Annotated in this window: 114 protein-coding genes, 2 tRNA genes, 1 other RNA gene and 2 pseudogenes (1 of these 119 cut by a window edge); 78 read left to right on the plus strand and 41 right to left on the minus strand. The window is 60.7% G+C overall.

What is annotated here, in order from left to right:
• Positions 1-26 precede the first annotated feature (26 nt).
• On the plus strand, positions 27-278 hold the full coding sequence (locus WYS_RS03415; RefSeq protein WP_147654407.1) for a hypothetical protein: 252 nt from the start codon (positions 27-29) through the stop codon (positions 276-278).
• A 115-nt stretch (positions 279-393) separates the two neighbouring features.
• Positions 394-1,302, plus strand: coding sequence for an ornithine carbamoyltransferase (argF, locus tag WYS_RS03420; RefSeq protein WP_019176758.1), 909 nt, complete (start codon positions 394-396; stop codon positions 1,300-1,302).
• Here argF and WYS_RS03425 read toward each other — a convergent pair.
• The gene (locus WYS_RS03425) at positions 1,286-2,860 is read right to left on the minus strand and encodes a single-stranded-DNA-specific exonuclease RecJ (RefSeq protein ID WP_049796237.1); all 1,575 of its coding nucleotides are present in this window, start codon (positions 2,858-2,860) and stop codon (positions 1,286-1,288) included. The two genes, argF and WYS_RS03425, sit on opposite strands and share 17 nt — an antisense overlap.
• 2 nt (positions 2,861-2,862) lie before the next feature.
• Entirely contained in the window at positions 2,863-3,624 is a 762-nt protein-coding gene (locus WYS_RS03430; RefSeq protein WP_019176760.1) for a ribonuclease H-like domain-containing protein, read from the minus strand.
• Between the two features lie 114 nt (positions 3,625-3,738).
• On the opposite strand from WYS_RS03430, the gene WYS_RS03435 reads away from it, so the two are divergent.
• From WYS_RS03435 to WYS_RS03455, 5 genes are all read left to right on the plus strand, one after another.
• Positions 3,739-4,707 carry a beta-1,6-N-acetylglucosaminyltransferase gene (locus tag WYS_RS03435; protein WP_019176761.1) on the plus strand — a complete coding sequence of 323 codons (969 nt, stop codon included), beginning with the start codon at positions 3,739-3,741 and terminating at the stop codon, positions 4,705-4,707.
• 34 nt (positions 4,708-4,741) lie between these two features.
• The gene (locus WYS_RS03440; protein ID WP_019176762.1) at positions 4,742-5,467 is read left to right on the plus strand and encodes a metallophosphoesterase; all 726 of its coding nucleotides are present in this window, start codon (positions 4,742-4,744) and stop codon (positions 5,465-5,467) included.
• A gap of 232 nt (positions 5,468-5,699) precedes the next feature.
• On the plus strand, positions 5,700-6,341 hold the full coding sequence (locus WYS_RS03445) for a cobalamin B12-binding domain-containing protein (protein ID WP_019176763.1): 642 nt from the start codon (positions 5,700-5,702) through the stop codon (positions 6,339-6,341).
• Positions 6,342-6,468: 127 nt separating this feature from the next.
• Positions 6,469-7,377, plus strand: coding sequence for a non-homologous end-joining DNA ligase (gene ligD, locus WYS_RS03450; RefSeq protein WP_049796238.1), 909 nt, complete (start codon positions 6,469-6,471; stop codon positions 7,375-7,377).
• A gap of 147 nt (positions 7,378-7,524) precedes the next feature.
• The gene (locus WYS_RS03455; RefSeq protein ID WP_162137691.1) at positions 7,525-8,523 is read left to right on the plus strand and encodes an MtaA/CmuA family methyltransferase; all 999 of its coding nucleotides are present in this window, start codon (positions 7,525-7,527) and stop codon (positions 8,521-8,523) included.
• Positions 8,524-8,611: 88 nt separating this feature from the next.
• Here the strand turns inward: WYS_RS03455 and WYS_RS03460 are convergent, their stop codons facing one another.
• Positions 8,612-9,649 (minus strand): uroporphyrinogen decarboxylase family protein, encoded by a 1,038-nt coding sequence (locus WYS_RS03460; RefSeq protein WP_019176766.1) that lies wholly within the window; start codon positions 9,647-9,649, stop codon positions 8,612-8,614.
• Between the two features lie 162 nt (positions 9,650-9,811).
• Between WYS_RS03460 and WYS_RS03465 the strand changes: the two genes are divergently transcribed.
• Positions 9,812-11,452 carry a methylamine methyltransferase corrinoid protein reductive activase gene (locus tag WYS_RS03465; RefSeq protein WP_019176767.1) on the plus strand — a complete coding sequence of 547 codons (1,641 nt, stop codon included), beginning with the start codon at positions 9,812-9,814 and terminating at the stop codon, positions 11,450-11,452.
• Between the two features lie 3 nt (positions 11,453-11,455).
• Here WYS_RS03465 and WYS_RS03470 read toward each other — a convergent pair whose 3' ends face one another.
• Positions 11,456-12,289, minus strand: coding sequence for a hypothetical protein (locus WYS_RS03470; protein ID WP_019176768.1), 834 nt, complete (start codon positions 12,287-12,289; stop codon positions 11,456-11,458).
• A 116-nt stretch (positions 12,290-12,405) separates the two neighbouring features.
• Here WYS_RS03470 and WYS_RS03475 point away from each other — a divergent pair, with 116 nt between their 5' ends.
• The 8 genes from WYS_RS03475 (at position 12,406) to WYS_RS03505 (ending at position 18,992) form a co-directional block, all read left to right on the plus strand.
• Entirely contained in the window at positions 12,406-13,611 is a 1,206-nt protein-coding gene (locus WYS_RS03475) for a YcaO-related McrA-glycine thioamidation protein (protein ID WP_019176769.1), read from the plus strand.
• Complete coding sequence (locus tag WYS_RS16210) at positions 13,608-13,799, plus strand: hypothetical protein (RefSeq protein ID WP_162137692.1); 192 nt, start codon at positions 13,608-13,610, stop codon at positions 13,797-13,799. The genes WYS_RS03475 and WYS_RS16210 overlap by 4 nt, the downstream gene beginning before the upstream one ends.
• Entirely contained in the window at positions 13,733-14,248 is a 516-nt protein-coding gene (locus WYS_RS03480) for a TfuA-like protein (protein WP_019176770.1), read from the plus strand. The genes WYS_RS16210 and WYS_RS03480 overlap by 67 nt, the downstream gene beginning before the upstream one ends.
• 250 nt (positions 14,249-14,498) lie before the next feature.
• The gene (gene mcrB, locus WYS_RS03485; RefSeq protein WP_026068762.1) at positions 14,499-15,818 is read left to right on the plus strand and encodes a coenzyme-B sulfoethylthiotransferase subunit beta; all 1,320 of its coding nucleotides are present in this window, start codon (positions 14,499-14,501) and stop codon (positions 15,816-15,818) included.
• A 22-nt stretch (positions 15,819-15,840) separates the two neighbouring features.
• Positions 15,841-16,260, plus strand: a complete 420-nt coding sequence (gene mcrD / locus WYS_RS03490; RefSeq protein ID WP_019176772.1) for a methyl-coenzyme M reductase operon protein D — start codon at positions 15,841-15,843, stop codon at positions 16,258-16,260.
• Positions 16,261-16,265: 5 nt separating this feature from the next.
• On the plus strand, positions 16,266-17,039 hold the full coding sequence (gene mcrG / locus WYS_RS03495; protein ID WP_026068763.1) for a coenzyme-B sulfoethylthiotransferase subunit gamma: 774 nt from the start codon (positions 16,266-16,268) through the stop codon (positions 17,037-17,039).
• Between the two features lie 4 nt (positions 17,040-17,043).
• Entirely contained in the window at positions 17,044-18,708 is a 1,665-nt protein-coding gene (gene mcrA / locus WYS_RS03500) for a coenzyme-B sulfoethylthiotransferase subunit alpha (RefSeq protein ID WP_019176774.1), read from the plus strand.
• Positions 18,709-18,713: 5 nt separating this feature from the next.
• Complete coding sequence (locus WYS_RS03505) at positions 18,714-18,992, plus strand: DUF2098 domain-containing protein (protein WP_019176775.1); 279 nt, start codon at positions 18,714-18,716, stop codon at positions 18,990-18,992.
• A gap of 180 nt (positions 18,993-19,172) precedes the next feature.
• On the opposite strand, the gene WYS_RS14195 is transcribed toward WYS_RS03505, so the two are convergent.
• Entirely contained in the window at positions 19,173-19,733 is a 561-nt protein-coding gene (locus WYS_RS14195) for a hypothetical protein (protein ID WP_019176776.1), read from the minus strand.
• A 126-nt stretch (positions 19,734-19,859) separates the two neighbouring features.
• Here WYS_RS14195 and WYS_RS14200 point away from each other — a divergent pair, with 126 nt between their 5' ends.
• Positions 19,860-20,159, plus strand: a complete 300-nt coding sequence (locus WYS_RS14200) for a carboxymuconolactone decarboxylase family protein (protein WP_019176777.1) — start codon at positions 19,860-19,862, stop codon at positions 20,157-20,159.
• On the opposite strand, the gene WYS_RS03520 is transcribed toward WYS_RS14200, so the two are convergent.
• The 4 genes from WYS_RS03520 to WYS_RS03535 form a co-directional block, all read right to left on the minus strand.
• Positions 20,160-20,486: a DUF6951 family protein gene (locus WYS_RS03520; RefSeq protein WP_019176778.1), complete on the minus strand. Its 327-nt coding sequence runs from the start codon at positions 20,484-20,486 to the stop codon at positions 20,160-20,162.
• A 26-nt stretch (positions 20,487-20,512) separates the two neighbouring features.
• Complete coding sequence (locus WYS_RS14205; protein WP_147654408.1) at positions 20,513-21,355, minus strand: CPBP family intramembrane glutamic endopeptidase; 843 nt, start codon at positions 21,353-21,355, stop codon at positions 20,513-20,515.
• Positions 21,348-22,322, minus strand: a complete 975-nt coding sequence (locus tag WYS_RS15560; RefSeq protein WP_019176780.1) for a DUF2111 domain-containing protein — start codon at positions 22,320-22,322, stop codon at positions 21,348-21,350. Before WYS_RS15560 ends, WYS_RS14205 begins: the two co-directional genes overlap by 8 nt.
• A gap of 69 nt (positions 22,323-22,391) precedes the next feature.
• Positions 22,392-22,880: a hypothetical protein gene (locus WYS_RS03535; RefSeq protein WP_019176781.1), complete on the minus strand. Its 489-nt coding sequence runs from the start codon at positions 22,878-22,880 to the stop codon at positions 22,392-22,394.
• Between the two features lie 196 nt (positions 22,881-23,076).
• On the opposite strand from WYS_RS03535, the gene atwA reads away from it, so the two are divergent.
• Both atwA and mcrC read left to right on the plus strand, forming a co-directional pair.
• Entirely contained in the window at positions 23,077-24,702 is a 1,626-nt protein-coding gene (atwA, locus tag WYS_RS03540) for a methyl coenzyme M reductase system, component A2 (RefSeq protein ID WP_019176782.1), read from the plus strand.
• Positions 24,703-24,722: 20 nt separating this feature from the next.
• Positions 24,723-25,301 (plus strand): methyl-coenzyme M reductase I operon protein C, encoded by a 579-nt coding sequence (gene mcrC / locus WYS_RS03545; protein ID WP_049796268.1) that lies wholly within the window; start codon positions 24,723-24,725, stop codon positions 25,299-25,301.
• Position 25,302: 1 nt separating this feature from the next.
• On the opposite strand, the gene WYS_RS03550 is transcribed toward mcrC, so the two are convergent.
• Positions 25,303-25,875 carry a hypothetical protein gene (locus WYS_RS03550; protein ID WP_019176784.1) on the minus strand — a complete coding sequence of 191 codons (573 nt, stop codon included), beginning with the start codon at positions 25,873-25,875 and terminating at the stop codon, positions 25,303-25,305.
• 131 nt (positions 25,876-26,006) lie between these two features.
• Here WYS_RS03550 and mmp3 point away from each other — a divergent pair, with 131 nt between their 5' ends.
• From mmp3 to WYS_RS03595, 9 genes are all read left to right on the plus strand, one after another.
• On the plus strand, positions 26,007-27,821 hold the full coding sequence (mmp3, locus tag WYS_RS14210; protein WP_019176785.1) for a methyl-coenzyme M reductase-associated protein Mmp3: 1,815 nt from the start codon (positions 26,007-26,009) through the stop codon (positions 27,819-27,821).
• Positions 27,818-28,222, plus strand: coding sequence for a methanogenesis marker 6 protein (locus WYS_RS03560; RefSeq protein ID WP_019176786.1), 405 nt, complete (start codon positions 27,818-27,820; stop codon positions 28,220-28,222). Before mmp3 ends, WYS_RS03560 begins: the two co-directional genes overlap by 4 nt.
• Entirely contained in the window at positions 28,219-28,656 is a 438-nt protein-coding gene (locus tag WYS_RS03565) for a methanogenesis marker 5 protein (protein ID WP_019176787.1), read from the plus strand. The genes WYS_RS03560 and WYS_RS03565 overlap by 4 nt, the downstream gene beginning before the upstream one ends.
• On the plus strand, positions 28,653-29,885 hold the full coding sequence (locus WYS_RS03570; protein WP_019176788.1) for a methanogenesis marker 15 protein: 1,233 nt from the start codon (positions 28,653-28,655) through the stop codon (positions 29,883-29,885). Before WYS_RS03565 ends, WYS_RS03570 begins: the two co-directional genes overlap by 4 nt.
• The gene (locus WYS_RS03575) at positions 29,885-30,442 is read left to right on the plus strand and encodes a methanogenesis marker 17 protein (protein ID WP_019176789.1); all 558 of its coding nucleotides are present in this window, start codon (positions 29,885-29,887) and stop codon (positions 30,440-30,442) included. The genes WYS_RS03570 and WYS_RS03575 overlap by 1 nt, the downstream gene beginning before the upstream one ends.
• 1 nt (position 30,443) lies before the next feature.
• Positions 30,444-31,394: a methanogenesis marker 7 protein gene (locus WYS_RS14215; RefSeq protein ID WP_019176790.1), complete on the plus strand. Its 951-nt coding sequence runs from the start codon at positions 30,444-30,446 to the stop codon at positions 31,392-31,394.
• Positions 31,391-31,858: a GIY-YIG nuclease family protein gene (locus tag WYS_RS14220; protein ID WP_019176791.1), complete on the plus strand. Its 468-nt coding sequence runs from the start codon at positions 31,391-31,393 to the stop codon at positions 31,856-31,858. Before WYS_RS14215 ends, WYS_RS14220 begins: the two co-directional genes overlap by 4 nt.
• A 513-nt stretch (positions 31,859-32,371) precedes the next feature.
• The gene (locus tag WYS_RS03590; protein WP_026068765.1) at positions 32,372-33,934 is read left to right on the plus strand and encodes an FAD-binding oxidoreductase; all 1,563 of its coding nucleotides are present in this window, start codon (positions 32,372-32,374) and stop codon (positions 33,932-33,934) included.
• 209 nt (positions 33,935-34,143) lie between these two features.
• Positions 34,144-34,737: a winged helix-turn-helix transcriptional regulator gene (locus tag WYS_RS03595; RefSeq protein ID WP_019176793.1), complete on the plus strand. Its 594-nt coding sequence runs from the start codon at positions 34,144-34,146 to the stop codon at positions 34,735-34,737.
• On the opposite strand, the gene WYS_RS03600 is transcribed toward WYS_RS03595, so the two are convergent.
• Both WYS_RS03600 and WYS_RS14225 read right to left on the minus strand, forming a co-directional pair.
• A complete protein-coding gene (locus WYS_RS03600) occupies positions 34,738-35,118 on the minus strand; it encodes a RidA family protein (RefSeq protein ID WP_019176794.1) in 381 nt (126 codons plus the stop codon).
• 21 nt (positions 35,119-35,139) lie between these two features.
• Complete coding sequence (locus tag WYS_RS14225) at positions 35,140-35,826, minus strand: HAD family hydrolase (RefSeq protein ID WP_019176795.1); 687 nt, start codon at positions 35,824-35,826, stop codon at positions 35,140-35,142.
• Positions 35,827-36,048: 222 nt separating this feature from the next.
• Here WYS_RS14225 and WYS_RS14230 point away from each other — a divergent pair, with 222 nt between their 5' ends.
• On the plus strand, positions 36,049-36,297 hold the full coding sequence (locus WYS_RS14230) for a hypothetical protein (RefSeq protein ID WP_187120193.1): 249 nt from the start codon (positions 36,049-36,051) through the stop codon (positions 36,295-36,297).
• Between the two features lie 48 nt (positions 36,298-36,345).
• On the opposite strand, the gene WYS_RS03615 is transcribed toward WYS_RS14230, so the two are convergent.
• Entirely contained in the window at positions 36,346-39,036 is a 2,691-nt protein-coding gene (locus WYS_RS03615; RefSeq protein WP_019176797.1) for a tetratricopeptide repeat protein, read from the minus strand.
• Positions 39,037-39,168: 132 nt separating this feature from the next.
• Here WYS_RS03615 and WYS_RS15565 point away from each other — a divergent pair, with 132 nt between their 5' ends.
• Positions 39,169-39,714 carry a DUF835 domain-containing protein gene (locus WYS_RS15565; protein ID WP_081579807.1) on the plus strand — a complete coding sequence of 182 codons (546 nt, stop codon included), beginning with the start codon at positions 39,169-39,171 and terminating at the stop codon, positions 39,712-39,714.
• Here WYS_RS15565 and WYS_RS03620 read toward each other — a convergent pair.
• The 3 genes from WYS_RS03620 to WYS_RS03630 form a co-directional block, all read right to left on the minus strand.
• Entirely contained in the window at positions 39,644-40,183 is a 540-nt protein-coding gene (locus WYS_RS03620; RefSeq protein WP_026068766.1) for a DUF835 domain-containing protein, read from the minus strand. The genes WYS_RS15565 and WYS_RS03620 overlap by 71 nt on opposite strands.
• A gap of 160 nt (positions 40,184-40,343) precedes the next feature.
• The gene (locus WYS_RS03625) at positions 40,344-41,648 is read right to left on the minus strand and encodes a TrpB-like pyridoxal phosphate-dependent enzyme (protein ID WP_019176800.1); all 1,305 of its coding nucleotides are present in this window, start codon (positions 41,646-41,648) and stop codon (positions 40,344-40,346) included.
• Between the two features lie 73 nt (positions 41,649-41,721).
• Positions 41,722-43,497, minus strand: a complete 1,776-nt coding sequence (locus WYS_RS03630) for an adenosylcobalamin-dependent ribonucleoside-diphosphate reductase (protein ID WP_019176801.1) — start codon at positions 43,495-43,497, stop codon at positions 41,722-41,724.
• A 137-nt stretch (positions 43,498-43,634) separates the two neighbouring features.
• Between WYS_RS03630 and WYS_RS03635 the strand changes: the two genes are divergently transcribed.
• Together WYS_RS03635 and WYS_RS15570 are read left to right on the plus strand one after the other, a co-directional pair.
• A complete protein-coding gene (locus tag WYS_RS03635; protein ID WP_147654410.1) occupies positions 43,635-43,955 on the plus strand; it encodes a hypothetical protein in 321 nt (106 codons plus the stop codon).
• A gap of 113 nt (positions 43,956-44,068) precedes the next feature.
• Positions 44,069-44,287 (plus strand): 4Fe-4S dicluster domain-containing protein, encoded by a 219-nt coding sequence (locus WYS_RS15570; protein WP_147654411.1) that lies wholly within the window; start codon positions 44,069-44,071, stop codon positions 44,285-44,287.
• On the opposite strand, the gene WYS_RS03640 is transcribed toward WYS_RS15570, so the two are convergent.
• The 3 genes from WYS_RS03640 to rnpB form a co-directional block, all read right to left on the minus strand.
• Positions 44,184-45,203, minus strand: coding sequence for a hypothetical protein (locus WYS_RS03640; RefSeq protein ID WP_026068767.1), 1,020 nt, complete (start codon positions 45,201-45,203; stop codon positions 44,184-44,186). The two genes, WYS_RS15570 and WYS_RS03640, sit on opposite strands and share 104 nt — an antisense overlap.
• 48 nt (positions 45,204-45,251) lie before the next feature.
• A complete protein-coding gene (locus tag WYS_RS03645; protein ID WP_019176804.1) occupies positions 45,252-45,725 on the minus strand; it encodes a DUF835 domain-containing protein in 474 nt (157 codons plus the stop codon).
• 287 nt (positions 45,726-46,012) lie between these two features.
• Positions 46,013-46,303, minus strand: an RNA gene (rnpB, locus tag WYS_RS14630) — RNase P RNA component.
• Positions 46,304-46,446: 143 nt separating this feature from the next.
• Here rnpB and WYS_RS03650 point away from each other — a divergent pair.
• The 3 genes from WYS_RS03650 (at position 46,447) to WYS_RS03660 (ending at position 47,488) form a co-directional block, all read left to right on the plus strand.
• Positions 46,447-46,533: transfer RNA gene (locus WYS_RS03650), tRNA-Leu, on the plus strand.
• A 173-nt stretch (positions 46,534-46,706) separates the two neighbouring features.
• Complete coding sequence (locus WYS_RS03655; RefSeq protein ID WP_019176805.1) at positions 46,707-47,306, plus strand: hypothetical protein; 600 nt, start codon at positions 46,707-46,709, stop codon at positions 47,304-47,306.
• Entirely contained in the window at positions 47,273-47,488 is a 216-nt protein-coding gene (locus tag WYS_RS03660) for a hypothetical protein (protein ID WP_019176806.1), read from the plus strand. Before WYS_RS03655 ends, WYS_RS03660 begins: the two co-directional genes overlap by 34 nt.
• Here WYS_RS03660 and WYS_RS03665 read toward each other — a convergent pair.
• Complete coding sequence (locus tag WYS_RS03665; RefSeq protein ID WP_081579808.1) at positions 47,485-47,970, minus strand: SRPBCC domain-containing protein; 486 nt, start codon at positions 47,968-47,970, stop codon at positions 47,485-47,487. The genes WYS_RS03660 and WYS_RS03665 overlap by 4 nt on opposite strands.
• Before the next feature lie 104 nt (positions 47,971-48,074).
• Between WYS_RS03665 and WYS_RS14235 the strand changes: the two genes are divergently transcribed.
• Together WYS_RS14235 and WYS_RS03675 are read left to right on the plus strand one after the other, a co-directional pair.
• Positions 48,075-52,142: a bifunctional RecB family nuclease/DEAD/DEAH box helicase gene (locus WYS_RS14235; RefSeq protein WP_019176808.1), complete on the plus strand. Its 4,068-nt coding sequence runs from the start codon at positions 48,075-48,077 to the stop codon at positions 52,140-52,142.
• 79 nt (positions 52,143-52,221) lie between these two features.
• Positions 52,222-53,049 (plus strand): aquaporin, encoded by an 828-nt coding sequence (locus WYS_RS03675; RefSeq protein WP_201798841.1) that lies wholly within the window; start codon positions 52,222-52,224, stop codon positions 53,047-53,049.
• 167 nt (positions 53,050-53,216) lie between these two features.
• On the opposite strand, the gene WYS_RS15575 is transcribed toward WYS_RS03675, so the two are convergent.
• Positions 53,217-53,387 carry a CxxC-x17-CxxC domain-containing protein gene (locus WYS_RS15575; RefSeq protein ID WP_019176810.1) on the minus strand — a complete coding sequence of 57 codons (171 nt, stop codon included), beginning with the start codon at positions 53,385-53,387 and terminating at the stop codon, positions 53,217-53,219.
• Positions 53,388-53,644: 257 nt separating this feature from the next.
• Here WYS_RS15575 and WYS_RS15910 point away from each other — a divergent pair, with 257 nt between their 5' ends.
• Complete coding sequence (locus WYS_RS15910; RefSeq protein ID WP_019176811.1) at positions 53,645-53,791, plus strand: hypothetical protein; 147 nt, start codon at positions 53,645-53,647, stop codon at positions 53,789-53,791.
• Between the two features lie 22 nt (positions 53,792-53,813).
• On the opposite strand, the gene WYS_RS03690 is transcribed toward WYS_RS15910, so the two are convergent.
• The 3 genes from WYS_RS03690 to WYS_RS03700 all read right to left on the minus strand — a co-directional run bounded on the left by WYS_RS03690 (position 53,814) and on the right by WYS_RS03700 (position 56,504).
• On the minus strand, positions 53,814-54,605 hold the full coding sequence (locus WYS_RS03690) for an alpha/beta fold hydrolase (RefSeq protein WP_019176812.1): 792 nt from the start codon (positions 54,603-54,605) through the stop codon (positions 53,814-53,816).
• A gap of 44 nt (positions 54,606-54,649) precedes the next feature.
• Complete coding sequence (locus WYS_RS03695; protein ID WP_147654472.1) at positions 54,650-54,979, minus strand: tRNA-binding protein; 330 nt, start codon at positions 54,977-54,979, stop codon at positions 54,650-54,652.
• 85 nt (positions 54,980-55,064) lie between these two features.
• Positions 55,065-56,504 (minus strand): alpha,alpha-trehalose-phosphate synthase (UDP-forming), encoded by a 1,440-nt coding sequence (locus WYS_RS03700; protein WP_081579810.1) that lies wholly within the window; start codon positions 56,502-56,504, stop codon positions 55,065-55,067.
• Between the two features lie 195 nt (positions 56,505-56,699).
• Between WYS_RS03700 and WYS_RS03705 the strand changes: the two genes are divergently transcribed.
• A complete protein-coding gene (locus WYS_RS03705) occupies positions 56,700-57,242 on the plus strand; it encodes a hypothetical protein (protein ID WP_019176815.1) in 543 nt (180 codons plus the stop codon).
• On the opposite strand, the gene WYS_RS03710 is transcribed toward WYS_RS03705, so the two are convergent.
• The 3 genes from WYS_RS03710 to WYS_RS03720 all read right to left on the minus strand — a co-directional run bounded on the left by WYS_RS03710 (position 57,205) and on the right by WYS_RS03720 (position 59,796).
• Complete coding sequence (locus tag WYS_RS03710) at positions 57,205-58,200, minus strand: isocitrate/isopropylmalate dehydrogenase family protein (protein ID WP_019176816.1); 996 nt, start codon at positions 58,198-58,200, stop codon at positions 57,205-57,207. The two genes, WYS_RS03705 and WYS_RS03710, sit on opposite strands and share 38 nt — an antisense overlap.
• Positions 58,197-59,138 carry a deoxyhypusine synthase gene (locus tag WYS_RS03715; RefSeq protein WP_019176817.1) on the minus strand — a complete coding sequence of 314 codons (942 nt, stop codon included), beginning with the start codon at positions 59,136-59,138 and terminating at the stop codon, positions 58,197-58,199. The genes WYS_RS03710 and WYS_RS03715 overlap by 4 nt, the downstream gene beginning before the upstream one ends.
• A gap of 67 nt (positions 59,139-59,205) precedes the next feature.
• On the minus strand, positions 59,206-59,796 hold the full coding sequence (locus WYS_RS03720) for a hypothetical protein (RefSeq protein WP_019176818.1): 591 nt from the start codon (positions 59,794-59,796) through the stop codon (positions 59,206-59,208).
• A gap of 175 nt (positions 59,797-59,971) precedes the next feature.
• Between WYS_RS03720 and WYS_RS03730 the strand changes: the two genes are divergently transcribed.
• From WYS_RS03730 to WYS_RS03800, 14 genes are all read left to right on the plus strand, one after another.
• Positions 59,972-60,994, plus strand: a complete 1,023-nt coding sequence (locus tag WYS_RS03730; RefSeq protein WP_147654473.1) for an inorganic phosphate transporter — start codon at positions 59,972-59,974, stop codon at positions 60,992-60,994.
• Between the two features lie 10 nt (positions 60,995-61,004).
• Positions 61,005-61,646 (plus strand): DUF47 domain-containing protein, encoded by a 642-nt coding sequence (locus WYS_RS03735; RefSeq protein WP_019176821.1) that lies wholly within the window; start codon positions 61,005-61,007, stop codon positions 61,644-61,646.
• A gap of 157 nt (positions 61,647-61,803) precedes the next feature.
• Positions 61,804-63,975 (plus strand): sodium-translocating pyrophosphatase, encoded by a 2,172-nt coding sequence (locus WYS_RS03740; RefSeq protein ID WP_019176822.1) that lies wholly within the window; start codon positions 61,804-61,806, stop codon positions 63,973-63,975.
• A gap of 127 nt (positions 63,976-64,102) precedes the next feature.
• Entirely contained in the window at positions 64,103-64,669 is a 567-nt protein-coding gene (locus tag WYS_RS03745) for a DNA-directed RNA polymerase (RefSeq protein ID WP_019176823.1), read from the plus strand.
• Positions 64,666-64,851, plus strand: coding sequence for a transcription elongation factor subunit Spt4 (gene spt4 / locus WYS_RS03750; protein WP_019176824.1), 186 nt, complete (start codon positions 64,666-64,668; stop codon positions 64,849-64,851). Before WYS_RS03745 ends, spt4 begins: the two co-directional genes overlap by 4 nt.
• Before the next feature lie 40 nt (positions 64,852-64,891).
• Positions 64,892-65,374: a DUF359 domain-containing protein gene (locus WYS_RS14240; protein WP_019176825.1), complete on the plus strand. Its 483-nt coding sequence runs from the start codon at positions 64,892-64,894 to the stop codon at positions 65,372-65,374.
• A complete protein-coding gene (locus WYS_RS03760) occupies positions 65,371-65,700 on the plus strand; it encodes a 30S ribosomal protein S24e (protein WP_019176826.1) in 330 nt (109 codons plus the stop codon). Before WYS_RS14240 ends, WYS_RS03760 begins: the two co-directional genes overlap by 4 nt.
• A gap of 10 nt (positions 65,701-65,710) precedes the next feature.
• Positions 65,711-65,929 (plus strand): 30S ribosomal protein S27ae, encoded by a 219-nt coding sequence (locus WYS_RS03765; RefSeq protein WP_019176827.1) that lies wholly within the window; start codon positions 65,711-65,713, stop codon positions 65,927-65,929.
• A gap of 814 nt (positions 65,930-66,743) precedes the next feature.
• Positions 66,744-67,370 (plus strand): TetR family transcriptional regulator, encoded by a 627-nt coding sequence (locus WYS_RS03775; RefSeq protein ID WP_019176829.1) that lies wholly within the window; start codon positions 66,744-66,746, stop codon positions 67,368-67,370.
• On the plus strand, positions 67,371-68,183 hold the full coding sequence (locus tag WYS_RS03780; RefSeq protein ID WP_019176830.1) for a DUF5685 family protein: 813 nt from the start codon (positions 67,371-67,373) through the stop codon (positions 68,181-68,183).
• 1 nt (position 68,184) lies between these two features.
• The gene (locus tag WYS_RS03785) at positions 68,185-68,901 is read left to right on the plus strand and encodes a DnaJ domain-containing protein (RefSeq protein ID WP_147654412.1); all 717 of its coding nucleotides are present in this window, start codon (positions 68,185-68,187) and stop codon (positions 68,899-68,901) included.
• Positions 68,902-68,943: 42 nt separating this feature from the next.
• Positions 68,944-70,680 carry a molecular chaperone DnaK gene (dnaK, locus tag WYS_RS03790; RefSeq protein ID WP_019176832.1) on the plus strand — a complete coding sequence of 579 codons (1,737 nt, stop codon included), beginning with the start codon at positions 68,944-68,946 and terminating at the stop codon, positions 70,678-70,680.
• 188 nt (positions 70,681-70,868) lie between these two features.
• Entirely contained in the window at positions 70,869-71,690 is an 822-nt protein-coding gene (locus WYS_RS03795; protein WP_019176833.1) for a pyrroline-5-carboxylate reductase family protein, read from the plus strand.
• Between the two features lie 59 nt (positions 71,691-71,749).
• Positions 71,750-71,845, plus strand: a tRNA-Arg gene (locus WYS_RS03800).
• 321 nt (positions 71,846-72,166) lie between these two features.
• Here WYS_RS03800 and WYS_RS03805 read toward each other — a convergent pair.
• From WYS_RS03805 to WYS_RS03830, 6 genes are all read right to left on the minus strand, one after another.
• The gene (locus WYS_RS03805; RefSeq protein ID WP_049796241.1) at positions 72,167-72,949 is read right to left on the minus strand and encodes a 4Fe-4S double cluster binding domain-containing protein; all 783 of its coding nucleotides are present in this window, start codon (positions 72,947-72,949) and stop codon (positions 72,167-72,169) included.
• A gap of 119 nt (positions 72,950-73,068) precedes the next feature.
• On the minus strand, positions 73,069-74,679 hold the full coding sequence (locus WYS_RS03810; protein ID WP_019176835.1) for an MDR family MFS transporter: 1,611 nt from the start codon (positions 74,677-74,679) through the stop codon (positions 73,069-73,071).
• A gap of 11 nt (positions 74,680-74,690) precedes the next feature.
• The gene (locus tag WYS_RS03815; RefSeq protein ID WP_019176836.1) at positions 74,691-75,362 is read right to left on the minus strand and encodes a TetR/AcrR family transcriptional regulator; all 672 of its coding nucleotides are present in this window, start codon (positions 75,360-75,362) and stop codon (positions 74,691-74,693) included.
• 342 nt (positions 75,363-75,704) lie between these two features.
• Positions 75,705-76,328, minus strand: a complete 624-nt coding sequence (locus tag WYS_RS03820; protein WP_147654413.1) for a hypothetical protein — start codon at positions 76,326-76,328, stop codon at positions 75,705-75,707.
• Positions 76,303-76,839 carry a hypothetical protein gene (locus WYS_RS03825; protein WP_147654414.1) on the minus strand — a complete coding sequence of 179 codons (537 nt, stop codon included), beginning with the start codon at positions 76,837-76,839 and terminating at the stop codon, positions 76,303-76,305. Before WYS_RS03825 ends, WYS_RS03820 begins: the two co-directional genes overlap by 26 nt.
• Positions 76,840-77,010: 171 nt before the next feature.
• Entirely contained in the window at positions 77,011-79,476 is a 2,466-nt protein-coding gene (locus tag WYS_RS03830) for a hypothetical protein (protein ID WP_019176839.1), read from the minus strand.
• Between the two features lie 612 nt (positions 79,477-80,088).
• Between WYS_RS03830 and WYS_RS03835 the strand changes: the two genes are divergently transcribed.
• From WYS_RS03835 to WYS_RS16610, 3 genes and pseudogenes are all read left to right on the plus strand, one after another.
• On the plus strand, positions 80,089-81,252 hold the full coding sequence (locus WYS_RS03835) for an aconitase X (protein WP_019176840.1): 1,164 nt from the start codon (positions 80,089-80,091) through the stop codon (positions 81,250-81,252).
• Positions 81,249-81,626 (plus strand): annotated as a pseudogene (locus tag WYS_RS16605) (aconitase X swivel domain-containing protein); the annotation flags it as partial. The gene WYS_RS03835 and the pseudogene WYS_RS16605, both read left to right, overlap by 4 nt.
• Positions 81,627-81,659: 33 nt before the next feature.
• Positions 81,660-82,022 (plus strand): annotated as a pseudogene (locus tag WYS_RS16610) (NUDIX domain-containing protein); the annotation flags it as partial.
• A gap of 5 nt (positions 82,023-82,027) precedes the next feature.
• Here the strand turns inward: WYS_RS16610 and ileS are convergent.
• The 4 genes from ileS to rpe form a co-directional block, all read right to left on the minus strand.
• Positions 82,028-85,933, minus strand: a complete 3,906-nt coding sequence (gene ileS / locus WYS_RS03845; protein WP_019176842.1) for an isoleucine--tRNA ligase — start codon at positions 85,931-85,933, stop codon at positions 82,028-82,030.
• A 94-nt stretch (positions 85,934-86,027) separates the two neighbouring features.
• Positions 86,028-87,077 carry a flap endonuclease-1 gene (gene fen, locus WYS_RS03850; RefSeq protein WP_019176843.1) on the minus strand — a complete coding sequence of 350 codons (1,050 nt, stop codon included), beginning with the start codon at positions 87,075-87,077 and terminating at the stop codon, positions 86,028-86,030.
• Between the two features lie 53 nt (positions 87,078-87,130).
• Positions 87,131-87,328 (minus strand): hypothetical protein, encoded by a 198-nt coding sequence (locus tag WYS_RS03855; RefSeq protein ID WP_019176844.1) that lies wholly within the window; start codon positions 87,326-87,328, stop codon positions 87,131-87,133.
• 438 nt (positions 87,329-87,766) lie between these two features.
• Positions 87,767-88,423, minus strand: coding sequence for a ribulose-phosphate 3-epimerase (rpe, locus tag WYS_RS03865; protein WP_019176846.1), 657 nt, complete (start codon positions 88,421-88,423; stop codon positions 87,767-87,769).
• Between the two features lie 111 nt (positions 88,424-88,534).
• Here rpe and WYS_RS03870 point away from each other — a divergent pair, with 111 nt between their 5' ends.
• From WYS_RS03870 to WYS_RS03895, 6 genes are all read left to right on the plus strand, one after another.
• Positions 88,535-88,729 (plus strand): hypothetical protein, encoded by a 195-nt coding sequence (locus WYS_RS03870; protein ID WP_026068774.1) that lies wholly within the window; start codon positions 88,535-88,537, stop codon positions 88,727-88,729.
• Positions 88,730-88,820: 91 nt separating this feature from the next.
• Positions 88,821-88,988 carry a hypothetical protein gene (locus WYS_RS16300; RefSeq protein WP_019176848.1) on the plus strand — a complete coding sequence of 56 codons (168 nt, stop codon included), beginning with the start codon at positions 88,821-88,823 and terminating at the stop codon, positions 88,986-88,988.
• A gap of 39 nt (positions 88,989-89,027) precedes the next feature.
• Entirely contained in the window at positions 89,028-89,981 is a 954-nt protein-coding gene (gene rnz, locus WYS_RS14250) for a ribonuclease Z (RefSeq protein WP_019176849.1), read from the plus strand.
• 108 nt (positions 89,982-90,089) lie between these two features.
• Positions 90,090-90,710, plus strand: a complete 621-nt coding sequence (locus tag WYS_RS03885) for a class I SAM-dependent methyltransferase (protein ID WP_236993892.1) — start codon at positions 90,090-90,092, stop codon at positions 90,708-90,710.
• Between the two features lie 88 nt (positions 90,711-90,798).
• Positions 90,799-92,091 (plus strand): methionine adenosyltransferase, encoded by a 1,293-nt coding sequence (locus WYS_RS03890; protein ID WP_019176851.1) that lies wholly within the window; start codon positions 90,799-90,801, stop codon positions 92,089-92,091.
• 132 nt (positions 92,092-92,223) lie between these two features.
• Positions 92,224-92,808, plus strand: coding sequence for a DUF4443 domain-containing protein (locus tag WYS_RS03895; protein ID WP_019176852.1), 585 nt, complete (start codon positions 92,224-92,226; stop codon positions 92,806-92,808).
• 2 nt (positions 92,809-92,810) lie between these two features.
• Here the strand turns inward: WYS_RS03895 and WYS_RS03900 are convergent, their stop codons facing one another.
• Positions 92,811-94,895 carry a thioredoxin domain-containing protein gene (locus WYS_RS03900; protein WP_019176853.1) on the minus strand — a complete coding sequence of 695 codons (2,085 nt, stop codon included), beginning with the start codon at positions 94,893-94,895 and terminating at the stop codon, positions 92,811-92,813.
• A 270-nt stretch (positions 94,896-95,165) separates the two neighbouring features.
• Positions 95,166-96,779 (minus strand): glutamate synthase-related protein, encoded by a 1,614-nt coding sequence (locus tag WYS_RS03905; RefSeq protein ID WP_026068779.1) that lies wholly within the window; start codon positions 96,777-96,779, stop codon positions 95,166-95,168.
• Positions 96,780-96,931: 152 nt separating this feature from the next.
• Here WYS_RS03905 and WYS_RS03910 point away from each other — a divergent pair, with 152 nt between their 5' ends.
• The 4 genes from WYS_RS03910 to WYS_RS03925 are packed head-to-tail and all read left to right on the plus strand — an operon-like array spanning position 96,932 to position 99,099.
• Complete coding sequence (locus WYS_RS03910; protein WP_019176855.1) at positions 96,932-97,123, plus strand: hypothetical protein; 192 nt, start codon at positions 96,932-96,934, stop codon at positions 97,121-97,123.
• Between the two features lie 4 nt (positions 97,124-97,127).
• Complete coding sequence (locus WYS_RS03915; protein ID WP_019176856.1) at positions 97,128-98,057, plus strand: ABC transporter ATP-binding protein; 930 nt, start codon at positions 97,128-97,130, stop codon at positions 98,055-98,057.
• Positions 98,054-98,758: an ABC transporter permease gene (locus WYS_RS03920; protein ID WP_019176857.1), complete on the plus strand. Its 705-nt coding sequence runs from the start codon at positions 98,054-98,056 to the stop codon at positions 98,756-98,758. Before WYS_RS03915 ends, WYS_RS03920 begins: the two co-directional genes overlap by 4 nt.
• Positions 98,759-98,814: 56 nt before the next feature.
• Positions 98,815-99,099: a DUF5654 family protein gene (locus WYS_RS03925; RefSeq protein WP_019176858.1), complete on the plus strand. Its 285-nt coding sequence runs from the start codon at positions 98,815-98,817 to the stop codon at positions 99,097-99,099.
• Between the two features lie 87 nt (positions 99,100-99,186).
• On the opposite strand, the gene WYS_RS03930 is transcribed toward WYS_RS03925, so the two are convergent.
• Positions 99,187-99,390: a hypothetical protein gene (locus tag WYS_RS03930; protein ID WP_147654415.1), complete on the minus strand. Its 204-nt coding sequence runs from the start codon at positions 99,388-99,390 to the stop codon at positions 99,187-99,189.
• 203 nt (positions 99,391-99,593) lie between these two features.
• Complete coding sequence (locus tag WYS_RS03935; protein ID WP_019176860.1) at positions 99,594-100,697, minus strand: GNAT family N-acetyltransferase; 1,104 nt, start codon at positions 100,695-100,697, stop codon at positions 99,594-99,596.
• 69 nt (positions 100,698-100,766) lie between these two features.
• Here WYS_RS03935 and WYS_RS03940 point away from each other — a divergent pair, with 69 nt between their 5' ends.
• The 12 genes from WYS_RS03940 to WYS_RS14265 form a co-directional block, all read left to right on the plus strand.
• Positions 100,767-101,483: a DUF72 domain-containing protein gene (locus WYS_RS03940; protein WP_019176861.1), complete on the plus strand. Its 717-nt coding sequence runs from the start codon at positions 100,767-100,769 to the stop codon at positions 101,481-101,483.
• Positions 101,484-101,622: 139 nt separating this feature from the next.
• The gene (locus WYS_RS03945) at positions 101,623-102,153 is read left to right on the plus strand and encodes a hypothetical protein (protein ID WP_019176862.1); all 531 of its coding nucleotides are present in this window, start codon (positions 101,623-101,625) and stop codon (positions 102,151-102,153) included.
• Positions 102,154-102,155: 2 nt separating this feature from the next.
• Positions 102,156-103,292 carry an SPFH domain-containing protein gene (locus tag WYS_RS03950; protein ID WP_019176863.1) on the plus strand — a complete coding sequence of 379 codons (1,137 nt, stop codon included), beginning with the start codon at positions 102,156-102,158 and terminating at the stop codon, positions 103,290-103,292.
• An 11-nt stretch (positions 103,293-103,303) separates the two neighbouring features.
• Entirely contained in the window at positions 103,304-104,047 is a 744-nt protein-coding gene (locus WYS_RS03955) for a hypothetical protein (protein WP_019176864.1), read from the plus strand.
• A gap of 2 nt (positions 104,048-104,049) precedes the next feature.
• Entirely contained in the window at positions 104,050-105,045 is a 996-nt protein-coding gene (locus WYS_RS14255; protein ID WP_019176865.1) for a hypothetical protein, read from the plus strand.
• Positions 105,042-105,632, plus strand: a complete 591-nt coding sequence (locus tag WYS_RS03965; RefSeq protein ID WP_019176866.1) for a hypothetical protein — start codon at positions 105,042-105,044, stop codon at positions 105,630-105,632. The genes WYS_RS14255 and WYS_RS03965 overlap by 4 nt, the downstream gene beginning before the upstream one ends.
• A gap of 111 nt (positions 105,633-105,743) precedes the next feature.
• The gene (locus WYS_RS14260; protein ID WP_081579814.1) at positions 105,744-106,226 is read left to right on the plus strand and encodes an NfeD family protein; all 483 of its coding nucleotides are present in this window, start codon (positions 105,744-105,746) and stop codon (positions 106,224-106,226) included.
• Positions 106,227-106,239: 13 nt separating this feature from the next.
• The gene (locus WYS_RS03975) at positions 106,240-107,331 is read left to right on the plus strand and encodes an SPFH domain-containing protein (RefSeq protein WP_026068781.1); all 1,092 of its coding nucleotides are present in this window, start codon (positions 106,240-106,242) and stop codon (positions 107,329-107,331) included.
• A gap of 201 nt (positions 107,332-107,532) precedes the next feature.
• Positions 107,533-108,024, plus strand: coding sequence for a hypothetical protein (locus WYS_RS03980; RefSeq protein ID WP_019176869.1), 492 nt, complete (start codon positions 107,533-107,535; stop codon positions 108,022-108,024).
• A gap of 356 nt (positions 108,025-108,380) precedes the next feature.
• On the plus strand, positions 108,381-109,457 hold the full coding sequence (locus WYS_RS03985) for a hypothetical protein (protein WP_147654416.1): 1,077 nt from the start codon (positions 108,381-108,383) through the stop codon (positions 109,455-109,457).
• 338 nt (positions 109,458-109,795) lie between these two features.
• Positions 109,796-111,016 (plus strand): DUF438 domain-containing protein, encoded by a 1,221-nt coding sequence (locus tag WYS_RS03995; protein ID WP_019176872.1) that lies wholly within the window; start codon positions 109,796-109,798, stop codon positions 111,014-111,016.
• Positions 111,017-111,075: 59 nt separating this feature from the next.
• Positions 111,076-112,483, plus strand: the 5' portion of a protein-coding gene (locus WYS_RS14265) for a replication factor C large subunit (RefSeq protein ID WP_019176873.1). It continues 5 nt past the right edge of the window; 1,408 of the gene's 1,413 nt are visible here — the first part of the coding sequence; the start codon lies at positions 111,076-111,078; its stop codon lies beyond the right edge, outside the window.

The raw sequence follows: 112,483 nt of genomic DNA on the forward strand, positions 1-112,483 counted from the left end.
GAGGCGTTTTTCCTCCGGGGATGGGAATGAGAACAGTTTGTTTCGTAGATGAATCCATATTAGGCGCCAGGAAAGAGGAGGGCGCCCTGGGGCTGAGACGCTTCGTGAGGATGCTCCAAGATCTGCTGGACGAGGAGGGGCTGCCTATAGATGTGCGTATCGGCGTGGCCCCCGGCAACAGGAAGATCGCTCAAGGGCTGAAAGGCCTCAAGGACCACGTCCCCGAGTGGATCCTGAGCGAGGCCAGGCAGCTCTTTCAGGAAGAACTTCCCGGCTAAGCGGCATTTCACGCCGGGGTACGGCCGTACCGCCAAATCCAGACATATACCGTCCGGTTTGTACGCACCTGTACATAACGGTTAAGTCTGTTGTCAAAATTCCAGCTCGGAAATCATGAAGAGGGACATACTATCAGTGCTCGACCTCGCCGGCGACCTGGACGAGGTGCTTGCTTTGGCGGCCGACCTCAAGAGGAGGACCGACGGCCCCCAGACGCTCAAGGGCAAGAGCGTCGCCATGATCTTCGAGAAGTCCAGCACCAGGACCAGGGTATCGTTCGAGGTCGGTATCGTCCAGCTCGGCGGCCACCCCGTGGTCCTGAGCCAGAAGGACACTCAGCTCGGACGGGGTGAAACGATCGAGGACACCGCCAGGGTGTTGAGCCGCTACGTCGATTGCATCACTTACCGCGCCTTCAGCCACGTGGCCGTGGCCGATCTGGCCAAGCACGCCACCGTCCCTGTCATCAATGCGCTCGACGACCTCGAGCATCCCTGCCAGATCACCGCCGACCTTCAGACCATCAAGGAGTGGAAGGGGGACCTGCGCGGCCTCAAGATCGCCTACATCGGCGACGGCAACAATGTATGCAACTCCCTGATGCTGGGAGCCGCTTTGACCGGCATGGACTTCGTGGCCGGGTGCCCCGCTGAGCACTCCCCGGACAAAGCCATCGCCAAGAAGGCCGCTGCCATCGCCGCCGAGCACAAGCGCGCGTCCAAGGTGGTCACCGATCCCGCCCAGGCCGCCGAGGGCGCCGACGTCATTTACACCGACGCCTGGATCTCCATGGGGCAGGAGGGAGAGGCCGGCTCCAAGGTGAAGACCTTGAGGCCGTACCAGATCAACGAAGCACTGGTAAAGAATGCCGACCCGGACCACCTATTCATGCACTGCCTCCCCGCTCACCGGGGAGAGGAAGTGACCGCTGAGGTCATGGACGGCCCCAACAGTGTGGTGTTCGATCAGGCGGAGAACCGCCTGCACGCTCAGAAGGCGATCCTGATCAAAGTGCTCGGCTGAGCTGATCTCCCACGATGCGGTCGAGGGCGAGGAGGAACTCGTCCTCCCTCCCCCCAGGTATGGTAGCCCCGGCGGCGATGTTGTGGCCGCCCCCGGTGCCTCCGGCCGACTCGGCGGCCCCGCGCAATGCGATGGAGAGGTCAAGCCCGCGCTTCACCAGATCTCGGGTGCCCCTCGCGGACACCTTCACCGAGCAGGTGCCGTCCATGGCCTGAGCGAATCCGATGAGGGGACGGTCGGCGAGCCTGGCGTCCGAGCCGAGCACCATGCCGGCCACGATACCCACGATGGTGTCCTCGATGCGGTCCCCGCTGTGGAAGTACCTGATGTTGCTCAGCCCCTCCCCGCCGCCGGTGACATCAGTGGGCCGGTTGCCTTCCCCGTTCTTCACCAGCTCGATGGCGGCCTTGAGCTTTTCCCGATGATCGTCCTGCTGCTCGATAGCTTCCCTGAACGCCTCGGCGCGGTCGCCCTGGCATACCGCCCTCCCGAGATCGGCCTTCTCGTGGCGGCCGCAGGCGTTCAGCAGGGTGGCGAACTCCTTGGCATCGAAGATGGCCCTGAGCTTGACATCGTCGCCCTTGAACCACCCCGGGGGAGCTCCAGGCAGGTCCTCGGAGAGCGTATATGCCTCCCCGATGACCTTGCGCACCTGGGCGACGCCCTTCCCGGAGTCGATCATGCGGTCCACCAGCCTGCTTACCACGGCCTGCCTCTCCTCCCAGCTCAGTTCGGACCAGTACCTGAGGCGGCCGCCTTCGGAGACAGGGACCCCGCACTCGGTCACGAAGTCGATGCAGGCCATCTTATCCTCGTCCTGCTTCACGGGGTCCTCGCCCAGAGGGTTCGCGCCCGCCCGCCTCCTGGTGATGTACGGCAGCAGCGGCGGATCGGAGGAGTGCTGGAGCAGGGTGTGCAGCGGGCGGGTCTGGCGCCCGAACAGGCGGAGGTCCTTTTCCGCCCGGACCAGGCCGGCGTCGACGGCGTCCTGCAGGATGGTGCGGTTGTACCCCGTCAACCGTCCTTCCGCGGAGTCCTGGAAGTCCCCCACCGCCCCGATCACCGCAAGGACCGCGAGGTCCCGGTTGCAGGGGTCCATGGCCTTGGCCACGGCATAGGTGGCGCCGGCCCCGGAGATCTCGGTGGAGCCGTCCAGCCCGTAAAGGTGGGGGTTGACGTGATACCCGGCGAAGGAGAACAGATCCGCCTGTCCCCTGGTCCGGGGATGGGAGTCATCGGGGCGGTGGTGGTCCGAGACCGCCGACCGTTCAGGATCCAACCTGGAGAACATGCCGCTGCCGAGGTCCACGAACCACAGCCGCTCCATGGGGGACGCCTTCGCTCTATCCAGCTCGGCGTCGTCCAGCTTCTTAACGAAGCGCACATTGTGCTCGATGCCGGCGCGCCGAAGCGCCACGGATGCGATGGAGGAGGCTGTGATGCCGTCGGCGTCGATGTGCCCGATCACCAGGACGGACTTCGAGCCGAGCAGGAACCTGGCGGCCTCCGCCGCGGCCTTCTCGAACCCCCTGATGTCCCTGACCTTCTCCTCTGCCATGTTCAATCCGCCCCATGCACCAGGCCGCTCTTAAGGATTGCATATACACGTTCGGCGATGGGCTCGAGGTTCTTAGTATCCTCCTCGTTGTAGCGCTTGAGCAGGTTGAGGGCGTTCTCCCGCCCGGACCGTTCCCACACCCTCCAGAGGTACACCGCCTCCTCCCCGGTGACGTACTCCACCTCCCTGGCGCGGCCGATACCCATCCGCTTCTCGATGTGCTTCAGCCCGCCCTCGTAGCCGGCCCGGCGGCAGGCGTGCCGAAGGTCGTAGTGAGGCACCTTGGGCACGGTGAATGGAAAGTGGTACTCCAGGATGGGGAGGTCGAAGGAGCTGCCGTTGAACGTCACCAGCATCTTCACTCCCTCCAGCGCCTTGGCCAAGTTCTCCCTGTTGAGGTCCTGCCCGCGGACCAGGGCTACGGTCTCCCCGCGGCGGTGTATCCCTACCACCGTGACACTGGCGTGACGGTAGCACCCATCGGTCTCGATGTCCAGGTAGGCGGCATCATCCCTGAAGCGGTCGTACATCCTCCAGTGCTCGACGGTGGGCAGGATCTTGGAGAAATATTCGGTCTTCCCGCCGGAGAGGAACTTGTCCGCCCGGTCCACCGCCTCGTCCATGCGGGCCTTCCGCTCCCTGGAGATCCCGGGGACCTTGGGCGCAGAGAGGAAGGCGTCCCAGTCAGATATCCCGGCCTTCCAGAGGGTCATCTCCTTGCCCTTGCCCACCGAGGGGAGGATGAGGAAGGTCCGGCGTATCACGGGCTCAGGATGACAGGAGGTCTTGATACTGTTTTCGGGCGGTCCCCCGAAAGCCGCCGGCGGAAATTTATTTAGGTCTTCGAATCATGACCTGTCGGATTTGCTGGAATCACGATGACCCAGGCGTACTGCGTCTCCGCTCACAAGAACCCCCAACAGGTCAGGATGCTGGTGGACCACCTCTGCGAGGAGGACCTGGTCTACATGAACGTGTTCAACCACAGGGGCGCCGGGGAGCGGGCCGCCTGGGGCAAGTGGTTCTCCGACATCCCCCCGGACCGACTGTTCATCAGGTACCGGTACAAGCGGGGGTGGGGAACCTTCTCACAAGTCCAGGCCGCCCTCGATGCCATGAACTACTTCAAGGATGCGAAGTACACGCATTTTGTGAACCTCAGCGGGCAGTGCTATCCCATCAAGCCCATGGATGAGGTGAGGGATTTCTTCCGTCGCAGCCCCGAAACATCGTTCATGGAGGCCCAGGCGGTGGTGTACGAGGAGGGCGAGGAAGGTTACAACCCGGACATCCTGGGCCGGCTGGGGTACTGGTGGATACGGTACCCCGACATCTACTTCCGCCTCACCGGGCGCAGCAACTTTGGTTTCCGGAACAAGTTCCTCAAGGTGCGGCGCAGGTGGAACAAGGAGGTCCCCGGCGGCCTGAGGCCGTACAAGGGCAGCTCATGGTTCATGCTGAGCAAGGACGCGGTAGATCATGTGCTGGAGGCGATCGCGGGGGACCCCCGGATCATCGGCTTCTTCCGAAGGTCGGGCCTTCCGGACGAATCCTTCTTCCACACGATATTGATGAACTCCGCTTTGCCCGTGGTCTCCGAGCCCCAAGGTCTCCACTACATCGACTGGTCGAGGGACGATGTCCCCAACCCGCCGGTGCTCGACGGCAGGTACTTCGATGCTCTGAGATCCTCCCCCAAGCTTTTTGCCAGGAAGTTCGACATCGTGGCGGAGCCCGGCATATCAACGGGTCGAGCGCGAGCTCGTGGCGAGGACCTCGGGGGAGCAGCTCCCGCCCGCCCCGGGCGAGGCCTGAGGCGTCCTGCTCCGCCGTCCGTCGATAGCTAGAAATAGCGTTGCAAGGTTGGAAACCCGGGGCCGCATGGACCGGATCGAGGCTTTCAAGGGCGTGTACATGACATCGGAGCAGTGCCTCCTCATCCCCGAGGAGAGGACCGCCGTGGTGGCGGACCTCCACATCGGGTACGAGTCTGCCCTGGAGGCGGAGGGCATCCATATACCGCACGTGCAGACCGCCTCGGTGAAGGAGAACCTCCTGAAGATCATCGACAAGTATGCCCTGGACCGCATCATCCTGCTGGGCGACCTGAAGCACGAGTTCTCCAGGAACCTGGGGCAGGAGATGAGGGACGTGCGGTCCGTCATGGAGATGCTCTCCAATCTGGTGGAGGTCATCCTGGTGAAAGGGAACCATGACAACTACATCGAGAACATAGTCTCCCGCATCCAGGTACCGGTGGTGCCGTTGTACCGCGCCGCCGGCCTCACCTTCGTGCACGGCCACCAGCCCTGTGCCGACAGGCCGCTGGTCATGGGGCACGAGCATCCCTCTGTCAAGATATTCGACCGGGTGGGAGCGTACCTGAAGCTGCCATGCTTTGTGCATCTGAGGGAGGAAGGGGTCCTGGTCCTTCCGGCGTTCAGCCCTCTTGCTGCCGGCACCGACCTCACTAGGGTGTCGAAGAGGGACTACCTCTCCCCGATCCTCAAGAACTATGATGTCGGGGAGGCCGAGATAATCGGCTGCAGTGACATCGGTCTGCTCCCCCTAGGAAAACTGTCGACGCTAGAGGGCCTGCGGCTGTGACTGCGATTTTCACAGCGCCCTCTTGGGAACATGTTTAATAAAAATACGTCGATAATGTACTGTCGTTCGGCCCCCGGACCATCGCCGGGCCGAGACATCTTCGAGGCCGCGTTCAGATGCTGATAAACGGCGGAAAAATTTCGTCCCGATAAGCCATCCATCTCTAAAAGGCTAAATAATCTGCTAACATATCCAGTTCAATCTGTTGATTGTCTGAGGAGGGAATCAGTCCATGAGCAACGAAATACTTGACAAATTATCCGATGTCGTAGTCAAGGGCAAAATAAAGGAGGCCAAGCCGCTGGCGGAGCAGGCCCTTGCCGCCGGGGTCGACCCCAAGATCATCATCTTCGACAGCTTGAGCAAGGCCATGGCCACGGTGGGCCAGAAATACGAGAGCAAACAGTATTTCCTGCCCCAGGTCCTTTTGGCCGCCCAGACCATGTACCAGGCCCTCGACGTGGTCCTTCCCAGGATGAAAGTGGATACCAAGGCCAAGCAGCCCGGAAAGATCGTTCTGGCAGTGGTGGAGGGCGATGTCCATGACATCGGAAAGAACATCCTCAAGGCCATGCTGACCGGGGCCGGCCTTACCATCTACGACCTCGGCAGGGATGTGCCGGTAAAGAACATAATCGAGAAGGCCAAGGCCGAGAGCGCCCAGATCATTGCCACCTCCACTCTTATGACCTCCACATTGGTCGCCATGAGGGAGATCGAGAGGATGCTGGCGGAAGAGAACCTGAAGGGAAAGATGAAGACCATCATCGGCGGTGGAGCTACCAACAAGGAATACTCCGCGCAGATCGGCACCGACGCCTGGGCCCATGACGCCATTGAGGCGGTCCGGGTCATCGACGACCTCCTCGCCTGAGGTCGTCGTCCCAAACCTGATAAACCCCTTCGTCCAATTTTATTCACACTGCAGTGCCGGGCCCTGCCCCTTATGCTCACCAATTCTTGGGGTGGAAAGGGCCCCGCGCTCAGAACACGGAGCGGATATGGACAACGATCGCTCTTTTGGCGGGATCACGGTCAAGCTGACCCGCCAGGACAAGGTCCTCTTCCCCGGGGACGGCCTGACCAAGGGCGATCTGGTGGATTACTACTCCCGCATCTCCCCGACCATGCTGCCCCACATGCGCGGCCGCCCCGTAATGTTGTCCAGGTACCCCGACGGCATCACGGGGGAGGGCTTTTATCAGAAGGAAATGCCAGACCGCCATCCCGCATGGTTGCGGACGGTGACGATCAGGAAGGAGGGCGGGACGCTCCGTCAGATGGTGTGCGAGAAGGAGGCCGACCTCGCCTACCTTGCGAACCTCGCCTGCATCACCCCCCACATATGGCTGAGCAGGGAGGACCGCCTGGACCGGCCCGACAGGCTGATCTTCGACCTGGACCCCCACGAGCAGGGGTTCGACCTGGTCCGGCACGTCGCCCTGAGGCTGAGGGATCAGCTCGGCGAGCTGGGCATGACCGCGTTCGTAATGACCACTGGCTCGAAGGGGCTGCATGTGGCGGTGCCTTTGGACCGGTCGGCGTCCTTTGATGAGGCAAGGGCGTTCGCTCGGGAAGTGGCCTCCCGGGTCGCCAAGGAGGGACCCGATAGTATGACCCTCGACCCTTCCAAGGAGGGGCGGGAGGACCGGCTGTTCATCGACATATACCGGAACGCCTACGGGCAGACCGGGGTTGCCCCCTACGCGGTCCGGGCGAGGAGCGGGGCGCCGGTGGCCGCCCCCTTGGAGTGGGGCCAGGTCGAGGATGGCGGGGCGGGACCTCAGAGCTACAATATCCATAACGTATTCAGGAGGCTGGAGCGGAGCGGCGACCCGTGGAAGGAGATCGACGACCGACCCGCCTCGATCGCCCGGGCGGCGGCCGCGTTGAAGGGGTCCCAGGGCTGACCCATACGGGTAGTCATTATCGTTCTGGGTAAACTGCGCCAGAATATTCCCGATAGCGGGAACGCACCGTCGGCAGTACGAAAAAAATTTTATATGGTGTTTCCATTAAGCGATTTAACTCGTTTAATAATTTAGGAGATGAGTATTGTGACGACCCCAAAGGAGCTTGTAATGGCCGCCCTGTCTAAGCAAAAGACAGAGAGGACGCCCATAGGCATTTTCACCCAGAGCGCGACTGTTGACCAGATGGATGCCGTTGGCGCCCAGTGGCCCGATGCCCACAGCAATGCCGACCTCATGGCCAAGCTTGCCGCCGCTGCTGCTACCACCCTTAGCTTCGACACCATCAGGATCCCCTTCGACCTGACCGCCGAGGCTGAGGCTTTCGGAGCCACCGTGGACCTTGGAAAGCAGGACAGGACCCCTATGTTGAAGGCCCACCCCTATGAGTCCGGTTCCGACCCCGTGATCCCCACCGACCTCAGCAAGGGCCGCGTAGGCGTTGTCATCGAGGCCACCAAGAAGCTGAAGGCCCAGTACGGCAACGAGTACCCCATCGTGGTCGGCGTCGCCGGCCCCTTCACCCTCGCTGGCCACCTCGTGGAGACCGGCAACCTGCTCCTCTGGTGCATCACCGAGCCGGACAGCGTCCACAAGTTTGTTGAGGCCGCTACCAAGTTCGAGGAGAAGTACATCGCCGCGCTGGTCGCTGCCGGTGCCGATGTGATCGTGTTCGTGGACCCTTCTGCCTCCACCGACATGATGCACCCCGATATGTTCGACGTGTTCGCTCTGCCCTACCTGCAGAGGTGCAACGCCGCCGCCAAGGGCGCTAAGACCGTCCTGCACATCTGCGGCAACACCACCGAGCTGCTCGACCACATGATCAAGACCGGAGTGGACGGCGTGTCCATCGAAGAGAAGGTCACCCCCGAGTCCGCTGTCAGCATCGTGAACGGCAGGGTCGCCCTGGTCGGCAACGTCGGCGTCGTCAAGCCCCTGTTCCAGGGCAACGCTGCCGATACCACCGAGGCTACCAAGCGCGTGGTTGCCGCTGGCTTCAACATCGTCGCCCCCGGCTGCGGTCTGGCCGCCAAGGTTCCCAAGGAGAACCTGGTCGCAATGGTCAAGGCCGTCAAGGGCTGAAAGGAACATAGTTCAACTTGTGTTCCTGACCTCAAACCCCTTCCTTTTACCAATTTTTATTTCTGAGGGAATATTGTGGCCGCAGCCGTCAGTACCGGCCGTGCTTCTCGCAGGCCTGCCTCAGCATGACGATGTTCTCCAGGGGGCTCTTGAAGGGGACCTCGCAGCCGGGAGCGATGATGAGCCCCGGCTCCTTTCCATATATATCGATGGTGCTCCTGACTGCGGCTTCCACCTCCTGCGGGCTCTTCTTGAACATCAGCTCCTGGTGGTTGATGCCGGCCATCAGGCATACCTTGCCCCGGTGCTTCTCGAACATCCCGGCCAGGTCCACGCAGTCGTTGTTGAAGTGGGAGCAGGCTGCCCCGGTGGCGATCTGCATGTCGACGAACGGCTGCTGGGCGTCGTTGTGGATGATGGTCCTCAATCCCAGTTCCTTGTACCTATCCACCAGTTCCTTCAAGTGGCGGACGTCGAACCTCTCGGACATCTCCGGGGGGAGCATGCTCTCGGAGGCGCTGCTGTCGTCCACGAACACCGCGTCAAGGCCGAGGGCCGCCGCCCGCTCGCCGTAGGTCTTCAGAGACGCGGTCGCTACCTCGGTCATCTTCTCCACCGCCTCGGGGGCGGCGAAGGTGTCCATCAGCAGGTTCTCGTAGCCACGAAGTTCGGAGGCCAGGAAGAACGGCGAAACAATGGAGCCAATCACCGCCACCTCCTTCCCCACACTCCCCTTGAGGATCCCCCCGGCCTTGAGCGGCACCGACCAGAAGCGGTCCTCCAGGGGGTCGACCGGGCGGAGCTTGTCCACGTCGGCAAGGTCCTGTACCACGTGCCGCTCCATCTGGGGGTAGAAGTCCCTCTCTGGAAACCTCCACACGCTCCCGTGGGCCTGCGCCTCCGTCAGCAGGTCGCCCCAGCCTGCCATGACGTTGTCGTAGCCGAACAGCCGGCGGGCCTGGAGACAGATCTTGGCGAACACGGCGGGGTCCTGGAACCCTTCCCTGATGGTAAGCCCTGACGCATCCAGCACGTGCCTCGCGCCTCCGAGGTGCTGGTAGAACACCGGCACTCGGTCAGGGGTGTCCAGGTCCAACGCCGACAGGAACCTTTCCCGGGAGTTCATGAAGGGGATATGCTCGCGGCGACAATAGAACGTTCCGCCCGTCCGAACTATCGCCGTCCTAACTATCGTGAGCCCCCAACGCCTCTCTGGCCCGTCTTGTCCGGGAGATTGCCGGCGTCGCTCTATTTATATTCATATTCTCATTTTCGGGAGGCGACCAATATGGGCTTGGGAGTAGCGTTAGATGTCGGGACCAGCGGATACCGGTCCCAGATCGTGGACTTGTCGAACAACGGTAAGATCATCTCTACCGCCATCACCATGCGGCACCCGCTCCCGGGCGCGAACATCATGGACCACCTGACCTTCTGGCTGGAGAACGGCTCCGAGGTCGGGCACAAGATCATCATGGATACCGTGAGCCGCCTTATCGAGGCCCACGGCGTGGACACCGGGAAGATAGAAAGGCTGGCGGTGTGCGGCAACCCTGCGCAGGTCTCCATGTTCGAGAACATCGAGGTAAGGGACCTCGCGTTCGCCGGCCAGTCGATGCTGAGCCGCCTCAACGTGAAGGTGCCGGACCGTCGGGGCAAGCTCATCACTGCCGGCGACATCGGCCTGAACGCCCTGAGATCGGAATGCGCGGTGATCATCCCGCCCTCCATAAGGCACGAGATCGGCGCCGACGCGCTGGCCATGATCATCAAGTCCAAGCTGCTCGAAAAGAAGGAAACGTGCATGGTCACCGACTACGGGACCAACGCGGAGATGGGCCTGTTCCACGACGGCGAACTGTACACCGGTTCGGCAGCAGCGGGTCCGGCCATGGAAGGGCAGGCCATCGACCACGGCATGCTCGCCGCCCCCTTCGCCATCAGCGATCTCAGCTTCGCCGGGGACGGCTCGTGGAACAACTATGTTCTGAACGAGACCCTCAAGCCCCAGCTCGGCACCGTGGTGGACCCCTCCACCGGGAGGTCGAGAGCGGCCAACGCCATCAAGGCAAGGGGCATCACCGGGACCGGCGTGGTCGCGGCGGTCGCGCTGGGCTTGGAGTCCGGCCTCATCACTCCGCCCAAGATCAACACCCGGGACCATGTCCTCCACCTGCAGGACGGGATTGATTTCAACGAGCATGACCTGATGGAAGCGGGGAAGGCCATGGGGGCCATAAGGGCCGGCCACCGCACTCTCATCGCGGAGGTCGGCATCGACGAGAACGCCGTCAAGACCATGTACCTGGCCGGTGCGTCAGGCACCTACGTGGACCCCCTCAAGGCCCAGACCGCGGGGATGGTGCCGCGCATCATCGAGAAGACGGTGCAGATCGGCAATACCTCGCTCATGATGGCCTACGACCTCGTGAAGGACGAGGAGACCCTGGACCGCATGCAGAGCGTAGCGGACTCCATAGCCTCGAAGCACATCATGTTCGCCACCAGCAAGATCTTCGAGAACATCTACCTCAACGAGCTGTCCTACTGGACCGAGGCCATGCCCATGGAGATGTACAACGAGATGCTGAAGGGCTACGGCCTCGCCCCCCTGCCCAAGATCGTAAGGCCCAAGAGCGTGGAAAGGATAGTGTCCTCGGACATCCCCGTCCTCGGCAGCGGCGGGCTCAAGATCCTTGACAACGTGGGCGTGTACCTGACGAGCAGCTTCGAGGGCTGCACCGGATGCGGCACTTGCGAGCAGCAGTGCCCCGAGAACGCCCTCACGGTCATCGATGGCGGGAAGAACGGGTACACCGTCAAGATCGCCACGGAGTTCTGCCTGGGCACCGCGTGCAAGAAATGCGAGGCGGCCTGCCCTGAACACGTGTACCGCTTCGCCGATCACAAGGTGACCGAGAGGGACTGAGCCTCACTCGGTGATGACGCAGCCCCACCGGTCGTAGAAGGGGTCCCGGTCGTTCTCGAACTTCCGGACCTTCTTCCCCATTCCCAGGGCCCACATCCTCACCAGCTCCGACTCCTTCTCTGTTTCCACCGTCACCAGCGTTTCCTCGGTCATATCGAGGAGTTCGCCGAGCACCGCCTTCCAGATCATGGCGGTATGATCGTTGATGGTCCCTGCCATGAGCGCGAGGCCCAACGGCGCCGGCCTCATGTAGTGGGAGGCGAGCGCGCCGTCGATGCACATGGTGCCCTCCGGCTCCAGCCTGCCATCCTTAAGTCCCCGGGCCAGCAGCGAGGGGTCGTTGTCGTAGGAGACGGGCACGAGCCCGGCCTCCCGGAGCATGGCCGAGCCCATCCCCGAGCCGCACCCGCAGTCCAGGCATACCTCGCCCCTGCGGTCCCGCCACAGCTCCTCGAGGAGGTCCTTCACCTTGGCGGCGCGGTCGGGGGAGAAGTCCTCCACCGCCGCCGGCACCATGTCGATGATGTCCTTGGAATAGTATTCCCTGCACGCTTTGGCCCACTCCTCCTGGGTGGTGGTGACGACATCGCCGTCGACGCTCTCGAAGAACTCCACCACTGCCAGGGAGGGAGGCCTCAGAAGGAACGATGTCCCCTTCCACTCCTTGGCGTCACGGACGGCCAGGGCCACCGGCCACTCGTCCTCGTCCACGGCCAGGCGGGCCTCCTCGGCCGGAGAGCTGAGCAATAGGTCGGTGAACGACCCTTCGGGAAGATGCTGGTAGGACGGCTCTATGAACTTGAGCGAGGGGACCTCAAAGATATCAAAGGCTTTCAACTCTAAACCTCCGCGGCAACCTCGCACGCCTTCCTCGATATAAGTGGTTTGCCGCCCCCGCCTCAGGGGGCTGGGCCCGAGAGAGGTTTATTACCGTTCATGAGCATGGCCGGGGCATGAAGTTGGGCCCCTCCCCCAAAGGCTACAGCGCGGACGGGCAGAGGACCGCGGATCCCGCCGAGACGCTCAAGCGGATCGAACCCCTGCTGAAGACGGCAGGCATCACCAGGGTCGCCGAGATCACCGACCTCGACCGCATCGGGGTGCCCGTCTTCTCCAGCATCCGTCCGGCCGCGGAGAGCGGCGCGATATCGGTGTACAACGGCAAGGGCCTTACCAAAGAGGAGGCCAGGGTGTCCGCGATCATGGAGGGTATCGAGCGGTACAGCGCCGAGGTCCGAGGCGATACCATCATCCGGCAGGGCGCCGACGAGTTCATGTCCTCCCGGAACGCCGTCGATCCCATCGACCTCATCCTGCCGAGGGGGGTGGCCTACTGGGTCATGCAGCAGCAGGCCGTCGGCTGGGTCAAGGGCACCGAGCTGAACACCATGGAGGACATGTGGGTGCCTGCCAGCGCGGCATTCCATCCTTATGCCTCCAGGGCCGACCTGATGATCTTCCGCACCTCCACCAACGGCCTGGCCTCCGGCAACAACCTCGAGGAGGCGATCCTTCACGGGCTGTGCGAAGTGATCGAAAGGGACGCCTGGTCATTTGCGGAGGCGCACCGGAAGACCGGCCGGCGCATCGCTCCGCCCGCCTCCGGCCGGGTGAGGGAGATCATCGACAGGTTCACCTCGCAGGGGGTAGAGGTCCACCTGAAGGACCTCACCTCTGACATCGGCATTCCCACCGTCGCCGCGGCCGCCGATGATGCGGCCATGCAGGACCCCGCGCTGCTGAACCTGGGATTGGCGACGCACCTTGACCCCGAGGTCGCGGCCTTGAAGGCGCTGCTGGAGGTGGCCCAGAGCCGCCTCACCCAGATCCATGGGGCCAGGGAGGACACCGTCAGGGCGGAGCAGACCAGGAAGCTCGGGTACGAGCGGATGAAGCGGCTCAACAAGATGTGGCTGGACGAGGAGGGGGAGGCCGAGGAGCTGACCGACCTGCCGTCCCTGGCGACCGACGACGTGTTCGACGACCTGCAGCTCGTCCGCGCCAAGCTCAACTCCAGAGGGCTCACCCGCACCGTGGTGGTCGACCTTACCAGGAAGGCGCTGGGCATACCGGTGGTCCGGGTGATCGTGCCGGGGCTGGAAGTGTACGCCATCGATGAGGACCGCATCGGACCCCGGCTCATGGGCAGCTCGACATGAGGCCGGTGGTGTTCGCGGGCCTGAGCATCGCCGAGGAGGAGGCGGCGAAGATCCTCGACGCCGACTACCGCCCCCCGTTCGGCGGGGCGATCTGCTGGACCTCCCCAAGGGCACCAGGACCGTGGGCATTATCGACGGCGTCATCCTCAGCGATGCCGCGGTGGGCCACCGCGAGATACTGGACGTGATGAGGTCCGGGATCACCGTCATCGGCGGGGGCAGCATGGGAGCGCTGCGGGGGGCCGAGCTGAAGGACTTCGGGATGATCGGCGTCGGGAGCGTGTACGAGGAGTACGCGAGCGGCCGTGTGGAGGGTGACGACGAGGTCCTCCTGGCCTATGATCCATCCACCCACGCCCCCCTGTCCGTTCCCCTGATCAACCTGCGGCTGAACCTCCGGAAGGCCGTGGAGCACGGCGTTCTCGACGCGGGCAAGGCCGAGGGTATATTGAGAGATCTCAAGCGGCAGTTCTACCCGGTGAGAAGCTATGATCTCATGCTCGATATCGCCAGGCGGACCCTGCCGGAGGAGGAGTCCGCGAGGTTCGAAAAATTCGAGAAAACTCAATTCGAGGACTTCAAGAAAAAAGACGCATTATTGGTCTTAATGGCCGTTAAGAAAATGGACCAAAAATGAAAAAAATATACCCCCGTTAAGGAAAACGGAAAAACTCTGGCTACTTTCTAAAAAACACGACTATCCACTATGGATGGATGCTCCATCCATCACCAAATATATATGCTTCTCTTTGCTTACTCGGTTCTCGCAAGGGGATTCGATTTTCATCGCATGACAAGATTTTGTGCAGATGAAGATCATTAAAAAATTTAGTCGGCAGGGGGGTACCTCGGCCGACGAAGGAAGATGAAATAAGGAGGTAGAAAATTTGGCGAAATACAAGGACAAAATAGACTTGTATGACGACAGGGGCAAGATCATCGAGAAGGATGTCCCCCTGGAAGCTATCAGCCCGTTATACAACCCTGCCATCCAGAAGATTGCCTCCTTGGCCAAGAGGACCATCGCCGTGGACCTGGCTGGACTTGAGAAGAGCCTCAAGACCGGCAAGGTCGGCGGTGGCTACATCAAGGGCAAGGAGATCGACGCCGCGGTTGTAAGCAACGCTGACAAGGTAGCAAAGAAGGTCAAGGACATCCTGAAGGTCGACAAGGACGACGACACCGATGTAAAGGTCCTCGCGGACGGGAAGAAGATGGTCGTTATTGTTCCATCTCTTAGGCTCGACTCCGGTGTTGAGTACACCACCGGTTTCACGGCCACCGCCGCGGCCGTGACCCAGGCCCTCATCGACATATTCGATGTGGACATGTTCAAGGCGAACATGGTGAAGGGTGCCGTCTGGGGCAGATACCCGCAGACCCTTACCTTCCAGGGTTCCAACCTCAAGTCCATCCTTGAGGTGCCGCAGAACAACGAAGGTGCTGGTTACGCTCTGAGGAACATCATGGCCAACCACATCGTCGCTCTGACCGGCAAGAACTCGATGAACGCCGCTGCTCTCTCGTCTATCTTTGAGCACACCGCTATGTTCGAGCTCGGTGACGCCATCGGGCCCTTCGAGAGGTACCACCTCTTGGGCCTGGCTTATCAGGGCCTGAACGCGAACAACCTGACCGTCGACCTCGTGAAGGCGAACGGCAAGACCGGGACCGTCGGTACCGTCATCGAGTCCCTCGTTGACCGCGCTATCGAGGACAAGGTCATCAAGGTGAAGGAAAAGCTGCCGTCCGGGTACAAGGTGTACACGACCAACGACTTCCCGCTGTGGAACGCCTATGCGTCCACCGGTATGCTCGCCGCTATCATGGTGAACGTCGGTGCTGCAAGGGCCTCCCAGGGTATCCCGTCCACCATCCTGTACTACAACGACCTGCTTGAGCACGAGACCGGACTGCCCGGTGTTGACTTCGGGCGTGCGATGGGTGTTTCCGTCGGTATGTCCTTCTTCTCGCACTCCATCTACGGTGGAGGCGGCCCCGGTCTGTTCCACGGCAACCACGTCGTGACCAAGCACTCGAAGGGATTCGTCATCCCCGTGATCGCCGCCGGCTGCGCTCTCGATGCTGGAACCCAGATGTTCTCGCCCGAGGCGACGTCCGGTCTGATCAGGGATACTTTCGGAGACATCCCCGAGTTCAAGGCGCCGTTGAAGGCTGTTGGCAAGGAGGCCAAGAAGCTGAAGTAATCGGTGCTACGGTGGTCTATACATGAGTACTGACAAATTTGAACCGGTCCCCCTTCCCGAGATCCTGATCTTCCCGAACCGCCTGCTTTCCGCAGAGACGACGGAGAAATTATTGAACAGGGTCTACGATGTGCCGCACGTCCGGCAGGTCAACATCAGCGGCGAGGGGGTCCCCGCCATGGTGGGGTCCGGCCCGGGGAAAGGTCTCCCCGTCGAGCACGAGGGACGAAAGGTCATCAACGTGAAAGGCCGGGAGATCGAGCTCCAGTTGCTCGTAGGCAGGGTGTTCGTCGAGATCGACGACATCGACGTGGTCGAGAAGGCCATTGAGGCCATCGACGAGATCTGCCAGGAGCTGTTGCCGTTCGGCTACAATCTGGAGGTCGGAAGGTACTCCAAATATAGGCCAACAGTCACCGATTATAAGAAAGGCAAGAGGTAATGACTATGGCATACACTAGACAGTTCTACCCTGGAAAGAGCCAGGTAGCCGAGAACAGGCGCCGCTACATGGACCCGTCCAAGAAGCTGAAGAAGCTCAGGGACGTTGCCCAGGACGACGTCGTCAGGATCATGGGCCACAGGTCCCCCGGTGAGGATTACAAGTCTATCCACCCCCCACTGGAAGAGGGCAACGAGCCCGATGACCTGATCAGGAAGCTGGTCACCCCCATAGAGGGAGCCAAGAAGGGCGACAGGATCAGGTACATTCAGTTCGCTGACTCCGTGTACTTCGCCCCCATGACCCCCTACATGAGGGCCTGGATGTATATGTCCAGGCTGCGCGGCTTCGACACCGGTACCCTCTCTGGAAGGCAGATCATCGAAATGAGGGAGAGGGACCTGGAGAAGGTCGCCAAGGAGCTGATCGACAACGAGACCTTTGATCCCGCCAGGTGCGGCATCAGGGGCGCCACCGTGCACGGGCACGCCTGCAGGCTGGACGAGAACGGAATGATGTTCGATGCCTGGCAGAGGTACCGCTGGAACGCCAAGAAGGGAGAGGTCGAGTACGTGAAGGACCAGGTCGCTATCCCACTGGACAAGCCCATCTCCGTGGGCAAGCCCATCGCCGAAGCTGACCTCAAGAAGATGACCGCCATCTTCAGGTCTGACGGCATTGACATGAGGGACGACCCCGAGGTCATGGCCACCCAGCTGAGGATCCACAGGCTTAGGACCCTCTGTGGTTACCAGGCCTACGCTCTGAAGGGAGAGTAAAACTATGGCTAAGGAAAAGCAGAAGATGTTCATGGACTCCTTGAAGCACAAGTTCAAGGAGGACCCGACCGACCAGAGCACCCATTACTACACCTACGGTGGCTGGAAGCAGTCCAAGAGGAAGAGGGAGTGGGTCGAGCAGGCGAACAAGATCGCCAAGCAGCGTGGCATCCCCATGATGAACCAGGACATCGGTGTCCCCCTGGGACAGCGTGTCCTGATGCCCTACCAGCTCTCTCACACCGACATATACGCTGAGGGCGATGACCTGCACTTCGTCAACAATGCCGCTATCCAGCAGGCTTGGGACGATATCCGCAGGACCGTCATCGTCGGTCTCGACACCGCCCACAACGTTATCGAGAAGAGGCTTGGCAAGGAAGTCACCCCTGAGACCATCAACCACTACCTGGAGACCGTTAACCACGCCATGCCCGGCGGCGCGGTCGTTCAGGAGCACATGGCCGAGTGCAGCCCCGCTCTGACCGCGGACTGCTACGTCAAGGTCTTCTCCGGTGACGCCGACCTGATCAGCCAGCTTGACAAGCGCTTCGTGATCGACATCAACAAGGAGTTCCCCAAGGACCAGGCCAAGCAGCTGAACGACGCTGTCGGCAAGTCCCTGTACCAGGTCGTCCGCTGCCCGACCATCGTCGGCCGCGTTTGCGACGGCGGTACCATGTCCCGGTGGAGCGCCATGCAGATCTCGATGTCCTTCATCAGCAGCTACAGGCTGGCCGCCGGTGAGGCCGCTATCGCGGACTTCGCCTATGCCGCCAAGCACTCGTCGGTCCTCGAGATGGGTACCATGATGCCCGCCAGGAGGGCCAGGGGCCCCAACGAGCCCGGTGGAATTCCCTTCGGGTTCCTCGCTGATATGGTCCAGTCCACCCGTGTCTACCCCGACGACCCTGCCAGGGCCGCTCTGGAGACCGTTGCTCTGGGTGCCATCATCTTCGACCAGATCTACCTCGGGTCCTACATGTCCGGCGGCGTCGGGTTCACCCAGTACGCTACCGCGGCCTACACCGACGACATCCTGGAGGACTACACCTACTGGGCTCTTGACCTGATCAAGACCAAGTACGGCGGGCTCTGCAAGAGCAAGCCCTCCATGGACCTGATGGAGAAGCTCGGCACCGAGATCAACTCCTACGCTCTGGAGATGTACGAGAGATACCCCGCCGCCATGGAAACCCACTTCGGTGGTTCCCAGCGTGCCACCGTCGCTGCCGCCGCCACCGGTATCGGCTGCGCGATGGCCACCGGCAACGCCGACTTCGGTGTCAACGGCTGGTATCTGTCCATGCTCCAGCACAAGGAGAGGCACGGACGCCTTGGCTTCTACGGCTACGACCTGCAGGACCAGTGCGGTTCCGCCAACTCGTTCGCCTACAGGAGCGACGAGGGCCTGCCCTTCGAGCTCAGGGGCCCCAACTACCCGAACTACGCCATGAACGTCGGTCACCTGCCCGGCTATGCCGGTATTGCAGCGGCGCCTCATGCGGCCCGCGGCGATGCGTTCGCTGCCAGCCCGCTGATCAAGATCGCCTTCGCCGACAAGAACCTGCCCTTCGACTTCGCGAACATCACGAAGGAGATCGGCCGGGGCGCTCTGCGCGAGTTCGTGCCTGCTGGTGAGAGGACCGTAATCATCCCCGCTAAGTAAGTACCATGCAAGTAGGCGACGTCGTTAGGTACAGACACACCGGGACGGTGGGCAAGATAGTGGACATCAGCGAGGAGGAAAAGGTGACCTGGATGCACCTGGACACTACCAACCTCCTCTACGATTCCACCACCCTTGACCCGGCGTCCGAGGAGGACTACCGCGGTGCCGCCGAACGCGAGAAGGGCGTGAGGGATTCCCTCGAGGACATCGAGCGTCTCCGCGAGGAGGCGGAACAGATGGCCGAGAAGATCTCCCGCATCACCCCTTCCGGCGCGGGATGAATTTCGGGCACAGCCATAAACCCCTTCCTTTCACATTTTTCTGGTTTTGTTGATCAGCGCGAGCTCTCTTCTATGAGTATGCCAAGCCACCTCAGCAGAGCATCGGGGATGCCCCGCGACCCTCGCCGGCCAGAGGGTGGCCTGTTTGAGACGATGAGAAATTGAAAAAAGGAAACGAGCTCAGAGCTCGATGGTGCTGGAATTGAACCCGATCAGGATGGAGGCGAGGCGGGGGTCGTCCTCGTAGCCGTGCATCTGGCGCAGCATCATGTCCGACGGGGCGGAGGGAGAACAGGAGACAACGTCCGTTACGCCCTCGTACTGCTCCACTTCGGGGAAGGACACCGGGGGCATTACGAACATTTCCTTCAGGTTCCCGGTGCGTTCGGGGTACATGACGAACTCCTCGGAGAGCCAAACGACCTCTTCCTTGTTCTTCTCCAAGAACTCCTTCTTGCGGTGGGGGAGGACCTCCTCGCCCAGTATGGTAGCGTCATCGGAGACGAGCAGAACGGTGGCCTCCGGTGGCGGGCGGAAGGCGCGGTTCTTGATGATGCAAATGACATGATCGCGCTTGAGGCACTCCTCCACGCCGGCGTTGATGACCGGTATGCCCAGGGCGGCCTTGATGTCCTTCTCGATGTCCCAAATCTTGGTCCTGCATTCATTGTTCAGCGGGAAGACGTAGACGCTTCCCCTCATTTTTTGAAGCATTTCCACGATCTCGGTCATCCGTACCATAGGTGATTGGCAACGACATTGGATGTAATAAACCCTTGGCTGGATGGCTTATATCCAGCCAGCCGCGGGCGGTGTTGGATGCATTGCGGCGCAAGCATTATTAGGCGAGGCGGCGGTCTTTCAGCTATGAGCCTCACTCTCATCGCCAAGCAGCAGCCGTCTTCCATCAACGCGTTGTTCCGGCTCCGCAACGAGGTCTTCAAGGACGGGGCCCTCAGCGCCAAGGAGAAGGAGATAATGGCCGTATGCGTGTCCTGTCTTCTCAAGTGCGATCAGTGCCTGGAGACGCACGCCAAGCTGGCCAAGGACCTCGGGGCCACCGTCGACGAGCTGAGGGAGGCGATGCTGGTGGCCATGTACCTGGCCGGCCCCTCTTCCGTTATATGGTCCCCCAAGGTCGACGAGATACTGGGGGCCCAGGATTGATCAGCACTCGAAGTCGAACCTGACGTTCCTCTTCAAGCCGAGGCCGGCCACTACCTCGGCGCATTTTATCAGCGCCGAAGGGATGGGGCAGGCCGAGTGTATCAGCACCTTCCCGCAAGTAATGTATATGGGGTTCTCCGCGAACGGCATTTTCAGGGCCTCGAACGGGCTCAGTCGAGGGTCCAGCTCGCCCTCCAGCTTGCTGGCGTGGGGGCAGTCGGTCTGGATGTGATATCGGATCGCCCCGTCCTGGTACTCCGCCTTGATCTTGGTCTGGAACCGGCATACTCCCGGGTCCACCGACATGCAGGTGCTGCCGTCGCTCATGCGGGCTCAAAGCGTTGCTGAACCGTTTAACCTTTTCTGAGATCCGTGGCACGGAGCCGCGTGAGCGTCCTGGGATCGCACAGCGCGGCGATGACGGCGGCGGTCAGAACGATGGTGCCGTATCCCACCGCCCCGCCGCTCAGCTCGAACCCGGCCCGGCCGCCCGGGAAGGCGGTCCGTCCGGTGTTACCGATGGCGTGGGTCAGGATGACGGCGAACACGCTCTTCCCGGCATTGTTGTAGATCCAGACATAGATGACCCGCCAGGCCATCGTAGCGGCGAGCCCGAACGCCATCAGCGCCCCGCTCTGTCCCAGCGCGATCATCGAGGGCACATGCCAAAGTGCCCACAGGGTCCCTATGAGCAGGGCCGTGGTCAGCGCGCCCCAGCGTTCCTGCAGTGGGTCGGTGGCATATCCCGTATATCCAAGCTCCTCCGCCGCCGCTCCTACGAGGAAGAACAGGAACGTCGGCACGGTCAGGATCGAGATCTCCCACTCGCCGGGGAGGTCGATGCCGATGACGCCCATGACCCCTGCGGTCAGCAGGTAGATGGCGGGCATAAGGAAAAGGACGGGCAGGTACCACGCCCTCCGTCCGATCCTCCGGATATCGAAAGCCCTCCCCAGCAGCTTCCTGACCCCGCCCGCTCCCTCCTCCTTGTAGATCAGGATGCACGCCGCGGCCGTGGGCATGAACACCGCGCCGACATCAGTGATGGGAAGGCTGTCTGGAAGGCCGCTGCCCTTGAACAGGATGCCGGCGGCCCAGAACGGAGCGCTCATCAGATAAAGGAGCGCGAAGAACCGAACGGGAGACCTTTTCGTCGTGACCTGCCGCCCCTTGAAGGACTGCGTCCGATCATTCATGGCGGTCCTTGCGGGAGCGCGATATGGCCTCGAACATGCCTCCCTTGGTGATGTCCACTACGCCGAAGACCGCCACCACTTCCTTCTTGCGGACTATGGGGACGACCACCACGGCCATGCCCCGGTACGGTCCCGCCGGAGAGACCCTCCGCACCACCGTGCCCTTCCTGAGCACCTCCTCCAGCACCGGGCCGGTGTAGCTGTTGTCCACTATATCGCCGTCCTCGCACCTCACTCCGTAGTGGTTCTGGCTGCGCATGGTGACCGGCAGCCTGCCTACCAGCTCGTGCACCGCCAGAGCGAGGCACCGGAGGTCCTCGGCCTCGGTGTCCGGCCCGATGAGGCCGTCCCCTGCCGGGACGTCCCTCCAGCCAGCCCGGGTCTGGTCGCCCAAGGCCAGGGCCGCGGTGACCGCTCCCTTTTCTGCCGCCTCGTACGAGTGCGCGGTGCCCACCACCACGGCGTCCCCGTCCTCGATATCGAAGACCGAACGGAGCGGCAGCACATCGTTCTGGTCCGGCTCGGTCATGTCCGGAAAATACAGCTTGCCGTCCCTGGCTATGAAAGTGGTCGCGCCCACCGCCCCCGCCCTGGCGGCGTCGTCCCTCTGCTCGTACCCGGTGGCGATGCGGCCGGCCATCCCCTTCACCAGGACGGCGCAGTCCTGGGCGGAGATGGTCATGTTGGCCATCCTCACCGGCGCGGCGGAGATGCCGGAGTTGCGGAACACCTTTCTCCCCCTCTCGGTAAGCTCGGCGCCCTTCTTGGTCATCTCCACCGAGCCCTCACGGATCAGCTTGTCCAATATGGTCCTGGTGCTGCCTTCCCCGATCCCCAGCGTCTGTGATAAGGCCTTGCGCCCGATGGGGCCGTGGGTGCTTATGATATCATAGGACTTCCAGACATGGAACAGGGTGAACTTGGGAGTGGGGCCGCCGCCAGTATATGACTGGAACTTCAGGACCATCGGCCCTGGATGGAGTATCCATCCTATAAAACCTGTTCAAACCTGGCACGGAAGGGACGGAGCAGGGACTCAGTAAGGTTCCTTGCCGTTCCTCTTCCTGAACGCATCCACCAGAGCCCCGAAGATATCGTCCGAGACCAGCATCGGCATGCGCTTGCCCTCCTGCACCAGGATGCCGCTCGGCGCACCCTGGCCGCCCCGCCTCCGGGGGATCAGCACCACGAGGCTCCAGGGAATAAGGATATCCTCCTTCTTCCCAATATATGGGGTCACCCCGTTGTTGTCGATGATGATCCTGGTCGGACGGATCTTGCGGTCCTGCCAGAACGCGGTGATGGGGCCCAGGGCGAGGAACACCGCCAGCAGAATGAGCAGGGGCTGGTCGGTATACAGCAGGTATATGACCAGCGCCACCATGATCGCCGGCTCCAGGACCAGTACGATCTTGGTCCTCAGGGGCATGGGATTGACATGCTCCGACCTGACGATGCTCTCGATCTTCGTCCTCGGCGCCTCCGGGGGCTTCGTCTCCTCCTCGACCCTGATCTTTCTGGCCATGGACCAACCTCGACCGGGGGGACATGTCATATTGGCTATATATCTTGATGTCCCCTGCGGGGACCGCCCCAAGAGCAATCGTTAAGGATGATTGTTAAAGGCAATTGTTAAGCGCAATTGTTAATACCAGAACCTCTCCAAATAGGGATGGAACAGGGAAAGGCTTTATACTGTTAATAATGGTTGTCGGATTATTATGGCCGAGTCGTCCGAGGCGTTCGTTATCATCAGCAATGTAAGCAAGATGTTCAACGGTTCGTATGTGCTCAGAGATGTTAGCGCATCAATCCGCCCCGGGGAGATACTCGGCCTGATCGGGCGGAGCGGGGCCGGCAAGTCGGTGCTCATCAACATGTTGAGGGGAAGCCCGGACTACAAGCCGGACTCTGGCAAGGTGATCTATCGCTTCAATTCCTGCAGCGCCTGCAACTGGGCGGACCTGCCGCTGGCCGGCAAGAAATGCGGCCACTGCGGGAGGGACATGGAGACCGTGGAGGTCGACTATTGGGCCTTGGATGACGACGACCCCCTCAAGGGTCAGATCCGCAGGCGCATAGCCATCATGCTCCAGAGGACCTTCGCCCTGTTCGGCGACATGACCGTCATCGAGAACATCTTCGAGGCCCTGCCCGAAGGCATGGGTGAGAATCGGAGGGTCGAGAGGGCGCTGGAGCTCCTGCGCCTGGTCAAGCTGGACCACCGCATCACCCATATCGCCCGTGACCTGTCGGGCGGCGAGAAGCAGAGGTGCGTGCTGGCGAGACAGCTCGCCAAGGATCCCATATTGTTCCTGGCCGACGAGCCCACCGGCACTTTGGACCCTCAGACCGCGGAGATAGTTCACGACGCCCTGATCGACGCGGTCCAGAAGACCAACATGGCCATGGTAGTGACGTCCCACTGGCCCAAGGCCATCAACAGCCTGGCCGACAAGGCCATCTGGCTGGAGTCGGGCGAGATGATGAAGATCGGCGAACCCGAGGAAGTGACCTCCGAGTTCATGGTGGGTTTCGAGCCCAAGATCGAGAGCAAGGTGGATATCGGGCAGCCCCTGGTCAAGGTGGAGAACGTCAAGAGGTACTTCTATTCATACAATCGCGGCGTGGTCAAGGCGGTGGACGGCGTTTCCCTGGAGGTCGGGGAGAAGGAGATCATCGGGCTGGTAGGCCTCTCCGGCGCCGGCAAGACCACCCTGTCCAGAATGATATCCGGCCTGGGAGAGCCGTCCGAGGGAAAGATCACCGTCAGAGTAGGCGATGACTGGGTGGACATGTCCGAGCCCGGGCCGATGGGAAAGGGGCGGGCTACCCAGTACATCGGGATCCTCCACCAGGAGTTCTCCCTGTATCCTTTCGATACCATCCTCCAGAACCTCACCGTGTGCATCGGGATCAACCTCCCCGCGGAACTTGCCAAGATGAAGGTCATCCAGGTTCTCATGGGCGTGGGTTTCTCGCGCCAGGAGGTCGAGCGCATCCTCTACGCGTACCCGGACAACCTGAGCGTCGGCGAGAAGCAAAGGGTCGCCCTGGCACAGGTACTGATACGCGAGCCGCGCTTGGTAGTGCTCGACGAGCCCACCGGCACCATGGACCCCATCACCAAGCTGTCCGTGGCGAAGTCCGTCCTGACGGCCCGAAAGGACCTCGGCGAGACATTCCTTATAGTCTCGCACGACATGGACTTCGTCATGAACTGCTGCGACCGCGCCATCCTGATGAAGGACGGGAAGGTCATCGCCGAGGGCGACCCTTCCAGCGTGATAGAGTACCTGACGCCCCAGGAGTCAGAGGTCATGCTCACCAACGGGGCGAGGTCTTGAAGCAGCAGATCGGCCGGAAGATGAGCTTCGTGGAGTGCCGGGAGTCCCGCGGCCTGGGAGTGGGCGGGGGCCTGGCCCAGAAGGCCACCATCTCCGAGAGCGGCAGGGACGTGGTGGCCGTGGCCATGGGTCCCGGCAAGAGGCACATCACCAAGCCGGTGTGCGAGATCACCTATGCGCTCAGAGAGGAAGGCATCGATACCAGCGTCATAGTCATCAACGCCGGGTCCGGCGTTCCCGCCGACGCTCCTGACGTGAGCACCGGCTCCATCTTCGGCCTGGACCCCATCGAGGTCGATAGGATCCAGCAGTTCAAGGTCGCGCTGATCCACCTGGGGAACGTGCGCAACCACATAATCTACAAGGCCAGGTTGATCCTGAGGAATGTGGACCTGCCCGCGGTCATCGTATGCCAGGCTCCCGTGGACTTCGAGGACTTCGCCCGCATAGGCATCAAGACCCGGCTGGTGATGCCCACCAAGGAAAACATCGCCACCAAGGGCAGGATCGAGGAGATCGTGACCGGCGTGGTGAGGGGGACGACCGCCCCGCAGAACAAGCTGGACGAGATCGTATCCAAGGTCCGCGCCAACCTTTGATTCAGAGATCGATGTCGAACCCCACCAGGTGGGTCCAGTCCTTGGACCCGTTGTACCCCATGACGTTCCTTATCCAGTCGTCGGTGAGAGTCGATATGCTGCCGGAGGTGACCCTCGCCACGCCCTTGATGTTTTCGAGGTATGGGAACAGGACCTCCCCGATGAGGATGTACGGCTCCCCCTCCGGCATCACGTCGGGATGGAGGCAGAAGTCGTCGGAGAGGAAGCTGGCATTGGGGTCCTTCTCCAGGATCTCGTCCCTCTGGTCGGGCCGCACGTACTCGCCGATGACCCGCCCCTTCTGGTCGACCATCAGCACGAGGTTCTCCCCTCCCCCTACCAGCAGGTGGGCGTTGCCGACGATCATGACGCTGACCTCGCGGTCGAGCGATTCCCACACCCCCTTGTTGACGAACGGCATCAGCCCCGCGCAGGCGCCGTTCTCCTCCGCCAGCCGCTCCATCCGCCGCACCTCTTCCTTCAGCTCGGGCTCGAGGAACCTCAGGCCCGCCACCCCGGGAATGGAGCGCAGGCGCTTCTCCACCGCGGCCAGGACCGCCTCTCTGTCCGACATGAGAATCTCCAGCGTGCTATCGGGGCGCCTGGATTTTATTCTTTCTCCTCCAGTAAGGTGCGGAACGTTCTCTGGAGGGCGCAGAACGGCTAAACAATAATAACCCGGATGTGCGTTGAGAGGATGACTCGATGTTGCTCAGACTGAACGGACGCGAGGTGGACACTGGGACCAAGAGCGGATTGTCCGATATTATTGAAGGAGAGCCGTACGCGCCCGGAACGCTGGTGGCTGTTACACGGTCCACCAGCTCGATGAAGAAGGAGACCAGCGAGTTCGAGATCGTCACCCCCCGGGGCTCGTTCATAGTCCGCCTGAACGGTTCAGAGTTCGCCAAGGCCTGGAGGGACCTTCTTCCCCAGATCAAGGAAAGCGGGGTGAGGTGGCGCACCACCAAGGTGCTGGCGGTGGGGGCGTTCCCCTCGTCGGTGGAAGTAGAGCGGGGCCATCACGCCTACTCCGAGTACGACTGCTTCCTGGCACTGGGCGGGTACGACAGCTCCACCACCTACATGATGATCGCCCGTGCCGACCACGTCGGCGCCTACGGCGTGAAGGGGGGCAGGTTCGGCAAGGTCACCCGGGGAAGGTACGTCCTGGACCTGGTGCAGGAAGGGGACAATATACTGGACATCCGGCCGGTGGTGTTGGAGATGTCGGCGAAGGACTCCTTCGCCACCTCCGACATGGAGCTGAAGCTGGAAGAGGGGATGTCTGTCGACACCTACGTCGGCGTGGACCTGGAGAAGCGCTCCCCGGTCAGCTGCGAGCAGTTCCTGGTCATCGCCGGGGACGGCGTGCTGACCATAACGGACTACACCCCCACGTACTCGGCCAATTCCAGCCGCACCGATGTCACGCTGATCAACGAGTACTCCGAGGTGCGGGAGGAGGGGGATGTCACGGTACGGCACGAGGGACCCGGCACCGGCCGCCTGTACTTCTACCGCAAGAGGAGGCAGCTGTCCCAGGCGCACAACCTCGTGGGCAAGGTCACCAACGGCCTGGAGCTGCTGAGGCTGGCCCAGGCCGGGTCCAAGGTCACTCTGGTCTCTGTTCCGTCCAGGCTCATGGTCATCGGCATGACCCAGAAAGAGGCCCAGGGGTTCCTGGAGTCCAGGGGGATGCGGCAGAAGAGGACTGGGCTGCAGGGCGACGATGCCAGGGTGGTAGAGCAGGAGCCCGAGCTGACCATGGAGATGCGCGAGGGCAGCGAGGTGGAAACGTTCGGCGTCAAGGCGGAGAAGATATCCGTGCTGGAGCTGAACGAGACCTCGCCCAAGACGGTACGCTATTTCCGCAAGATGACCGGCCTAGACCACAAGCCGGTGGGCACCATGAAGGTGTTCTTCACCTACCAGGACATGCCCATGATCACCTTCGAGGGCAATGCCAAGGAGGCCGCGGTGCTGCTGCCGGAGAAGAGTTTTGACCCCGATTCCCCGAGGGGGCAGATCGGCATAACCAACATGTCCCGCCCCAACAGGGGGGCCATCGGCATAAGGCTGGAGGTGAGCGAGGAGTTCGGCCCCACCGGCGAGGAGCGCTACGGGACCAACATCGCGGGGAGGATGATCTCGGACCTCCCCCTCCTCATGGAGGGCATAAAGGACGGGGACATCGTGTATGTGCGGGAGGCCCGTCCGGGCGAGAAGGCAGTGGCCCCGCCGCCCGAGGAAGTGCCGAAGAAGATCATCCCGGAGGAGGTAGCGGAGATCGCGGCTGGGGAGTTCCAGTCCCACGCCCCCCCGCCCACACCGTTCGGCGCCCCTCCCGAGAGAGAGGAGCTGGCCGGCCGGGAGGAGCCGGCGGAGCCGGAGAAGAAGCCCAAGCCCAGGGCCAAGAGGGCCGCGCCGAGGAAGTCGGCGGCAAAGCCTAAGAAGGCGACCGAACCAAAGAAGACCACGGGGGGACGGCCACGGACCAAGAGACCGAAACAAGGATGATCGTCATCGCACCCACCTCCGAGCTGACGCCGGACCAGGTGGCCAGGTTCATTCATGCGCTGGGATTCGAGATCAATGTCAAGGAGACCTGCTACGGGGCCAACATCGAAGGTCCCCGAGAGGATGTCCGCAAGGTGCTGCAGGAGGTGAGGAAGCTCGATCCCAACCGCATCTACTCCAAGATCAGGGCCTTCCCTATCGGCGACGAGAGGAGGTGCCGCGCCCACCACGGGTCGAGGCCCGGCTTCCCCCAGCTGGAGAAGGAGTGGAAGGACCTTTCCCTTATCGACAAGGGGCTGTGCGCCGCTGAGAAGGGAGAGAAGTGCGAGGAGAAGCCCCCGCCCAAGAAGCTTCCGGTCAAGGAGCTGCAGAAGATAGTCGACGAGGTGTGCTGCAAATGACAAAGGTCTTCATTGTCCCGCCCAACAGCCTTATATTGTACGATCTGGTGGAACGCTTCGGGCACGAGCCTCTCTCCATAATGGGAGAGATGCGGGAGCGTGTCACCAAGCCGGAGATGGACTCCCCTCCGCTCAACGTTACTCAGGAGGAGATCAAGAAGGGCCTGAAGTACGCCGGCATCGAGGTGCCTTCAGGGGTCCGCGGGCGCCTGGCGCTGTGGGGCCCCCTGATCGATCAGGCCAGCGCGGCCATCATTATGCATGACATGCCCTATACCTTTGGCTGTGTCGGGTGCCATCGGACCAACCTCATGCTCATTTACATGGTCCGGAAGAAGAAGATCCCCGTCCTGGAGGTCCACTATCCCAAGGACGAGGAGGAGGCCAAGGTCATGGTCACCCGGGTCAAGACGTTCCTGGAGGGATTGAAGTGACGATAAAGATCGCGCAGCTGTCCTGCGGGACGGAGTACTCCGGCATACAGTCGGAGATAGAGAGGGCCGCCTCCACGGTGGGAGGGAAGATGGTCTACCCTGATGTCGCCTTCGACGACATCGACGTGGCGGTGGACGAGTTCGGCTTCGCGCCGGCGTCCCCCCAGCTGAGGATGATGATCGCCCGGGCCAAAGAGCTGGCCGACGGGCACTATGATGCGGACGCGGTGTTCATCGCCACCTGCTTCCGGTGCGCCGAGGGAGCGCTGGTGAGGAACGAGGTCCGGAGGTACATCCAGGAGCATACCCGGCTTCCGGTGGTGACATACTCCTTCACCGAGCGCCTGAAGGCGGCGCAGCTGCTGACGAGGATGGAGGCCCTGGTCACCATCGTGGAGAAGAAGGAGCTGCTGGCCCGGGAGCGCCAGGTCGGCCTCACCGCCGGGATCGACTCGGGATCATCGACCACCAAGGCCATGATCCTGAGGGATAACAAGATCATCGGCAAGTCCTGGACCCCCACTGGGGAGGTCATGGGGACCGCCCAGGAGGTGCTCGACAAGGCACTGGCCGAGGCTGGCGTCAAGCAGAGCGAGCTTGAGGGCATCGGGGTCACCGGCTACGGCCGCTTCCTCATCGGCAAGAAGCTCAACGCCAAGCTGGTGCAGGAGGAGCTGACCACCAACGCCAAGGGAGCGGTGTGGCTCGCGGACCGCCAGAGGGGGGAAGCGACCATCATCGACATCGGGGGGATGGATAACAAAGCCATCACCGTGCGGGACGGCATCCCCGACAACTTCACCATGGGCGGCATCTGCGCCGGCGCCTCCGGCAGGTTCCTGGAGATGGTGTCCAAGAGGCTGAGGGTGGAGATCGAGAACCTGGGGTCCCTGGCCGACAAGGGGGACTGGAAGAAGGTCAACATGAACTCCTACTGCTCGGTGTTCGGCATACAGGACCTCGTGACCTCGCTGGCCGCGGGCAACACCATCGAGGACGTGGCCGCGGCGGCCTGCCACTCCGTGGCCGAGCAGGTGTACGAGCAGCAACTGCAGGAGATCGATGTCCGGCAGCCCGTGATACAGGTGGGCGGGACGTCCCTCATCAGCGGCCTGGTGACCGCGGTGGGCGACATGCTGGGAGGCAAGCCCATCATACCGCACGACTCGCAGTACATCGGAGCGGCCGGAGCGGCCCTGCTGGCCTCGGGGTTCCTTGAGGGAATGTGATGAGCCGGCAGGACGAAGGCTTCGCGTACCAGAACTTCGACGCCATATTCAGGTCCACCATGGCCGACCTGGGGGTCAGCCGCATGGTGCAGGCGTTCAAGATACTGGCCGACCCCGAAGCGCCGTACTTCCTCATCTCCATGAAGCTGGGCAAGCCCCGAGCGGCCATCAGGATCCCTGACATGTCCACCCTGGACGACAACACCAGGGGCACCATGATCACCATCACCGACGAGGAGTGGGCGCCGGCCCTGCTGACCAAGCTGTGGCAGAGGTACGGGCGGGACGGAGTGGAGCAGCTCACCCGGTTCGAGCTCCTGGTGAAGAACGTCAAGGTCTCCGAGCTCGAGAAGATCGAGCTCGACCCCGGCGAGGAGCTGAGGACAAAGCTGCTGGATGCAGTATGGAGGGTGTTCCCGGAGGGCTTCAAGGTCCGCCACAACCTGGTGGACGACAAGGTTCTGACCATAATAGGGACGGAGCACGACATGAAGCAGGAATGGATCGACATAGCGACCAAGGTCCACGAGGAGATGCATCACGCGGAGGCGGAGTGAGATGTACGAAGTGCTGATGTACGACGGGGGCGTTTACCGGGTCAACGAGCTGTACGAGCTGATAGAGGACATCGGCGGCTTTGTCATCCAGAAGAACCAGGTGCAGGTGCAGATCCTCGTTACCATGGCCATCCCCGAGGAGGAGCGCCCTGCCATCGAGGCCAAGACCGTGGAGCTTGGAGGCAAGCTCGTCAACGTGCCCCTGGCGGGAACGGAGATAGCGGTGGTCGCCCCCACCCTGGGCCGGCATCACATGCCCCACCCCACCTGCGACATCGCCGAACAGCTCCGGCGGCTCGGCGCGATCACCGTGGTCATGGGCCTGGCCCGCGGAAAGGGACGGAAGACCGCGCAGATCTCCGCCGAGGAGAAGGCGGTCATCGAGGAGTACGACGCCGCCGTGTTCGTGCTCGGCAACTTCAAGGACTGCATACTGGAGCACAAGGTGAGGTTGTTCGAGGACATCCACATCCCCGTCGCGGTCATGTGCGGGCCTCAGATCGACCAGCTGCCCAACTGCGAGTCCCTGGTGTGCGGGGTCGGACGCAAGGTCGAGAGGATGAGGCGGGAGGAGGAGATCACCAAGCTCGACGAGATCGCCGACGCGGTGGACCACATGGTCCGGGACCGGCGCAGGGAGCTGGACGAGGATCCCCTGTTCGTGCACCCCGCCGAGGTCAAGGACCGCATCTCTGAGCTGGAGCCGGTGCAGGCGAGCTTGCGCCCGGCCCCGGTGGTGCTGCACCTGGACGGGCTGAGGGTGAAGATACCGTACGAGCAGTACAAGAACCAGCTGGCCGCGGTGGAGGTCTACGGCCATCGGCTGGGGGACATCGCCACCATCAGCAGCTCGCGCCTGGGCGGCAGCACCCTTATCAAGATCTGGTCCCGCGCCGAGGTCGAGGCCATGGACGCCAGGAAGAAGGCGTCCCCGGCCAAGGCGACCTCATGAGCGGCGGAAGGACGCCGGGCGCGTACATACTCCTTCTGCGTCTGGACAAGGATGAGGATATCACGGTGGGAAAGCTCGGCCCCGCCAGGTTCCCCCGGGGCGCCTACGCCTACGTGGGCTCGGCCATGGGCGGGCTGGAGGCTAGGGTTCGCCGTCACCTCGACGGCGGGGAGAGGAAGCACTGGCATATCGATCACCTATCAGAGGTCGCCAGCGGCAGGGAGGCGCTGCTGTTCCCTTCGGATGAAGACAGGGAGTGCACTCTCAACGCCATGGTCGCCACCCTGCCGGGGTCCCGCATTGTCCTGAAAGGCTTCGGCAGCTCGGACTGCCGCTGCATCACCCACCTTCACCTGCTGAGCGCGAAGGGCGAAGAGCTGTTGAGGGGCATGCCGGGGCCGCGCATGCGCCCCTCGAAAGCTCGACCGGATCAGGGTCCAGAGAACAATATCGCCCCTTTCTGAACGGTCGAGCCAGAACGTATAAATACAATCATTATCTAATTAGAAAACGCTCAGAGGCGGAATGCCCCCTGAGCGAAGCTGGATAGAAAACGGGACCGTTCAAGGACGATTCTGGTTCTATCCTGTTCCATCTATGGTTCACAACCATAGTGTGTTGGCGCCGGATCAATGAGGCTGTCGACGTCCAACATATCCCAACCCTCAATAAAATATGGTCAACGTCCGTGCTTACGGCCTGATCAGGGTAAGAATGGTGCTCATCGGACCAAAGCGAGGTGATTGCTAGGAAATCGATGAGACTTCCTCTACCGGGGCTACGTGAACTCTGAGCGCAATTTTTCTTTTCCCATAAATCTCGGGTCGCTCGACTATCTGCTATATATACCATTTTGCCCGCGGCGGGGGCAGGCTTCAAATATCACAATGCGACTATCAGGTTCGAATTTAGCCACACCCAGGAGGCATATCATGGAAGCCACCGCGGACGTTTCTGAAAAGACTCAAGGTTCTATCGTGCAAAAGCTAGAGGCCGCCATCGGTGCGGAGAACGTAAAGACCAGCAAGATGGAGAGGCTGCTGTACGGCCATGACAGCACCAACGTGCCGAAGGAGATCCTGTTGGGCTTCAATACCATCCCCGATATCGTGGTCCGCCCCCGCTCCACCGCGGACGTGCAGAGGATCGTGGCGACCGCGGCGAAGGAAGGCATGTCCATCACCCCGAGAGGAGCGGCCAGCTGGTACCTCTCTGGAGCGGTGACCGCTTATGGCGGAATACTCATCGACATGGTCGGCGGGATGAACAAGATCCTCAAGATCGACGAGGAGAACATGACCATCACCGCTCAGGCCGGAGCTTCCTGGAAGCAGGTCTACGACGCCGCGTGGGAGAAAGGCTTCCTGCTCGGTTCCTATCCCAGCAGCTTCCCCTCCGCCTCCCTGGCTGGATGGATATCCACCGCGGGGGTCGGCATCGGCACCTACAAGTACGGGAACGCCGGGGACAACATCCGGAACATGGTCGTGGTCACGCCCACCGGAGCCGTCATCAACACCGGGTTCAACAACCTCTTTGACGCCTCATCCGGATACAACCTGAACCGCCTGTTCGTGGGCACCGAGGGCACCCTCGGCGTCATCTGCGAGGTCACCTTCAAGCTGGTCCCCCGCCCCGAGGTGCTCAAGCCCCTCGCCTACTCCTTCGAAAGCGTAGAGAAGCTCGCGGAACCCATCAGGGAGATAACCAGGTCCAGGGCCGTGCCCCTTCATATATCGTGGTCCGACCGGAACTACTTCAAGTGGCTGCAGAAGATCGGGCACGGCGGCCTTGACGTGGGCGCCCTGCTCCTGGTCACCCTGGAAGGCGACAAGACCATCACCGACTACGAGGAGAAGGTCGTCGACGCCATCGCCACCAAGTATGGCGGGAAGAGGGAGAGCGACGAGGTCGCCATGCACGAATGGAATGAGCGCTGCTACGAGCAGCGGGGCGGCGAGCTCGGCCTCGGGGTCATGGCGAGCGAGGTCCTGGTGCCAACCAGCGAGTACGCCATTACTGCCAAGGAGCTTTACGGCCTTATAGACTCTATGAAGATGGAAGCGGGCATCATCGGCATCATGTGCGACCGCAACACCGTCATGTTCATGCCCATGTTCCTGTACGACAAGGAGTCCCTGACCAAGTCCATGGTCTCCTTCGGCTTCGCCTACAAGGCCGGCGAGGTGGCCAAGAAGCACGGCGGCAGGCTGCTGGGCGGTTTCGGGATGCTGATGGGCTCCCAGCTGAAACCCCTGCGCGGGGAAGGCTACGACGTCATGGTCGCCATCAAGAACGCCCTCGATCCCAAGGAGATCATGAACCCCGGCAAGCTGCTGGGCATGAAGACCCGGTTCGGCCTTCCCGTGGGGGCCGGTCTCCTCGGCTTCGGCATGACCGCCATATCCGCGGCGAAGAAGGTAATGCCTGGGGACACCTCCTTGGTGGACAGCAAGGCCGAGGCTTTCGAGCAGGAAGAGCTGGAGAGGGACAAGCCCCACCAGTATAAGCATGACCCCCTCAAGGACAAGAAGGACTGAACCCCTTTTCCAACCCTTTCCCTTTCTTCATTTTCAGATCCGGCTCAATTCAGGGCCATAATGCCGCCTCTCCTCCGGACGGCGTTCCTGGGCCGCCGGCACTCGGTCGGAAGATTATGCGCCCGTTTGTCGTTCGCATGTAATGAAAATGGCCCTGCTGACGTTTCTTTGACAAAGGTTAATATCCTAATGCTCCCAAACATTCCATTATGAGCTTGGACGATAACGACATCAATATCCTCCATGCCCTCCAGACCAACGGCCGGCTTTCCTTCCGCCAGATCTCGGAGAAGGTCAAGATCAGTGTGCCTACGGTGAGCAACAAGGTGAACAGCATGGAGAAGTTGGGCGTGATACGCGGTTATCGTGCCGACCTCGACCCCGAGCGGCTGGGGGAGCTGAGCGCTGTGGTCACTATAAAGGCGAAGCCCGCCGACCTGGTCCAGATAGGGGAAAAATTCGAGAACGATCCCCAGGTGCGGCAGATGTTCCACCTCAGCTCCGGCCGCCTGCTCCTCATATGCACCTTCGTGGACGCGCACCTCATCAACGAGTTCGCCACCCGCCTCGGTTCGGTATCGGAGATATCCGAATACGAGATCGCCAACGTCATCAACGTGGCCAAGGAAGAGGAGCGGGCGGTGGTCGCCAACGGCCTTAATGTGATAGTTCAGTGCTCGCAGTGCGGACGGGAGATGAGGGACCAGCCCATGAGGCTGCGCGAGAACGGCAGGGAGGTCTACCTATGCTCTCCCGCCTGCATGAACGCGTTCCAGGCCAGGAACGGGCCGGGTGGCGGATGATCACCCCAGCGTGGCTATCGCTTCTATCTCGACCTTCCCGCCCAGGGGGAGCTTGGCGACCCCCACGGTGGAGCGGGCCGGCGGATCGAACTCGAAGTACGCGGCGTAAACCTCGTTGACGTCCTTGAAGTCGTTCATGTCCGTCACGAAGATGATGGTCTTGACCACCGACATCATGGACGAGCCGGCCTCTTCCAGCACCGCCTTGATGTTCTCCAGCGCCTGCTTGGTCTGCTCCCCGGCGCTCTCTCCCGCGAACTTCCCGGTCCTGGGGTCCAGGCCCAGCTGTCCTGAGCAGAACACCAGGCCTCCGGCCTTCACAGCTTGCGAATAGGGGCCCACCGGATTGGGGGCCTCCTTAGTGTACACCGCTCTTCCCATAGTTGCAAATCACTCCCCTTTCTATTTAGCGGATCGGAGCAGGTCCGGCAGCGAGAGAACGCTGTCGACGACATCCACGCACTCCGCGCGTTCCCAGTCCTCCTTCCCGAACGCCCCGGTGAGCACCCCCACGAACCTGGCTGATGATGACCTCGCGCAGGACAGGTCGATGAGGTGGTCGCCGACGAGGAGGCACTGCTCCACCGGGACGCCCAGCATGTCGGCCATCCGTTTCATCGCCACCCCGTTCGGCTTCGCTTCCGTCTCAGGGTAGTCGTCCCGGCACACCACGGCGTCGAAGCCGATATCCAGGCCAGCTACGCGCAGTGCCTCGCTCGCATACGCCCGGGAGCCGCGGGTCAGCAACCCCAGCCGGTACCCCCTCTCCCTGAGCAGGGGCAAGACCTCCCTGGCCCCCCTCACTGGGGTGGTCTCCTCCACCCTCTCCAGCTCAGTGCGGTTCATGACCTCGCTGATCCAGGTGCGCAGGGAGGGCAGGTCACCGTCCCGTCCCTCTGATATCAGGTACGACTCGGCCGCGGGCAGGATGGTGGCGATGACGTCACGGGGGTCCCGCAGATGCGGCGGCACCCCCATGGTCTCCAGCCGCAGGACCAGCGCCCCCTTCATCTTGCGGAAGTCCACGGTAGTGTGGATGAGGGTCCCGTCCATGTCGAAAACGATCGCCTTAATGCCGCTCAGGTTCATCTTCCGCTCCCTTCCCCGTCAATGCGCGGACCCCTATATAGGGTGTGCTCCAAATGATATGCGGAATTGACTAAGAACGGGCTCAGCCAGGAGAGCGCCGGGAGGTATTTTTTATTCTGATTCTCAAAATGCATTATTTATAGGTATGTGTAGCATGCTCAACCACCTATTTTATATTCACAAGACCAAACCGGTGCAACCCATATCAAATTGGTGAGGATGATGAAGACAAGAACCCTGGCAATAATGGGAGTGGCGATATGCGTCGGCGCGCTCGGAGTTGCGATCGCCTTCGGCGCCCTGAGCGTGCCCCTGGTGGGATATACAATTCCCCTGATCGACCCGCACACAATTCCCCTGATCGACCCGCACACAATTCCCCTGATCGACCCGCACACAATTCCCCTGATCGACCCGCACACAATTCCCCTGATCGACCCGCACACAATTCCCCTGATCGACCCGCATTAATCAGGTAAACCAATTCACCTCCCAGCAATGGGAGGTTCCTACCCGTTTTTATGCACCGTTCTGCGCCAGCGCTTCCTCTATATCTTTCTTGATCTGATCCATGGGCTCGTTCTGAAAATACATCTGAGCCTCGGACAACATCGCGTAGGCCGCGGACCTCTCTCCATTTTTGGCGTATTCCTTGGAGACCCAGAACAGCCATCTCCCCAGGATAGAGGGCTTGTTCATTTTACGCAGCATATCTAGGGCCAGGTTAAATTCATCCTTGCCCCATTCCCATTCTTGCTTCTTTTCGTACAGGTAGCCCCGCATCAGGTGCATGTGGGCCACCAGCAATTTGATGTTCAGTTTCTCGAAGATCTTGGACGACGCGGTCAGCAGATCCTCTGCCGCTCCGAACTCCTCCAACTCGATGTGCGCGGCGGCGGCGTGGCGCATCGCATGCCCCTGAAGTTCGAGATTCCCAGAAGCCTTCCCAATATCGATTGCTTTCTCGAGATAGTTGGCCCCTTCTCTGAAGTTACCAATGTCCAGCAGACTGTGACCTATTCCGACATACACCCTGGCGATGTTGTCGACATCGCCGGTCTTCTCCATGATCTCCAAAGCCTCTTTCTTGTACGTTATGGCCCGGTTGTGGTCCAGAAGGTCGGTGTGGACCCTCCCGATGCCGTACAGCGCCTTTCCCCGCCCCACATCGTCGCCGACCGTCTGGGCAAGCTCCCGGGACATCGAGAAGGCGCTCAGAGCCTCCTGGTTCCTTCCGCGGCTCTGGAACACCCCGCCCAAATCATAGTAGATGTCCACCAGGGTGTGAGTGTCCTGAATGGCCTGCGCGATCCCCAGACTCTTCACCAAGTATGTCTCGGCCTCGTCGAACAGGGACCTGCGCAGGTAGATGCCACCTATCCGGCGGTTTATCTCCGCGAGCAGCCTTTTATCCTTCTCAGGGTCCGCCAGCGTTCCTGCCTCATCGAACCTGACGACCGCCTGGTCCCATTCCCCCTTGACCTCGTAGATGTCGCCCTCCAACAGGAGTATCTCCATTTTCTCGCTATTGTCGATGTGTTCGCACTGCTCTCTCAGCTGGGCGAGCAGCGGGCCGAACGGAAGGCCATAGCCCTTGGCGATGATATCCCTTCCATAGCTGGCCGCGATCTTGGTAGCGGTGGAGTATTCCTTGGCCATCAGGCAGTGGTACATCGCCTCCACGTGCGACGGCGCGGACCGGTCCTGCAGATAGTACCTTGACGCCGCTTTATGATAGGCCATCCGGGACCTCGGGGCCAGTCGCGAATAGAAGAAGTCCCTCAACAGGTCGTGCATGCCGATCATGCGGCCGGTGGACTCGTGCATCAGGGACTTGTTGAGCAGCTGGTCGATGGTGTCATAGTCCACCATGTAGTCTTTGTACTCCAGCTCCTTCTGGGCGAACCCCATCTCCTTGGCGATCCCCTCCTCCATGCTGAAGAACGCATCGATGAGGACGGGGTACCTGAATATGGAGGCGATTTCCAGGATCCTCCTCTCGGTGGGGTCGAGCTTGGCGTACACCTCCTGTTCGATGAACATGCGGACGTTCTTGCCGAGCGCGCTCTTGGGGCTGTCGATAAGCTCCAGGAAGAGAGGGTGGCCACGGGTGGCGGTGTATATGGCCATGAGCTCCGATTCCGGGAGCTCCCGGTTCCGGATCAGGCGGAAGCTGCTGTCCATGTCCAGGCCGTCCAGCATCATCTCCACGACCTCCCCCTTGAACACCACGCTGCGCGAGTAGAACGACGGTATCTCGCGGCTGGTGAATATCATGGATACGTGGGGAAGCGATTCCAGCACCCCCACCATGGCGGCCAGGAAGTCATGCACGGTCTGGTCGGCCTTCTGCACATCGTCCAGTATGAACACCGCGGGCAGGTCCTTCAGCTCGGTCTCCAGGATTGACGACACCTCTCCCACGCTGGGCGTCTCGGTCCTCGACAGGTACCTCTCCAGCCCTTTCCTCCCCATCTGGGAGAGGAACTCCGCGATGGGCGAGAGGAGGATCTTCAGGTTAACCCACTCGTGGACCCGGTACCAGAACACGTTGTGGCGTTCCCTCACGTCCTGCACGAACTTCGCCAGCAGGGTGGTCTTCCCGATGCCGGGGATCCCATACACCACCATTATCCGGGCGGTCTCGGAGGTAATGAAGTCGTTGAGCTTCTTCAGTTCTTCCTGCCGGCCGAAGAACGTCCTCACCGACGGCTTCCGATCGGTGTAGTCCACATAGCGCCTCTCCTCCCTCACCTTGCCGTGGTGGAAGGAGGAGCAGTCGAACCTCCCCCTGGTCACGCCGAGGGCTATCTCCAGGAAGGTGTAGCGCTTCGGAAGGTATTTGCTGAGCTTTCCCACCTCATCGGTGATCTCCTTCCCGTCGAAATCGACGATGACCACCTTGGTGCTCTCGATCTCGGCCTTAAAGGCCAGTCCTTCCTGGAACCCCTTCTGGGTCAGGAAGTACACCTTCTTGACGCTGGCGAAGCCCTTCACATGTTTGGTGTGCACCTCCACGATCCCCTCGTCGGCGAGGACGTTCACCGCCTTTGACACGTTGTTGCGTCCGACGTCGACCGCGTCCGCTATGCCTTCCTGCGTGATGGCCATGGGCGCATCGGAGTCTTGCAGGAATTTCTGGTATGATAAGATATGAAGGACGATCCTCTCCCTTGCCGTCAGCAGGGACTTCTTGGACGCGCGGTTCAATGCCAATGGATGCCTGTCTGTGGAAAAAAAGGTTGCGAGGGTACTTGCGAATTAACGAAAAAGTAGCATGCTCAAATCGGTATTATATAATCACAATCCAACAAGGCCTGAAGTGAGCGGAGGGGTTGAAGGTTGAAGGAAGAGACCAGAATATCACTGCTAATAGAAGGCTACCCGCGCTATGGATACCAGACATACTCTCGGATCGTTGGCTCTGCCAGCAACAGCCTGTGCATCAGTCGGCTGCACCCGGAATACGTGGCCCATAAGTTCGGCCTGGAGAGGTCTAAGCACTACTGGCTTAGCGGACAGAAGGGACAAGACGTGATCTCCCCGAGATCGATGCACCATCTGGTGAAGGCGCTGCGCATCGATCTCCGCGGCAGGGGCGGCGGGGTGGCGTTCATGGACGGGCTGGAATACCTGCTCCTGTTCAATGACACCGCCAGGGTCATGGAGGGGCTGGAGGAGATCGACGCGCTGCTCCGGCAGGCCAACGTGGACCTGATCATCGCGGTAGACCCGCTGACATTAGAACAGAACGATCTGGACCGCCTGTACGAAGCGTTCCCGAGGCACTCGGTGAGGTCGATCCTGGAAAAGTACTCTATCCTAGGATCTCAGCAAATCTCTGAAGCCGTGCCAGGTAGCGAGGCTCAAGGGATCGCGGGTCTATAGGCACAATAAGGATGGCCTGCGAGGCCATCACCACATCGTTCACCTGCTCGATGAACGCCTGGACTCTGGAGAACTCGTTGAAGGCGCAGAGATATTCGATGCCATCTATCAGTACCACGCCGTGCTTTTTCCCCATGAGGAACGAGCTCACTCTCTGAGCGATGTGGCCAAGCTGATCGGGCGGTACGTTATTGGGTCCGTTCCGCTCGCTCAGCCACAATGCCTCTACGCGTTTTCCGGGCCACCGGCCCTGCATTAGGTCGGGGTGCATTCGGGTCACGCACATCACCTTGGACCCGGAATAGAGGAAGTCCTGCACGATCCGGCAGGCCTTGTCCATCTTCTTCTCGTTGATGAAATAGGTCCTTCCGTAATCGAACTCTATGGGACTGATGCCCATGGAGATGCTCAGCGGCTCGAGCTTTTGTTCCTCATCCTTTATCGGCCCAGGTACGAACAGCGCGGACACCTACCGAGAGTTTTCCCCTTGGGAAATTGGGGGTGACAGCGCCTTGTGGGTATAAATATCTGACTTAATAAATGGACTCCAGGCGGCATCGCTGCTGCGCTTTTCGCAGCAGGCGCCCCCGAAGAAAAAGGTTTTCCTAAAGGGGTTTGACCGCGGGCGTTCACTTCAGCTCGCCGTGGATGTACTTGCCGTATCCAGCCATGTCCAGCAGCCCGTGGCCGGACAGGTTGAACACGATGACCTTCTCCTCGCCGGTCTTCTTGGCCTCCAGGGCTTTGTCGATGGCCGCTTTGATGGCGTGCGAGGACTCCGGCGCGGGGATGATGCCCTCGGTCTTGGCGAAGGTCAGCGCGGCCTCGAAGGTCTCGGTCTGTACGTACGATACCGGGGTCACCAGGCCCATATTGGTGACCGCAGAGACGGTGGGGGCCATTCCGTGGTACCTCAGCCCCCCGGCGTGGATGGGCGAGGGCATGAAGTCGTGGCCCAGAGTGTACATCTTAAACAGCGGGGTCATTCCGGCGGTGTCGCCGAAGTCGTAGCGGTACTCCCCCTCCGTGAGGGACGGGACCGATTTCGGTTCGACGGCAATGAACTCGGTGTCGATCTTGCCCTTAAGCTTCTGCTCCATCATGGGGAAGGCGAACCCTCCGAAGTTGGAGCCGCCGCCCACGCAGGCGATCATGTAGTCAGGCTGGACGTCGATCATCTCCAGCTGCTTGATGACCTCCTGCCCGATGACGGTCTGGTGCAGGATGACATGGTTGGTGACGCTGCCCAGAGCATACTTGGTGTTCTTGTGGGTCACGCAGGACTCGATCGCTTCCGATATCGCGATGCCCAGGGAGCCGGGGTTGTTGGGGTCCTGCTCCAGCAGCTTTCTCCCGAAGTTGGTATGGGGAGAGGGGGACGCATACACCTTTCCGCCGTACGATTCCATGATCAGCCGGCGGAAGGGCTTCTGATCGAAGGACACCCGGACCATCCAAACCTGGCAGTCCAGGCCGAAGTGGGCGCAGGACAGCGAAAGGGCCGTGCCCCACTGTCCCGCCCCGGTCTCGGTGGTCAGGTGCTCCACGCCCTCTTTCATATTGTAGTACACCTGGGGGATGGCGGTGTTCGGCTTGTGCGAGCCCGCGGGGCTCAGGTCCTCGCGCTTGAAGTAGATCTTGGCGGGGGTCTTCAGGAACTGCTCGAGCCTCCTGGCCCTCTGCAGGGGAGAGGGGCGCTGGAGCATGACATAGGCGTCCCGCACCTCCTCGGGGATGTCGATGTAACGGTCGGTGGAGATCTCCTGAGCGATGATTCTCTTGGGAAAGATGGCCTCAAGGGTCTCGGGCTTGGCCGGCTCGTTGGTCTTGGGGTCGACGGGCGGGGGCAGTTGAACGTCCCCGCCGATGTTGTACCATTTGCGCGGTATGTCGTCCAAGCTCAACATTACGCGGTCATCTTTGTGAATAGCCATGCTATGTGGGAAGGCGATAAAGCATATATAATTATATTTTTGATGATTAGTGCACATACTTGTACACTATTCCTCACCCACACGACTCGCATTGCATGGCGCCCTCCTCCGCCCGCATGGGCTGCCCGCAATGGGGACAGAGGCTGATGCTCCCCAGGGCGGTGAGGACCTGCCCCTGCCGGGAACCCTCCCTGTACACCGTGATGCCCTTGCACTTTTTGGAGTGCGCGTACTGGTACGCGCGGAGCACATCCTTCCAGGATGACGACTCCGGGAGGTTGATGGTCTTGGACACTGCGTTGTCGACGTGCTTCTGGAACACCGCCTGGACATCGACCTGCTCCTCCACCTCGATGTCGTGGGCGGTGACGAAAGCGTCCTTCGCTTCCTTCGGTACCTCATCCAGCCCCTGCACCGACAGGGACGTGGTGAGCTTGCGCATGAGCTCCTCGGAATAGAAGCCCCCCTTGACGGCCGCGGACACGAAATGAGGGTTCACTTCCATGAGACGCTGCCCGCCCAGCACGTTCTTGGTGTAGGCGATGGCGTAGTACGGCTCGATGCCCGAGGAGCATGACGCGATCATGCTGATGGTCCCGGTCGGAGCGATGGACAGCACCGTGGCGTTGCGGCGGGGGCCCTTGAATATCGACTTGGAGATGTTGGGGAAGTCTCCCCTGGACCGGGCGATGTCGCCCGAGGCCTTCTCAGCCTTGTCCTTGATGAACACAATGAGATTCTCGGCGATCTCCAGCGATCTCTTGCTGCCGTAGCGCACCCTCATGCGGGCGAGCATGTCGGCGAAGCCCATGACGCCCAGTCCGATCTTGCGGTTGCCCAGCACCACCGCTCTCGTCTCCTCCAGGGGGAACCGGTTGGCGTCGATGACGTTGTCCAGGAAGCGGACCCCGAGGTCCACGGTCCTGGCCAGCTTGTCCATGTCCAGCTCGGCACTGTCATCGCCGAACATGCGGTCCAGGTTGATCGAGCCGAGGTTGCACGCCTCGAACGGGAGCAGCGGCACCTCCCCGCAGGGGTTGGTGGCCTCAATATCTCCCAGCCCAGGGGTGGGATTGCTCCTGTTCACCGCGTCTATGAATATGGCCCCGGGATCGCCGGTGTTCCACGCCGAGGTGGCCATCCTCTCCAGTATGTACGGCGCCGACACCGTGCGGGAGACCTTGTCGGTTCGGGGATTGACGAGGTCGTAGTCCTCGCCCTTCCCGGCCTTCTCCATGAACTCGTCGGTGACGGCCACCGAGATATTGAAATTGGTCAGCGCCCCCGATTCCTCCTTGGCGGAGATGAACCTCTCCACATCAGGGTGGTCGACCCTCAATATGCCCATGTTGGCCCCCCTCCTCCGACCGCCCTGCTTTATGGCCTCGGTGGCGGCGTCGAACACTTTCATGAACGACACCGGGCCGGACGCGATGCCGCCGGTGGATTTGACCGCGTCGCCGGCGGGGCGGAGGCGGGAGAAGGAGAAGCCGGCCCCGCCCCCGGTCTGATGGATCAACGCCGCCTGCTTCACCGCGGTGTAGATGGACTCGATGGAGTCGTCGATGGGAACGACGAAGCAGGCCGAGAGCTGCTGCAGGTCGGTCCCGGCGTTCATCAGGGTGGGCGAGTTCGGCAGGAACTCCAGGTCCCTCATGGCCCGGTAGAACTTCTCTTCCTCCTCCGCCCTCTTGCGATCATGGTAGTGGTCGTTGACGGCGGCGACGTTCCTGGCGACCCTGCGGAACATCTGGTCGGGCGTCTCGATGACCTTCCCGTCCTCGCCTTTTATCAAATAGCGCTTCTCCAGGACCTGGAGGGCGTTGGCGCTGATGGGAGGAGAGTTCATAGAAAGCGATGGGGCGTGCTGTTCTTATAACCCTGTCGAACGATGGCGCTCCGGCTAGCAAGCGGAGGGGGCCGCATGGCAAGGCGTTCTCCACCGCGCTCCCGACCGCAAAGCGCTCAAGTCAAGCTATACTTCCGATGGAACAGGACGGAGGTCATCCCCTGGGACCTGCTGTACGTTCCGACCTTGAGCCGAGGATCAGGAACAAGAAGACGATCATCGCGATGATCGACATGGTCGGGAGCGACATGGTGGCTAAGAATCCTCCCTACTGGGTCACGTTCGAGATCGCGGACCTGCAGGCCGCTAGGAGTCTTGCGGTACAGCAGCTCCCGTACGTCGTTCTCCTTCCCTGGCCCCGCAAGGTCATTCAGAGATGCCCCTGCCTTTTCCGACTTCTTGTCGCTTATCAAGTTACTCAACCCTTCACTCCCTGGCTGTTTTCAGTTGAGGGGTAAGAGGAATAAGCAAAAAGACAGCCCCGAACCTGATTGCCAGGCCGAAGGGCATCGAAAAGTCTTATTTCCCCAGAACGCCCTTTTGCTCCACAAAGGAGCATGGAGGCAAGATCATGGTTACCAAGAGCTACGAGAGCCAGACCAAAGGCGTAAAGATCGATGTCGACCAGGAGCTGTGCAAGGGCCTCAATGATTGCGTGGAGGTATGCCCGGTGGACGTTTTCGACCTCATAGACGGAAAGGCGGTGGCCTCGCGGATCGACGATTGCATAGAGTGCTGCCAGTGCGTGGACGCCTGCCCTGAAGGGGCCATAAAGCACTCGTCCTGCTGATCGACTCAGGGGGCGGGGCCCGGATGAGCCCGCGCGCGGACCAGCCCCTCGCCACCCTCCCTGATTTTATCGCCGTACGGAGATGCGGCGGGGTCATGGTCCCGCGGTCGGTGATCGCTTCGGCGAACAGGTCCAGCGGGGTGCTTTCGAACACCTGGATATGCTCGCTGAGCCTTTCCCCGATGACCTCGTCCCTGACCATCAGGTCCGAGAGGATGACGGGGCATACCTTGCTCCATCCGCACAGTGCGTAAGCGGGTACGCCGGCGGAGCGGGCCGCCTCTGCAAGAGCTCGGGTCCCCACCTTGTTGATGAGCCCCCCGCCGGTCATGGAGTCGGCGCCAGTGATCGCGGCGTCGACATCGGCCATGCGGGCGAATATGGTAGAGTCGTAGATTATCTCGCAGTCCATATGCTCAGATAACAGGCGCGCGAACTGCCGGCCCTCCGCTCCGGGAGCGGATTCCGTTATCGTGACCTTGACAGAACGGCGCTCGGAAAGCGCCAAGAGCGCCTTGGCCACCGTTGAGGAGTAAGATGTGGTCATGATCCAGTCGCCCTTGACGCTCCTGGCGGCCTCCTCGGCGATAAGCGGTCCGCTGCGCTTCTCCATCTTCTTCATTTCCGTCAGGACCTCGCGTAGGCGCGCCAGGCCGGACGCCCCCTCCTCAGCCAGGAGCATGATGGAATTGGCGATGTTGAACACCGGCGCGATGCTCGGCTTCCCCCGGTGCATGGCGACGGCGAAGTCCTCCCACTCCCGGGTAGGGATGGCGGCAGCGTCATCGTCCGGGATGGCCAGGATGCCGTCCAGAACAGTCCCCATCATCTCCGCCGCGCCGGATCGAACGTCCCCGGCCAGGCTGTCCGCGATCGCATGCAGGCGCCGGTCCATGGTGCCTGTATCGGAGAACACGTATTTTTAAACAGTTTATAAGAAGGGGTTTGAAAAAGGCGGGGCCGGTCAAGCGTAGCTCGATATGACCTCGTCCGATATGTTCTCGAGCTTCACCAGCTTCTGCGGGTAGTGGCTGCGCGGGTCCAGGCTTATGATCAGGTTGCTGCCCTCGGTGTTCACCTTCTCGTGGGTGCGGGACAGCACGTCCAGCACGGGGCGGAACCCATTCCACATTTCCAGCACGTCCAGGCCGTTCAGCACTATGATCCCGTCCTTGTTGCGGGACAGGAACACATCGATGTTCTCCTCGAACATCGCCAGGTTCATGGGCGGTATGCAGTCGGGGTTCGGCCGGGTGCTCAACCACATGGTCTCCAGCATATCCTCATCGAAATCGAGCTGGGACCGGAGGAGCCGGGGCGGATTCTTGGAGATGTACAAGGTCCTCCGTCCCTTGTCCAGCTCCTTCCTCAACACTTGGTGCGTTCTCAGCGGGACCCTCTCTTCGAACAGATAGAATTTACCCTTCGACAACTTCATCTAAAACCTCCATTCCCTCCAGTTGGGCCATGATAAAAGTGATTGAATATTAACGGCTTTCCCGTGATTCGGTCCGAAATTATATAATTATACCACAAATATAGCGCAATAATGCCATATTGAATAGATATTATTAGATGCTGGCATATGGCGCTATTATGACGGAGTGAGGCGCACAAGTCGCCATGCTAGGGGGTATATGATTGTTTCCAACGAATCATCTGGGCGTATGAGCTGGATTGGGTGAAAGGAGAATTGGTCGAAATTTGGACGGAGAAAAAGGTGTCAGGTGAGGGTAGTAGGCCCCCTTCTGTTTCAGGCAGCATTCAACTAAGCACCCTACCCGTCGGTCCTGAGTAGTCACTCCGACTGTTTGGGCTTGCTCCGGTGGGGAGTCGCCGTTTCACCATATCCTAGACCAACGTCACCGCCGGGCGGATCATTCTCGGTCAAGGCTGTGTCGTTTCTGCGCCCTTGCCTTGGCTCTCACCAAGCCACTCGCGTGGCCCACCATCTCATGGAGGGGGGACCTTCCTCAGCTGGGCTTGCGCCCTACCGTCGGCCGCCCTCCCTCTCCTGACAGTTTGTGCTAAACTATTATTGTATATTAATTTTGAGCAGGGCTGCTGGATTTTCGTCGTTCATGGAATTTCCCTGCCGTCCACAACCCCCTTCAGCATGGAAAGTTTTTTAAAAGAGCCCATCATACCGAGAAGAGCAAGCAGGGGTAGCCAAGCTTGGCCAACGGCGCAAGATTGAGGGTCTTGTCCTTAGTGGTCCGAGGGTTCAAATCCCTTCCCCTGCACCACCACACTTCTCCAGCATACTGATTGTCGAGCCAAATCACGGTGTTTTTCATGTCCGGACAGTGATATCCCTCTTCACAGGCGATATCGTCCTATTCCGTCGATACCTGCTGATTAATAATTCCCTATGAATCTATTGGATGGCCTTTTATCATTGCAGATATCTTCCAGTGAGATGGCTCCTGATCCCCAGGCCCAAAATGCCCTCGTGTGTGCGAGGTGTGGAAAGAAGTTCAAGAGATTCAGCAAGGGAAACCTCCTTGTGGGCCTCCCAATCGCTTTGCTTATTATACTTCTGCCATTTTCCGTTTTCTCGATGCTCGAAGGCACGGACTTCGGTATCATCTCCACCCCCTATTTTCTGGCGTCCATCATTGTCGTGGCGGCTATCCCCGCCGCGATAGGTTTTCGAATGATGAATCAGGAGAAAAAGAAGTACCTGGTCAGGGAGGCCGATGGGGAAAAGGGGAAGATGTACTGTCTGGAATGCCAGGAGAAGCTGAGGAGCGAGACCGAAGCATATGGGCGCGATCTCAAGGCCGTCGACGCCGACCCGGTGATGCGGCCGGTGATGCAGGAATGGAGGCTGGCACATGGCGATGAAGAACCTGCCCAGGCCCAGTGGGAAGAGCTTCGCAAGGCCGTCGGCCTGGACATGGCCGGCCAGTTCGAGGAAGCCGCCAAGATCTTCGAGAAGCATAAGATTTGGAAGATGGCTGGAAGGCTCGTGAGAAGGACCGCGTGCAGACAGTCAAGCACGTCACCGTGGACATGAACCAGCTCATCGACCAGATCCACACCCGCGGCCTGGTGGTGCCGTACAAGTGCCAGAGCTGCGGGGCCACCATCACTATCGACCAGAACTCCAGCGCTTCAGGCCTGAAGTTCTGCTCCTACTGCGGGACCGCCAACAACATCGAGGATATTTCCAAGATCGTGCAGGAAGCTCTGGGCTAAGTTGCGGCCTCACCCGCCCTCTCAACCCTCTTCTTCAGCGCTCGGTTCATCTCCTCGAACCCCCGCCGGGTAGCGTCCAGGAGCTTGCCGGAAAAGGGGACCAGCAGGCCTACGAAGCTCTCCTCCTGGATGACCCTGGAGGCGCCCTCTCCCGCTGGCTCGACGCGCAGAGTATGCCTTCCGTCGAAGACCTTGGGCAGCAACAGGCGGCCCAGCCACTGGAGGCGGCGGTTCGGGATGACCGAGGTCACGGTCGGCCGGATGCGCCATTCCTTTCTACCGGGAGGCCGGATGATCACCTCTATCTTCTCGCCAACTTCCCGCTTCCCCTCGGCCCTGGGCATAAAAGGGTTCCACTCCGGGTACCGTTTGAAATCTATGAGCGCCGCCCAGACTCGCTCCGGCGGCGCCCTTACCTCGATCTCGCTGCGGATCTCCCTGCGTAGCACATGTTCGTATTGGGCGGCACGGGTTCTTGACATTGGCGGTCTCCAAACTCGGGACGCGGGCTTTCTCATGAAATATCTTTGGATGCGATAAAATATCTCCTGGCAGCCGCATCATGTCGGCTGTCCGAGGAGCGGGGATGGGGCCGAAGAAGATCGAGGTCGTGGTCACCGATCTTGGTGAGTACATCAACCAGCAGTGCTGCGAGCGCAGCTTCAAGCTCCGCCTCAACAAGCAGGAAGTGGCCAGGAAGTATCCTTTCTACCCTGCCGTTCGAAACCCCCTCAATCCCGTCCTCGCCACCACCGGCGCCAAAAGAGAAAAGGAGCTGAAGGAGGACCTCAAGAAGCGCATGAGGTACCTGAACCCCACGGAGGAGGACGGCACCAGGATCACCTGGGAACAGTTCGTGGACGCGCTCTCCGGCATCAAGGCCGGCGAGGACTGCTTCGCCACCGAGGTGGAGGTGGGGCGGGAGATGGACGCTTTCAGGGTCACCGGGAGGATGGATTTCGCCCTGGTGCTGTGGAAGGGCGGCGCGCCGTGCCTGAGGATCGTGGAGTGCAAGGCCAGCAGGAAGGACCGGACCTATCACCGGGTCCAGCTGGCTACGTACCGTATCATGGTCACGAAGCTGCTGGAGAACGGCCTGGTGATCGGGGGGAAAAGGTTCGACAGCGTCCCCATCGAGTCCGTGGTGGCCCGCATCGACGAAGGAACGAACCGCCTGCAAAACGTCCTGGAGCTGCCGTCCCTGGACCTCCGCGAGGAGATAGAGGACGTGCTGAGCCTGCTCTCCCCCGGAGGCCCCCTGGACTACGTGGCCGGGCATGACCTTGACGAGCTGGGGTTCTGCCTGGAGGCCAAATGCGATTCCTGCGTGCATTGCCCCATCTGCCTCCCCGATACCGCTCACAAAAGGAGGCTCGAGCTGGTGGGGGCCGACCCATCGGTGGTGAGGGTGCTGAAGGCGAACGGGGTCATGACGCTGGATGACCTCGCCGACCTTGACCTCTCCTCGGAGGCGGTGAAGGGGATCAGGGGGACCACCGGCTTCAACGACGACCTCGACGATCTGGTCCGGAGGGCCAAGGCCAGGCGGTCCACCTTGCCCGGCCGCAGGGACGGCGACTTTTCGGTGATGACCAGAGCGCACCCGGGCCTCGGGCAGCTGCCGGCGCACGACAACGGCCAAGGCCAGAGGCTGGTCCGGGTGTACCTGGACGTCGGCTATGACTATGTCGAGGACAGGGTGGTCTCCATGGCTGCCCACGTGACCGACAGCGCCGGCGAGTTGCTGACGCGGCGCAGCAACGGGGACGACCCGGTGCCGGTGGAGCAGGACGACGCGGGGACCCCGTCCCTTCTGAGCGGCGAGGTCGTGGTCCGCTTCATGGAGGAGGCATGGACCGGCGAGCCCACCGCGGACGACGCGGCGGAGGGCAAGATGATACGGTCCTTCTTTGGAGGCCTGGTGGAGGCGATAGAGAAGGTCAGTGGGGCCGATGACTTCCGCCCCCTGCACTTCTACGTGTGGAACCCGAGGGACATGGTCCACCTGATCGACGCGTGTTCCCGGGCGGGAGGGCCGCTGCTGCGCAACCTCACCGAGCTGCTGGGGTGCCGGGAGGAGTGCCAGGGCGAGCTGGAGCAGATGATCTTCACCCCCCTGGGCGGAGAGATCGACAGAAAGATGGTGCTCGGCTACACCGGCCGGAGCCTGATCACGGCCACCGCCTTTAGGTGGTTCGGGCGCCCCGCCTTCCACTGGACCCGGCGGGTCAACGGGAGCAGCGTCGACCTTTCAAGGTTGTTCCGCCGGGACATTTTCGACTACCGGACGGTGCTCCATCTCGATGAGAACGATGAGTGGTGCGAGAAGGACCACCCCAGCGCGCGGAGGCAGAGCTTCGAGATACGCACCAGGTTCAGCGCGGACATAACCTCGCCATACTGGCATGCCATGTGGGGCATCCTGCCGGACGCGTCCTGCTTCAAGGACCCCCTGGTCAGGAGGACCGTGGAAGACTATCGCGCCGCGGGGAGGCCCGAACTCATCGCCGCGTTCCTGGAGTGCAAGTGCCAGGCGCTCAGGTGGCTGGAGGAGCATCTGAGGAAGGACGACCGGATAGTGAAGCCTCTCATCCCGGTGAAGATGTTGCCTCATATCGAGGACGAGTTCGCCGACCGGTACGACCTGGTGAGGGCCTGCCAAGACTTCCTGAGGCTGGACCACCACGTGAGGAAGGTGGACTGGCTCACTGCCGGCCTGAACTCTCCTGCCAACAAAGTGGCCGAGGGGCTGGCGGTCCCGGTGCGCAACGGCAGGTTCGTCAGGTCGGAACGCAGCACCACGCTGTTCGCCGATCTGGCCCTGGACGCGTACCCCGTGGACCGGAACGTGTTCTTCTCGGGCTGCACTATCGATGAAGGCTCCTTCGTTAGGGTCACGCCGTGCACCGGGGACATCGACCAGGGGCAGAGGGTCAGGGACCTCGTGAGCAACGGGGTCACCGGCACGGTGGAAAGGATCGATCCTGATTCCGGCACGGTGGAAGTGAGCATCATCACCTCGGCATACAACAACGATCTCGCCAGGGCGTACATCCTGCGCTCTCTTCCCGCCTCTGACCTCATGCCCCACGGGCTGGTGGGGGACAGCGTCTCCGACTTCGTCAGCTACCGCGTGGACTCCTGGCTGGAGGACAACGGCCGCGCCCCTGCCGTCGCATGGTTCGACCCCCATGGTCCCAGGGTGCCGGTGAGGCCGCCCCTCTCGCCCGGCCGCGCCAAGCGGTACGCCGCGCTGCTCAGGGAACTGAAGCTCTCGGGGCACGGGCTCGACGAGGTGCAGGCGGAAGCGTGCATGGACGGACTGTCCAGCACCGTCCAGCTTCTCCTGGGGCCCCCGGGCACCGGAAAGACCAACACCACCGCGGCAGCCATCCTGCTGCGGCTGGCGGCCCGTGACAAGAACAGCATGTTCATCGTATCGGCCAACACCCACACCGCCGTGGACGAGCTGATGAGCAGGCTCCGCCAGTCCATCGTCCCGTTCATTGAGGCCGCCCGCCGGAACGGAGTGGACTGCAAGCAGGTGATACCGCTCCGGCTCAGCAGGGAGCTGGGAGAGGCAGGATACCATGTTCCTCCGGAGAACATCACCGAGATCATGGAGCGGGCCAAGCAGGGCCATCTCGTGATAGGCGGCTCCATCAACGAGGTGCTGAAGCTGGCGGGCAGCGCGCGCAAGGTCCTCGGCTCCCCCTTGAGAGTGGACGGCCTGACGGTCGACGAGGCCAGCATGATGATCTTCCCCGCTTTCCTGGCCCTCTCCACGCTGGTATCTCCGGACGGGGAGATCATGCTCGCCGGGGACCACTTGCAGCTCTCCCCCATCACCGCGCACCAGTGGGAGGATGAGACCCGGGAGCAGGTTATGCGGTACTCCCCGCACGAGAGCGCCTACATCGCCGTCCAGAAGCTGTGCTCGCAGTGCGGGCCGGGCATGATAAAGCGGTCGGCCTTGACCACCACCTACCGGCTCACCCCCGAGCTGACGCATCTCATTTCGGGCATCTACCGCCGCGAGGGATACTCCCTAGAATCTAAGAAGGGGAACTCGGCGAAGAACGGGATGCCCACGTCCTTCCGGGACCTGTGGTCCAACGGCGGGGTGTTCCTGGTGGTGCACGGCGAGGCCGGGTCCAGGAAGAGCAACGAGTTCGAGGCCGCCCTGGTGCGGGACATCCTGGCCGCCCGGCCCGGGCCGAAGGGATCGATACCTCCGGGATCGGTGTCCATAATCACCCCCCACCGCGCCCAGAGGGCGGTGCTGAGGACGACCTTGAAGGGCGGTCTCGGCAAACAGATCAAGATGATCGATACGGTGGAGAGGCTGCAGGGAGGGGAGTGCGAGACCATCATCGTGTCGGGGACGCAGAGCGACGCTTCCGCCATCGCCGGCAACGCCGAGTTCATCCTCGAACTCAATCGCACCAACGTGATATTCTCCCGGGCCAAGGAGCGGCTCATCGTGGTATGCTCCCGGAACCTGCTCGACAGCGTCCCGGCCGACCTGGAGGACTATCGCTCCTCCTGGCTGTGGAAGCATCTGAGGTCCATATGCGACACCACCGCAGCGGTGGTGAGCGGGTATGAATATGATGTCAGGATAATGGTTCCGGGGAAGTACTGGACCGAGTGAGGGAAGTGGCCCGCCGCTGAGAGGTCGGCTACCTCGGACCTCACCGAACATTAATCGGGATATCGACGGATGCTCGAAGATGGCTCATGGCATCTCTAAATACTATCAGCTCCCGCCCACACACCTCATGTACAGGAAGGCGACGGATGCGGACCGGCCGCTGACAGGTTCGTTCGGCTCACGAGCGCGCCCCACTCTGCTCAAGAAGCTGGTGGCCGAGGGGGTGGGAACCTTCATCTTGGTCCTCGCGGGCGTGGGGGCGGCTGTGTTCGCCGGGCACATATTCGGCCCGCTGGGAGTGGCCATCGCGTTCGGCGCGGCGGTGGCGGCGATAACCTTCGCCATCGGGCACATCTCCGGCGCTCACGTAAATCCCGCGGTGACGGTGGCGGTGGCGGCGACGAAAGGGATGGACCTCCGGGGCTTCTTGGGGTATATAATCGTCCAGCTGATCGGCGCGACACTGGCGGCCGCCATCATTTACGCGATAGCCAACGGCCAGCCGGGAGGATATGATCTGGACCTCGGGCTCGGCGCCAACGGCTATGGGGACCACTCGCCGGGCGGGTACAACGTCACCGCCGCGGCCATCGCTGAGGTGGTGCTGTCGTTCGCGTTCGTCCTCGTGGCCCTGTTCGCCACCGACAAGTTCGCCCACAAGGAGCTGGCGGGCATACCCATCGGCATGGGCCTCGCCTTCGTCCATCTAGTCGGTATCCAGATCGACAACATGTCGGTGAACCCGGCGAGGAGCTTCGGCCCTGCCATAATCGCCGGAGGGTGGACCATCGAGCAGCTCTGGCTGTTCATAATCATGCCTATTGTGGGTGCGCTGATCGCGGCGGTGGTGTACCGCTACATCGGCAGCTACGCGCCGCCAAAGGATGATACACCTCCAGCACACTGAGGCCGCATAACGGCCCCGTTCCGGCGCCGAGCCCCTTTCTCGCGCCGGCGGGGTTTTTATTAAGGTGCCAGGGAGCGAGAGAGCTTCAGCTCCATGGCCTAATGATATGAGATGAAAATCAGGGACTTCTTGATAAGAGGTTTAGGAAAGGGTTTCGACGTCCAGGCTTAGTACCTGTCCTTCGGCTTGTGCTTCTGGAAGCACTCCCTGCAATAGACGGGCCTGCCCTCGGTCGGCTTGAAAGGAACCTGGGTCTGAGCTCCGCAGTCGGAGCAAACAGCATCGTGCATCTCGCGGGGTTCGCGGTTGTAACCGCCCTGCCTTCTGTTTCCGTACATTACTGATCTACCTACTTTGTTGTTGTATCGCAAGGACCTGAAAGGACCTCGCGACATGATAGCTAAGCACATTTACTATAAAAACTAATGCATTCTGGCCACAAGATACCGGCCCGAGCCGGCGTGAAGTGATGTTCCTGTAGGGGTTCATTATAAGTGCTTCGATGGCATCGTGTTAGTGGTCCGAGCCTTGGCGGCTTCCGCGCCGTTCCGGCATGGGTACGCCATCGAACGTCGGGCCGAAATGAGATGTAGACATGACTGACAAGATAAACACGGTTTGTGCCAAGTGCGGAGAGAAGTTCGAGACCCTCTATGAGCTGGGCGAGCACATGGAGGATGTTCACGGCGAGATGCAGAGAAAGGTAAAGCCCCAGCGCCCCAAGCCAAAGAAGAAGCGCTGAGCGGATGCCGGCCGCGGGGCCCTCATGTTCTCCCCGCAGCTGCCAGCTCTTTCACCAAAATATTGAAGAAGGCGTCCCTGGCCTTTCTCTCGTTCCACGGCTCGTGGCCGCAGTCCTCCAACAGGACGAAGCGGAAGTCCCGAAGCGTTCTGGAGAGGGGCTCCTTCACCCCTGCAAGGGGATGAGGATCATAATCCCCGTGGATGGCCAGCACCGGGCATCTGATGCTCTTGCCTATCTCCAGCAGCCAGCCGCTCCGCCTCAGCTCCGCCGCTTCCGCCGACACCTTCAGGAAGACGTCCTTGCTCACCGGGAGCCTGCCGCCCTTTCTCAAGGCATCGAAGCTGTCGGCTTTGGACATCAGGGAGCCGAACTCGCTCAGCTCCTCATCCGTGGTCGAGCTTGCGGGACCCCCGAGAGCGTTCAGCAGGACCAGCGCCCTTTGGCGGTCCCGGGCGTCCAGACGTCCCAGCCTGGTGGCGGTTATGCCCTCGGCATAGCGCTCCTCGAACGGGCCGCTGCCCACCAGGACGAGTTCGTCGACGATCTCGGGGTGCTCCGCCGCCACTATCCAGCTCAGCCACGCTCCCCAGGAGTGTCCCACCAGCACCATCGGGCTGCCAGCCTCCTCCAGCGCTTCGCGGAGCTCGGCGACCTGCCCGGCGATGGTGTCGGCGGTCTGCAGCGGCTCCAGCACCCCGACCGTCCTGGACAGCACCTCGGCCACCGGGGCCATGGCTCCTGCCGCCCCCGGCCCGCCGTGCACCGCCGCCACCCTGAACGGAGCCTGCCCATGCTTTCGCAGCTTAGCCATATCGGATTCTCCCTGCCCTATGTTTCCATCGCGGTTAGAAAAGGTCATCCCAGTTTATCGCCCTTTTCAACCTTTTGCTGAGGCGCAACGAGGACGACCCCATTGCGGGAATAGACGCCAAGCACAAGGACCTCCGACATGAGGTCCGCGACCTGCCGTGGAGGAAAGTTCACAATGCCCAGGACCTGCCTGCCGATCAATTCGTCCGCTCTGTATAGCTCAGTTATCTGCGCGCTGGACCTTTTTATCCCTATATCGTCCCCAAAATCGACCAATAGCTTGTAGGCAGGCTTTTTTGCTTTTGCAAACGCCTCGCATTGAACGATCTCTCCCACTCTTGTATCAAGCTTCAAAAAGTCGTCAAATGTTGCCACCGCGATCGCTCGCTCCATACGATCTCACTTTTTATCCCCTTATCCCCTGTTCCAGGGGTTTTGCGCCTTTCTCAAGATAACGGGTTCACTCCGTCCCGTTCCGGGGGCGGGAGCTCTTGAGGTCCATCCCCCACTCCTGGAAGAAGGTGTCCAGCCACCAATAGATATCATGCTCCCGGACCACCGAGCGGAGGGAATCAATGTGCCGCGTCCTTTCCTCTTCGGGCATGGTCAGGGCGCTGAGGATGGCCCGGGAGGTCATCTCGACATCATACGGGTTGACTATCAAGGCATCCTTCATCTCCTCGCTGGCCCCGGCGAACTCGCTGAGGATGAGGGCGCCCTGGTCATTGACGGTGACGTACTCCTTGGCCACCAGGTTCATGCCGTCGATGACCGGCGTCACCATCGCCACGTCGGCCAGCTCGTACAGCACCAGCAGCTCGTCGGAGGGGATGTGGCGGTTGATGTACACGATAGGGGTCCAGTTGGGTGTCTGGAACCTGCCGTTGATCCGGCCCACCGTCTCCTCCACCTGCCTCTTCATCTCCCGGTACTCGTGGATCAGGGAGCGGCTGGGCGACGCCACCTGGACGAACGACACCTTCCCCATGTACTTGGGATTGCTGTCCAGGAACCTCTCGAAGGCCAGGAAGCGGTTCAGGATGCCCTTGGTGTAGTCGAGGCGGTCCACTCCCAGCAGGACGCGCTCCACGTCCATCTTCCGGCGCAGCTTGGCCGCTCGCTTGTGCACCACTTCCTCCTCCCCCTTGGCCCGGTAGGTCCCGAAGTCGATGCCAATCGGTATCGCCCTGACCTTGGTCACATGACCGTCCAGCTCGATCGCATCGTCGGTGACAGAAGCGTCCGGGAACTCCCTCCGGACCGTGCTCAGGAAGTTGCCAGCGTAGGCATGGGTATGGAAACCGATGAGGTCAGCGTCCAGCAGCCCTTTTAATATCTCATTCCTCCAAGGGATGCAGGCGAACGTCTCCACCGCCGGGAAGGGGATGTGCCAAAACATCGCTATGCTGGCATCGGGGACCTTGGCCCGTATCATCGACGGCACCAGCGAGAAATGGACGTCCTGCACCCACACGTTGCTACCCTGGTCCATCTCCTCGACGGCCGCGGCCGCGAACTTCTCGTTCACGCGCTTGTACGCCTCCCAGTACGACTTGTTGAACTGGGCATTCTCCTGGAACATGTGGCAGATCGGCCACAGCACTCGGTTGCTGAACCCCAAGTAGTAGTCCGCCACTTCCTTGGTGGACAGCCACACCCGTCGCAAAGTGTACTTGGGGTCCTCCGGCGGCACCGCGATCCTTCCCCGGGGGTCGCTGACCTCCATGTCGGCGTTGCCGCTCCCCCAGGCTATCCAGGTGCCTCCGGTGGCCTGCATGACCGGGTCTATGGCGGTGACCACGCCGCCGGGCGGAACCTTGCACTTCACACCCTTCTTGGTCCTCTCGTGCACATAGGGTTCCCTATTAGAAATCAATACCAGTTTCCCGGACCCGCTCATCCTAAACGAATGCAATAGGAATCCCCCTTCTCTTGAAGCTATCCCAGGACCCGGTACCCGCCGGGGGCGCAGGAACAGGAACCTCCGCCCCCGCGCTCTCTCCAAGAACCGCTCTCTCGGTGGTCAGGATACATTATCTCTATTGATACCCATTACCGAACCTTATTAATTAGGTCCTTCCTCGCTATATCCCGGATGCTTGGCTTTACTCATCTGGTCGTAGTTCTTCTCCTCATCAAGCTGTTCCGTTTGGACAAGAACGAGGCCTTCGCCGCTCTCCTCTTCGGAGTCTTCATCGATTTCGATCACGTGTTCGGCATGGCCGAGTTCGTCAAGCAGGACGGCATCGAGAACGCTCTGAACCTCGACGCCGCGCTGACCTCGGACGTCCAGTGGAAGAGCCTTATGCACGACCCCATGGCGGCCATCATCCTGGTCCCAGCAGCCATCGGCTTCCGATTCGTGGTCCCCCTGCTGGCGTGGGGGATGCACTTGGTCATGGACTATGTGCAGATCAACTACTTGGGCGTGATGTCGGTGCCGGAGTTCATCCTCCTGGGCATATTGGTGGCGATCTTCGTGTACATAGAGGCCCGGGAGGTCCAGAACGCCGGGAAACCCATCACCGTCCGCAATCTGTTCGAAAGCTGGGGCTCTCAGGTCGACGATCTCATACGGGACATGCCGCTGCTGGGCCGGCTCAGCAAGAGGAAAGGACCTCAAGATATCGCCGGGTGAACTCCCGGGTGCCCAGGCTCCCGCCGGCGTCCCTGGTCCTGATCCCCTGCTCCAGCGCTGCGGGCACCGCTTTCTCTACCCTGTCCGCTGCGTTCCCGCTGCCTAGGTAGCGGAGCATCATGGCCGCGGAGAGTATGGCGGCCGTGGGGTTGGCCAGATCCATCCCGGCGATGTCCGGGGCGGAACCGTGGGTCGGCTCGAACAGGGCGAACTTCTCTCCCAGGTTGACGGACGGGGCGAAGCCCAGGCCGCCCGCCAGCGCGGCCGCCTCGTCGGACAGGATGTCCCCGTACAGATTCAGGGTCACGAGGAAATCCAGCTTCCGGGGCTGCGATACCAGCGCCGCGGCGGCGGCGTCCACCAAGAGCTCGCTGGCCTCGAGGCCGGACCCCTTCATGCGGTCCAGGAAGACCTCCCTGAACAGGCCGTCGGAGCGGCGAAGGACGTTGGACTTGTGCACGCATGTAACTTTCTTCCCCCCGTCGGCGCGGCAAAGCTCGATGGCCTTGTCCACGATGCGCCGGCATGCGTACTCGGTGACCTTGCGCTCGGTGACGATGCCCCCCGGGACCTCCCTCTCCTCGCCGGTGTACATGCCCTCGGTGTTCTCCCTCACGATGACCACGTCGAGGTCCACCAGGCCCACGGAGGGGTGAAGCCTCTTCACCGGCCGGATGTTGGCGTACAGGTCCATGCTCTTGCGGAGTGACAGCAGCGGGGACCGGTAATCGGCCCTGTCAGCGGGCGAGGTGATGGCCCCGAACAGGGCGGCGTCGCTGTCGTTCAGCAGGTCTATGGTGCTCTGGGGAAGGTAGGAGCCTGTTCTCGTATGGCACTGCAGCCCCATGCACCCCTCGACCATCTCCAGGCCGGGGGAAACAGCTTCCAGCACCTGCACGGCCGAGGCGATGACCTCGGGACCGATGCCGTCGCCTTCTATGATGACGGCCCGCTTCATTCGGACTCCAGCCTCTCTACCAAGCTGGCGACTATGATGGGCAGCGCGATGGTAGCGTCCCCCTCCACGGTAACGTGATCGGCGGTCTCCTTGACCTTCCCCCACGATACGGCCTCGCGCACCTGCGCGCCGGACAGGGAGCCGTCGTACTCCACCGCGGTGGTGAGGTAGACGGCGTGGTCCAGGCCGCCCCGGAACTGGCTCCACCAGATGGTATGGTGCTTGGAGATGCCGCCCCCGATCATGATGGCGCCGGCCTCCTTGGCCGTGAATATGATGTCCATGAGGTCCTGCTCGTCCTGGAACAGGTTCATGGTGGTCTTCCGATGGTCCTGCCAGTACATCCACATCTGGCTCCCGAAGGAGCCGTCGGTGATCCCCGGCACGAACATGGGAACATTGTTGCGGTGGCACCAGTGGACCAGGGAATTCTCGTCGTCCACACGGGCGCCGACCTCGTCGATCAGCTCGCGGGTGGAGATGGTGGTACGGTCCTTCATGATCTGCCGGAACATCGGCTGAAGCTTCCTCTCCAGTATGGTCCCGTAGCTGGAGTTGGGTACCAGGACGTTGCCCAGGCGGTTGACGCCTTCCTTGTGCAGCTTTACGTCGTCCATCAGGAAGTCGCCGTGGTAGTAGGACTTCCACACCCTGGCCAGATCGTGGTCCAGAGTGCCGCAGGTGGTTATGATTACGTCGACGAGCTTCCTCTTCACCAACTCGACGATGACGCCCCTGGTCCCGGTTGCCATGATGCAGGCGGGGAACGACAGGAAGGTGATGCAATCGTCCTTTCGGACCATCTCCTCGACGATGTCCACGGCCTCGGCCAGCTTCCTGCCGGTGAAGCCGCCGGAGCTTCCCATCTGGCGGATGAGCGAATCGACGGTCATGGGCTGGTCGAGCTTGATGTCCTTAACGGGTCTTTTTGCCTTCATTTAGAGGTCCCTTTCATTTCAGTATAGTGGTCCAAGCAATCCCCTCGTCCTAATTATAATATTTGTTTTACCGGGCGGAGGGTTCGGGATCCTTCCACTCCTTCACGATGGCCTCCAGCCGGGCGCGGGAGGCCTCCTGGTCGCCGCTGTTGTCCAGGACCGTCCATCCTTCTGACAGCGCCAGGGTGACGGCCCGCACCCTGGTCAGGGCGGAGAGGTTCTCGAACATCTCCTCCTCGTCCCGCCGCGTCGCGATGCGCTGCAGCGCCGTTGCTGGGTCGACATCCACCAGGAGCAGCCTCGATGGGGCGGGCAACGTTCTGGATAGGACCGCGTATCCTATCCCGGCAAGGCGGCCCGGCAGGTACGCCGCGGCCATTAGGTACCTGACGAAGATGACCACGTCATGGTCCCTGGATCGTCGCCTCAGGAGGCTCAGCGACACCAGGAGGTCCGCCAGGAAGAAGAGGGAGGCCAGCGGGTACATGAGGCGCTCTTCGCCCTGCAGGCACCTCCGGGCCAGCCGGCCCAGCCGCCTCTCCGACGGGTGCACCTGCACCAGCACCCGCTCCCCCCTTTCGCGGTAGTGCTCCTCCATCCACCTCGCCACGGTGGACTTGCCGGAGCCGTCGATGCCGTCGATAACGATCCATCTCATCCTCGCCTCTCCCGGGGCAACATCACGGAAAGGGCTATCAAGGATATCATATGGGGCCTCTTCATCCCGGCCGCCGCGACGACCTCGGGGGAGCACCCCCATCCCATATGGCCGCCGGCCGCCAAACAAGATATACGCGCATGGCGATGGCCGTGCGGTGGCATAATTGGCGGACGTGGTCCTGGTAGCCCTGGCGGTCGTCGTCGTCACCGCTGTATTCGCCTTCACCAACGGGTTCCAGGACTCCGCTTCGTCGGTGGCGACCATGATCGCTGCCGGGGCCGCCACCCCTCGGCAGGGGGTGCTGTTCTCCGCGCTCTTCAATTTCATAGGCGCGGTCCTGGGAGGGAGCGCCGTTGCCTTCACCGTGCAAGGCCTGGTCTCCGTGAACGTGGGCATTGAGCTAGCCGCGGTGCTCCTGGCCGCGGTGGTGTCGGCCACCGCCTGGAACCTGGTCACCTGGTGGTTCGGGCTGCCGTCGTCATCCACCCATGCCCTGGTGGGCGGTCTGGTGGGCGCGGGCATCGCCGCGGCGGGGGCCGGCAGTGTGTCCTGGGGGCTCGCCGAGCTGGCGAACGGTCAGCTCACTGGCATCTCCAAAGTGGTGGCGCTGCTGCTCCTCTCGGTCCTGGCCGGTTTCCTGGGCGGGTACCTGGTCAAGAAGCTGAGCCTGGGCCTGCTGCGCAACGCCAAGCGGGGCATCAACGGTCCGATAAGGAAAAGCCAGTTCCTCACCGTGGCCGCCCTGGCCTTCGCCCACGGGGCCAACGATTCCCAGAAACAGATGGGGGTGATGACCATGGCCCTGCTCTCCGCGGGACTGGTGGCGACCGCGAGCATCCCGGTGGAGGTAAGGCTTCTGTGCGCTCTAATGGTGGGCTTGGGGACCATCGGCGGCGGATGGAAGATCATGAAGACCCTGGGCCGTAAGATCTACCGGATCAAGCCCGTCGACAGCCTGGGCTCCCAGATAGCTTCGGTGGCGACCATCGTAGGCTCGACCCTGGCGGGAGCGCCGGTATCGTCCAATCAGGTGGTCTCGTCCAGCGTCATGGGGGTGGGAGCGGCCGAGAACGCCCGGCTGGTCCAGTGGTCGGTGGGGAAGCAGATGGTGGTGTCGTGGTTCATCACTATCCCCGCGGCCGCCCTGTTGTCCTCGCTCATTTTCATTATGCTGGAAGTGCTTATAGGGGGATGAGGTCGGGAGCATGGACGAGGGCAGAGGGTTGAAAAGGGGAGGAATAATCGACTCCATATTCCCGCCGAAGTACGACTTCCAAGGCATGGTCAGAGACCAGGCCGACATGGCCAAGGAGGGGGTCCGCGCCCTGGTGGACTGGCTCAAGGATGGGAGCATGTCCTCCCCCGACACGCTGATCTCGATCGAGCAGAAGGCCGACGATGCCAGGCACCTGATGGAGGAGAAGCTCATGGAGGCATTCTCCACCCCCTTCGACCGTCAGGACATATACTCTCTGGCGAGGCAGATCGATTATATCCTTAATTACTCCCTCTCCACCGCCCAGGAGATGAGGGCCTTCGAGCTGCCGCCCGACGGGGCGATAATGGGCATGGCGATGGCCCTTCAGTACGGGACCGCATCGGTGGCCGAGGCCGTGCGCATCGTGGGGACCGAGACCTCCCACGTGGACCGCATGGTCAAGGAGATGCGCCGCGCCGAGCGCGAAATAGAGGCGATATACATCGAAAGCATGAGTTCGGTGTTCAATAACGACGATCCCATATTGGCTATGAAGAAGAGGGAGGTGTACCACCACCTCAAGGACGCCGGGAGGACCCTGAGCGTCACCATTGACGTTCTGCACCGCATCGTGGTGGGCATCGCCTGATTCGAAAACCGCCCTGCGGGGACGAAAAGCGGCCATATTAAAATTATTGCCCCAGCACCCTCTGCCAGATATGAATTTTATCAGACTCCGGAATGAACAAACCATATATACATGTACCATAATTACGGGCGAAAAACCTTGAAAGAGGGTTCTATGTATGGAAATTGACGCATTGGTTTATCTTATACCAATAGCGGGGATAATCGGTCTGCTCATCGCGGTCCTCCTTACCAGGATAGTCCTGAGGAAGGATACCGGCACCCCTGAAATGAAGGCCATAGGGGATGCCATCCGCGAGGGAGCGATGGCCTATTTGGCCCGCCAGTACAAGACGATCGCCGTGATTAGCGTGATCCTTGCTGTGATCATCGCTATCGCATTGAGGTGGGAGATCGCTGTCGCGTTCCTGTTGGGCGCGGGCTTCTCGTGCCTCTCCGGGTACATCGGGATGTATGTATCCGTAAACTCCAACATCCGGACCGCCAGCGGCGCGAGGAGGAGCCTCAACGAGGCCCTGCAGACCTCCTTCCGCGGCGGCGCCGTTTCCGGTCTCGCCGTGATCGCTTTGAGCCTTCTCGGCGTCGCGGGCATATTCTTCCTCTACCTCCTGTTCGTGGTTCCCGAGCCCCTCACCAGCCCGCTTGGGTATGGCTTGGAATCCTGGCATGTGGTGGAGACCCTGAACCTGGCCGTCGGGTATGCCTTCGGTGCATCCTTTGCTGCGCTGTTCGCCCAACTGGGCGGCGGCATCTACACCAAGGCCGCCGATGTCGGTGCTGACCTGGTCGGAAAGGTCGAGGCCGGCATCCCCGAGGACGATCCCCGGAACCCCGCTGTCATCGCTGACCTGGTCGGCGACAACGTGGGCGACTGCGCCGGCCGTGGTGCCGACCTGTTCGAGTCCACCGCCGCTGAGAACATCGGCGCCATGATCCTCGGTGCCGCCATCTTCGGCTTCACTGGGAACGCCAACTGGGTGTTCTTCCCTCTGGTGGTCATGGCCTTCTGCCTGCTGGCTTCCATCGTCGGCATATTCCTCGTCAAACTGAGGAATGAGAACGAAGAGCCCATGAGGGCCCTGAACCGCGGGTACTATGTCACCGCCGTCATCGCCGCGATAGGCATATACTTCCTGTCCGACTACATGCTGGGCACCTGGCACTTCTTCGTTTGCGCTGTCATCGGCATAATCCTGTCGATCGCCATCGTGTTCATCACCCAGTATTACACCTCGGGCAGCTACAGGCCCGTGCGCGAGATCGCTAGGAACTCCGAGACCGGCCCGGCCACCAATATCATCTCTGGCTTCTCCATCGGTCTCGAGACCACCGCTGCGCCGATCATCGCCATCGCGATCGCTCTCCTGTCCTCCTACTTCGTGGGGCAGGAAGCCGCCTACGCCCTGCTGACCAACCCCGGCGCCAACGAGGTCTTCATCTTCGGCCTGTTCGGCACCGCAGCAGCAACCATGGGTATGCTGGCCACCGCCGGATTCGTACTGGCCATGGATACTTTCGGGCCGATCACCGACAACGCCGGCGGCATCATAGAGATGTCCCAGCAGCCCGATGAGATCCGCAACAGGACCGACAAGCTCGACTCGGTCGGCAACACCACCAAGGCCCTCACCAAGGGATATGCTCTGGGGTCCGCAGCCCTCGCCGCGTTCCTGCTGTTCGCCGCCTTCTTCCAGGAGGTCGCGGTAAAGCTGAACCAGCCTCTGCTCGAGGTCTTCAGAGTCGACCTGGCCCAGCCCCCGGTGTTCGTTGCCGCCCTCATCGGCGGCATGCTGGTGTTCCTGTTCTCCTCCCTGGCCATCCGCGCTGTCGGCAACGCTGCCGGCGACATGATCAATGAGGTCAGGAGGCAGTTCAAGGAGAAGCCCGGCATTCTTGCCGGGACCGAGAAGCCGGACTACGCCCAGTGCGTGGACATCTCCACCAAGGGCGCCCTGAAGGCCATGATCCTGCCGGGCATCCTTCCGGTGGTCACACCCATCCTGGTCGGTCTTATCTGGCGCTTCGCCTACCCCGATGCGGCCGCTCAGATGTCGGTACAGGCGGTCGGCGGCTTCCTAATGGTCGCCACCATCACCGGTATCCTCATGGCCATCGTGCTCAACAACGGCGGCGGTGCCTGGGACAACGCCAAGAAATACATCGAGTCCGGGCACCACGGCGGGAAGAAGTCCCCCGCGCACGCTGCCGCTGTGGTCGGTGACACCGTCGGCGACCCCTTCAAGGACACCGCCGGTCCGTCCCTGCACGTGCTGGTCAAGCTGCTGTCCACCATAACATTGGTGTTCGCGAGCTTGTTCATCATAACGTGAGCTGGCCCAAACCCCCAAACCCTTTCACTTTTCCTTTTATCCAGCATCCGGAAAACGTCTATTTTCCAGCACCCTAGACTATAAATAAGGGTTTCCTCATCCCCAATTATCGTTCAGAGGATATGCCATGTATTTGCTTACAACGAAGGAGAAGGTCGTACGCATACCCCCAGAAAAACTGGGGGACGATCTCACTGACGTTATAAACCAGCTGAGCTGGGAGTCCTTCGAGGGCAGGATCGAGGGGAGCGATTCCCTCACCGTCCTGGTGTCCAAGATAGAGCCCCAGGGTCCTGGACGTATAGTCCACGGCGACGGCGCCATCTACCAGAAGGTCAAGTTCGACAGCCTGGTGTTCCGCCCCCAGCTCCAGGAGGTCATCGAAGGGACCGTAGTGGAGGTGCTGAAGTTCGGTGCCTTCGTCCGCTTCGGCCCGCTCGACGGTCTCCTTCACATCAGCCAGATAATGGACGACCGCATCGATATCGACCCTGACAACGGCCGCTTGATGGGCAAGGATACCAAGCGTGACCTCAAAGTCGGGGACAAGGTGCGGGCGCGCATAGTGGCCCTTAGCCTGAACGAGAGGAGCCCGCGCGAGTCCAAGATCGGCCTGACCATGAGACAGCCCGGACTGGGCAAGCTGGAGTGGATCGAGGAAGATCGGAATAAGGTGGCCGGGGGTTCCGCATGAAGGTACAAAGGGCCTGCAAGCACTGCAGCTACATCACCGAGGAAGACACCTGCCCGCTGTGCAGCAACCCGACGTCCAAGGACTGGCAGGGCTATGTCATCATCGTAGACCACACCCGGTCGGAGATAGCGCAACGGATGGGTATTCATGTCAACGGTAAGTTCGCCCTCAAGGTGCGCTGAACTAAGGTGCCCCAAGAATGGATGGGCTCTTCCGGATCATATGAGGGAGGAGCTGAGCACCGGTTTCGGTCACCTCGTCAAGCTCGAAGGGCTTGCCGCGGAGTTCGAAGGATGCGAGATGCTCATGGCGGTCGGAGACATGGTCTCTTTCACCCTGCTGGAGAACGGCTACAAGCCTAACCTGGTCATATACGACCTCAAGACCGAGCGGAAGCACTATACCCCTCTCGCTTCCAAGCTGGTCTCGCTCATCGGCGAGGACGTAGTGGTCAGGAACCCCGCGGGACAGATAACGGCCGAGCTGGTCCGTGCGATCAGCGAAGCATTGAACAGGAACGTTCCAACCAAGCTACGGGTCGAAGGGGAGGAGGACCTGGCCGCGCTGGCCTGCGCGGCGATGGCACCCCTGGGCTCCTGCTTGATGTACGGCGTCCCCGGAAAGGGGATGGCCCTGGTGAGGATCGACCAAGAGGTCGCAGGCCGAGCAAGATCAATGATATACGCGATGGAGGAATTGAATTGAACGTAGAAGTCGTCAGCAAGACCGAGAACAAACTTATGGACAGGGTCGAGGTCACATTCAAGGCCACCCACACCGGGGAGTCCACCCCTGCCAGGGACGCTGTCAGGACCTCCCTGGCCGGAGCCCTGAACGTCCAGAAGGAGAGGGTCGTGGTCTCGGAGATGCACTCCGAGTACGGCCTGGGCTCCACCGACGGCGCTGCCAAAGTGTACAGCTCCGCCGAGAGTGCCAGCAAGCATGAGCGCAACTACATGCTGGTGAGGAACGGCCTCGCCCAGAAGAAAGAGAAGAAGAAGGCGGCCCCCGCGGCCAAGAAGAAAAAGTGAGGTGACCTGAATGGCAGACGACAAGAAGAAGGCGGCCCCCGCGGCCAAGAAGGGCGCCGCGCCCAAGGAAGCGACCTCCAAGAAGAACTACTACGCCGTGGAAGGCGCCAAGCTGGAGAGGAAGAGGAAGAACTGCCCCAAGTGCGGACCCGGCGTATTCCTGGGCGAGCACAAGGACCGGACCACCTGCGGCAAGTGCGGGTACACCGAGTTCAAGGGCAAGAAGTAAACCCCTTTCACCAACCCCTTTCCAATTTATCTTTGTTTTTCTTGCGGTTCGAATCCCGACAGGTTCGCCCCTCCCGCCATAAAAAAACCGTGGACCGTCTACCAAAGTCTCGTATGGGGGACGCGGCCCCGTGCATGTTCAGGCCGTCGAGCACCATCGCCACGGTTCGTCGAACAGGAAATGCTGTCTTCTAGGACGTACTCGTGATTGCACTGATCCGCTGGCCCGGCCCGGGGAAGGGGCGGCCGCCATATTTGCCGCATTCACTCATGAATTTTTTGCGTATTTGCATTGAGATATCGACACGCGGCGCATCGTGTCGCATTAAGTTTATTATAGATGACACCTTGTCACATGACATCCTGTCATAGAAGGTTGACGTCTCTAAAACGAGGAACAACAATGAGAACACGGCTGCAGCATTTTATGTACGGGCGTTATGGGCAGGACGATCTGAATAGGGCCCTATTGATATTCGCAATAATTCTCTATGCGGTCTCCATATTCACGCGATTGACGATACTGACCTCTTTGGGCCTGGTATTGCTGGTGCTCTGCATATTTCGCATGTTCTCACGCAATGCGAGAGAACGGGCGCAGGAAAATTTCGCCTTTCTTGGCATGAAGGGAAAAATAGTGCAAAAGCTCAGATTGATTAAGACTTGGTTTCGACAGAGAAAAACCCACCGGTTCTACAAATGCCCTTCCTGCAAGCAAACACTGCGCGTTCCAAAAGGGAAAGGCAGGATCATTATCCGCTGCCCGAAATGCCAAATGTCATTTGAAAAGAAAAGTTGAAACGGGGTAGGAAAAAATGCCAACGCAAACTTTCTATAACCTGCCGGAAGAAAAAAGGCAGAAGCTGCTGGATGCCATTCATGAAGAATTTTCCCGCGTGCCTTTCGATGATGTATCCATTAACCAGATCATCAGGCTGGCAGGCATCCCCCGCGGCAGCTTCTACCAATATTTTGAGGACAAGCAAGACCTGCTTCAGTATCTAATGGCCGATTATCGGAAGGTGTTCAAGCAGCATGCTCTGGCAAGCCTTGAACGTACCGGCGGAAATCTATTTCAGATGCTGCTCGACATCTTTGATTTCACACATGCGTTTGTCACCGAAGAAAAGAACAATGCATTTTTTAAAAACCTCTTCTCTGACATTCGCGTAAATATTGATTTCTTGCATCAGCAGGCCGATGGGAATACTTATGATGATTTTTCTGCCGAACTGCTCCCCCATATCGATATGGATTCGCTCGATATCCGCAGCAAAGATGATTTCGGAAACATGCTGGGCATTCTATTGCCACTTACTGGGGAAGCCTTTGCCAGGGCCTTTTTTGACGTATCCAGTTATGAGCATGTCCGCGCACAGTACTCTGCACGGCTGGACCTGTTGAAGCGGGGGCTCCTGAAAGTGAAGGAGGCAGGCACATAAATGTTTGGATACGTCGCGGCAGATCTTCAGGCTCTCTCGGAGGAAGAAAGAGATCGGTACAGAAAACACTATTGCGGACTCTGCTATCAGCTGGATGCACGGTATGCCAGCGCTGGCCGGGCCAGCCTGACCTACGATATGACATTTCTTAACATATTGCTCTCATCTCTGTATGATCTCGAAGAAGTTCAGGGCAGCCAGCATTGTGTTTGCCACCCGCTGAAACAGCACCCGTACATTGTGACACCAGCTACCGTATATGCGGCAGATATCAGCATCCTGTTGGCCTACTACCAGTGCCTAGACGACTGGAACGATGATCATGATCCGGTAGCCAGAAAAAAGAACAAGGTACTCGAAAAATATCTGGGCAGTATAGAAGGTTCCAATCCTCGCCAGTATCAGGCAGTTACGGACAGCATGCGGCAGCTTGGGAGGATGGAGCAGGCCAATGAACTTAACCCGGACCTGCCCGCCAACTGCTTCGGGGAGCTGATGGGCACGTTGCTTGTCTGGCGGCAGGACGAATATGCCGACACGCTGTGGCATATGGGCGCGGCCCTCGGTCGTTTCATCTACTTACTGGACGCGGTGAACGATTTGAAGGCTGATATCAAAAAGCAGCGGTACAATCCGCTGGTGGCGCAGATGAACTCGGATTTTATGCCTGCGCTCACCATGATCATGGCCGAATGCACCGCCGAATTTGAGAGACTGCCCATCGAACGGGACCGGCGCATCCTGCAGGACCATCTGTACTCCGGCGTCTGGCAGAACTACCGGGTGCGGCGAAAGAGAGGGATGGATGCATAAGATGGACGACCCATACAATGTGCTGGGCCTAAGTTCCTCCGCGTCAGAGGAGGAAGTTACGAAAACCTATCGTAGGCTGGCCAAAAAATACCATCCGGACCTGAACCCGGGGGATAAAGCCGCTGAAAAAAAGATGCGTGAGATAAATGCGGCCTACGAGCAGATCAAAACACAGAAAACCGGTGGAACTTCATACGAGCGGCCCGACGGAAGCTACGGACCCCAGCAGCATACACAGCCTGGCGGGGGCTATACCTACCGGGGCAACGATCCCTTTGGCGGGTTTGATTTTGGGGGCTTCGGAGATATTTTCGGAGATATCTTTGGAAACGCGTGGCAACAGCAAACCAACGGTCAAGCCGGTCCTCCCACAATCCGGCAGGCCCGCAGCTATGTTCAGGTTCGCCAGTATCAGACCGCTCTGCGCATACTCTCACAAATATCGGAGCGTGACGCTGAATGGTATTACCTTAGCGCCGTTGTCAATGCCGGGGTCGGCAACCGGGTCACGGCGCTCAATCACGCAAAAGATGCAGTGCGGATGGAGCCGAACAATTCAGAGTACCAGCAGCTGTTGAACCAGTTCCAGCAGGGCAGCTTTACATACCAACAGAACGGGCAAAATCAAGGATTCAACATGCAGAAAATGGGCCGCAGCATTCTGCAGGTCATGCTTGCACAGATGGCTTGCATATTTTGCTGCCATGAGGGCTGCTGAAGCGTACATCGCTGTGCACCACAATAGTGGAGGACTCACAATATGGGAAAAATTATCGGGATCGATCTTGGCACCACCAATTCCTGCGTGGCGGTCATGGAGGGCGGAAAGGCAGTCATCATACCAAGTGCCGAGGGAGGCCGCACCACACCGTCTGTGGTCGCCTTTGCACAAAGCGGTCAGCGCCTGGTGGGGCAGGCAGCGGTGCGGCAGGCAGTAGCCAACGCAGAACGTACAATTACTTCCATCAAACGGGAGATGGGGTCTGCCTACGAGATAAAAATTGATGGGAAGACCTTCACCCCGCCGGAGATATCGGCCATGGTGCTGGGCAAGTTGAAAAAAGATGCGGAGGCATATCTTGGCGAGGCGGTGAACGAGGCAGTAATCACAGTTCCCGCCTATTTTACCGATGCCCAGCGTCAGGCAACCAAGGATGCTGGCACTATTGCCGGGCTGGAGGTGCGGCGCATCATCAACGAGCCCACGGCTGCGGCACTGGCATATGGTGCGGATAAAGAGGAAAACCGGAAGGTGCTGGTGTTCGATCTCGGAGGCGGCACCTTTGATGTGTCGGTGCTAGATATTAAGGACGGCGTGATCGAGGTGGTCGCCACGGCGGGGAACAACCGTTTAGGCGGTGATGATTTTGACGCCTGCATCGTGGAATGGCTTGTAGCTGAATTCGAAAGGGAACACCGGGTGAACCTGTCCGGGCAGCTTACCGCAATGATTCGTTTGAGAGAGGCTGCCGAGCAGGCAAAAAAAGAACTGTCTTCCGCCAAAAATGCTACTATCAGTCTACCTTATCTCTCCGAATCCAAAGGGACACCTCTGCATCTGAACCTTACCCTTTCACGGGCCAAGTTTGACGAATTGACCGCCCATCTGGTGAAAGCCATGGCCGCACCGGTGCAGCAGGCTATGGGCGACGCGCATATCTCAAAGGACAACATCGGCAAGGTCCTGCTGGTAGGCGGCGCCACGCGCATGCCCGCCGTACAGGAGCAGGTGAAAAACATTACCGGCAAGGACGGCTTCAAAGGGATCGACCCCGACGAGTGCGTCGCCATGGGAGCAGCGTTGCAGGGCGGCGTTATGATCGGCGAGGTCAACGGGCTACTTCTTCTGGACGTGACGCCGCTGTCTCTTGGCATTGAGACCGTGGGCGATGTTTGCACTCATGTGATCGAGCGCAACACCACGATCCCCATATCCAAAAGCCAAGTGTTCACCACGGCGGCCAACTTTCAGCCTTCAGTTGAGGTCCATGTACTGCAGGGCGAGCGCCCGCGGGCCAGCCAGAATAAGACGTTGGGCAAGTTCAGGCTCAAGGGAATCCAAAAGGCAATGGCGGGGGTGCCTCAGATCGAGGTGACTTTCACCATCGATGTCAACGGCATCGTACATGTTGCCGCAAAGGACCTGAAAACCGGAAGGGCCCAGGACATCACTATCGAATCGTCCTCCAATATGAGCGATGAGGATATTCAGAACGCGATTCGGGACGCCCAGCAGTATGCTGCCGATGACGATAAGTTCCGTCAGGCAACCGAGGCGCGCGGACAACTGCAAAGGCTGCTGGGACAGGCTGACGAATTAGAAAACCAGGCAAAAAGCAAGGATAAGCAAGCCTATAAAGCGATGAAGGAAGCGCTGAGCGGACCGATAAAAACTGCGAAAAAGGCCTTGGGGAGCAAGAACCCGGATGAGGTAATGTCGGCGTGCGATGCGTTGGAGACCGCCATGGGACCATATAGGAACGGCGATGAAAATTGATCCATATGCACGTTAGCCATTACAAGACGGCATGATGATGAACAGCTTGCCATGGAAAAGAAAATAGGCTCGCTTTGCAGCGGAGGTTTACGCGCAGGAACGGCATAAGCGCAGCGCAGCAAGTTTTCGGCAGGTTCGCCCCTTCCCGCCATATTATATCAACGGATTCTCTACCAAGGGCGACGAGCATGAAGGTCGGGTTCATCGGCTACGGTAACATGGGCAGCACTATGGTGAGGAGCTTCCTGTCCTCGGGGGCGCTGGCGCCGAGCCAGGCCATCGTTGCCTCCCGCAGGAAGGAGGCGAGGGACGAGATCCGGGGGTCCTTCCCCGGCATCGAGGCCACCGATTCCAATAAGCACGCCGCGAGGGAGAGCGATGTCCTGCTGCTCAGCGTCCGCAGCGATGAGGTCAGGGCCGTCCTGGACGAGATCGCCGGGGACCTCCGACCGGACGCGCACGTCATCTCTGTCAACGACGGCGTTACATTGAAGGATATAGGATCGATCTTCTCGGGCAAGGCCACCAAGGTGATGCCCCCGATCACTATGGAGGTGGGCCGCGGCGTCACGCTGGTCTGCCACAATGACAAGGTGCGCGAACCGGACAAGGCGGCGGTCCGCTCGCTTTTCGGGAGGGTGAGCGTGGTGAAGGAGATCCCCGAAGGCCGGTTCGAGGTGGCCGGGGACCTCACCAGCAGTGCCCCGGCCTACGTCGCGGCGTTCATCGAGCTGTTCGCCGAAGGCGCGTGCAGAAGCGGCGGGATCGGGCGCGAGGAAGCGGTCGAGCTCGCGACGGAGACGCTCTTCGCCACCGCCGGGCTGATGGAGGCCCAAAAGCTTGACGCGGCCACTCTGGTGAGCAAGGTGGCCACGCCGGGCGGTATCACTGAGCAGGGCGTCGATGTGCTCGAAGCGGAGATGCCCCACGTCATTGACCGGCTGTTCCGCGAGACCGGGGAGCGGCACGAGCGGGCCAAGGAAGCCGTCCGCAGGCAGTTCGACGCCTGACCTCGTGGCATGGCCACATGTTCGACAAACTTTATTAGTCCCTTCTCTATCTGAGCCATGGGCTTGTAGTGTAGCTTGGATATCACCGAGGCCTCCGGTGGACCTCCACGGTCCAGGGAAAGCCTCAGACTCGGGTTCGAATCCCGACAGGCCCGCTTTTACAATATTCTGGATGTCAACCTTATTGCTCCAGCGGCATTCTTTCGATTATTTCAAGTTCACGTTTCATCGCCGGTTCGGTCTTTCAAATGATCGAGAGGTCCGATCCCCTATGCAGATATATTGGAAGATAAATTGACAGGATGCGTCTATGAATGATTTGTGAATATAATCTCAGACCCTAGGCGGAGCCTTGCGGAGTTCACCGCTCAGCGCATATATCATCACCTGGGACTTATCTGCATCCTTCAGATAGCATAATGGCCTTAAATATATCTCAATGGTAGATAAATATATCTTACATCTAAGATACCAATCTATGCCAGTCCCCTCTTCTTTTTCACAACCTCGTCCACCGGCTTGCCGTATGGGCACGCGAGGTTGCAGATGGTGCACTCCATGAACCCGCGCTCGGTGATTTGCCTGATGTGCTTCAGGTGCGCTGGCGTGATGTCCCTATCCATTTCGTGCGACACCACGCACTTCGCATAGTCGACCTTCTTCCCCGGCTCCATGCCCTGCGACGGCCCCGGAACGATGGCCTGATATGGGCATGATCTGACGCACAGCGACGCCTTCTGGCAAAGCGGCTGCTCGGCGCACAGGTCCTTCGCGAACGGTTGGTCCGGTTCGAGATCGGCATCGGTGAGAACGACCAGCCACCGGACCCGCGGCCCGTACTGAGGAGTGACGACCTGGGTGTTGTGGCCTATGAACCCCAGCCCCGCCAGCGTCGCCGCGATCTTCGCTTGCACAGTGTGTGTCGGCATGGCACTGATTCCCAGTTCCTTCCTGGCCCGCTCGACGAAGCGCCATCCCCGGGTCTCCAGGACCTCATAGTACAGGTTCAGGTAGTCGGTGGCACCGCCGCTGAAGTCCCCCGCGCTGGCGGCCGCCACGGCCGAGTTCATGGCCTCGTCCCAGATGACCATGCCCATGACGATGGCGGAGCGGGCGTCCTTCATGACCTCGGACGGCCTCATGAGCCCTCGCCCATCGGGGAATGGAGCGGACTCCAGTCTCTCGAGGTCAGATACGCCGAACAGCTGGAAGCCGCTTTCCGCCGCGATCTTCCGGATATCCTCTTTCAACGATGACATGTGCTTCGCCTGCGGAAGGATATCGCTCCCGTGCTGTATATAAGATTTCAAGGATCCCGCCGATTGTCGGCGAGCTCGATCCTCTAATGCAAAGAATGGGAAAGGGGTTGAAAAGGGTTTTACTCGCCGACCGCATCGTCGCCCTTGGGAGGGGTGATCTCGTGATACTCCTCCACGCTCTTCAGGGGGACGCTCCTGATGAACACGCTGGTGACCAGCGCGAGGATCGTGATGATCGCCCCTATGAAGAACATGTAGGTGATGCTGTCGCTCAAGGCCATTCGAATGATCTCTAAGATCGGCTCTGGTATTGCGGCCGCACCAGGCGACATCAGCAGGTTCCCCAGCTGGGAGACATCAGTGGTCGGCAGCGCGGCTATGGCCTCCGCAGAGAGGTTCCTGTTGAGTTCGTCCACCATGCGGTGGTTGACGATGGTCCCGAGGATGGTCACGCCGACGGTCCCGCCGATGCTCCTGAACAGGCTCATCGATGAGGAGACCACGCCCATGTCCTTCTTGGGCATGACGTTCTGCGCGGCCACGATGACGTTGGACATCACGCAGCCCATGCCGGCGCCGACGATGACCAGGTACGCCATGGCCTCCACCTGCGAGCTACCGGCGTGCAGCGTGGACAGCAGGAACAGGCCTAGCGCGGCGATGGGCGGTCCCGCGATAAGCCAGGGCTTGTAGCCGGTGCGCTTCAGCAGGAACCCGCTGGGTACGGTGGTGAGCATCGAGCCGAGCATCAGAGGGATCAGGCTCTCCCCGCTGTTGGTGGCACTCATCCCTATGACCGCCTGCAGGAACAGGGGCAGGAATGTGATAACGCCGAACATCCCGAAGGCTATGATCACGAGGCTCGCGCTGCCCAAGGTGAATATGGGCTCCTTGAACAGCCCCAGCGGCAGGAGGGGGTCCTTGGCCTTCCTCTCCACCAGTATGAAAGCTATCAGGGAGACGACCGCGATCACGCTCATGCCGATTATCTCCACGCTGTCCCAGGCGTAGGTGCTGCCTCCCCAGGTCACCACCAGGAGCGCCGGGGCCAGACAGGCCATTAGTGTGACCATGCCAAGATAGTCGACGGGCTGAGGGTTGTCGTTAATGAACTTGGGGAACCTCAGCGAGGTAACGGCGATGGCCGCTATGCCTACCGGGATGTTCACGTAGAATACCCAGCGCCAGTCCATGTGGTCGACGATAAATCCGCCGATGAACGGGCCGATGATGCTGGATATGGCGAATATAGCTCCCAGCAATCCTTGGATCTTGCCCCTTTCCTCCGGAGCGTACAGGTCCGCCACCGCGGCCATGGACACTGGCATCATAGCGCCGCCGCCCAGTCCCTGGATGAACCTGGTGAGGATCAGGAACTCCATCGATGTTGACAGACCTGCCAGGATCGAACCGGCCAGGAATACCAGCATGCCGGCCAGGAACACGGGTTTTCTGCCGATTCGGTCCGACATCTTGCCGGCGATCGGTATGGTTATGGTCTCCGCGAGCATGAATGCGGTGACCAGCCACGAGAACAGGCTCATGCCGCCAAGCTCGGCGACGATCTTGGGCATGGCAGTGCCGACAATGGTCTGGTCCAGACTTGCCAGTAGCATGCCGAGCCCAAGGCCCAACATTATGAAGGTGCGGGTACGGCTCTTGGTGTAGTTGCTGTCCGTTGCGCCGTCCTTCTGGTCTACGGCTTTGTTCTTATTCTTTCTTCCGAACATATTTGCACCGTTTAATTCTGGCAATTTGCAGCCCTCCGGCTACATGCCGGAGCAAAGGACTCTCTGATCGCGTCCAACGATCCAGGCTTAGCTCCCAGGATCCTCTCCATGAGGTCCAAGGCTATCTCGGCCTCACGATCGGGCGCTCTCGGCTGGGGGTTCTGGCGGAAAATCTCCGTCATTGCGCTCATCACTGCCTCCAGGGCGACGGAGGTCTCTCGTGGATATTTCACGCTGAAGACGCCCTCTTCGACCCCCTGGATGATTATCTGCTCGATCGCGGGCACCATGAACTCCCTGCCGCGCTTCTCCATCAGGTGGTGGAACGCCCGGTTCCGCTCCTTGTGGAAGTAGGCGATGAGGGTCCGGGAACGTGAGCTAATATCTGAATTTGCCGGAAGGAGCACCATGAACCGCTCGACGGCGGTGAGCCCCTTCTTCTCCATCGCCGCGGATATTGACGACAGCACCTCGTCGACGAGGCGCTCCGATATGGTCATCAAAAGGTCCTCTTTAGAATCAAAGTAATAGTAGAACAGCCCCTTCGCTACGCCCATCCGGCCTACGATGTCGTCGACCGTGGTGTTCTCGAACCCCTTCTCCAAGAACAGCTCCTCGGAGATGGTGATGAACTCGTTCCTTCTTTCTGCTGGCTTCTTGTTGCTCTTAACCACGGTAATCACGACTGACGGTCGGTCAGCATATTTCACTATATATTATTTGTGCTAGTACAAACTGATTGCATAAATAGATGGTAACGGCTGGCGAGATCCCATGCTCCGGCGGTCAGGAACCTGTCTCGGGCCCCGAAGGGGGATGGAGCGTAAGAATCAATCCGGCCAATTTCAAATCCTCAAAAGCAAGTAGTGCCAACTATCAGGCGATCTCATCAAGTACGCTCTCGTGAAGGCATTCCGTGAGATCGTTTGAAGGCGCTTCCGCACCCCTTTAGCCAAGGGGGAGAGCTACTACGGCGCGTGTCGCCACTGCTCATGTCGACCAGTTGATCCCCTCAGCTTTTTCTATTATACAGACACGATCAGTCGTTCGTTGGTACATTCCAGGATTATCATCCCAGTCATGATGTCCTTCTTCTCGATGCTGTGGTCCATACCATTAAGGGCGCCCTCGATGAACTTGCTCAACATCTCGGTCTCTTTCGAAGATATGGTCCCTGAAATGCATATCAGCATTATGCTGCCTTTCTCTTCTTTGACCTCGACTTCGTTCAGGTCCCATCCCATCGATTCCAGAAATAGCTTGAATACGGTCAAGGGGTCGTCGAAAGTCCTGTTTATGTACGTTCCGTGCCATCTTCCGCACTCATACCATTGCTCCAGCAGTTTCTCCCTTTCTTGATCGTCCACGACCAAGTCCATAAACTGTACAAAGATGGATCTAGGGACGATCACTTCTCCAAAATTTCTCTGTGTCTGAAGGATCTGAAGCATCTCTTTTAGCTTACTCGGAGTGCATCCTAGATCGTTCGCTTTGATGATCCCGGTCAATGCTTCTTGCAGAAACCGGCCGACCGACATGCCCTCTTTCTTCGCCGCAGTCTCCATTTTTTGAAGAATATCTTCCGAAACGTAGATGAGCCTTTTCCCCTTGCTGCTGTCCATATTATTCCCCATCTTCCCCCTCTTCAATCGCTCTCAGGCATATATTACCTGCCGTGATATCGCTCTCTATCTTATTATATCCATAGGCGTTCAGGATTCCCTCCAAAAACTTCCCGTACAGGATGGTATGGCTCTCGGAAATTTTTGACACCGACACATTCACGGACAATTCTCCAGACGTCCTCTCCGCGATCATGGGGGGAACGTGCCAAGCGAAGTCCTCATAGTCCGCTATTATCGACATTATGGGGTCGGCAGCGCCATTGGATGCATAACGCTTGGCCAATAGTGTCCCCGCTTCGGACCAGCGTTCGATGGCTTTGTTCTTATTGCTGCTATATCCGAGCTCAATCATGTCATACCATAGGCGCTCCGGACAAAGTATGAACCCAGCCTTTTTGGCCCTGCTCACCAGCTCCCGCTTCTCGATAAGGATTTGGAGGTTCATACCATCCTCTTCTGCTTGAATGGCTGCCTTGAACAGATCGTTGACGTAATCATACAGCGTGAATCCCCTTTGTTTCGCGATCCTGCTCATCTGATCGATCAGGTCTTCGCGCGCTGCGAAAGTCTTCCTTCTAATCTTCCCTTCTGTCAGTCCAATCACCCGGTCAATAGTGTAGTGTATGATTTCCGCGTTCTTGTTCAGTCTGGATATGAAAAAAATACTTTTATAAAAAGAAAATAGGGGGCGGTCCCCCCAAGTGTTTCATCCAGCCAGCTTTCTGGTAAAGATCACTACGCAAACGATGGATGATATGGCTGCGATCACGGCCATGATCGCGGCGATCCATGCAGGCGTAGCGTCTATGGTGACCTCTGTCTCTCCAGCAGCTATGTCGGATGTCTGGCCATAGATGGTCGAAATGTTAGTCTTCATCGTGCCGATGTCGGTCTTGATGGTCGCGACACCGTTCTCGATGGAACTTATCTCTCCGTCTATTGTGCCGATGGCGGTCTTGATCTCCACCAGCTTACCGTCAACAGCAACGATCTTGGCGTCAAGGTCCTCAAGGCTGCTCTCAATCGGTCCCAGAGCGGTCTGGATGGTCGCCTCCAGGCCGTTGATGTCAACGATCTTGGCGTCAAGGTCCTCGAAGCTCATCTCGATAGTTCCCAAGATGGTCTCGACAGAGAGCTCCAGATTATCGTTGACACCGACGATCTTGGCGTCAAGGTCCTCAAGGCTGCTCTCAATCGGTCCCAGGGCGGTCTGGATGGTCGCCTCCAGGCCGTTGATGTCAACGATCTTGGCGTCCAGTGCTTCCAGTAGCGCGGTCAGATCGGTCCCGAGGTCACCTATCATCTTACCCAGGTCGGCAAGGTTGTTCAAGACGATGACGTCCTGCGATGCGCTGAGCCCTCCGGCAACCAGTTCTATATTGTACGTGCCGGTCTCCAGGATTGGCAGTACGAAACCTGGCTTGGCCACTACATTCCATTGCGAGACCAGTGTACCATTGCTGTCGAAACTCCAAACCGTAAAATGATTGTTCGTCCCGAATAATGCATCGGTACCGTCGATCAAGAGGGCATCTACCCCATATGTTTGCTGGGGATATCCGGTCGCCACGATGGTTTCCACGGAGGGACCGATCACTATTGACGGAGCTATAGCAATGCCCGGCATTACCGTGAACTCCGAGGTCGACACCGCTATCGAGTCATCGGCAGTTATAGTGTATGTACCGTTGGGCGCGGTGGGGAATATAAACGACACTACGAACGCGCCCTCATCGCTCACCGAGAAGTTATGCACGACACGGTACGGCCCCCATGATATGCCTGGGGTGGAGGCGGAGACCGTCACATTCACCTTCGAGTTCGCGGCGAAACCGTTTCCACTAACAGTCACCTGCGTTCCGAGGGAGCCATAGGTGCTACCCTGGGCCACGATCACATTGTCAATGGTCTCAAAGGTGGTCGTCGGACCAACGGTGCCGCTGGTTTGATCGATCGAGATGTATGAGCCAACGGTAATTGTGGTCGATGCGCTATCGCCAGACGCAGCGGTCGCTGTTATGGTATGTTGACCAACCTCCGCATTCCCCATAGTGAAAGTCGCTATGAAGGATCCAGAAGCACCAGTGACGACCGTTTTCTGAAGCACCCCATCGAGCTTAATGTCTACACTAACGCCTCTATCAAAGCCGTGCCCGGTCACCGTTACGTCCGCTCCGACATTGACGGATATGGGGGTCGCCTCTATCCAGAGACCTACATAATATGTGCCAACGCATTCATATTTCAGCTCCGATGTGCCGGAAGGTAGGTCTTTGTTGTATTTGATCCATACTTCATACACTCCTCCGACAGGGAACCCTGCCACACTCACGTCTTCGATAGTAAAGTTGCCAAACTGGGGGTTGATGTCGGTGCGCTCATGAATTGTATTGACCACAGTAGTGCCGTTCCTGAACTCGATAGAGTTCGCTAGGACCTCTCCGTTCTGTGTAAAGCCGGCACCGTTTACCGTCAAAATTCCTGCCTTACCGGCCTTGAACGTACCTGGCTCTATGCTGACACCGGGTTTTACATCGAACGAAGCCGTGGCGCTAATGGTACTTCCCTGAATGTTCTGAGTACCATTCAATTCATAGGTGCCCTCCCAGATGTCTGGGACTTCAAAGGTTATTGAAACACTCCCCTTGTCGTTGGGCTGAGGGGTGGCCGAACCGATTGAAGTTGAGCCATCGGCACGTGTAAGCTTAAAGTCAACCCTTTCACCGATCTTGTACCCAGTACCGGTGAGTGTAACGGTTTTTTCGCTTACCGAATAAGGCGCTCCCTCCGTCGGCTCGACGGTGAGATGCGGTACGACCGTCCCATCCCATTGTTCCAAAATCGCTCCACTGCCCGCATCCGCAACTATGAACGAAATCGGCCCATATTCGCGAATTGGAACCTCGATCGAGTAGGTGTAGCGCCCGTTCACATCTGCCTTTATGGTCGCAACATAGTTTTCATCAGACGGACCTACTTGATCTATATAGACATTCAGGGTTTCGCCGCTCTGGGCAGTATTGTCGGAAAGGGTCACGACCTCCCCTACATTCACATTTCCTAACTGATTCTGAATAGGAGCTGCGCTAATACCAGGTGCGAAAATGGTGAACGCCGCGCCCACCATCATGCACGCCATTAGGAAGCTCAATATTCTGTTTCCATTTTTCATTCATTCATTCTCCTGATTTTTATTAAATGATTTGAAGAGATGAACCTCTGGCGCATTATATATCTGGTGTACACAATAAATATGATTATATGCACAGCCGCTTCGAGCAGCGCATACGGTGTGCACAGAATGCGGAGGTTGTGCACAGCGGTTCCAATCAGCGATGCTGCTTCTGATCGAGCTAGCGACAGGTCCTTGGCCAGGCCCGTTCGGATATGCGCGTGCTATTTGACAATGGCCAGCCCTGCGGTTCGTAATCATCATCCTGATGCTCGGTTCACGGCGGCTCAGGGCGCCACTCGCTGCAGCACCGGCAGCGATGGTCCGGGGAGGACGATACATGGATAGGGTTTTGACCGCATTCGTGCGCCTCTCACGGGCGTCATTTCGAGACGCATCGTCGAATTGGCTCATGGACCTCCTCAGCCCTTTTAATTATATATTTATAATAACGTTATATCAGTTATTATAGTTCAATATGTTACAAATATATTTTGTCTTACTGTGCCCGCACGGGCAGATGCTCTGCGCTCTGTCGACGCCAGCAACGATGTTCCGAGAGCGCTCTCGGGAAAGGGTATTTATCGAACGATGGTGTAAGTGGCCGCGTCCATGTACCTGACCAAGGATGAGGAAGCGCTGCTCTCGGGCGAGAAGGGAGAGGGGTCCAGGAAAGCGATGGAGCTGCTGGTCGCACTGGGCGACATATTCGAGGCCCCAAGGCTCATCCCGATATCCTCTGCCCACTTGTCAGGGGTCTCGTACAAGACCATCGCCGAGGGCGGCATTTCCTTCCTGGAAGAGCTGGCCGTCGACGCCAAGGTCAAGGTCCCTACTACTCTCAACCCTGCGGGCATGGACCGCGAGAAGTGGAAGGAGATGGGCATCTCCCCCCGGTTCGCCGACCGCCAACAGCACATCATAGAGTGCTACGAGGCCCTGGGCGTTACCGCGGACTGTTCATGCACCCCCTTCCTCAGCACTAACATCCCCAGGAAGGGGGATACGCTGGCGTGGGCGGAATCGAGCGCGTTGTCGTTCGCCAACTCCATGGTGGGGGCGAGGACCAACCGCGAAGGCGGTCCCGGGGCGCTCGCGGCGGCCATCGTCGGCAAGACCCCCGAGTACGGCCTGCACCTGGACGAGAACAGGAAGCCGTCGGTGGTCATCGACGTGGAGGTGGAGGACCCGGACCACTCGCTGCTCGGCCAGGCCGTCGGTTCGGTGGTGGGGAGCCGCATCCCGTACTTCAGGGGGATCCGCCCCGACACGGACCGGGCTAAGATGCTAGCCGCCGCAATGGCTGCGGCCGGCTCGGTGGCGCTGTTCCACATCGAAGGGGTGACCCCGGAAGCGGACCCCCGATCCATAAAGGGCCTGGAACACATCGCCATCGGAAAGAGGGAGCTGGAAGCGGCGCGCAACAAGCTCAACACCGGCAACGATCCTGAACTAATAGCTCTGGGATGCCCTCATCTCTCGGTGGAGGAGATGCGCTCCTTGGCGTCCAAGCTCAAGGGCCGGAAGCGCCGCGGGGACGCCGAGGTGTGGTTCTGCACCTCCCGGTGCACCGCTGCGAAGTGCCCGAAGGAGGTGGAGGTGCTGTCCCGCTTCGGCAACATCGTGTGCGATACCTGTATGATCGTCGCCCCGATAGAGGAGAGGTTCAAGACCACCGCCACCAACTCGGCGAAGGCCTGCAACTACCTGCCCACTCTATGCTCGCAGAAGGTTGTGTTCCGGGACACCGACGGCCTGCTGGAGCTGATATCATGATCTTCAAGGGGCGCGGGATATCCAAGGGCCGGGGCGAGGGGACGCTGGTCCTCAGCCATGATCCGGTGAGCTTCCTCGGCGGGGTGAACCCGGCGAGCGGGGCCCTCAGCGACCCGTCCATGGGCGGAAGGTCCGTCAAGGACCGGGTATTCGCCTTCCCGCGGGGGAAGGGCAGCACCGTGGGCTCCTACGTTTTCATGGAGATGAAGAGGCAGGGCACGCTGCCGAAGGCGATCATCAACTCGCTGGCGGAGCCCATCGTGGCCACCGGGGCGGTGATGTCGGGCGTTCCCCTGGTCGACAGGATCGATCTCTCCCTCCTCCGCGACGGCGACGAGGTCGTGGTGGACGGCAGCGAGGGCACCGTGGAGGTGCCAAAGGTCAAGGAGACCCATGTGGTCAGCTGCATAGTCAGGGATCGGGAGAAGATACTCATCCTTAAGCGGAGCGCCAAGGTCGGCACCTTCCGGGGCTTCTGGTCCGGCGTTAGCGGCTATGTCGAGGATGGCGAGACCCCCGACATCACGTCCAAGAAGGAGCTGTCCGAGGAGATAGGGTATCGCGCCGAGCCGGTGCGGCGGGGCGATCGTATCACCGTCCGCGATGGGGACATCATCTGGCACGTCCACCCCTATCTGTTCGAGGCCCATGATCTCGATGTCGAGATAGACTGGGAGCACACCGAGTACCGGTGGGTACTGCCGTGCGACATAAAAGAATACGAGACGGTCCCAGGGCTCGACAGGGTGCTGCGCGCCCTGGGGCTTTAAAAAGTTCAAAGGGTTACGTCAGCCTCTTTCTCCAGCAGGTTCAGCTCGTGGGCGTCCAGTGTCGAGGGGTTCAGGGACATCAGCAGCACTGAGCCGTTGACGGCGGCCTGGTCCTTGAGCGACTGTACGAACCTCAGGACGGTGAGGAAGTTGTTGTTGGTGATCAAGTACTCCAGGCCGTCCAGGAGAACGACCCCACCCTCCTTGCTCACGAACTGCTCCAGCGCGAAGTTGAGCTTCTCCAGGTCCTTGGGGGGCAGACTGTCCCCCTTGCCCACCGACGACAGCCAGATCATCGGCGTGTCGCCCAGGTTATATTTGGTCCTGATCTTGGCGGGATAGTCCCTGGTCACACAGAAGCCCTTCATGCCCTTGCTGAGAGCGTCGACGAACAGGGCGTAGGAGCGGTCATTCCTCTCTTCCTTGATCAGGTAGATCATGGACGGCTGCAGGCTCACGCCGTTCGCCGCCTTATTCCCTGCCTCCCGCCCCTCCTTGGGCGCAGGTTTGGGCGCTGCCGCCGGGGCGGGAGCGGGGGCCGCCTCCTGCCGGGTCGGCCCCTCACCGGAGAAAAAAACTACGATGCTCCGCGCGTCCGCCCGGGGCAGCCCCGGGATCGCCAGAAGATGCTGCTCTCCCATCTCCTTGAGGTCCTCGGGGCACTTCTTGCCCGCCTTCACCAAGGCGACGGCGCCCTCCTGAGAGACCCCCGGGATGGCGGTGAAGTTCTTCACGCGCTCTTTGAGGTGGAGCGAGGTCAGGGCGATGTCGACCTTCTGCTTCTCCACGTCCCAGCTGGCCGAGTGCTCTCCCTGGGGCTCCTCGACGAAGTCCATCTGCATGGTCCTGGTCTCCTTCATGATGTGCTCCTTCCACACCTTGAAGTACTCCTGGAAGGTGGCGGGGGCGCAGACCTCCGCCCGCACGAACTCCTCCACGTCCAGCTTCATATCCTTCCTCATCTGCTGGATGCGCCTGATCAGCTCGCGGGCGTAGCCCTCCGCCTCGATCTCCTCGTCCACGTTGAAGTCGATGTACATCTCGCCGCCGGGGAACTGCACCCCGATGACATTGTCCGGAAGCGTCGTTCCGAACGACACCATGTTCGGTTCTATCTTGACGAGCTGCCCCTCGATCCCGAGGTTGTAGTCGCCCTTGGCGATGGCCGCCCTCACGTCCTCGGCGGGGCGGTTCCTGAGCATCAGAGCGATCTTGGAGGCCCATTGGCGATACACCTTTCCGATGGCATTGGGATTGGGCTGGACCTCCAGCACCATCTCGTCCCAGTCCGTTCCCACGGGGATGTACTCCACCCTCTTGACGTTGCCCTGGGAGAGCAGGACGTCCTCCATGGGCTTTATGAGGTCCACGGCCTCGTGCGAATTGGCGCGGACCACGATGCGCTTCAGCGGCCATCTGAGCTTCACGTTCTTTTTCTGCCGCTCCTTGGTAATGTCCTCCACCAGCTCCTGCATCATCCTCATGGATGCTTCCAGCCGGTCGTCGATGAGGGAATGGTTTACCACCGGCCAGTCGGACATGTGCACCGTCTCCATCGAGCCGTCGAGGGCCTGATAGATCTCTTCGGTGATGTGCGGGCAGAAGGGAGCGAGCAGCTTGGTGGTGGTCATTATGGCGTCGTACAGCGTCTTGTACGCCGCGATCTTGTCCATGTCGGAGGATTCCGACCACATGCGATCGCGTATGAGCCTGACGTACCACCTGGACATGTCCTCCAAGATGAACTCCTCCAGGGCGCGGCAGGCCTTGTGCAGGTCGCAGGAGTTCAGGTTCCTGGTGACCTCTGACTTCAGCTTCTCGGTCCGCGACATCAGCCAGCGGTCCTCGGGGCGCAGGACGTCGCGGAGCGCGTTGGCGTCGACCGAGGACGGCTCGAACCGGTCAATGGACATGTACGTGGACGCGAAGTTGGCCACGTTCCACAGGATGTTGAGGGTCTTGCGGGCGTTCTTCACGCCCTCGTACTGGAAGGCAATGTCCTCCCACGGCGCGGACACCCGCATGAAGTAGAACCGCATGGCGTCGGCGCCGTACTCGGCGATGACCTTTCCCGGCTCGATGACATTGCCTTTGCTCTTGTGCATGGCCTGGCCCTGAGGGTCCAGCATCCACCCGTGCATGAGCACCGACTCGTAGGGGGCGCGGCCGAAGGCGATGGACGAAGAGCCGAGCTGCGAATAGAACCATCCCCTGGTCTGGTCATGGGCCTCGGTGATGAACCGGGCCGGCCACCAGCGCTGGAACTCCGCCTGGTTGCGCGGATAGCCCAGAGCGGCCCAGGAGGCCACCCCGGCGTCGAACCATACGTCCAGGACGTCGGGGACACGCTTCATGGCACCCCCGCACTTCTCGCACTTGAGGATGACGCCGTCGATCCAGGGCCGGTGCAGCTCCATGTCCTGGTGATACCCCTCGCAGCCCTGCAGCTCATCGGTCGAGCCGATAACCTTCATCTCGCCGCAGCTGCACTGCCACACTGGCAGGGGGATGCCCCAGTACCTCTGCCTGGAGATGCACCAGTCGCGGGCGTTGGAGGTCCAGTCGTACTCGCGGGACGAACCGGCCCAATCGGGGGTCCAGCGCACCTTGGAGATCTCGTCGAGCATGAGGTCCTTGACCTGGGTGACCCTGAGGTACCACTGGTCGGTGTTGCGGTACAATATGCCGGAATTGCACCTCCAGCAGTGGCCGTAGCGGTGCTCGATGTGCCCGGAGTGGAACATCAGGCCCTTGTTCTGGAGGTCCTCGATGATCTTGGGGTTCGCTTTCTTAACGAATATCCCGGCGTAGCGCTCGCCCACGTCGTCGACGAACTTTCCGCCTTCGTCTATCGGCGAATACGGCTCCAGGCCGAACTTCCTGCCCAGCTCGAAGTCCTCGGGACCGTGGCCAGGAGCGATGTGCACCAGCCCGGTCATGTCCGCCTCCACTGTAGTGGATGGGATGACCTTGTGCACGTTGGCGCCCTGCATCCGGCGCTGGGAGTCGACCTCCGCCTCCAGCGGCGGGAAGTATTCCTTGCCTACAAGATCGGCGCCCTCGAAGGTCTCCAGGACGTCGTATTCGTCCCAGTTGCCCAGCGAGCCTATGGCATCTATGAGGGACTCGAGGATGATGACGATGTCGGACTCCTTCCCCCCGTTCCGGAGGTAGCGCACCTTGGCATACTTTAGGTCGGGATGCGCCGCCACGGCCATGTTCGCCGGCAGCGTCCACGGGGTGGTGGTCCATACCAGGAGGGACACCCCCGCCTCCTGCTTCAAGGGGAACTTGACGTAGATGGAGGGATCTTTCTCCTCCCAGTATTCGATCTCCGCCTCGGCCAAAGCGGTCTCGCAGCGGGGGCACCAGGTGATGACCCGGTTCGATGATACCAGCAGTCCCTGGCCATGTGCCTTTTTGAGGGTCCACCACGCCGCCTCGATGTACGAGGGGGCGATGGTCATGTACGGCCTCTCCCAATCCATCCACACTCCGAGTTCCTTGAACTGCTCGGTCATTTTCTTCTGCATGCCCAGGGCATAGTCCTTGCAGGTGGAGACGAACCGGTCGATGCCGTACGCCTCGATGTCCTTCTTGCTCTTGATCCCTATGCTCTGTTCGACCTTCACTTCGATGGGAAGGCCGTGCATGTCGTAGCCTGGCTGGTCGCGGACATTGTGCTTCTGCATCCTCTTGAAGCGCACAACAGTGTCCTTGATGGTCTTGTTCCAGGCCGTGCCCAGATGAATGTAGCCAGTGGTGTACGGCGGGCCGTCCACGAAGTAGTAGTCGTTCCCGCTGGCCCGTAGGTCCTTGGTCTTCTTGTAAGCGTCAGTCTCGTTCCAGAACTGCTGAACCCTCTTTTCCAGTTCGGGAGGGCTATAGTTGGCTTGAACCTGCTTTATCATCGCTTGGTCCCCAACGCAGGTAATATGGTCGCCCTTTAAATGCCTAATGGTGTGGGTGAACGTACTGGCCACTATCTGCGAAGGCCCGGACGCCTCAGCCCCATCGGTCCAGGCTCGACTGGGACTTGGGCATGGCCGCCTCGGCCTTCTTGGGCTGTTTCTTCTTTCCTTCCAGGCGGTCGAGGGCCGAGTTCACCCGATCCTCCGAGAACTCGTGCTCCCGGCACATGAAGTCGATGATCTTGTCGCGGTCGGGCGGACGCCATTCGATCTTGTAGCCGTCCATGCGCTCGGTGCGCAGGAAGATATCCTTGATGCACTCATGTTCCGGGACCGTTTGCCCGATGGACTCCAGCGCTTTCTCCAGGGTGCCGTGCTCCTTGATCAGCTTGAGCCCCTTCTTCGGCCCGATGCCCCGGATGCCTTCGTTGTAGTCCGTGCCCATCAATATACACAGGTCGATGAGCTGCTCCCTGCTGACCAGTCCGTTGGCCTCCAGCACCTTTTCGAGTTCGACGATCTCGATGAAGATGTCCCGATACTCTTTGCTGCCGGGCATCTTCCTCCGCCCGGTGATGTTGAGGTTCCTGACGAGCCTGGGGGCGCCGAACAACAGGGAGTCGAAGTCCTGCGAGGACGCCGCCCACACGTCCCCCTTGAGGGACATGTACGCCGCCTGCGCCTCCCCCTCCTCGGGAGCCTGCACCACCGGGATGCCCATGTAGGTTAGCAGGATGCGCGACGACTCCACGATCTCGTTGCTGATCCGGGAGGACTGGGTGGCCTTGCATCGGGCCCTCTCGATGTCCCCCTCGCTCACCGCCCGCTTCCACTCCTCATGGGCCTGGCTCCTTCGTTCCGACCTCTCCGCCAGTGTCTGCGACTTCATCACGTGGGGCACCCCGTCGAACACGTAGGCCGGCTGGATACCTGCTTCCAGGAAGTTGATGTTGCGGTACAGTAGCCCGGTGAGCTGGGAGGTCGTCCGGCCCCGGGAATCCTTCAGCGGGGTTCCGTCCGGTCCCCTGATGATCGAGAGGAATTGGTATATGGCATTGTACGCGTCGATGGCCAAGGTCTTCCCGGAGAGGTCCTCCAGGTTCTTCCGCTCCACCGGCACGATGTCGGACAGGTTCACTCCCATGGCACGCTAACTAATAGCAGACATGGATTTAACATTATTTGAGACTGGGGCCGTCACTTCTTCTCTGGCTCATCCTGGAAGCGGGGCAGGTAGAACATCATGAGAGCGAGGAGCACCCAGACCAGGATCAGCATGACGATGCAGATGCTGGCGTGGAGCGCCAAGGCAATGGCCAGGAGGATGGCCGGGATGACGAACACTATCAGCAGGAGGAACCACCTGGTTCCCATGAATTTCAGGTTCAGCCTCATGTTTATGCGACCACAGGGAATTATTGGACGTGTTTATAATAAGTATCGTTGAGCATCGCCAGAAAACCCACCTTCTCAAAGGTGACAACGATGAGCGCAAGCAGCAGAATAGCGTTGCACAATAGGATGCTCCGCACCATCACGACACATTATGGAACGCGCCGCTGAGCTCGTTGAGACGGTCAGCGCGCCAGCGAGGCGCATCGGCGTGTCTTGGATCGATAGAATGGGACGGCATTCAGCTGCGTTCAGTGCGGGTTCATGCTCGATGCAGATCTGAACGCCAGCAGGAACATCGCCTCCTTCTCCACGCGAGCCGATGGCAGGCTCCGCGTCAGCGGGTCGAACGCGGTGGATGATGGTCGAGCTCAGCTGCATGCTCACGAACGAGTTCGTGAGCGGCTACCTACTTTTCCAATACAATGGGGGCGCCGGCCTCTACGCACGATCCATGGCCTTCCACCGCTGCATTTCTCTGCCCATGTCGGGCGCCTTGAACAGCGCGCTGCCGGCGGCTAGGGCCGTGGCGCCCTCCTTCACGCACAGCTTGCCGGTGTCGTAGTTGATGCCCCCGTCTATCTCGATCTCCGCCTTGTTGCCTATCTCATCGAAGTACTCGCGGGCCAAGGCGATCTTGGGCACCACCTCGGGCATGAACGATTGTCCCCCGAAGCCGGGGTGAACGGTCATTATCAGGAGGAGGTCGACCTTGTCAAGATAGGGGACCACATGATCGAACGGGGTCTCCGGGTTGAGGGAGAGGCCCGCCTTCTTCCCCAGCGCGTGTATGCGGTCCAGTGTTTCCGAGACATGACGCGACGCTTCCACATGGATGGTGATGTAGTCGGCCCCGGCCTTGGCAAAATCCTCCACGTACTTCTCCGGCTCCCTGATCATCAGGTGGACATCGAAGGGGAGCTTGGTATGCGGCCGGAGGTGCTGGACGACCATAGGTCCGATGGTGATGTTGGGGACGAAAACACCGTCCATGACGTCGACGTGCACCCAGTCTGCGCCTTCCCTCTCCACGCGGCGAACCTCCTCCCCCAGCCTGCTGAAGTCGGCCGACAGTATCGAAGGGGCGACTTTTATCATATGCGGAAGGAAAAAGGTACATGCTAATTAATGTTCGTTTTATAGTGGCGCACGGTCGGTTGGGAAGGCATGCAGAAAAGTCTTATAGGAGAAAACAGGGATGGGGAGTCCATGCCCGAGGACAAGTGTGGTATCGACGGGTGCAGCGCGCCTGCGGTGAGGTCCTACTCCAAGAAAGCCTGCGAGGGCGCCGGTCTGAAGCCCGCTGACGAGAACGCTAAAAGGGTGCACGTGTGCAAGGAACACAACAAGGCGTTCAAGAAGGCCACCAAGGTGGACCGCAAGCTGGAGTCCCTGGGGCGCTGAGACCGCTCTTTCTGCTGGCCGAGAGCCTTTAAGTTCTTTTCTGGCAACTGACAAATAGTGCCCTCTCCAAGGCTCTCCCGGAGGGACAACGGTGCCCATGAAAAGCGTTAGCGAGAAGAGGGAGCGCCAGTACGAGGAGATCAAGGTTTCGGAGATGGAGCGCGGGCGTTCGGAAGAGGACGCCGAGCGCATCGCTGCGGCCACCGTCAACAAACAGCGGAAAGAGAGCGGGGAGACCGAGGAGCAGAAGGGCCGCTGAAGCAGAAACCATTAATCGCCCGAAAATTATGGACCATATGTGCAACTGACATTCCTGGGGACCGGAGGGGGGCTGCCCTCTCCGCAGAGGGGCGTTAGCGCCATCGCCCTGCAGATCGGCAGGGATGTGCTACTGTTCGATTGCGGAGAAGGGACCCAGAGGCAGTTCATGCTCTCCCCGGTCTCGTTCATGAAGGTGTCCAGCATCTTCATCTCTCACTTCCACGGGGACCACTTCCTTGGCCTCCCTGGGCTCATCCAATCGATGAACTTTTCCGGCCGGGACAGCGCCCTGGACATCTACGGGCCCCGGGGCATGATCGAGCTCGCCGCCACCGTAGCCACACTGGGTGATTTCACCCCCTCCTTCCCCATCCGCGCCGGGGAGATGCAGGGGGGCGACGCCGTGGACTTCGGACCGTACACGGTGACCGCGCTGGAGAGCGAGCACACCATCCCCTCCCTGTCCTTCGTAATCGAGGAGAAGCCCCGGAGGGGCAGGTTCCTCATCGACCGGGCCAAGGAGCTGGGCGTTCCCGAGGGCCCCATGTTCAGCCGGCTCCAGTCCGGCAATGCCGTCACGGTGAAGGGGAAGACCATCGAGCCGAGCATGGTTCTCGGGCCTCCCAGGAAGGGGCGCAAGGTCGTGATCTCAGGGGACACCCGCCCCACCCAGGCCATCATCGAAGCGGCCACGGGAGCGGAGGTGCTGGTGCATGAGGCCACCATGGACCACTCCCTTCAGGAGGGGGCGAGGGAGTACGGTCACTCCACCGCCCGGGAGGCTGCGGAGGTGGCCAAGGCCGCGGGGGTCGGCCTCCTTATCCTCACGCATATATCCAACCGCTATGACGACGCTTCGATACTGGAGAAGGAAGCTCAGGAGACCTTTCCCCATACCGTCGTGGCCACAGACCTGATGTCCCTGCCGGTGCGCATGGGCGGGAAGGGTCCCCCGGGTGTGAACCTCCCGGGCGGGCCGGGTCCGCGGTAACGAGATCGCGGATCGCATCCGCCGATCTGCATTAACGAGACGGCTCATCATCATCTTTATGTGACAGCACTAGGTTTAGGGTATCCGAAATAGTGGGGGGTGATGCACTTGGGCGTCGTAAGGGATCTCTATCAAAATACACGCAAGCCGCAAGGCATGAGCGGCAGGATGATGCTGTCCATGATGGGCATCGCGCACAAAAAGGTCTCCCTGTGGGGGCTCTCGCATATTCAAGTACCGTCCCGATCCGAGGTCCTGGACATAGGGTGCGGAGGGGGCAAGAACATCTCATACTTGCTGAGCATGTCTGAGGGCAGCAAGGTGTACGGCGCGGACTACTCTGCCGAAAGCGTCAGCAAATCCAAGAGGACGAACAAGAAAGCGATCCATCAGGGGCGCGTGGAGATCGTGCAGGCCAGCGTTTCCTCTCTCCCCTTCGATGGCGGAAAGTTCGATGTCGTTACCGCTTTCGAGACCGTCTACTTCTGGCCGGACCTTTTGAGCGATCTCAAAGAGGTGCGGCGGGTGATGAAGAGCGGCGGCACGATCCTCATCTGCAACGAAGCCTCCCGGCCGGAAGGCTTCGAGAATTGGACGGACCGGATCGACATGACGATATATACCGGGGCCGAGCTGTCCAGAACGCTGTCCGAGGCGGGTTTTCGTGACATCTCCGCCCGTGAGCACGAGAACGGGAAATGGCTCTGCGTGACCGCAACGGCCCGTTAGGCATGGCCCTTATCACGCCAAGCGATTTCCTGGCGGGGGTTATTTATCACATGCGCCCCCTAGTTCAAGGAGCGTTTCGGAGGGGCCCATGGTAGAAAGGAACATCGCCGTGGACTGGTCGGACAGGGTGCCGGCCTCCAAAGGGCGGGTGGAGCTGGTGGAGAGGAAAGGTGTCGGCCACCCTGACAGCATCGCCGACGGGATCGCCGAGGCAGTGTCCCAGGAGCTGTGCAAGATGTATATGGCCGAGTGCGGCGGGAACATCCTGCACTTCAACGTGGACCAGAACGAGGTCTCCGGCGGGCAATCGGCCCCCTCCTGGGGCGGAGGGGACGTCCTCGAGCCCGCGTACGTTATGATCCTCGGCCGGGCCGTGGATGAAGTGGTGTATGAGGGATGCCAGCGGGTCCGGCTCCCGGTGCGCAGGACCGCGGTGGAGGCGGCCCGGAGGTACCTCCGCAAGAACTTCCATGATCCCGAGCTGTCCCAGCTGCACGGCATCGACATCGACCTGGACACCATCATCGACTGCCGCGTCGGCAGGGGAAGCCAGGACCTGCTGAGGAACTTCGACAAGGACGAGGCCGAGTGCCGGTCCGACGGGACATCGAGCACCTGCCGGCCGGCCAACGACACTTCCTTCGGGGTGGGATCCGCCCCCCGGACGGAGACGGAAGAGCTGGTGCTCGGGATCGAGCATTTCATCAACGGGGAGATGAGGTCCAGAAGGGGGATGGCCGCCGCCGGCAAGGACGTCAAGGTGATGGCCGCGCGGGACGGGAACGATATCTCCCTGACCATCGCCTGCGCCATGATATCGTCGAGGGTGGCGAACGCGGCGGAGTACCGGAGCCTCATGGAGGAGATGAAGGCCCTCATAAGAGACCGTTGTTGCGAGCACACCGAGCACAATGTGGACATCACCCTCAACCATGCCGACCACCTCGAGAGCGAGGACGCCAGCGATTACTACCTGACCGTGACCGGGCTGTCCATGGAGAACGGTGACGACGGCTCGGTGGGGAGGGGGAACAGGGTCAACGGCCTCATCACCCCCTTCCGGCCGATGAGCATGGAGGCGGCTTCGGGAAAGAACCCGGTGACCCACGTGGGCAAGCTGTACAACGTGCTGGCGAACGAGATCGCCAACGCCATTGCCGATGAAGCGGGCGAGGAGCTGTCGGAGGTCAGGGTGCGGCTGATGTCGCAGATCGGCAGCCCCATCGACCAACCCGCCCTGGCGAGCATCGATCTCATAGTTCCAGACGAGATGCTGTACCGGCGATGGGAGCGGCGGGCCAGGGAGATCACCGACGCCCAGCTGGCGGACATCGGAGGGCTCACTCGTCGTATGGTAAGCGGCGAGGTCCCCACGTTCTGACGTCGAGCATTCGGACGACCATATTATAGTGATCGCATAAAATCGCCCAACGCGCAGCCGAGCACGGTCGGTCCCGCGCCATCAGCCAGTGAGGGACATGTTTAAATGGTGAAATGACGGTAATCTGAAGTGATGAAGCTCATCGAACGGCCCAAATATGGCCCCTTGTACCGTTTCAGCGACTATCACGTCTACAAGACGCTCTCCATGCTTTCGGACGGCCGCAGGAAGGGACGCAAGCAGCTCTCTGACCGCATCGGGGTGGGCGAGGGCAGCATGCGCACGATAATCGAGTACCTTCGGGAGGAAGACCTGGTCGACGTCAAGCAGACCGGGATCAAGATCAGCAAGAAGGGACAGGAGTTCTTCGGCAAGCTCCCCCTTCAGATATACACCTTGGACTCCGAGGACATGACCCTGGGCCAGAGCTCGGTGGCGGTGCAGGTCAAGGGGATGGGCTACAAGATCAAGTCGGGGATGGAGCAGCGCGACCAGGCCATAATGGCGGGGGCCGAGGGGGCCACCACTGTGGTGGTAAAGGGCGACAAGCTGATCATCCCGGTGGATTTCGATCTGGATAAGGATCGGCCGGAGGCCGCGGGGTCCATCCGCAGGCTGTTCGACCTCAACGACGGGGACGTCATCATCATAGGCACCTCCGCCGACCTTCAGCGGGCCGAAGAGGGCGCGCTGGCCGCGGCCTTCGAGCTCCTGTAGGTCTATTCCCCGTCAAAGAGCTTCCCGAGGATCTGGGGGTCGGAGGTCTCCTCCAGGCACTCCTTTTCCGTGCATACCTGGACCACCGCCTTCCCGTTCTTCATCTCGTGCCCCCGCACCAGCGGCGAGATCTTGCGCACCAGCCCGTCCCCCGGCCGTGGCTCGTTCAGCAGCACCACCTTGTTGGGCACGAACTTCGAATCGACCTCGCGCAGGAGCCTGCCGGTATCCTCCGCTCCCCTCTTGCCGGACACCACCACTGAGTAGGAGGGGCCTATGCGAAAGTCCACCGCGTTGAGGAAGGCGGTATGGGCCTCCGGCGCTCTGGCGACCCCCGCCGAGAACGCCCTGATGGTACTTTCCGCCTTGTCCCTCAGGTCGGCGGCCTCGGTGATCCTCGCCAGGACCAGGAGGTCCATGAGGGCCATGGAGTTCCCTGACGGGGTGGCGCCGTCGTAGAAGTCCTTCCTGCGGTGCACCACGTCGGGCGCGCCATCGGCGGTCATGAAGAACCCTCCCTTGGCGGGGTCCCAGAATCGGTCGATCATGCTCTTGGAAATGTCCAGCGCCGCCTCCAGCCATCCCTGGTCCAGGTCGGCCTGGTACAGCTCCAGCAGGCCCCATGCCAGGAAGGCGTGGTCCTCCAGGAACCCTCCCACGCCGCCGTTGCCTCTCTGCACGTGCAGGAGCGACCCGTCCGGGCGCCTCATGGTCGATAGGATATCGTCCGCCGCTTTGGCCGCCGCATCCACGTACCCGCGCTCTCCAAGCGCCGCCCCGGCCCGGGCGAACGCCCCGATCATCAGGCCGTTCCAGTCCGTCATCACCTTGTCGTCCTTGAACGGCCGTGCCCTTTCCCCTCTGGCGGCAAGGAGCTTGGACCTGACACCCTCCAGGCGCTGATCTCCCGGCGATGCGCCGGCGGACAGGCGCAGCACGTTCTTGCCCTGCTTGAGGCGCTTTTCTCCCTCCGCCATGTTGCCTTGCTCGCTGATGCCGAATAGCTTCCTGGCCAGATCCAACTCCCCGGGGCTGAGCACTCTGGCCGCTTCGTCCTCGCGCCAGACGTAGAACTTTCCCTCCTCACCCTCGCTGTCGGCATCTTCCGCCGAGTAGAACGCCCCCCCGGGTGAGGTCATGTCCCGGAGGACATAGTCCAGCACTTCCCTGGCGGTGCGGGCATGGGCCTCTTTGCCGGTCGCTTGCCACGCCTCCACGTACGCCACCGCCAGCAGGGCCTGGTCGTACAGCATCTTCTCGAAGTGGGGGACCAGCCACTCCCGGTCCGTGGAATAACGGTGGAACCCCCCGCCCAGCTGGTCGAAGATGCCGCCCGCCCTCATCATCTCCAGGGTCTTGTCTGCCATGCTCAGCGACTTTTTATCCCCGGTGCGGCGCCAGTGCCGCAGCAGCAGGGTCATGGCATGCGGGGTGGGGAACTTGGGCGGGGGACCGAAGCCCCCGAAGGCGGGGTCGAACCCCGCCCCCAGCCGGGCGGCTGCGTTGGCCTGCACTTCGGCATCGATCACCCCGCCCTCGGCAGGGCCGCCTAGATCTTGCTGCATGATGTTCATAACGTCCCGGGAGGCCTTGTCGATCTCGCTGCGACGGGTCTTCCAGAAATCGGACACCGTTCCCAGGACGTCCATGAGCCCGGGGATGCCGTGGCCGGCGTTCTTGGGGAGATAGGTGCCGGCGAAGAACGGCTTCTTGTCCGGGGTCATGATGATGGTGAGCGGCCATCCCCCTCTCCCAGTGAGGAGCTGGGCCGTCATCATGTAAGTGTTGTCGATGTCCGGCCGCTCCTCCCGGTCCACCTTGACGGGGACGAAAGAGGCGTTGATGGCCTTGGCTACATCCTCGTCCTGGAACGATTCCTCGGCCATGACATGGCACCAGTGGCAGGAGGAATAGCCGATGGAGAGGAAGATGGGCTTGTCCTCCCTCTCGGCCTTCTGGAAGGCTTCCTCGCCCCAAGGGTACCAGTCAACGGGGTTGTCGGAGTGCTGCCGGAGGTAGGGGCTCCGCTCCTCGGCCAGCCGGTTCTTGCGTCCGGCGGCCTTCTGGACCGTCTTATCCTCGTCCATGGCTGCTCACGATGATTAGCGCACCGACTGGTATTTCAAGGAAATGCTCGCTAGAGCTGCTAAAAATTAACGGGGGGAGGGAACTCCCCATCCCCCCAATTCTCTCCTCCTATAGCCTCCCCGAGAGGGAAAGCCTCTCGGACCCACATGCCATTATATTGGGCGGATTTTGTTATTCGAACCTGGATTATATAACAGTACCTGACGGCCGTAGTCAGGGAAAAGGAAAAATGAAGGGGAGGCTCGAAAGCCTCGTTGGTCCAGATGAGCTTACCAGTTCTCCAGGATGCTGGGGATGGTCCGCTCGGCCATCTGGTCGAAGGTCTCTATCCCCGTGACCCTGGCGGCCTCGTCGCTCAGGGAGGCGATGTCGTCCCTCCCCAGGAGGTTCAGTTTGAACCTCCTCGATCCCGCCATCAGCTGCTTCAGACCCTCGCCGATGCGGTCGTTGAGGTAGGTGTTCAGCCCCACCGCTCCCCATGGGATGTCCCTCCCCACCTTCTTCTCGGGGAACCTGCTCTGGACCTCCGCCGCCTTGACGAAGAACTGGGCGGGGTCCGCGGAGTACTGATCGGAGAACGACCGGGGCAGCTTGCCGCTCTCGGCCAGCCGAGCGAAGTACTGGGACTTCATGACCGCGGTGATCGGTGCGCGCGCCATCGCCACAGCCTTCACCAGGGGGCCGTCGCCGATATTGCTCATGGCCATGGCCTTGAACATCTGGCTCTCGTTGGTGAAGCCGCCCGCGAAGCAAATGTCGGGGACGAACCGCCCCTGCTTCCTGAGTATCTTGGCGGCCATGATCACCTGCGCTTCCAGGTGCACGGTGGGCGTAGACATCTCGTTCATCATGGGGACCGGGCTCATTCCGGTGCCTCCCCCTGCGCCGTCGAAGGTGAGGAGGTCGATCTTCGCCTCGGAGGCGGCCTTCATGGTGAACGCCACCACCTCGGGGCGGTACGCCCCGGTCTTGAGGAACACGTACTTGGCCCCCTGCTCACGAAGCTTCTCCACGTCCTCGACGAAGCCCCGGTGCTCCGGGAACCCTACCCTGCTGTGCCTCTCGAAGGTCTTGAACCCTCCGACCTTGAAGGAGGCCTGCACCGCGGGGTCCTCGGGGTCCGGGACCACCAGATAGCCGCGCTTCTTGAGCTCCAGGGCCCGCTCCAGGGTCTTAAGGCGAACCTCTCCTCCGATGGCCTTGGCGCCCTGTCCCCACTTCCGCTCGATAATGTTCACCTCGAGCTTGGACAGCGCGTACTGGTCGACCCCGGCCCGCTGGTCCTCCACGTTGGTCTGCACGGCGATATCCCCATGCTTCCCGTCCCAGAGCTCGCGGAAGAGGGCGATCCTCGATTCCATGTCCGGGGACCTGGTGACCTTGCCCTGGGAGTACGTCGACTCGTGGTCCATCCCACAGACGTTCTCTCCCACAGTCTCGATGATGCCCGAGAGGGCGGCCCCCTTAGCCAGCCCTTCCCAGTTCCTCTTGGCCACTTCAGTGGAGCCAAGCCCGGCAATGACCACGGGCACCTTCAGCTTGATGGGCTTCTTGGAGCGGGTGGCGACCTCCGTCGTCACGTCAGCGTTCTCGAAGAAGGCCTTGTCAGAGCTGGGCTCCACGCCTCTGGCGCCGATGAGCTCGGCCAGGATCTGGAAGTGCGACCAGTCTAGCAGAAAGTCCTTGTTGGACGCCGCCGTGCTTTGGCCGAAGTACTCGTTGCTGGGATACAGTACTTCCCTGCCGCGGAAGGCGGATTTCCCAACCTCACATACCACGGCGCATTCCTCTATGCAAAGAGGGCACATCCCGGATACCGGGCTGATGTCCTCCACCCTACATTTGGTTCCTGTCGTAGATCTCGCGTTCTCAATACATATCATAGCATCATCCTCGAATCCAAAAAATCCGTGACCTGCTATCGCCGGTGGGATATCGTGGACATATTGATAATAATTTGCCCCTATGGTGGCCATCTCGCTACTCGAACGGCCCCACAGAAACAGTTTTATCGCAGCAGACTTTCACTTGGTCCATGGCTGTCGCTCAAAAGAAGCAATCCCTGACAGGGCTCGGACTGGCCTTAGGCATGGTCGCCGGCTTGTTCTTCGGAGCCGTCCTGTCCCTCATCACTCAGGACCCCATCAACTATGTCCTGGTGGCCGTCGGTGCGATGTTCGGCCTGGCCATAGGCGCCATGCTGGACAGGAAGGAAAGGAGCGGCTGAGACCATGAACGTCATCGAGATAAGTGGGCTGAGCAAGACCTTCGCCGGCCGCCCCGTCCTGAGGGATGTTTCTTTCTCGGTGCAGGAAGGCGAGGTGTTCGGCTACCTGGGCCCCAACGGTGCCGGCAAGACCACCACCATGCGCATACTCATCGGCCTGCTGAGGCCAACCTCGGGAAGCGCGCTGGTCCGGGGGGTCGATCTGGGGACCGACGATGCGGCGCGGAAGCAGGTGGGGGTGCTCATGGAGAACGACGGCCTGTACGACAGGATCTCGGCATGGCGGAACCTCGATTACTATGCCAAGCTGTATGGCGTCCCCGACCGCCAGAGGCGGGTCTCCGAGCTGCTGGAAACCTTCGGGCTGAAGGATCGCGGGGACGACAAGGTGTTCACTTTCTCTAAGGGCATGAGGCGCAAGCTGGGCATCGCCCGGGCCATCGTGCACGACCCGGGGATCCTTCTGCTGGACGAGCCGACCTCGGGCCTCGACCCGGAGGCCCAGAGGATGGTGAGGGACATCCTCACCGGCCTGTCGCGCCGGGAGAGGATGACGGTGCTGCTCAGCTCCCACAATCTCGACGAGGTGCAGAGGGCCTGCTCCCGCGTTGCGGTGATCAAGGCCGGGGAGCTGCGGGCGTACGATTCGGTGGAGAACCTCCGGGACGCCAAGGGCGTTCACGTCATTACCCTGACGGCGTCCTCGGAGCATGACGCCATCAGCGCGGAGGGTATTATCGGGTCGCTGCCGACCGTGACAGGGGCCCGGCGGGAGGGAACCTCCCTGATCGTCACCCACATCGACGAGAGCTCTCATGGGATAATCGCCGCCCTGATCGGCGCAGGGGTCCGTCTGGAGGAGGCTCGCAAGTCCTCACGGTCCCTTGAGGACGTGTACATCGACCTGGTCAGGGAGCAGGAGGCGAGGGCATGAACGGCGAACAGGTCATGTTCGTGGCGCGGAAGGAGCTGAACGAGATCGCCACCAACAAGGGCTCCTGGATATCCGCCCTGGGCTTCTCCTTCCTGTTCGCTTTGTCCAACATGGGAGGGTTCGGGGGCGTGGCCGGAGAAACGGTCTCCATCGACTGGTCCATCATGTACTTGTCCCTGTTCATCGGGGTGTTCTCGGGATTCGTCCTATGTGGCTCGGTGTTCTTCCGGGAGAAGCAGAGCGGCGTCATCGAGACGCTCTTGTGCACCCCCCTCAACCTGAGGACCATATGGCTCGGCAAGATGCTGGGCGTGGCGATACCGTCATACTTGTTCGCCCTGCTCTCCTCCGGCCTGCTGGCGCTCTTCGCCTACTCGAGCTTCACCGTGGCGCCGCTGTCGCTCTTGGTGGTCCTGCACCTCCTGGTGGTGGCCCCGCTGTTCACCGCGGCAGCGATAGGCATCGTGGGGTACATACAGCTGGCCATGGGGATGAAGGAGAACCGCCTGGTGAGCATCGGAGTGTTCGCATTGCTGGTGGGAGGTCTGTCCGCCTCCACGGCCGCGGTGCAGCAGGACGCCTCCCTGGTCAGCGCCATAGTGCCTGTCCTGTTGCTTGCGTCGGTCGCCCTGATCGCCATCTCCTATGCGCTATCTACGAGGCTGAACAAGGAGAAGATCGTGACCTCCATCCCTGACTAAAAATCAGGGATAACGGTTTTATTATTCCGTGATGTTCCAGGAGGAGAGGAATATCGTTGACTGACGATGCTAAGCCCGAAGTCAAGAGCACCACTCTCCAGATAATCGAGACCATCGCCGCGCTGATGACCGCCGCGTTCGGTTTCGTGGCCGCGCTGGCATGGAACGAGGCCATTAAGGCCCTGATCGCCGAGTACTTCAGCTCCGACGGCACTCTGGTGGGTCAGCTCGTGTACGCTGTCATCGTGACCGTGGTCGCGGTCATCGCCATCGTGTGGATCGGCAGGGTCATGGCCAAGTACAAGTCCCTTGACCTTAGGTCCGCCGTCAAGAAGAAGTAAAACCGGGGGCTTTGCCCCCTTTTATTTTAATAAGCCTTGGAAAGGGTTTGGCAGTCAGTCATGACGCCGATCGGCGCGCGGCCCCCTTCACCGCCTGATCTTCTCCTTTATCTTCTGTCCGGCGTTCTCCACGTTCTCCCGGACGTCCCCGCCCACGTTGCCGCTGTCGCGATTCATCTCGTCCTGGGCTTTCTGGCCCGCGTCGCCGGAAAGCTTGTCCTTCTCCTTCTGGGCTCTTGCTTTAAGATCGTCCTGCAATCCCATGTCGATCTCTCCGCGTTCCGCTTCCATGTTCAACCTATATCCTTCTTTGGCGCCAAAACATCGGGAGGTCTATGACCTGCCCCGAGGTATCGAGGCCGCTCTTCCAAGGCCAGCTCCGGGCGGCGGCACGGCCCAAGTATGCTGCAACGAGCGGAGCGCCCCCTGTCGGAGAGGGCCTCGGGCTCCAGCGCCCGGTCCGCGATAGGGCGGAAGGCCGAATGGTGCTTGGCTCAAACCCAATCGGTGTCGCCCAGGACCATATGGTATTTCAGATGCGGCCGGCCCATGATCTCTTTCAGGGCGGCGTCCTCCACCAGGGGCCGGACCATGAGGCGCATCAGCCTCTCTCCCTGCACCGGCTGCCGGAGAAAGAACCCCATCCTGCCCAGCTCGGTGGCGAACGGGTGGGTGGTGGGGAGCCACATCTGGAGCAGGTCGGAGCCGTGCTCCTGGCTGATCGCCACCGCCGTCCTGAGCATTGATCTCAGGGCGGGGACGTCCTCGGGCAGCGCCACGAGGTCTATGATGTCCATATAGGGCTTTCCGGAGATCGCGTACGGGCGCAGGACTGCATATCCAGCGGTCCTCTCGTCCCGCCTGGCGAACAGCAATATGAACTTACCGCCGACCGGATCCGCGTACCTCCATTCCAGGTACGCCCTGCTGCGGTGCAGGACCATGTCGAAGCGCCCTCCGAAGGCTGTGGTCAGGGCCTCGATGTCCTCGGGGAAGTGGTCCGCCACCATGGTGGTCACGCCGCTCTCGTCCCCGCTTCTCACTCTGATCATGCGCAGGACCTCGTAGGCCACCCTCTTCATCTGCCCCATCCTGACGTTGGCGAAGAACCTCTCGGGATTGGTTATGAGCTCGTATTGCGCGAAGCGCACCGGCATCTCCCGGAACCCTCTGCCCTTGACGACCTCGTACCCAGTCGCGGAGGGGAACGCGAAGTCGAGGTGGACCCCCCCATTCCTCTCCTGGTCCTCCAGGCACTTCACGGCGCGCTGGGCCATGCCCTGCCCTCGGTGGTCCGGATGGGTGTAGAGGTCCGACCACTGCGCGGCCCGGCGCACCGACCCCCCTATGGCAAGCTCGGTCCGCAGCCCTCCTGCGTTGGCGGTGATGTCCTCCCCCCTCCATACATGGCAGGTGAAAGCGGGGCCGAGGGGGTTCCTCTTATATCTCCACTCCCAGAAATCCTCATTGCTCCCGCCGTGCTCGAACCCCGGCCAACCCTCCACCGTTTCGAGAAGTCCCACGATCTTGCTCCTGTCCTCTCCGCCATCGGCCTTCATGGAAATGGCCTGCATGTCCTCTCCCCACGCGCTGCTCATAACGATTGCTTAAATACGGAGCTAGTCGATTAAAAATCTATGCAGTCATAATGCCAGGCAGGAGGGGATATGGGGCGGTACCACATCGGTTGCAGCGGATGGAGCTACCGGGACTGGATGAGCAGCTTCTACCCTCCGGGCATCCCCGCTGGGGAGATGCTGCCCTGGTACGCGAGGCAGTTCGGCACAGTGGAGGTGGACATGACATTTTACCGCATTCCAGGCCCGGAGACCGTCGCGGCCTGGAAGGGGCGAACGCCGAGCGGGTTCGTGTTCGCGGCCAAGATGAACCGGGCCATCACTCACTACAAGAAGTTGCGGGGCGCCGACAGCCTGGTGAGGTCGTTCATGAGTTCGCTCGAGCCACTGGATGCCCGCCTCGGCCCGGTCCTGGTGCAGCTCCCGCCCTCACTGGCGCCGGACCAACAGCTCCTGGACGACTTTCTGTCCTCCCTTCCCCGGGACCGCAAGTACGCAGTGGAGCCGCGGCATTCTGGCTGGTACTCCCCGCGCATCTACCGCATACTGGAGAGGCACGGCGCCGCACTATGCATCGCCGACCGCGCCCGGGGAGGTGCCGAGCACGTGCCCACCGCTCCGTTCGCGTACGTGCGCTGGCACGGTCGCTCCGCCTCCTATAGCTACACCGCCGACGAGCTCGAGAACTGGGCCAGGCTCCTGGCGTCATTGAATGTCGACGATGTGTACGGATACTTCAACAACGATGCGGGGGCACGGGCGCCCCGGAACGCTGCCACCCTCATCGGCATGCTGGACGGCATCTGAGGGACGCGGTCCGGCGGCATGCATCTCACAATGAGGAAAAGAGGTCGCTGTTCTTTCATAAATATGCAAAGAGCGCGACCTCGGGCGATATGTTTTTAATTCGAGACCGAAATGTGCCCCCAAATTGGAGAAAACCCAAATGCCAGACATACGCCAGAGGGTAGAAGAGGAACAGGGAATACTGAAAAAGATACAGATGTTCGTTCCCGGGTTCCGGGGATACCGGCGCCGGGACGACCTTAGGGATGCGGACCGGATGCTCCGGGACCAGCTGGCGGTCAAGCTGGGTGATCTGCGCAGGCAGGTCGAGGACTCCCGCGCTCTCGTGGTAAACACCTACAGGTCGAAGGAGCTGGAGCTGATGGGGGGCCTCATCAACGAGTACAAGAAGCTCGAGGGGCTGGTCAAGCACTCCACTCCCGGATGGTCCGGCATTTCCGCGGACATACAGTTCAAGGAGGACAAAATCTTCAACCTCTACGATTATGACGCCTCCATGATCGAGGCCCTCGGCGGCATGCAGAAAGGCATCGACCAGCTTAGATGCGACCTCACCGCGCAGGACAGCGCCGCCGCCCAGAGGACGACGCTCCAGCTCAAATCCCAGCTCACTGGCTTTGAGCAGCAGTTCAAGCGGCGCATCGACGTCATCCAGGGCACGGAGGCCTGAACATGTCGGTGATAGGCGCGACGACCCTGAACTGGGAGGACCAGAACAAGCGGTTCAACATCATGTACCGCGTTCCCAGGAACATCAAGCTCAACGACAACATCGTGGTGAGGGAGGACGAGATCGCGGTGTTCTACCGCGACGGCAAGGCCCTCACTTACTTCGACCGGCCGGACCGTTATGCCCTGACGTCCATGAACATGCCCATCGTGGGCAAGCTCGTGGAGGCCCTGTCGGGCGTGAAGCAGCAGGCTGAGGTCATCTACCTTCAGAAGCGCGTCTTCGACGGGAAGTTCGGTTCGAAGCAGCCCTACCAGTTCCGCGACCCCGAGTTCGGCATGGTGAACCTCAGGGTGTTCGGGGAGTTCCGCTACAAGATATCCCAGCCGGAGAACTTCGTGAACCAGTTCGTGGGCACCTTCAACTACAGCTCCTCCGCCGAGGTGGAGGAGCGCATCAAGGAACAGATGGTGATCCTGATCTACAATGTGGTCGGGGACATGAAGAACCAGGGAATGGGCGTGGCGGACCTGGGCGCCAGCCTGCTCAACATCGAGCAGGGTGTGCTCTCCAAGGCCAAGGACCACTTCGATCTCTACGGTCTCGCCGTGGACAAGGTGTCCGGATTATACATCTCCCTGCCCGAAGAGGTCCAGAAGGCCGTGGACACCAGAGCCTCCATGCAGATCCTGGGCACCAACTACATGGGCTACCAGGCCGGCCAGTCCATGAGGGATGCCGCCAACAACCCCGCCGGCGGCGCGGCCGCGGCGGGGGTCGGCGTGGGAGCGGGCCTGGGCATGGGATGGACCATGGTCGACGCCATGAAGCAGCAGCCGGCAGCGTCGGCGCCGCCCCAGCCCGTAACGGCGCCTGCGGCCGCCAGTGGCGCGGGCGCGACGGTGAAGTGCTCCAAGTGCGGGTCCACCAGCCCCGCGGGCACCAAGTTCTGCCCGGAGTGCGGCTCCAAGTTCGAGGCGGACAAGAAGTGCTCCAAGTGCGGGGCCAACGTGCCAGGATCGTCGAAGTTCTGTCCCGAGTGCGGCACCCCCATGGGCAACAAGAAGTGCGCCAGCTGCGGCGCCGAGGTGCCTGCGAGCACCAAGTTCTGCCCGGAGTGCGGAAAGCCCACGCAGTGAGGTGATCGGACATGGCCCACATAAATTGCCCGAAATGCGCCGCCCCGGTGGAGTTCGATGCGGGGACCAAGCTGACCAAGTGCCCGTACTGCAGCTCCCAGATATTCATAGACCGGTCCGGCGCGGGCTTCTACTATGCCATACCGTTCAAGCTGACCGAGCAGGACGCCGTGGGCACGTTCCGCCGGTGGGCCGGGGGGTCCACCAAGGCCAAGGACCTCGACCGCCTGGCCCAGGTCGACTCCGTGAAGCGCCAATACTTCCCGGTATACCTGTTCAGGCGGGAAGTGGACGGCCGCGAGGTCGTCACGATCGAACCTGCCGGCTCCACCATACTTCCCGGCCTCCACCAGCTCAAGGTGCCCGGAGGGGACCTGCAGATCTTCGACGCCAAGTTCGATACGAACGGAGCGGAGATGATCAAGCCTGACATCGAGATGCTCCATTACCTCGACAAGCTGCCGGGGCAGGGCAAGGAGCAGGCTTTAGTGTACTTCCCCATCTGGACCATCGGGTACACCTTCAACGGGAACAAGTACCAGGTGGTGGTGGACGCCTCCTCGTCGGAAGTGTTCTCCACTGCTTTCCCCACCCGGAGCTCGGCCGCGTACATCCTGGTCGCGGCGGTGGGCTTCATCGCCTTCGCGGCCGAAGGGATATTGGCGACAGTGGCCGCGGTCCCCGCGGCCGTGCTCATGGGCGCGACGGTGGGGGCGGTGTTCCTTTCTTCCCTTCAAGTAGCTAAGAGGTTGTAACAATGAGCGACCTTTCCGTAGGGCTCAACTGCCCCGCCTGCGGCGGGGCCATCAGCATTCAGGAGGGCGATGACACTGTCAACTGCAAGTACTGCGACTCCACGCTGTACGTTGAAGGGGACCAGGGCGTCCAGACCATCGCCATGAGGAACAAGCTGGACCAGAACGCGGCCATCTCCTCCGCCCAGAAGTGGTGGGGGAAGGGCCTCAAGGCCAGGGACCTCAAGACTGCCGGCACCGTGGTGGAATGCTACCCCATCTATCTCCCGTTCTGGAGCGTGGGCACTCGGGTGGCCGGATGGGTGTGCGGCTACGAGGAAAGGACCCACACCGATTCCAAGGGGAACACCCGCACCGAGCGGATCTACAAGGAGGAGATGGTGCTGCAGGACCTGGGCTTCTCGGAGATCGCCTGCGATCCCGGCGACCTTGGCATAAGGTCCATGCGCAGCTTCGCCGGCGAATCCTCCTTCGAGGATTTCTCCATGATCCCCACGTTCGAGTCCACCACCAGCAGGGACACGGCCATAGACCGGGCCAAGGCCGACGCCCTCAGGCGGGGCAGGGCCAGCGCCCGTGTGCCCCACGTCACCTTCGAGAAGCTGCACGTGCTGCTGAAACGGACATCCATGATCTACTATCCCGTATGGGTGGTCCGATACACCTATCATGAGAGGATGTATCTCCTGACCGTGGACGGCGTCACCGGACAGGTGCTGTCCGGGCGCGCTCCCGGCGACCCGCTGTACCAGAGCCTCGCCGCCACCGCGGGCACTTCCGCCGGGGGGCTCGCCACCGCGGGCGGGATCTGGGCACTGGGCGCGGGCTCCGAGCTGGGCTTTGCCGGCGTGGCCATCGGGCTGATAATCATGGCGTTCACATACATGTTCTTCCGCCACGGTTCCGAGAGGACCGAGGGCGACTTCGACGACAAGAAGAAGCTGGACCTCAAGCAGCTCGGCGACCTCGGCAAGGTCATCGGGGGTGCGTACAGATGAAGGTAGCTCAGGTGAAGTGCCCCCAGTGCTCCGAGCCCATCTATATGAAGCAAAAGGACGAGATGTTCTACTGCAAGAACTGCGGCACCATTCACAACCGCGATGTTCACGGCATCCACCGGGTGCCGTACGAGATCGCCGATGCCAGGGCCCCCGCCAACGGAAAGCTGTACTACATGCCCTTCTGGAGGTTGTACTGCAATATCAGCATCCGCTCCCGGAACGTTCAGGGCGGGGCCCTGTACAAGCTGGCCGCCGCGTTCACCGGCGGGGACAAGGGGGGCAGGGTACCCATCTACGTCCCCGCGTCGGACCTCGACGTGAGCACATTCCGCCAGTGGGCGGTCCAGCTGACCACCGATCCGCCGAGGTACAACACTCGGACGGACTTCGCCGAGGTCGAGCGGGTCCCCGCTACCGTCCTGCAGGAGGACGCCCTCGAGCTCGCTGACTTCGTGGTGGTGACGCTGGAGGCGGAGAAGCCGGGCACCCTGCAGTATCTGGACTACGAGCTGAAGGTACTGGAATCAAAGCTGGTGTACCTGCCGTTCGCCCACGGAGGGGGCGGGCTATCGCTGTTCCTGTGATGGCCGGAATGGGTAATATCGTCCTATATTGGAAGAGAGGGCCCCCTCGTTGCCTGCAAAGGCGACCCCTGTGGGGATAGCTATTAAAGCCAGCATGCGTATAATCCGCTCATGCCATTAGAACAGATGCTCGCACTGGCGATGATCATCATCGGCATAATCATGCTGCTGATCGAGGCTTCCGCGCCAGGTAACTTCGTCGTCGTCCCAGCAACAGTGCTGGTCATAGTGGGCTTCTTTGGCCTGGTGGTCCCGGACCTGTTCTTCAGCTGGTATTCTCCGCTGATCGCGCTCCTGGTGCTCATCCCCGCAACCCTGCTGACAGTAAGGTTCTACCAGAAAATGTCACCGATAGCGCCGCCGGAGACGGTGGTAGCGACCTCCCTGATCGGAAGGACCGGCGTCGTGACGACAATGGTGAAGCCTGGGAATATCAGGGGAAAGGTCCGGATCGAGGGCGACGACTGGAGCGCCACCGCCGATGAGTGCATCGAGCCGGGCACCAGAGTGCAGGTCGTTTCCAGCGAGGGAGTGCACGTGCATGTCGCAGCCGTCGCCGACCAGGGCGCCGCGGGTGCCGACTGCACAGAGTAAAGGAGGTAATCAAATGACAACAGAACTTTGGTTCATCGCTTTGGCCATTTTCGTGATCGTGGCCGTATTGCTCCTTGTTTACAATTCGGTCAAGATCATCAGTCCCTATGAGCAAGGCCTATACATCCGCCTGGGTACCTTCATCAAGGTCCTGGACCCCGGCCTGAACGTCGTGACCCCCATCGTCAGCCAGGTCGTCAAGATGGACCTGCGTACCCAGGTCCTCGATGTGCCGAGGCAGGAGGTCATCACCAAGGACAACTCGCCGACCAACGTCGATGCCATAATCTATGTCAAGGTCATCGATCCGAGCAAGGCCTATTTCCAAGTCACCAACTACCGCGCGGCCACCGTATACCTGGCCCAGACCACCCTTCGTTCCGTGGTGGGCGACATGGAGCTTGACGAGATCCTCTCCAGCCGCGAGAAGATCAACCTGAAGCTGCGCGACATTCTGGATGAGGCTACCGACAAGTGGGGCGTCAAGGTCGAGGCGGTGGAGATCCGTGAGGTCGACCCCGCTCCTAAGGTCAAGACCGCCATGGAGGAGCAGACCTCCGCGGAGAGGATGAGGAGGGCCACCATCCTCCGCGCCGACGGCGAGAAGACCGGGGCCATCCTGAGCGCGGAAGGGCAGAAGAGAGCGCGCATCCTCCAGGCCGAGGGTGTGAGGCAGTCCAAGGTCCTGGAGGCAGAGGGCGAGAGGCTCGCCATCATCCTGCAGTCGCAGGGTGAGGCCCAGAAGCTGCGCATCCTGTCGGTGGGCGCCAGCCCGCTGGACTCCAAGGCGCTGACGGTGCTGTCGCTGCAGACCATGCAAGCGCTGGGCGAGGGGCAGTCGACCAAGTGGATCGTGCCCTTCGAACTGTCCCGCGTGATGGAAGGCGTGTCCGAATACTTGGGCACGGGCCGGCAGACCCCCGCGAGGGATGTGACGTCCCAGGAGGACATCGAGCGGGCCGTAGGGAGGCCCGAGGACATCCTTGGCCCCATCCCCACCGCCGAGGAGCTCCGCGCCGAGCTGAAGAACCTCGAGGAATCGATGGAACTGGAGAAGGCCAAGGCCGAGGCCATCGCCAAGGATAAGGACAAGCACTCCGTCTAAACCACTTCCCCAATCCTTTTCATTTTTCTCCACATGTGCTGTGACCTCGGTCTCTTTTTTCGGGCCTAATATCTCGACGCCCGAGATGGAGGCGGTGGAAGGAGCCTGCCCTTTGCTGTTCCAGCAAGAAAGAAGGCAAAAGGATTAAACGAGGGGCGATGCCAATCCTAGCGTCTAGGTGGTGGTGTCCTGAACCCGGAGATGGCAAGTCCCCGCGATGCGGCCAAGAGGGATTCCCGTCGGAGGATCGCCGAGCTCAGTAACTCCATGCTCAAGGGCATGGACCAGGGGCCGGCCTCCCACGCGATGAGGGAGGCGAGGTCGCTGCTCGACTACGCCGAAGAGATTATAGCCCCAGATCTCCCAGAGGCGGAGGACCTGTACGCCCGCCTGGTCATATCCCGGACCATTCCCTTCATCGCCGAGGCGGCATACCCCGCTCAAAAGCACCTGAGGTTGATGGCATCGGCGCACATTCTCACCAACATCCTGCGCTCGGAGATCGAGTCCACCGACGAGGAGTACGCCACCGCTCAGTTCGAGGAGCTGGAGTCCGATCTCGCCAACCTCGAGGGTGTGGACATCACTAACCCCTCTATTGACAACCGCCTGCTGGCCATATTCGAGGGCCTGATGGAGCTGGCCTCGGCCTTCGGGCTCACCGACGTCGATGATCTGGACATCCGCAGGTAGGCATGGCCCGGCGCCGCCACGGCACCATATAGGCGGACCAGTCTGGTGCATCGATGTTCCATCATCGTGCGGTACGATGCGTGAACTATTCTGGTTCTGACCTCACCAGCGGACGTTCCGGTCGGTCCGGCCCGGAGGCTGCGCAGAAATCTCGGTTTTACGGTCAATAATGGACAGCTATGTCCGGGGCTTCATGACTTTCCGCCCATTCCTCAGCGAATAACTAAATAGTGCGGGTTGGACAGCCAAAAAAATCAGCTGGGCGGCCGAGTGCGAACGTGCTCGAGCGCGCTCAATTGAAGGATGGAGACAAAAGAACGGAGAAAAATGAAAAACCCTGAGAATGGAGATAGATCATGAAAAAAGCAAATATCTTGGTCGTATTCGGCATCGCCCTGGCCATAGTATTGTCCGTAGCGGCGGTCTCGTACTCCGCTCAAGGTCCTTCCAACAATACCGCGGGCTCCGGCTCGGGCACCTGGCAGGACACAGCGGTGGTGCCGTTGAGCATGAACTCGCAGCTGAGCCTGGATGGCCAGGTGGACCGGAACGCGCCTTCCGGCGTCGTCATCCTGCAGATGAGCGAAGACACCGATGCGGTCAACTATCAAGTATGGGTAGCGAACATCGCTCCTCCCGACGAGGTCACCATTGACCTTGGGTCGGGGACAGCGGTCCAGCTTTACCCCGCTGGAGTCGGCCCCATTGATGATGCCTCGGGAACATTCACCGGCCTTTTGGCGATGGGCACGTTCATCAGTTCGGACCTCATAGGGCCGATGCAGGGTCAGAGCATCTCTGACTTCGTGTCAGCCCTGAAGGATGGGCGGATGAGCATAACCGCTCAAACCGCCAGCGTCCCTGATGGCGTGATAAGCGGACAGATCGACGCGAGCACCATCTGGGAGAACGCAAAGCTGGTGCCCATGCTGCCGGTGCAGAAACTGACCCCGAACTTGTTCAGTCAGTTTCTGGACCGTGTTGGGCTGGATTCGCCGCTGACCAATCCCGCCGTTACCGACGCGGTCCTCTCGAACCTCGTGGGAAAGGATATCGGCTCCATCCTGTGGAACATTCCCTGGGGTGGGGCGATGATCTCCAATGAGAACGGCGCGCTCCATTATGGCGTCTGGGCGTTCAATGTGGCCAGCGAGACAAAGGTGACCCTGAACTACGGAGACGCAAAACTGGAGGGGCCGAGCGTGGCATCGCTGTGCTCCGGTGCAGGTCCTGCCGCTGACGGCGTCGTCAGAGGGATGGTGGCCGAAGGCTACCTGGCCGAGAGCGATCTGGTCGGACCCCTGCAGGGCCATGGCATCTCTGACCTTGTCAAGGCCATAGACTCAGGGAACATATTCATCACCCTGGACCCGGCCCAGAGCAACGTCAAGGCGCTCAAGGCGCAGCCGTACTCCCTGGCCGAAGTGGCGTAAATGATCTTCCCGTGGGAACGGTCAAACCCTTTCCCCTCTTTCTTTAATACAACGCCTTGTTAGCTGCGCCGGACCGGCGGGACCGCGTCGCATCCCGCTTATCGATCCGATGGACGGTCCATCCAGGCACAGCGTGCCCGATGAAGGGGACGCCCCCTGGATCGAGGCTCGGCCGTCTGGAAGCAAGGGCCGGCAAGCACGCCCCTCCGCCAAGGATCGCGAAGATGATGGCCCAACGTCCAAGCACATTGTCCACGTCCATTTTTATTTGTAAGAGCGAAGCCTCTGAGAGGGGACAAGCGTAAGAGCGATATGGCCCCTGCTCCAATAGTAACGTCATGTACCAGGACCTGATGAGATTGGATGACGACCCCAAAGTGCGGGTCAAGGCCATTCTGGGCTCGCTTGATAAACGAAAAAGCCCAGATGAGATGGAGGGCCCGCTGCGCGAGCTCCTTGAAAATATCGACCCCTTCGAGCTCGACAGGGCCGAGGAGGAGCTCATTGATGATGGCGTCACCCTCGATGACATCAAGCATATTTGCGACGCCCACTCCCGGGCCATTACCGAGGTGACGGAGGCCCAGGAGAACTTCCTCGAGCTGCCCGGGCACCCCATCTACACGCTGATGGAGGAGCATCTCAACATCCTCCGGTTCGTGGAGGGCCTCCGGGCCTCGGCCCGCGCCATCAGGGAGGACGACGGGGACATGGGTGACAACACGACACTGTCGGAGTTCGGGCCGTTCATGAAGGAATCGCAGAAGCACTTCCAGAGGGAAGAGGACGTCCTGTTCCCGCTGCTCGAAAGGCACAGGATGATGAGGGCGCCGGCGGCGCTGTGGTCCGAGCACGACGTGCTGAGGTCCAAGGAAAAGGAGATCAGCCAGCTCATAGCCAAGCGGGGCTCCATGAGGAGCGAGGACTTCGCTCCCGCCTTCGAGTGCAGGGTAGCCCAGCTCCTCAGCCTCCTCAACGCCCACTTCTACAAGGAGAACCATGAGCTGTTCCCCATGGCCATCAAGTCCCTGGACGCCCACGAGTGGAACGATGCCAAGAAGCAGTTCGACGAGATCGGATGCGGCGGACCCGTCCCCCGGCACGGCACCGTAGGGTTTACTAGCGCGGAAGTCCCAACCTCTCAGATAGTAGAGGAGATATCCATGCCGACCGGGAACTTGACCTCTGAGGAGCTGGAAATGATAATGGACCGACTGCCGATGGACCTGACCTACGTGGACAAGGACGACAAGGTAAGGTTCTTCACCACGTCCCCGGACCGCATATTCGGGAGGACGCCCGCCGTCATAGGACGTAAGGTCCAGGACTGCCATCCCCAGAAGAGCGTGCACGTGGTACAGCAGATACTCGACGACTTCAAGGCCGGGAAGCGCGACCAGGCGGAGTTCTGGATCGACATGGGCGGGAAGACCGTCTACATCCGGTACCTCGCGCTCAAGGACAAGCAGGGGAAGTACCAGGGCGTTCTTGAGGTCACTCAGGACATCACCCGTCCGCGGGAGCTGCAGGGCGAGAGGCGTCTGTTGGGCGAGAAATAGAAGGGTGGTTCGGGCCTCCCAGGGGAGGCTTTTTATCGCTCCTCGGCATTGTAAACGGCGTGAGCGAGGATTGGACCGAGGTCTACCGCCCCCGCGACCTCAGCGAAGTGGTGGGCAACCCCAAAGCGGTCGAGCAGCTGAAGGCCTGGGCGGACGCCTGGGAGGGCGGTCGCCCTGCCAGGAAGGCCGCGGTCCTCATCGGCACCCCGGGGACGGGGAAGACCAGCGCCGCGCTCGCCCTGGCGGCCGAATACAAATGGGACGTGGTGGAGATGAACGCCTCGGACCAGCGCAATGCCGACGCCATCAGGGGCATCGCGCTGAGGGGCGCTCTCGGTCAGACCTTCTCGAGCACCGGTGAGTTCCTCTCCACCAAGGAAGGCAAGCTCAAGCTCATCATACTCGACGAAGCGGACAACATCAGCGGCCAGGAGGATAGGGGCGGGGTTCCGGCAATGGCCGAGCTGATACGCTCCACCAAGCAGCCGGTGATACTCATAGTCAACGACTGGTACTCCCTGTCCCGGAAGAGCTCGGCACTGAAGACCGAAACGGAGCAGATCAAGTTCGCCACCATTCGGTCCGTTACCGTGCGCGGGGTGCTCCGAAAGATCGCCCGGGACCGGGGGGTCCGCATCTCCGACCGCGCGCTGGAGCTGCTGGCCGAAAAGTCCAAGGGGGACCTCCGCTCGGCCATCCGGGACCTGCAGGCCGTCGCCACGGGGGTGGAGGAGGTGAACGAGAGCAGCGTCATGGCGGTGGACTCCCGCGACGTGGAGAAGAACATGAACTCGGCCCTGGACGACGTCCTGAAGCACCGGGACCCCGCCCAGGCCCGCCGGTCCCTCGGACTGGTGGACGAGACCCCCGACACCAAGCTCCTGTGGATCGAGGAGAACCTGCCGCTGGTATACCGGGATCGCCTGGACCTCTACCACGGCATGGACCGGGCGGCCAGGGCCAGCTCGTTCCTGGGGCGGGTGTACCGCCGCCAGTACTTTGGGTTCTGGTCCTATGCCAGCGACCTGATGTCGTACGGAGTGTGCGCCGCCAAGCAGAGGGAGTACCACGGGTTCATGAGGTACAGCTTCCCCCAGTACCTGATGAGGATGTCCCGCAGCAAGAGCAACAGGACGCTTCAGACCAACATCGCCCTGAAGCTGGGGGCGGAAACGCACCTGAGCGCGCACCAGGTGCGCCAGGATGTCCTCCCGTACTTCCGGGCAATATATCAGAACGACAAGGACTTCCGGCTGAGGATGACCATCGACCTTCAGCTGGAAGAGGATGAGGTCTCCTACCTGATGGGGGACAAGGTGGACTCCGCCGTGGTGAAGCTGGTGATGAACGAGGTGAAGAAGGCCCTGGAGCCGAAGGAAGCTCCCAAGCAGGGGACGGCCAAGGCCGAGCGATCCCCGGAGCAGAAGGCGGCGAAGCCGCAGCCGGCGCCGTCCCAGCGCACCTTGT

The sequence above is a fragment of the Methanomassiliicoccus luminyensis B10 genome (assembly GCF_000308215.1).
Lineage (GTDB): Archaea > Thermoplasmatota > Thermoplasmata > Methanomassiliicoccales > Methanomassiliicoccaceae > Methanomassiliicoccus > Methanomassiliicoccus luminyensis.

What these genes read in the sequence shown, in the direction of transcription:
- WYS_RS03980 (WP_019176869.1), top strand. Translation starts at nt 107,533, where the DNA reads ATGGCAAGTCCCCGCGATGCGGCCAAGAGGGATTCCCGTCGGAGGATC.
- WYS_RS14205 (WP_147654408.1), bottom strand. Translation starts at nt 21,355, where the DNA reads ATGAATGATCGGACGCAGTCCTTCAAGGGGCGGCAGGTCACGACGAAA.
- ligD (WP_049796238.1), top strand. Translation starts at nt 6,469, where the DNA reads ATGGACAACGATCGCTCTTTTGGCGGGATCACGGTCAAGCTGACCCGC.
- WYS_RS14200 (WP_019176777.1), top strand. Translation starts at nt 19,860, where the DNA reads ATGAGCCTCACTCTCATCGCCAAGCAGCAGCCGTCTTCCATCAACGCG.
- WYS_RS03805 (WP_049796241.1), bottom strand. Translation starts at nt 72,949, where the DNA reads ATGTCATCGTTGAAAGAGGATATCCGGAAGATCGCGGCGGAAAGCGGC.
- mmp3 (WP_019176785.1), top strand. Translation starts at nt 26,007, where the DNA reads ATGTTGCTCAGACTGAACGGACGCGAGGTGGACACTGGGACCAAGAGC.
- WYS_RS14195 (WP_019176776.1), bottom strand. Translation starts at nt 19,733, where the DNA reads ATGGTACGGATGACCGAGATCGTGGAAATGCTTCAAAAAATGAGGGGA.
- WYS_RS03780 (WP_019176830.1), top strand. Translation starts at nt 67,371, where the DNA reads ATGTTTGGATACGTCGCGGCAGATCTTCAGGCTCTCTCGGAGGAAGAA.
- WYS_RS03930 (WP_147654415.1), bottom strand. Translation starts at nt 99,390, where the DNA reads ATGGAAGCGGAACGCGGAGAGATCGACATGGGATTGCAGGACGATCTT.
- mcrC (WP_049796268.1), top strand. Translation starts at nt 24,723, where the DNA reads ATGAGCTTCGTGGAGTGCCGGGAGTCCCGCGGCCTGGGAGTGGGCGGG.
- WYS_RS03870 (WP_026068774.1), top strand. Translation starts at nt 88,535, where the DNA reads ATGCCCGAGGACAAGTGTGGTATCGACGGGTGCAGCGCGCCTGCGGTG.
- WYS_RS03985 (WP_147654416.1), top strand. Translation starts at nt 108,381, where the DNA reads ATGAAAAAAGCAAATATCTTGGTCGTATTCGGCATCGCCCTGGCCATA.
- WYS_RS03645 (WP_019176804.1), bottom strand. Translation starts at nt 45,725, where the DNA reads ATGAAGTTGTCGAAGGGTAAATTCTATCTGTTCGAAGAGAGGGTCCCG.
- rpe (WP_019176846.1), bottom strand. Translation starts at nt 88,423, where the DNA reads ATGATAAAAGTCGCCCCTTCGATACTGTCGGCCGACTTCAGCAGGCTG.
- spt4 (WP_019176824.1), top strand. Translation starts at nt 64,666, where the DNA reads ATGAAGGTACAAAGGGCCTGCAAGCACTGCAGCTACATCACCGAGGAA.
- WYS_RS14260 (WP_081579814.1), top strand. Translation starts at nt 105,744, where the DNA reads ATGCCATTAGAACAGATGCTCGCACTGGCGATGATCATCATCGGCATA.
- WYS_RS03975 (WP_026068781.1), top strand. Translation starts at nt 106,240, where the DNA reads ATGACAACAGAACTTTGGTTCATCGCTTTGGCCATTTTCGTGATCGTG.
- WYS_RS14215 (WP_019176790.1), top strand. Translation starts at nt 30,444, where the DNA reads ATGTACGAAGTGCTGATGTACGACGGGGGCGTTTACCGGGTCAACGAG.
- WYS_RS03795 (WP_019176833.1), top strand. Translation starts at nt 70,869, where the DNA reads ATGAAGGTCGGGTTCATCGGCTACGGTAACATGGGCAGCACTATGGTG.
- mcrD (WP_019176772.1), top strand. Translation starts at nt 15,841, where the DNA reads ATGAGTACTGACAAATTTGAACCGGTCCCCCTTCCCGAGATCCTGATC.
- WYS_RS03890 (WP_019176851.1), top strand. Translation starts at nt 90,799, where the DNA reads ATGGTAGAAAGGAACATCGCCGTGGACTGGTCGGACAGGGTGCCGGCC.
- WYS_RS03710 (WP_019176816.1), bottom strand. Translation starts at nt 58,200, where the DNA reads ATGAAGCGGGCCGTCATCATAGAAGGCGACGGCATCGGTCCCGAGGTC.
- atwA (WP_019176782.1), top strand. Translation starts at nt 23,077, where the DNA reads ATGGCCGAGTCGTCCGAGGCGTTCGTTATCATCAGCAATGTAAGCAAG.
- WYS_RS03775 (WP_019176829.1), top strand. Translation starts at nt 66,744, where the DNA reads ATGCCAACGCAAACTTTCTATAACCTGCCGGAAGAAAAAAGGCAGAAG.
- WYS_RS03785 (WP_147654412.1), top strand. Translation starts at nt 68,185, where the DNA reads ATGGACGACCCATACAATGTGCTGGGCCTAAGTTCCTCCGCGTCAGAG.
- WYS_RS03965 (WP_019176866.1), top strand. Translation starts at nt 105,042, where the DNA reads ATGAAGGTAGCTCAGGTGAAGTGCCCCCAGTGCTCCGAGCCCATCTAT.
- WYS_RS03935 (WP_019176860.1), bottom strand. Translation starts at nt 100,697, where the DNA reads ATGAGCAGCGCGTGGGGAGAGGACATGCAGGCCATTTCCATGAAGGCC.
- fen (WP_019176843.1), bottom strand. Translation starts at nt 87,077, where the DNA reads ATGGGAGTGAACCTGTCCGACATCGTGCCGGTGGAGCGGAAGAACCTG.
- WYS_RS03435 (WP_019176761.1), top strand. Translation starts at nt 3,739, where the DNA reads ATGACCCAGGCGTACTGCGTCTCCGCTCACAAGAACCCCCAACAGGTC.
- WYS_RS03635 (WP_147654410.1), top strand. Translation starts at nt 43,635, where the DNA reads ATGGAACAGGACGGAGGTCATCCCCTGGGACCTGCTGTACGTTCCGAC.
- WYS_RS03560 (WP_019176786.1), top strand. Translation starts at nt 27,818, where the DNA reads ATGATCGTCATCGCACCCACCTCCGAGCTGACGCCGGACCAGGTGGCC.
- WYS_RS03765 (WP_019176827.1), top strand. Translation starts at nt 65,711, where the DNA reads ATGGCAGACGACAAGAAGAAGGCGGCCCCCGCGGCCAAGAAGGGCGCC.
- WYS_RS14235 (WP_019176808.1), top strand. Translation starts at nt 48,075, where the DNA reads ATGGGGCCGAAGAAGATCGAGGTCGTGGTCACCGATCTTGGTGAGTAC.
- WYS_RS03915 (WP_019176856.1), top strand. Translation starts at nt 97,128, where the DNA reads ATGAACGTCATCGAGATAAGTGGGCTGAGCAAGACCTTCGCCGGCCGC.
- ileS (WP_019176842.1), bottom strand. Translation starts at nt 85,933, where the DNA reads ATGATAAAGCAGGTTCAAGCCAACTATAGCCCTCCCGAACTGGAAAAG.
- WYS_RS03600 (WP_019176794.1), bottom strand. Translation starts at nt 35,118, where the DNA reads ATGGGAAGAGCGGTGTACACTAAGGAGGCCCCCAATCCGGTGGGCCCC.
- WYS_RS03625 (WP_019176800.1), bottom strand. Translation starts at nt 41,648, where the DNA reads ATGGCTATTCACAAAGATGACCGCGTAATGTTGAGCTTGGACGACATA.
- WYS_RS03735 (WP_019176821.1), top strand. Translation starts at nt 61,005, where the DNA reads ATGGACGAGGGCAGAGGGTTGAAAAGGGGAGGAATAATCGACTCCATA.
- WYS_RS03900 (WP_019176853.1), bottom strand. Translation starts at nt 94,895, where the DNA reads ATGGACGAGGATAAGACGGTCCAGAAGGCCGCCGGACGCAAGAACCGG.
- WYS_RS03665 (WP_081579808.1), bottom strand. Translation starts at nt 47,970, where the DNA reads ATGTCAAGAACCCGTGCCGCCCAATACGAACATGTGCTACGCAGGGAG.
- WYS_RS03905 (WP_026068779.1), bottom strand. Translation starts at nt 96,779, where the DNA reads ATGATATGTATTGAGAACGCGAGATCTACGACAGGAACCAAATGTAGG.
- WYS_RS14240 (WP_019176825.1), top strand. Translation starts at nt 64,892, where the DNA reads ATGAGGGAGGAGCTGAGCACCGGTTTCGGTCACCTCGTCAAGCTCGAA.
- WYS_RS16210 (WP_162137692.1), top strand. Translation starts at nt 13,608, where the DNA reads ATGAGGCCGGTGGTGTTCGCGGGCCTGAGCATCGCCGAGGAGGAGGCG.
- WYS_RS03465 (WP_019176767.1), top strand. Translation starts at nt 9,812, where the DNA reads ATGGGCTTGGGAGTAGCGTTAGATGTCGGGACCAGCGGATACCGGTCC.
- WYS_RS03690 (WP_019176812.1), bottom strand. Translation starts at nt 54,605, where the DNA reads ATGGCTAAGCTGCGAAAGCATGGGCAGGCTCCGTTCAGGGTGGCGGCG.
- argF (WP_019176758.1), top strand. Translation starts at nt 394, where the DNA reads ATGAAGAGGGACATACTATCAGTGCTCGACCTCGCCGGCGACCTGGAC.
- WYS_RS03955 (WP_019176864.1), top strand. Translation starts at nt 103,304, where the DNA reads ATGGCCCACATAAATTGCCCGAAATGCGCCGCCCCGGTGGAGTTCGAT.
- WYS_RS03995 (WP_019176872.1), top strand. Translation starts at nt 109,796, where the DNA reads ATGTACCAGGACCTGATGAGATTGGATGACGACCCCAAAGTGCGGGTC.
- WYS_RS03950 (WP_019176863.1), top strand. Translation starts at nt 102,156, where the DNA reads ATGTCGGTGATAGGCGCGACGACCCTGAACTGGGAGGACCAGAACAAG.
- WYS_RS03715 (WP_019176817.1), bottom strand. Translation starts at nt 59,138, where the DNA reads ATGAAGGCAAAAAGACCCGTTAAGGACATCAAGCTCGACCAGCCCATG.
- WYS_RS03415 (WP_147654407.1), top strand. Translation starts at nt 27, where the DNA reads ATGAGAACAGTTTGTTTCGTAGATGAATCCATATTAGGCGCCAGGAAA.
- mcrG (WP_026068763.1), top strand. Translation starts at nt 16,266, where the DNA reads ATGGCATACACTAGACAGTTCTACCCTGGAAAGAGCCAGGTAGCCGAG.
- WYS_RS15570 (WP_147654411.1), top strand. Translation starts at nt 44,069, where the DNA reads ATGGTTACCAAGAGCTACGAGAGCCAGACCAAAGGCGTAAAGATCGAT.
- WYS_RS14230 (WP_187120193.1), top strand. Translation starts at nt 36,049, where the DNA reads ATGAAGACAAGAACCCTGGCAATAATGGGAGTGGCGATATGCGTCGGC.
- WYS_RS15560 (WP_019176780.1), bottom strand. Translation starts at nt 22,322, where the DNA reads ATGGTCCTGAAGTTCCAGTCATATACTGGCGGCGGCCCCACTCCCAAG.
- WYS_RS03705 (WP_019176815.1), top strand. Translation starts at nt 56,700, where the DNA reads ATGCTTGGCTTTACTCATCTGGTCGTAGTTCTTCTCCTCATCAAGCTG.
- WYS_RS03825 (WP_147654414.1), bottom strand. Translation starts at nt 76,839, where the DNA reads ATGAGCAGGATCGCGAAACAAAGGGGATTCACGCTGTATGATTACGTC.
- WYS_RS03895 (WP_019176852.1), top strand. Translation starts at nt 92,224, where the DNA reads ATGAAGCTCATCGAACGGCCCAAATATGGCCCCTTGTACCGTTTCAGC.
- WYS_RS03940 (WP_019176861.1), top strand. Translation starts at nt 100,767, where the DNA reads ATGGGGCGGTACCACATCGGTTGCAGCGGATGGAGCTACCGGGACTGG.
- WYS_RS03440 (WP_019176762.1), top strand. Translation starts at nt 4,742, where the DNA reads ATGGACCGGATCGAGGCTTTCAAGGGCGTGTACATGACATCGGAGCAG.
- WYS_RS14225 (WP_019176795.1), bottom strand. Translation starts at nt 35,826, where the DNA reads ATGAACCTGAGCGGCATTAAGGCGATCGTTTTCGACATGGACGGGACC.
- WYS_RS15910 (WP_019176811.1), top strand. Translation starts at nt 53,645, where the DNA reads ATGACTGACAAGATAAACACGGTTTGTGCCAAGTGCGGAGAGAAGTTC.
- WYS_RS03595 (WP_019176793.1), top strand. Translation starts at nt 34,144, where the DNA reads ATGAGCTTGGACGATAACGACATCAATATCCTCCATGCCCTCCAGACC.
- WYS_RS03460 (WP_019176766.1), bottom strand. Translation starts at nt 9,649, where the DNA reads ATGAACTCCCGGGAAAGGTTCCTGTCGGCGTTGGACCTGGACACCCCT.
- WYS_RS03720 (WP_019176818.1), bottom strand. Translation starts at nt 59,796, where the DNA reads ATGAGATGGATCGTTATCGACGGCATCGACGGCTCCGGCAAGTCCACC.
- WYS_RS03425 (WP_049796237.1), bottom strand. Translation starts at nt 2,860, where the DNA reads ATGGCAGAGGAGAAGGTCAGGGACATCAGGGGGTTCGAGAAGGCCGCG.
- WYS_RS03700 (WP_081579810.1), bottom strand. Translation starts at nt 56,504, where the DNA reads ATGAGCGGGTCCGGGAAACTGGTATTGATTTCTAATAGGGAACCCTAT.
- WYS_RS03945 (WP_019176862.1), top strand. Translation starts at nt 101,623, where the DNA reads ATGCCAGACATACGCCAGAGGGTAGAAGAGGAACAGGGAATACTGAAA.
- WYS_RS03475 (WP_019176769.1), top strand. Translation starts at nt 12,406, where the DNA reads ATGAAGTTGGGCCCCTCCCCCAAAGGCTACAGCGCGGACGGGCAGAGG.
- dnaK (WP_019176832.1), top strand. Translation starts at nt 68,944, where the DNA reads ATGGGAAAAATTATCGGGATCGATCTTGGCACCACCAATTCCTGCGTG.
- WYS_RS03830 (WP_019176839.1), bottom strand. Translation starts at nt 79,476, where the DNA reads ATGAAAAATGGAAACAGAATATTGAGCTTCCTAATGGCGTGCATGATG.
- WYS_RS03835 (WP_019176840.1), top strand. Translation starts at nt 80,089, where the DNA reads ATGTACCTGACCAAGGATGAGGAAGCGCTGCTCTCGGGCGAGAAGGGA.
- WYS_RS03630 (WP_019176801.1), bottom strand. Translation starts at nt 43,497, where the DNA reads ATGAACTCTCCTCCCATCAGCGCCAACGCCCTCCAGGTCCTGGAGAAG.
- WYS_RS03675 (WP_201798841.1), top strand. Translation starts at nt 52,222, where the DNA reads ATGGCTCATGGCATCTCTAAATACTATCAGCTCCCGCCCACACACCTC.
- WYS_RS03810 (WP_019176835.1), bottom strand. Translation starts at nt 74,679, where the DNA reads ATGTTCGGAAGAAAGAATAAGAACAAAGCCGTAGACCAGAAGGACGGC.
- WYS_RS03565 (WP_019176787.1), top strand. Translation starts at nt 28,219, where the DNA reads ATGACAAAGGTCTTCATTGTCCCGCCCAACAGCCTTATATTGTACGAT.
- WYS_RS03910 (WP_019176855.1), top strand. Translation starts at nt 96,932, where the DNA reads ATGGCTGTCGCTCAAAAGAAGCAATCCCTGACAGGGCTCGGACTGGCC.
- WYS_RS03575 (WP_019176789.1), top strand. Translation starts at nt 29,885, where the DNA reads ATGAGCCGGCAGGACGAAGGCTTCGCGTACCAGAACTTCGACGCCATA.
- WYS_RS03535 (WP_019176781.1), bottom strand. Translation starts at nt 22,880, where the DNA reads ATGGCCAGAAAGATCAGGGTCGAGGAGGAGACGAAGCCCCCGGAGGCG.
- mcrA (WP_019176774.1), top strand. Translation starts at nt 17,044, where the DNA reads ATGGCTAAGGAAAAGCAGAAGATGTTCATGGACTCCTTGAAGCACAAG.
- WYS_RS03855 (WP_019176844.1), bottom strand. Translation starts at nt 87,328, where the DNA reads ATGAGGCTGAACCTGAAATTCATGGGAACCAGGTGGTTCCTCCTGCTG.
- WYS_RS03520 (WP_019176778.1), bottom strand. Translation starts at nt 20,486, where the DNA reads ATGAGCGACGGCAGCACCTGCATGTCGGTGGACCCGGGAGTATGCCGG.
- WYS_RS03445 (WP_019176763.1), top strand. Translation starts at nt 5,700, where the DNA reads ATGAGCAACGAAATACTTGACAAATTATCCGATGTCGTAGTCAAGGGC.
- WYS_RS14220 (WP_019176791.1), top strand. Translation starts at nt 31,391, where the DNA reads ATGAGCGGCGGAAGGACGCCGGGCGCGTACATACTCCTTCTGCGTCTG.
- WYS_RS03920 (WP_019176857.1), top strand. Translation starts at nt 98,054, where the DNA reads ATGAACGGCGAACAGGTCATGTTCGTGGCGCGGAAGGAGCTGAACGAG.
- WYS_RS03550 (WP_019176784.1), bottom strand. Translation starts at nt 25,875, where the DNA reads ATGTCGGACAGAGAGGCGGTCCTGGCCGCGGTGGAGAAGCGCCTGCGC.
- WYS_RS15575 (WP_019176810.1), bottom strand. Translation starts at nt 53,387, where the DNA reads ATGTACGGAAACAGAAGGCAGGGCGGTTACAACCGCGAACCCCGCGAG.
- WYS_RS14255 (WP_019176865.1), top strand. Translation starts at nt 104,050, where the DNA reads ATGAGCGACCTTTCCGTAGGGCTCAACTGCCCCGCCTGCGGCGGGGCC.
- WYS_RS03505 (WP_019176775.1), top strand. Translation starts at nt 18,714, where the DNA reads ATGCAAGTAGGCGACGTCGTTAGGTACAGACACACCGGGACGGTGGGC.
- WYS_RS03740 (WP_019176822.1), top strand. Translation starts at nt 61,804, where the DNA reads ATGGAAATTGACGCATTGGTTTATCTTATACCAATAGCGGGGATAATC.
- WYS_RS03745 (WP_019176823.1), top strand. Translation starts at nt 64,103, where the DNA reads ATGTATTTGCTTACAACGAAGGAGAAGGTCGTACGCATACCCCCAGAA.
- WYS_RS03655 (WP_019176805.1), top strand. Translation starts at nt 46,707, where the DNA reads ATGGCTCCTGATCCCCAGGCCCAAAATGCCCTCGTGTGTGCGAGGTGT.